93 protein-coding genes and 8 pseudogenes (1 of these 101 only partly in view) are annotated in these 115,343 nt (G+C 43.7%); 62 read left to right on the top strand and 39 right to left on the bottom strand.

All coding sequences use genetic code 11. The features are described 5' to 3' along the window. The 3 genes and pseudogenes from Xsze_RS01965 to Xsze_RS22360 form a co-directional block, all read left to right on the top strand. A pseudogene (locus Xsze_RS01965) lies at positions 1 to 56 on the top strand (nucleotidyl transferase AbiEii/AbiGii toxin family protein) (it extends 887 nt beyond the left edge of the window). A gap of 1,243 nt (positions 57 to 1,299) precedes the next feature. Next, positions 1,300 to 1,353, top strand: a pseudogene (locus tag Xsze_RS23280) (hypothetical protein); the annotation flags it as partial. Positions 1,354 to 1,385: 32 nt separating this feature from the next. Beyond that, entirely contained in the window at positions 1,386 to 1,592 is a 207-nt protein-coding gene (locus Xsze_RS22360) for a DUF7079 family protein (RefSeq protein WP_211293371.1), read from the top strand. 168 nt (positions 1,593 to 1,760) lie between these two features. Here the strand turns inward: Xsze_RS22360 and Xsze_RS01955 are convergent, their stop codons facing one another. The 3 genes from Xsze_RS01955 to Xsze_RS01945 all read right to left on the bottom strand — a co-directional run bounded on the left by Xsze_RS01955 (position 1,761) and on the right by Xsze_RS01945 (position 10,107). Next, positions 1,761 to 6,818, bottom strand: coding sequence for an RHS repeat-associated core domain-containing protein (locus Xsze_RS01955; protein WP_038240159.1), 5,058 nt, complete (start codon positions 6,816 to 6,818; stop codon positions 1,761 to 1,763). Positions 6,819 to 7,081: 263 nt separating this feature from the next. Next, the gene (locus tag Xsze_RS01950) at positions 7,082 to 8,191 is read right to left on the bottom strand and encodes a hypothetical protein (protein WP_038240157.1); all 1,110 of its coding nucleotides are present in this window, start codon (positions 8,189 to 8,191) and stop codon (positions 7,082 to 7,084) included. 638 nt (positions 8,192 to 8,829) lie between these two features. Further along, on the bottom strand, positions 8,830 to 10,107 hold the full coding sequence (locus Xsze_RS01945; protein ID WP_038240154.1) for a bifunctional O-acetylhomoserine aminocarboxypropyltransferase/cysteine synthase: 1,278 nt from the start codon (positions 10,105 to 10,107) through the stop codon (positions 8,830 to 8,832). A gap of 295 nt (positions 10,108 to 10,402) precedes the next feature. On the opposite strand from Xsze_RS01945, the gene Xsze_RS01940 reads away from it, so the two are divergent. The 3 genes from Xsze_RS01940 (at position 10,403) to Xsze_RS01930 (ending at position 12,828) form a co-directional block, all read left to right on the top strand. Beyond that, a complete protein-coding gene (locus Xsze_RS01940) occupies positions 10,403 to 10,969 on the top strand; it encodes an Ail/Lom family outer membrane beta-barrel protein (RefSeq protein WP_038240152.1) in 567 nt (188 codons plus the stop codon). Between the two features lie 458 nt (positions 10,970 to 11,427). Then, positions 11,428 to 11,901 carry a hypothetical protein gene (locus tag Xsze_RS01935; protein ID WP_038240150.1) on the top strand — a complete coding sequence of 158 codons (474 nt, stop codon included), beginning with the start codon at positions 11,428 to 11,430 and terminating at the stop codon, positions 11,899 to 11,901. A gap of 159 nt (positions 11,902 to 12,060) precedes the next feature. After that, positions 12,061 to 12,828: a DJ-1/PfpI family protein gene (locus Xsze_RS01930; RefSeq protein ID WP_051462472.1), complete on the top strand. Its 768-nt coding sequence runs from the start codon at positions 12,061 to 12,063 to the stop codon at positions 12,826 to 12,828. Positions 12,829 to 12,969: 141 nt separating this feature from the next. Here Xsze_RS01930 and Xsze_RS01925 read toward each other — a convergent pair whose 3' ends face one another. Beyond that, positions 12,970 to 13,155: a LysR family transcriptional regulator gene (locus Xsze_RS01925; RefSeq protein ID WP_038240148.1), complete on the bottom strand. Its 186-nt coding sequence runs from the start codon at positions 13,153 to 13,155 to the stop codon at positions 12,970 to 12,972. A 334-nt stretch (positions 13,156 to 13,489) separates the two neighbouring features. Here Xsze_RS01925 and Xsze_RS01920 point away from each other — a divergent pair, with 334 nt between their 5' ends. Further along, a complete protein-coding gene (locus Xsze_RS01920) occupies positions 13,490 to 14,806 on the top strand; it encodes an amidohydrolase (RefSeq protein ID WP_038240146.1) in 1,317 nt (438 codons plus the stop codon). A 403-nt stretch (positions 14,807 to 15,209) separates the two neighbouring features. On the opposite strand, the gene Xsze_RS01915 is transcribed toward Xsze_RS01920, so the two are convergent. The 4 genes from Xsze_RS01915 to Xsze_RS01895 all read right to left on the bottom strand — a co-directional run bounded on the left by Xsze_RS01915 (position 15,210) and on the right by Xsze_RS01895 (position 21,045). After that, positions 15,210 to 18,527 carry a DEAD/DEAH box helicase gene (locus Xsze_RS01915; protein WP_038240144.1) on the bottom strand — a complete coding sequence of 1,106 codons (3,318 nt, stop codon included), beginning with the start codon at positions 18,525 to 18,527 and terminating at the stop codon, positions 15,210 to 15,212. 229 nt (positions 18,528 to 18,756) lie between these two features. Beyond that, the gene (locus tag Xsze_RS01905; RefSeq protein ID WP_167331016.1) at positions 18,757 to 19,278 is read right to left on the bottom strand and encodes a tetratricopeptide repeat protein; all 522 of its coding nucleotides are present in this window, start codon (positions 19,276 to 19,278) and stop codon (positions 18,757 to 18,759) included. 68 nt (positions 19,279 to 19,346) lie between these two features. Beyond that, complete coding sequence (locus tag Xsze_RS01900) at positions 19,347 to 20,453, bottom strand: hypothetical protein (protein WP_099139101.1); 1,107 nt, start codon at positions 20,451 to 20,453, stop codon at positions 19,347 to 19,349. A gap of 52 nt (positions 20,454 to 20,505) precedes the next feature. Then, a complete protein-coding gene (locus Xsze_RS01895) occupies positions 20,506 to 21,045 on the bottom strand; it encodes a hypothetical protein (RefSeq protein ID WP_051462469.1) in 540 nt (179 codons plus the stop codon). A gap of 184 nt (positions 21,046 to 21,229) precedes the next feature. Between Xsze_RS01895 and Xsze_RS01890 the strand changes: the two genes are divergently transcribed. Together Xsze_RS01890 and Xsze_RS01880 are read left to right on the top strand one after the other, a co-directional pair. Next, positions 21,230 to 22,344, top strand: a protein-coding gene (locus tag Xsze_RS01890; protein WP_408673336.1) for an IS3 family transposase whose coding sequence is annotated in 2 segments (ribosomal slippage) — positions 21,230 to 21,497 and positions 21,497 to 22,344 — 1,116 coding nt in all. Because the reading frame shifts where the segments join, the coding sequence is not laid out codon by codon here. Between the two features lie 511 nt (positions 22,345 to 22,855). After that, positions 22,856 to 24,133, top strand: coding sequence for a dicarboxylate/amino acid:cation symporter (locus Xsze_RS01880; RefSeq protein WP_038240138.1), 1,278 nt, complete (start codon positions 22,856 to 22,858; stop codon positions 24,131 to 24,133). A 56-nt stretch (positions 24,134 to 24,189) separates the two neighbouring features. On the opposite strand, the gene Xsze_RS01875 is transcribed toward Xsze_RS01880, so the two are convergent. Further along, complete coding sequence (locus Xsze_RS01875; protein WP_038240136.1) at positions 24,190 to 25,083, bottom strand: LysR substrate-binding domain-containing protein; 894 nt, start codon at positions 25,081 to 25,083, stop codon at positions 24,190 to 24,192. Between the two features lie 129 nt (positions 25,084 to 25,212). Between Xsze_RS01875 and cuyB the strand changes: the two genes are divergently transcribed. Both cuyB and Xsze_RS01865 read left to right on the top strand, forming a co-directional pair. Next, positions 25,213 to 25,899 (top strand): cysteate racemase, encoded by a 687-nt coding sequence (cuyB, locus tag Xsze_RS01870; RefSeq protein WP_038240134.1) that lies wholly within the window; start codon positions 25,213 to 25,215, stop codon positions 25,897 to 25,899. Positions 25,900 to 26,092: 193 nt separating this feature from the next. Beyond that, entirely contained in the window at positions 26,093 to 26,371 is a 279-nt protein-coding gene (locus Xsze_RS01865) for a HigA family addiction module antitoxin (protein WP_038240131.1), read from the top strand. A 330-nt stretch (positions 26,372 to 26,701) separates the two neighbouring features. On the opposite strand, the pseudogene Xsze_RS01860 reads toward Xsze_RS01865, so the two are convergent. Further along, a pseudogene (locus tag Xsze_RS01860) lies at positions 26,702 to 26,965 on the bottom strand (Hcp family type VI secretion system effector); the annotation flags it as partial. Positions 26,966 to 27,449: 484 nt separating this feature from the next. On the opposite strand from Xsze_RS01860, the gene Xsze_RS01855 reads away from it, so the two are divergent. The 3 genes from Xsze_RS01855 to Xsze_RS01845 all read left to right on the top strand — a co-directional run bounded on the left by Xsze_RS01855 (position 27,450) and on the right by Xsze_RS01845 (position 30,012). Beyond that, the gene (locus Xsze_RS01855) at positions 27,450 to 27,698 is read left to right on the top strand and encodes a helix-turn-helix domain-containing protein (RefSeq protein ID WP_038240128.1); all 249 of its coding nucleotides are present in this window, start codon (positions 27,450 to 27,452) and stop codon (positions 27,696 to 27,698) included. 173 nt (positions 27,699 to 27,871) lie between these two features. Next, positions 27,872 to 28,573, top strand: a complete 702-nt coding sequence (locus tag Xsze_RS01850) for a DUF6875 domain-containing protein (protein ID WP_038240126.1) — start codon at positions 27,872 to 27,874, stop codon at positions 28,571 to 28,573. Between the two features lie 38 nt (positions 28,574 to 28,611). Continuing rightward, positions 28,612 to 30,012, top strand: coding sequence for a tryptophanase (locus tag Xsze_RS01845; protein ID WP_038240123.1), 1,401 nt, complete (start codon positions 28,612 to 28,614; stop codon positions 30,010 to 30,012). Between the two features lie 249 nt (positions 30,013 to 30,261). Here Xsze_RS01845 and Xsze_RS01840 read toward each other — a convergent pair whose 3' ends face one another. The 3 genes from Xsze_RS01840 to Xsze_RS01830 all read right to left on the bottom strand — a co-directional run bounded on the left by Xsze_RS01840 (position 30,262) and on the right by Xsze_RS01830 (position 33,213). After that, positions 30,262 to 31,146, bottom strand: a complete 885-nt coding sequence (locus Xsze_RS01840; protein WP_099139099.1) for an IS982 family transposase — start codon at positions 31,144 to 31,146, stop codon at positions 30,262 to 30,264. A gap of 203 nt (positions 31,147 to 31,349) precedes the next feature. After that, the gene (locus Xsze_RS01835) at positions 31,350 to 32,108 is read right to left on the bottom strand and encodes an FCD domain-containing protein (protein ID WP_038240399.1); all 759 of its coding nucleotides are present in this window, start codon (positions 32,106 to 32,108) and stop codon (positions 31,350 to 31,352) included. 124 nt (positions 32,109 to 32,232) lie between these two features. Next, the gene (locus tag Xsze_RS01830; RefSeq protein ID WP_038240401.1) at positions 32,233 to 33,213 is read right to left on the bottom strand and encodes a TRAP transporter substrate-binding protein; all 981 of its coding nucleotides are present in this window, start codon (positions 33,211 to 33,213) and stop codon (positions 32,233 to 32,235) included. A gap of 260 nt (positions 33,214 to 33,473) precedes the next feature. Between Xsze_RS01830 and Xsze_RS01825 the strand changes: the two genes are divergently transcribed. The 6 genes from Xsze_RS01825 (at position 33,474) to Xsze_RS01800 (ending at position 40,596) form a co-directional block, all read left to right on the top strand. Then, positions 33,474 to 33,974: a TRAP transporter small permease gene (locus Xsze_RS01825; protein WP_038240404.1), complete on the top strand. Its 501-nt coding sequence runs from the start codon at positions 33,474 to 33,476 to the stop codon at positions 33,972 to 33,974. Between the two features lie 50 nt (positions 33,975 to 34,024). Beyond that, positions 34,025 to 35,335 (top strand): TRAP transporter large permease, encoded by a 1,311-nt coding sequence (locus Xsze_RS01820; RefSeq protein WP_038240406.1) that lies wholly within the window; start codon positions 34,025 to 34,027, stop codon positions 35,333 to 35,335. 95 nt (positions 35,336 to 35,430) lie between these two features. After that, positions 35,431 to 36,615: a mannonate dehydratase gene (gene uxuA, locus Xsze_RS01815; protein WP_038240407.1), complete on the top strand. Its 1,185-nt coding sequence runs from the start codon at positions 35,431 to 35,433 to the stop codon at positions 36,613 to 36,615. A gap of 27 nt (positions 36,616 to 36,642) precedes the next feature. Then, positions 36,643 to 38,139 (top strand): fructuronate reductase, encoded by a 1,497-nt coding sequence (locus Xsze_RS01810; protein ID WP_038240409.1) that lies wholly within the window; start codon positions 36,643 to 36,645, stop codon positions 38,137 to 38,139. 29 nt (positions 38,140 to 38,168) lie between these two features. After that, entirely contained in the window at positions 38,169 to 39,602 is a 1,434-nt protein-coding gene (gene uxaC / locus Xsze_RS01805; protein ID WP_038240411.1) for a glucuronate isomerase, read from the top strand. A gap of 22 nt (positions 39,603 to 39,624) precedes the next feature. Beyond that, complete coding sequence (locus tag Xsze_RS01800) at positions 39,625 to 40,596, top strand: sugar kinase (protein ID WP_038240413.1); 972 nt, start codon at positions 39,625 to 39,627, stop codon at positions 40,594 to 40,596. A gap of 129 nt (positions 40,597 to 40,725) precedes the next feature. Here the strand turns inward: Xsze_RS01800 and Xsze_RS01795 are convergent, their stop codons facing one another. Beyond that, the gene (locus Xsze_RS01795) at positions 40,726 to 41,046 is read right to left on the bottom strand and encodes a heavy metal-binding domain-containing protein (RefSeq protein ID WP_038240415.1); all 321 of its coding nucleotides are present in this window, start codon (positions 41,044 to 41,046) and stop codon (positions 40,726 to 40,728) included. 698 nt (positions 41,047 to 41,744) lie between these two features. Between Xsze_RS01795 and Xsze_RS01790 the strand changes: the two genes are divergently transcribed. The 3 genes from Xsze_RS01790 to Xsze_RS01775 all read left to right on the top strand — a co-directional run bounded on the left by Xsze_RS01790 (position 41,745) and on the right by Xsze_RS01775 (position 48,504). Next, positions 41,745 to 47,552: an inverse autotransporter beta domain-containing protein gene (locus Xsze_RS01790; protein ID WP_038240418.1), complete on the top strand. Its 5,808-nt coding sequence runs from the start codon at positions 41,745 to 41,747 to the stop codon at positions 47,550 to 47,552. A 305-nt stretch (positions 47,553 to 47,857) separates the two neighbouring features. Then, the gene (locus Xsze_RS01780) at positions 47,858 to 48,103 is read left to right on the top strand and encodes a type II toxin-antitoxin system Phd/YefM family antitoxin (RefSeq protein WP_038240420.1); all 246 of its coding nucleotides are present in this window, start codon (positions 47,858 to 47,860) and stop codon (positions 48,101 to 48,103) included. Next, the gene (locus tag Xsze_RS01775; protein WP_038240422.1) at positions 48,103 to 48,504 is read left to right on the top strand and encodes a type II toxin-antitoxin system VapC family toxin; all 402 of its coding nucleotides are present in this window, start codon (positions 48,103 to 48,105) and stop codon (positions 48,502 to 48,504) included. Before Xsze_RS01780 ends, Xsze_RS01775 begins: the two co-directional genes overlap by 1 nt. 109 nt (positions 48,505 to 48,613) lie before the next feature. On the opposite strand, the pseudogene Xsze_RS01770 reads toward Xsze_RS01775, so the two are convergent. After that, positions 48,614 to 48,913, bottom strand: a pseudogene (locus tag Xsze_RS01770) (disulfide bond formation protein B); the annotation flags it as partial. Between the two features lie 111 nt (positions 48,914 to 49,024). Between Xsze_RS01770 and Xsze_RS21755 the strand changes: the two are divergent. The 12 genes and pseudogenes from Xsze_RS21755 to Xsze_RS01705 all read left to right on the top strand — a co-directional run. Continuing rightward, positions 49,025 to 49,090, top strand: a pseudogene (locus tag Xsze_RS21755) (IS1595 family transposase); the annotation flags it as partial. After that, positions 49,091 to 49,401: pseudogene (locus tag Xsze_RS23275) on the top strand (hypothetical protein); the annotation flags it as partial. 648 nt (positions 49,402 to 50,049) lie between these two features. Next, the gene (potA, locus tag Xsze_RS01755) at positions 50,050 to 51,165 is read left to right on the top strand and encodes a spermidine/putrescine ABC transporter ATP-binding protein PotA (RefSeq protein WP_038240426.1); all 1,116 of its coding nucleotides are present in this window, start codon (positions 50,050 to 50,052) and stop codon (positions 51,163 to 51,165) included. Continuing rightward, on the top strand, positions 51,149 to 52,009 hold the full coding sequence (gene potB / locus Xsze_RS01750; protein WP_038240428.1) for a spermidine/putrescine ABC transporter permease PotB: 861 nt from the start codon (positions 51,149 to 51,151) through the stop codon (positions 52,007 to 52,009). Before potA ends, potB begins: the two co-directional genes overlap by 17 nt. After that, the gene (potC, locus tag Xsze_RS01745; RefSeq protein WP_038240430.1) at positions 52,006 to 52,785 is read left to right on the top strand and encodes a spermidine/putrescine ABC transporter permease PotC; all 780 of its coding nucleotides are present in this window, start codon (positions 52,006 to 52,008) and stop codon (positions 52,783 to 52,785) included. Before potB ends, potC begins: the two co-directional genes overlap by 4 nt. Positions 52,786 to 53,015: 230 nt before the next feature. After that, positions 53,016 to 54,068 carry a spermidine/putrescine ABC transporter substrate-binding protein PotD gene (gene potD, locus Xsze_RS01735; protein ID WP_038240434.1) on the top strand — a complete coding sequence of 351 codons (1,053 nt, stop codon included), beginning with the start codon at positions 53,016 to 53,018 and terminating at the stop codon, positions 54,066 to 54,068. 249 nt (positions 54,069 to 54,317) lie between these two features. Beyond that, the gene (locus tag Xsze_RS23270; protein ID WP_368656212.1) at positions 54,318 to 54,449 is read left to right on the top strand and encodes a VOC family protein; all 132 of its coding nucleotides are present in this window, start codon (positions 54,318 to 54,320) and stop codon (positions 54,447 to 54,449) included. A gap of 152 nt (positions 54,450 to 54,601) precedes the next feature. Beyond that, on the top strand, positions 54,602 to 54,838 hold the full coding sequence (locus tag Xsze_RS01725) for a hypothetical protein (protein WP_141557223.1): 237 nt from the start codon (positions 54,602 to 54,604) through the stop codon (positions 54,836 to 54,838). A gap of 488 nt (positions 54,839 to 55,326) precedes the next feature. Then, the gene (locus Xsze_RS01720) at positions 55,327 to 57,897 is read left to right on the top strand and encodes a type VI secretion system Vgr family protein (RefSeq protein WP_169924450.1); all 2,571 of its coding nucleotides are present in this window, start codon (positions 55,327 to 55,329) and stop codon (positions 57,895 to 57,897) included. 1 nt (position 57,898) lies between these two features. After that, entirely contained in the window at positions 57,899 to 59,266 is a 1,368-nt protein-coding gene (locus Xsze_RS01715) for a VRR-NUC domain-containing protein (protein ID WP_051462306.1), read from the top strand. Positions 59,267 to 59,284: 18 nt separating this feature from the next. Beyond that, positions 59,285 to 60,499: a type VI immunity family protein gene (locus tag Xsze_RS01710; protein ID WP_038235169.1), complete on the top strand. Its 1,215-nt coding sequence runs from the start codon at positions 59,285 to 59,287 to the stop codon at positions 60,497 to 60,499. 249 nt (positions 60,500 to 60,748) lie between these two features. Beyond that, positions 60,749 to 61,753 carry a type VI immunity family protein gene (locus Xsze_RS01705; protein ID WP_038235167.1) on the top strand — a complete coding sequence of 335 codons (1,005 nt, stop codon included), beginning with the start codon at positions 60,749 to 60,751 and terminating at the stop codon, positions 61,751 to 61,753. A 173-nt stretch (positions 61,754 to 61,926) separates the two neighbouring features. Here Xsze_RS01705 and Xsze_RS01700 read toward each other — a convergent pair whose 3' ends face one another. Beyond that, positions 61,927 to 63,183, bottom strand: a complete 1,257-nt coding sequence (locus Xsze_RS01700) for a VWA domain-containing protein (protein ID WP_038235165.1) — start codon at positions 63,181 to 63,183, stop codon at positions 61,927 to 61,929. A gap of 329 nt (positions 63,184 to 63,512) precedes the next feature. On the opposite strand from Xsze_RS01700, the gene Xsze_RS01695 reads away from it, so the two are divergent. Then, positions 63,513 to 63,971 carry a MarR family winged helix-turn-helix transcriptional regulator gene (locus Xsze_RS01695; protein WP_038235163.1) on the top strand — a complete coding sequence of 153 codons (459 nt, stop codon included), beginning with the start codon at positions 63,513 to 63,515 and terminating at the stop codon, positions 63,969 to 63,971. Between the two features lie 51 nt (positions 63,972 to 64,022). Here Xsze_RS01695 and Xsze_RS01690 read toward each other — a convergent pair whose 3' ends face one another. The 3 genes from Xsze_RS01690 to Xsze_RS01680 are packed head-to-tail and all read right to left on the bottom strand — an operon-like array spanning position 64,023 to position 67,314. Further along, entirely contained in the window at positions 64,023 to 65,147 is a 1,125-nt protein-coding gene (locus Xsze_RS01690) for a DUF4056 domain-containing protein (protein WP_038235161.1), read from the bottom strand. 8 nt (positions 65,148 to 65,155) lie between these two features. Beyond that, the gene (locus tag Xsze_RS01685; RefSeq protein WP_038235158.1) at positions 65,156 to 66,307 is read right to left on the bottom strand and encodes a BamA/TamA family outer membrane protein; all 1,152 of its coding nucleotides are present in this window, start codon (positions 66,305 to 66,307) and stop codon (positions 65,156 to 65,158) included. Next, positions 66,307 to 67,314 carry a hypothetical protein gene (locus Xsze_RS01680; RefSeq protein ID WP_038235155.1) on the bottom strand — a complete coding sequence of 336 codons (1,008 nt, stop codon included), beginning with the start codon at positions 67,312 to 67,314 and terminating at the stop codon, positions 66,307 to 66,309. Before Xsze_RS01680 ends, Xsze_RS01685 begins: the two co-directional genes overlap by 1 nt. 678 nt (positions 67,315 to 67,992) lie before the next feature. Between Xsze_RS01680 and Xsze_RS01675 the strand changes: the two genes are divergently transcribed. The 7 genes from Xsze_RS01675 to gntU all read left to right on the top strand — a co-directional run bounded on the left by Xsze_RS01675 (position 67,993) and on the right by gntU (position 74,749). Beyond that, positions 67,993 to 68,301, top strand: coding sequence for a PTS sugar transporter subunit IIB (locus Xsze_RS01675; protein WP_038235153.1), 309 nt, complete (start codon positions 67,993 to 67,995; stop codon positions 68,299 to 68,301). A gap of 22 nt (positions 68,302 to 68,323) precedes the next feature. Next, positions 68,324 to 69,631: a PTS sugar transporter subunit IIC gene (locus Xsze_RS01670; RefSeq protein ID WP_038235151.1), complete on the top strand. Its 1,308-nt coding sequence runs from the start codon at positions 68,324 to 68,326 to the stop codon at positions 69,629 to 69,631. A gap of 40 nt (positions 69,632 to 69,671) precedes the next feature. Beyond that, the gene (locus tag Xsze_RS01665) at positions 69,672 to 70,043 is read left to right on the top strand and encodes a PTS lactose/cellobiose transporter subunit IIA (protein WP_038235149.1); all 372 of its coding nucleotides are present in this window, start codon (positions 69,672 to 69,674) and stop codon (positions 70,041 to 70,043) included. Positions 70,044 to 70,059: 16 nt separating this feature from the next. Further along, positions 70,060 to 71,367 (top strand): 6-phospho-beta-glucosidase, encoded by a 1,308-nt coding sequence (locus Xsze_RS01660; RefSeq protein ID WP_038235147.1) that lies wholly within the window; start codon positions 70,060 to 70,062, stop codon positions 71,365 to 71,367. Positions 71,368 to 71,609: 242 nt separating this feature from the next. Beyond that, a complete protein-coding gene (gene gntR / locus Xsze_RS01655; protein WP_038235145.1) occupies positions 71,610 to 72,605 on the top strand; it encodes a gluconate operon transcriptional repressor GntR in 996 nt (331 codons plus the stop codon). Positions 72,606 to 72,854: 249 nt separating this feature from the next. Beyond that, complete coding sequence (gene gntK, locus Xsze_RS01650) at positions 72,855 to 73,409, top strand: gluconokinase (protein ID WP_038235142.1); 555 nt, start codon at positions 72,855 to 72,857, stop codon at positions 73,407 to 73,409. A 2-nt stretch (positions 73,410 to 73,411) separates the two neighbouring features. Further along, entirely contained in the window at positions 73,412 to 74,749 is a 1,338-nt protein-coding gene (gntU, locus tag Xsze_RS01645) for a gluconate transporter (RefSeq protein ID WP_038235140.1), read from the top strand. A gap of 135 nt (positions 74,750 to 74,884) precedes the next feature. Here the strand turns inward: gntU and Xsze_RS01640 are convergent, their stop codons facing one another. The 6 genes from Xsze_RS01640 to Xsze_RS01615 form a co-directional block, all read right to left on the bottom strand. Further along, complete coding sequence (locus tag Xsze_RS01640; RefSeq protein ID WP_038235137.1) at positions 74,885 to 76,129, bottom strand: SGNH/GDSL hydrolase family protein; 1,245 nt, start codon at positions 76,127 to 76,129, stop codon at positions 74,885 to 74,887. After that, positions 76,116 to 77,252 carry an SGNH/GDSL hydrolase family protein gene (locus Xsze_RS01635; protein ID WP_038235134.1) on the bottom strand — a complete coding sequence of 379 codons (1,137 nt, stop codon included), beginning with the start codon at positions 77,250 to 77,252 and terminating at the stop codon, positions 76,116 to 76,118. Before Xsze_RS01635 ends, Xsze_RS01640 begins: the two co-directional genes overlap by 14 nt. Then, positions 77,239 to 78,660: an MBOAT family O-acyltransferase gene (locus Xsze_RS01630; protein ID WP_038235132.1), complete on the bottom strand. Its 1,422-nt coding sequence runs from the start codon at positions 78,658 to 78,660 to the stop codon at positions 77,239 to 77,241. The genes Xsze_RS01635 and Xsze_RS01630 overlap by 14 nt, the downstream gene beginning before the upstream one ends. Positions 78,661 to 78,840: 180 nt before the next feature. Then, positions 78,841 to 79,614: a protein bax gene (locus Xsze_RS01625; RefSeq protein ID WP_038235129.1), complete on the bottom strand. Its 774-nt coding sequence runs from the start codon at positions 79,612 to 79,614 to the stop codon at positions 78,841 to 78,843. Between the two features lie 835 nt (positions 79,615 to 80,449). Continuing rightward, positions 80,450 to 81,103 (bottom strand): hypothetical protein, encoded by a 654-nt coding sequence (locus Xsze_RS01620; protein ID WP_038235126.1) that lies wholly within the window; start codon positions 81,101 to 81,103, stop codon positions 80,450 to 80,452. Positions 81,104 to 81,290: 187 nt separating this feature from the next. After that, positions 81,291 to 81,782: a DUF3761 domain-containing protein gene (locus Xsze_RS01615; RefSeq protein ID WP_244431750.1), complete on the bottom strand. Its 492-nt coding sequence runs from the start codon at positions 81,780 to 81,782 to the stop codon at positions 81,291 to 81,293. Between the two features lie 121 nt (positions 81,783 to 81,903). Between Xsze_RS01615 and Xsze_RS01610 the strand changes: the two genes are divergently transcribed. Beyond that, positions 81,904 to 83,007, top strand: a complete 1,104-nt coding sequence (locus Xsze_RS01610; protein ID WP_038235121.1) for a toxic anion resistance protein — start codon at positions 81,904 to 81,906, stop codon at positions 83,005 to 83,007. Between the two features lie 82 nt (positions 83,008 to 83,089). Continuing rightward, entirely contained in the window at positions 83,090 to 84,094 is a 1,005-nt protein-coding gene (locus tag Xsze_RS01605; protein WP_038235119.1) for a 5-bromo-4-chloroindolyl phosphate hydrolysis family protein, read from the top strand. A gap of 409 nt (positions 84,095 to 84,503) precedes the next feature. Here Xsze_RS01605 and Xsze_RS01600 read toward each other — a convergent pair whose 3' ends face one another. Beyond that, positions 84,504 to 84,854, bottom strand: coding sequence for a SymE family type I addiction module toxin (locus tag Xsze_RS01600; RefSeq protein ID WP_038235116.1), 351 nt, complete (start codon positions 84,852 to 84,854; stop codon positions 84,504 to 84,506). 979 nt (positions 84,855 to 85,833) lie between these two features. Here Xsze_RS01600 and Xsze_RS01595 point away from each other — a divergent pair. Further along, positions 85,834 to 86,445, top strand: a complete 612-nt coding sequence (locus Xsze_RS01595) for a tyrosine-type DNA invertase (protein ID WP_038235114.1) — start codon at positions 85,834 to 85,836, stop codon at positions 86,443 to 86,445. A gap of 422 nt (positions 86,446 to 86,867) precedes the next feature. Here the strand turns inward: Xsze_RS01595 and Xsze_RS01590 are convergent, their stop codons facing one another. The 5 genes from Xsze_RS01590 to Xsze_RS01570 form a co-directional block, all read right to left on the bottom strand. After that, positions 86,868 to 87,446, bottom strand: a complete 579-nt coding sequence (locus Xsze_RS01590; RefSeq protein WP_038235111.1) for a TerD family protein — start codon at positions 87,444 to 87,446, stop codon at positions 86,868 to 86,870. A gap of 119 nt (positions 87,447 to 87,565) precedes the next feature. Next, the gene (locus tag Xsze_RS01585) at positions 87,566 to 88,594 is read right to left on the bottom strand and encodes a TerC/Alx family metal homeostasis membrane protein (RefSeq protein WP_038235107.1); all 1,029 of its coding nucleotides are present in this window, start codon (positions 88,592 to 88,594) and stop codon (positions 87,566 to 87,568) included. A 27-nt stretch (positions 88,595 to 88,621) separates the two neighbouring features. Then, the gene (locus Xsze_RS01580; protein ID WP_038235105.1) at positions 88,622 to 89,077 is read right to left on the bottom strand and encodes a tellurite resistance TerB family protein; all 456 of its coding nucleotides are present in this window, start codon (positions 89,075 to 89,077) and stop codon (positions 88,622 to 88,624) included. 43 nt (positions 89,078 to 89,120) lie between these two features. Continuing rightward, entirely contained in the window at positions 89,121 to 90,272 is a 1,152-nt protein-coding gene (locus tag Xsze_RS01575; RefSeq protein WP_038235102.1) for a TerD family protein, read from the bottom strand. After that, on the bottom strand, positions 90,269 to 90,859 hold the full coding sequence (locus Xsze_RS01570) for a TerD family protein (protein ID WP_038235099.1): 591 nt from the start codon (positions 90,857 to 90,859) through the stop codon (positions 90,269 to 90,271). The genes Xsze_RS01575 and Xsze_RS01570 overlap by 4 nt, the downstream gene beginning before the upstream one ends. 509 nt (positions 90,860 to 91,368) lie before the next feature. Between Xsze_RS01570 and Xsze_RS01565 the strand changes: the two genes are divergently transcribed. The 5 genes from Xsze_RS01565 to Xsze_RS01545 all read left to right on the top strand — a co-directional run bounded on the left by Xsze_RS01565 (position 91,369) and on the right by Xsze_RS01545 (position 95,979). Next, positions 91,369 to 92,511, top strand: a complete 1,143-nt coding sequence (locus tag Xsze_RS01565; RefSeq protein ID WP_408672848.1) for a phosphoribosyltransferase domain-containing protein — start codon at positions 91,369 to 91,371, stop codon at positions 92,509 to 92,511. Continuing rightward, positions 92,504 to 93,319, top strand: coding sequence for an HAD family hydrolase (locus Xsze_RS01560; protein WP_038235096.1), 816 nt, complete (start codon positions 92,504 to 92,506; stop codon positions 93,317 to 93,319). Before Xsze_RS01565 ends, Xsze_RS01560 begins: the two co-directional genes overlap by 8 nt. Beyond that, positions 93,319 to 94,398, top strand: a complete 1,080-nt coding sequence (locus Xsze_RS01555) for a cysteine protease StiP family protein (RefSeq protein ID WP_038235192.1) — start codon at positions 93,319 to 93,321, stop codon at positions 94,396 to 94,398. The genes Xsze_RS01560 and Xsze_RS01555 overlap by 1 nt, the downstream gene beginning before the upstream one ends. Beyond that, a complete protein-coding gene (locus Xsze_RS01550) occupies positions 94,398 to 95,369 on the top strand; it encodes an HpcH/HpaI aldolase/citrate lyase family protein (protein ID WP_038235093.1) in 972 nt (323 codons plus the stop codon). Before Xsze_RS01555 ends, Xsze_RS01550 begins: the two co-directional genes overlap by 1 nt. Before the next feature lie 127 nt (positions 95,370 to 95,496). Continuing rightward, positions 95,497 to 95,979 carry a hypothetical protein gene (locus Xsze_RS01545; RefSeq protein ID WP_038235190.1) on the top strand — a complete coding sequence of 161 codons (483 nt, stop codon included), beginning with the start codon at positions 95,497 to 95,499 and terminating at the stop codon, positions 95,977 to 95,979. Between the two features lie 91 nt (positions 95,980 to 96,070). Here the strand turns inward: Xsze_RS01545 and Xsze_RS01540 are convergent, their stop codons facing one another. Further along, the gene (locus Xsze_RS01540; RefSeq protein WP_038235091.1) at positions 96,071 to 96,565 is read right to left on the bottom strand and encodes a TIGR00645 family protein; all 495 of its coding nucleotides are present in this window, start codon (positions 96,563 to 96,565) and stop codon (positions 96,071 to 96,073) included. Positions 96,566 to 97,161: 596 nt separating this feature from the next. On the opposite strand from Xsze_RS01540, the gene Xsze_RS01535 reads away from it, so the two are divergent. Further along, positions 97,162 to 100,284, top strand: a complete 3,123-nt coding sequence (locus tag Xsze_RS01535; protein ID WP_038235088.1) for an autotransporter serine protease — start codon at positions 97,162 to 97,164, stop codon at positions 100,282 to 100,284. Between the two features lie 119 nt (positions 100,285 to 100,403). Here the strand turns inward: Xsze_RS01535 and Xsze_RS22040 are convergent, their stop codons facing one another. Then, positions 100,404 to 100,559, bottom strand: a complete 156-nt coding sequence (locus Xsze_RS22040) for a hypothetical protein (RefSeq protein ID WP_156935855.1) — start codon at positions 100,557 to 100,559, stop codon at positions 100,404 to 100,406. A 209-nt stretch (positions 100,560 to 100,768) separates the two neighbouring features. Here Xsze_RS22040 and Xsze_RS23075 point away from each other — a divergent pair, with 209 nt between their 5' ends. Then, positions 100,769 to 100,894, top strand: coding sequence for a hypothetical protein (locus Xsze_RS23075; protein WP_255296581.1), 126 nt, complete (start codon positions 100,769 to 100,771; stop codon positions 100,892 to 100,894). On the opposite strand, the pseudogene Xsze_RS01530 reads toward Xsze_RS23075, so the two are convergent. Continuing rightward, a pseudogene (locus Xsze_RS01530) lies at positions 100,891 to 101,556 on the bottom strand (IS110 family transposase); the annotation flags it as partial. The gene Xsze_RS23075 and the pseudogene Xsze_RS01530 sit on opposite strands and share 4 nt — an antisense overlap. Positions 101,557 to 101,718: 162 nt before the next feature. Then, a complete protein-coding gene (locus Xsze_RS22530; RefSeq protein ID WP_244431749.1) occupies positions 101,719 to 101,853 on the bottom strand; it encodes an IS110 family transposase in 135 nt (44 codons plus the stop codon). Between the two features lie 265 nt (positions 101,854 to 102,118). Between Xsze_RS22530 and Xsze_RS01525 the strand changes: the two are divergent. Next, positions 102,119 to 102,283: pseudogene (locus Xsze_RS01525) on the top strand (PAAR domain-containing protein); the annotation flags it as partial. 51 nt (positions 102,284 to 102,334) lie between these two features. Here the strand turns inward: Xsze_RS01525 and Xsze_RS01520 are convergent. From Xsze_RS01520 to Xsze_RS22035, 4 genes are all read right to left on the bottom strand, one after another. Next, the gene (locus tag Xsze_RS01520) at positions 102,335 to 102,916 is read right to left on the bottom strand and encodes a hypothetical protein (RefSeq protein WP_143707568.1); all 582 of its coding nucleotides are present in this window, start codon (positions 102,914 to 102,916) and stop codon (positions 102,335 to 102,337) included. Between the two features lie 70 nt (positions 102,917 to 102,986). After that, a complete protein-coding gene (locus tag Xsze_RS01515) occupies positions 102,987 to 103,214 on the bottom strand; it encodes a hypothetical protein (RefSeq protein WP_038235084.1) in 228 nt (75 codons plus the stop codon). A gap of 8 nt (positions 103,215 to 103,222) precedes the next feature. Beyond that, positions 103,223 to 103,570, bottom strand: coding sequence for a hypothetical protein (locus Xsze_RS01510; RefSeq protein WP_038235081.1), 348 nt, complete (start codon positions 103,568 to 103,570; stop codon positions 103,223 to 103,225). A gap of 1,434 nt (positions 103,571 to 105,004) precedes the next feature. After that, positions 105,005 to 105,181 (bottom strand): hypothetical protein, encoded by a 177-nt coding sequence (locus Xsze_RS22035; RefSeq protein ID WP_156935854.1) that lies wholly within the window; start codon positions 105,179 to 105,181, stop codon positions 105,005 to 105,007. Positions 105,182 to 105,470: 289 nt separating this feature from the next. Between Xsze_RS22035 and Xsze_RS01495 the strand changes: the two genes are divergently transcribed. The 8 genes from Xsze_RS01495 to Xsze_RS01460 form a co-directional block, all read left to right on the top strand. Further along, positions 105,471 to 107,222, top strand: coding sequence for a type VI secretion system baseplate subunit TssF (locus tag Xsze_RS01495; protein WP_038235077.1), 1,752 nt, complete (start codon positions 105,471 to 105,473; stop codon positions 107,220 to 107,222). Positions 107,223 to 107,255: 33 nt separating this feature from the next. Next, positions 107,256 to 109,283, top strand: a complete 2,028-nt coding sequence (locus Xsze_RS01490) for a type VI secretion system Vgr family protein (RefSeq protein ID WP_051462305.1) — start codon at positions 107,256 to 107,258, stop codon at positions 109,281 to 109,283. 8 nt (positions 109,284 to 109,291) lie between these two features. Beyond that, on the top strand, positions 109,292 to 110,074 hold the full coding sequence (locus tag Xsze_RS01485; protein ID WP_038235076.1) for a DUF4123 domain-containing protein: 783 nt from the start codon (positions 109,292 to 109,294) through the stop codon (positions 110,072 to 110,074). 16 nt (positions 110,075 to 110,090) lie between these two features. Then, positions 110,091 to 112,037, top strand: a complete 1,947-nt coding sequence (locus Xsze_RS01480; RefSeq protein ID WP_038235074.1) for a lipase family protein — start codon at positions 110,091 to 110,093, stop codon at positions 112,035 to 112,037. Beyond that, positions 112,018 to 112,791 carry a hypothetical protein gene (locus Xsze_RS01475; RefSeq protein ID WP_099139097.1) on the top strand — a complete coding sequence of 258 codons (774 nt, stop codon included), beginning with the start codon at positions 112,018 to 112,020 and terminating at the stop codon, positions 112,789 to 112,791. Before Xsze_RS01480 ends, Xsze_RS01475 begins: the two co-directional genes overlap by 20 nt. Positions 112,792 to 112,876: 85 nt before the next feature. Beyond that, complete coding sequence (locus Xsze_RS01470; protein WP_099139096.1) at positions 112,877 to 113,638, top strand: hypothetical protein; 762 nt, start codon at positions 112,877 to 112,879, stop codon at positions 113,636 to 113,638. 93 nt (positions 113,639 to 113,731) lie between these two features. Continuing rightward, positions 113,732 to 114,499 (top strand): hypothetical protein, encoded by a 768-nt coding sequence (locus Xsze_RS01465; protein ID WP_038235068.1) that lies wholly within the window; start codon positions 113,732 to 113,734, stop codon positions 114,497 to 114,499. A gap of 85 nt (positions 114,500 to 114,584) precedes the next feature. Then, positions 114,585 to 115,343 (top strand): hypothetical protein (locus Xsze_RS01460; RefSeq protein WP_099139095.1); only part of this gene is annotated, 759 nt, incomplete at its 3' end.

Below are 115,343 nucleotides of genomic sequence, written 5' to 3'. Positions count from 1 at the left end.
GGAAAGAGGCTTATGCTTGTTTTCGCCGAACGGCATTGGATGTAGTTGATGCATAGCGACAAAGTTATGCTTGATTGTTAGTATCTTCCCAGGCAATTCTTGCCCCGATACAGTCCCAAAATCAACGAGCTAATGTGTTGGTATATTATCTAAAAGTTATTTTTTATTATTTTTAAATCAAAGGATTAATCATTATGTGCGAGTCCGGCCTTCGATCATCTACACTTACGTAGTTGTCTAATTTTTCAAAATATTCCCCAAACCCCAAGTAAATCAATGAAAGCCTATCTGGCTAATCCCACCGTGCGTCTTAAAATCCATGGCACGTAAGCACCGTTGAGAGAACATTCGGTTCAATCAATCGAAGTATTTCCAAATGAAGCTCAACGCCAGACAGCCAGAAATCATCAAACCTAAAGACAATAAATACAAGTTCGTCACTGAAATACATTTAAAAACATATAATAAATTATCTTATATTTCCTTTTTAGTATAAAAGCATAGTTGCAATAATATTATATTGGTTTTATTTATAAAAGGTATTATTTCTGTGTTTGACAAAGGCATAAATATTTACTTATCTATCATATAAAGGATAAATTAATTTAACATCAGGAAGTTGAGTTAACTTGTCGTTGTTATGGAAAATAATATCTGTAATAACGGAGGGTAAAAAAATGAGAAAATACATGGCAATCGCACTATGTTCGTCTTATTTTCTATTTGTTCCTATGCAAGCCAGCGCTCTTTTTTGTTCCCCCTATCAAGCGGATGCTCAGTGGTGGGCTTGTATAGGCAAGTGTCACGAAGATAATCCTTTTATCCCAGCGTGGTTGTGTGCTGAACTCTGAACGTTATCGTGGATAACTCAGGAAATGATGTAGGCAACTACGATAATGTGCAACATGATGTTGTCTCATTAACCCATCCGCTTAACGATGGGATTCTTGTAATTTGTTGAAAACGTTTAATGGTTTCATTCCAAGTCAATGATAATTTGGCGAAATGCTATCCTCTATAGCACAATGACTTTTGATGAGACTATCTTAGCGGAGAGAAAAACGGGATCTCCTACTGCCAGCCTCATCAATTCCGTCGCCAGAATGGTCAGGTAACCTCACTCTTTGTCATCTGACTGCTCTTGACTGTTTTCCAGATAAGCAGGCGATACGTGCGCAATAGTCAATAAATGGGTATCACGCTGATATCTCATCTCAAACAAGGAGGTCCCCATTGGATAAGCAACTGCAAGATATAGATCTCTGCGAAGCGCTATCAGATATTTTTGTCGATAATGAAGTGGATTACGAAAATATTGCTTCGATAGTAAAGCATTTTTCACTTGAGCATGTGGAAAAAATTTTTTTCGAATGGGTTGCGCCAGTGTGTTATACCAACAGAATGGCGCCTATATTCCTCCCGTATGGACTTTTTTTGACAAAGAACAACTTTGGCAAGATATCCAGCAACTGCAAGCAAAACAGGCGACAGAAAGTGTGATAGAGAAAATAAGAACAAGACTGAGATTATATTTTTTACGTCAATATCTGGCAAAAGATTGGCAGCGTTTGAGAGAAATGCTGGTCGAGTGATTTTTTATTTTATCCTATATACCGTAAAACGCCGATATTCAGAGCTCAGATCTTAAATAACAAGCGCAATACCATTATCTAAAAATAAAATAACGAATTGCGCTTGATTAAAGTTACTGAAATAAGTCTATTGGATATAATACCTTTAAATAAAGGAGGTATTAAAAACTAAAAAAATTGATTGTACATAATACTCAGGCTATTTGGTTCCTGAATAATTATCATATTTGAGAGTTGTTGTATATCTTGTTCTCTGGTCGAAAATCTAAGTGTCATTTCAGTGGTTAACCAATCTTTAAATGTACCACTATATCCAGTGTATCCCCATAATTGTTGCATTTTTGTCATCGTATTAATATCAAAATGCACTCCACTTGCTACCTGAAAATCAATAGCTGAGCGTAATGAATTAATCATGGTAACGTGTGTTACTGGACTATGCTCGGTAACAAATTGACCATATAACTTGAGATAAATATCATTGGTTATATTTACATGAGTACTTTGGCCAGTAAGAATGCTTATGGGAGTAGAGTTATCTATTTTCCATAGATTATTTCCTGGGGAACTTTCCCAAAAACCTAATTTTAAAAAATCACCGTAAACAGAACTGTACCTTTCAGCCGGAACCGCATTACCGAGAGTCGTCAAATTAACCTCAATATTACTTACCTGATGGCTACCCAGGTTTTCCACAATATCACGACCCGCTAAGTTTCTTATTTCTCTGAAAGAGTGGACGTACCTTGTTTCTCTGAGAGCGCGAGAACCTGTTGCATAGGCTTCACTGCCGCCTGCAATCATCCCGCCCCGACCACTCAGACCTGAAGAGAAACTGCGTTCCAGTTGCTCCCCGGTTTTTCGCATACCCCGAGCCAACCCGCCAAGTAATGCACTTCCCAGGCTCACGGCACCCAATCCGAGAGATACCCAGTTCAGGATTGCGGATGCCTGTGGATTACTCTCTTCCGTTGCCGCACTGGCAATGCCTGTGGCATCCCCCAGAAAACCCACGCCCGCGACAATGGCTGCCCCGATACTCAGGGAGGCCCCACCCGTCGGGATTGCGGCTGCCAGCCCTATTATCATGCCGATTGTACCAAACACAATGCCCAGTATACTGCCCACACTTATATGCCCGCTCGGATCATGTCGGTTGATAGGGTCGCCCAGGCAATAGGCGTATGGATTCAGCCCGCCGGCACCGAACGGACTTAAACTGTCCGGTGCCGTAAACCGCATCAGGACCGGATTATACGAACGATAACCATTCCCCAGATGATAGCTGCCACCCACCGGATCTGATCGTTCACCGACATAAGCGGGTAGCGCGGGATTACGTGATTCTGCCGCCTGCTGCCCATACGGAGTATAGCGATAACGGGCCAGAGGATTTGCTTTCTGTTGACTCATCAGCACATTGCCTTGCCCGTCTGTACCCAGCAAATACGCGCCCTGTCCGGTTAATGCCGCTGCCGGTGCCCCGTTTGCCTGTACCAGCCGGATTTCATCCCCGCTTTCACGTACTATTTCTGCTACCCGGAGCGTGCCTTGATAGTACAGTTCATGGGTTTGTTCGTTGCCCAGCTGTTGCAACGCCAGCCGGCCAGCCACATCATACCCATAACGGTTGGTGTGCTCTCCCTGTGTCACTAAGGTCAGCCGGCCCAGACTGTCGTAGGTAAGTTCACGCCCCGCTTCATCCCGAATCAACCTGCCGGCCTTATCATAAACCAGTGTGATAACCGGCGGATATCCCGGATGCGTGTGAGTGATTTGCTGCAACTGGCAGGGATCTGAAGGGTGATAACTGAATATCGTCGTATCATTGCTGCCGTCCAACAGCGTTGTCACGCAGGTCAGGATATTGCCCAGTTTGTCATAGGTAAACTGCTGACGGGTCAGGGTCATGCCATAGGCATCCTGCGGACACTCTATTCCTGTGCATTGATATTCCGTTAACCAGCGCCGGGCAACATCATAGGTGTAGTTTTCTTGGCGCAACAGCCCGCCCTGCTGGGAACGGGTGATCCGGCTCGCCAATTGATTCGTGATCGTATAGGTTTGTTCCAGCGTCAGCACTTCCGCACCGGTTTCGATCCGGCGTTCGGTTTCCCGCCCAAAATCATCCCATGTCAGGGTCGTGGTCAGTTGCTGGTTGTTTGCTTTGTCATGCACTGTCCAGCTGTTCATCCGACTGGCGGCGTCATAGCGACAGGTTACGCTAATCATATCGTCAGCCGTTTCAACCGGGCGTCCATGTTTGTCAAAACGCAACCGATGGAGTTGCCCAGTGACATCTCGATATGCCGTCGGCTTTCCGGCAGGGGAATAAGTATACTCAGTGTGCCGTGCTGTGCCGGTATCATCAAAATGCACGGCTTCCTGTTGTAACTGACCCGCCGGCGTATATTTGAATGCATGGGACATCTGCTGTGCCGACACCGCCTGGCTCATGGCCCCGGTATTGGCGTCATAAGTAAAATGCTGTTTAATATCCGCTGATTTCACCTGAGTGAGTGCGTAACCCTGCTGGGGATCATGCTGATAGTGTATGGTTTGCCCAAGCGCATTGGTAATTGTCTCCGGTACAGGCAAACTGCCCTTATAGCTGGCGTAGTGGGAGCGGCTGCCGACGGAGGTCTTTATTATCCGGCCCAGGCTGTCAAATTCACGTTGCCCCAGAACCTTTCCGTCAACCTCAATGTGTGTCAGCAGGCTGTCGGTGCTGAAGGGTGCATAGCGTTTCCGGATGACTGTCCCATCACTGTGCCGGACTGCCGATATCCGGTTAAATACGTCATAGGTGTATTCTGTTTTCTGTTCCAGTTCATCCACGGTGGCCCGTAAGCGTCCCAGCCCATCATACTGGTAATGCTGCTGACTCAGTGGGTTACCCTGACTGCCATACTGGGTTAACGTCAGTGGCTGGTGTTGCAGATTATAGACTGTTTCCGAGTAGCCGAAATGCAGGCCATCCGCTTCCATGGTGTTGCGGACTGTCAGGAATATCGGATCGTAATCCTGCCGTACCCGTTTGCCTGTCCCATCCGTTACCAGGCAACGCTGCCCCCAGTCGTCGTAGGTGATCTGTTGCTGGCTGGAAACGAGTTCGGCTTGTTCCTGATCGGGGTTTATGGGCAACCAGTCATGATCGTTTTGGGCCATTAACCGTCCCCAGCCGTCATACTCGATGTCAGACACTGGGTGCCAGTCCTGATTTTTCTCCCGTATTTTCCGTTGATAGGGTTTTCCTTGTCCGTCAAACCGGATTTGGGATTGGTTGCCCCAGACATCCTGCTGGGTCGTCGTGGTCGTCCCGGAGGGTTCAATATGATAGGTATACAGCATTACCGTCCGGGCAAAACGGGTACCGGCATTATTCACCTGTTTCAGCAGGCGCCCGATGCTATCGTAGTCAAAATGTACGGTACAACCTTGTGGATCTGTTTCGTGCAGCACCTTGCCACTGACACACGATTTAACCTGCGTTCCGATGGTGGTAACACCATCATGCCCACGCCATTTCGCGGTAGTCTGCAATTTGCCTTCTTCCAGGGTATAAGTGAAGGTTTTCTGGCTTGTCCAGTGCGAAGTGGTAGCGGTTGGGTGGGTGTCTGACCCGTTATGCACAGTCTCTGTGATGGATGCTAACCGTCCGTGGTGGGGAGACGCCACATTATCCACATACTGGGTCTGGCGCGTGTGAAGTAACTGGCTGTTACTGTATATCTCTTGCCGGGTACAAACGACCGCATAATCGCTCTGGCTGCCAGGGCGTGTGGATAAAGGATCATAACGGTAGCGCACCTGATGGACCGGTACATCGTCATAACCGTTTACCCGTGGCGGCGTGACCGTTTTGGATTTGACATAACGCACAAACCCGTGTGGATCTACCGGGCAATGACCATCTTCTTCTTTTTCGTCTTCATCCTTTGCATGATAGTATTTCCACACCGTCAGAGTGCCGTCCGGAGCAGTCTGGTGGGTGGGGTTGCCGGCATCATCAAACTCTGTTTGGGTTATTTCCTCTCTCTGGCCGCGGTCGCTGATAAAACGCACTGTTGCGCTGCGTGGTAGCTGAAAGTACGCATCCTGCTCCTCAAAGGTTTGCCCGACCTTGGCATAATATTCCGTCTCGTGCTGCCGTTGGCAGCCATGTTGTTGCACATTTTCTGAAACCAGCAAATGATAGTTATTGTAACGTCGGGTAATGCTGCGCTTCTCGTGGCCATTATTCCAGCGTTCCGTTGAGCCATAGTGATACGTTCTCATGACACCATAGAGATAATCGTCATCTTTATCCCAGCTTTCGTTACTTCCATAGCCCAGAAAATTAGATTCGGTATATTCATATTCCCTGACAATATCAGGGTGTTGCTTTGTACGTTGTGTGTACCGAGTTACATAAGGCAAAGGGGATAGACGGGCCTCTTCGGGAAAGAGATGGCCATCACTATCGTATTCCACAAATTCAGTGAAACCAGTCGGAGATGAAATCCGGCTTAAAAAGCCAGTATCGGAGTCATATTCCAGCGTCCAGCCCAGCGTCTGGTCACTTGTCTCATTATAAATCCGGGTGGTTTTGTCATTATTAAAGATTAACCGGATATCATATGATTCCGAGGATTCAGGCCAGACGGTGATCTGGGTATAGCGGCTGGTTTCATAATGGATCTTGAGCAACAGTTTCTTTGTCTGCTTTTCGTCTGATATCGTCTCAAGTCGGGGGACCGCCTCCGTTCTATAACTCCAGTCCAGTTTCAGGCTGTACCCCAGCGGATTAACTATTTTAATGGGCACTTTCACGTTATAGGTATTTTGAGGCCCCGTGAGGATCTCTATCAGGCCGGATTTATGGATCACCCGATAAACATTTTGCTTAGCGTCCTTTTCAAACCGAATTACATCTTGTTTATATTGTTTTAAAGAGACATATTCATCCGTTTCAATCACCTTATATTGCTCGCCTGTGGAGAGCACCAACAGTCGTTTTTTGGCGTCATATTTAGTGAGTCCCAGAGAGAAACCAATGCCAAGGCCCTGATTTTCCCCATTTAAGGGACTATACGTTAGCGTAAAAATTTGCTCTGGACCAAGACGATGATTACCGATAAGGTGTGCTACCGGCATCATATAATTAAACAGCCCAGTACGCGGATCGACGCTACCCGCCGCTGAACTTTGAAAATTAGTCGCCTGGGAGAAAAAAGTATTACTCATTTTTATCTCCTTATTAAGAAGAAAATATCTGGCAGTCAGAAAATTCTGTATTCAATGACAATAAATCTCACACATAAATAGTGTTCTAGAATCAGGCAAAATGTTAAATAATATTTACAGCTAAAGGACAGTGATGGGAATATAATGCTATTTTTATTATTCCTATTATTTACCTGCTGAAATATAAAAAATAATTTATCTCGGTTTTCTTTCAAGTTACCGTCAATAAAACGGTAACTTGAAATTCATCGGAAATATACTGTTCAACCTTCTTGAAGATGAAAAGTGTCTGCATCATCCATGATAATTTTTAGAACAACTGATTCATTACCATAGATATCATGTAATTTGAATTGTGGAATTTGATTAGATTCATCTACCCAAAAACCTGGGTATGGGCTTTCGAAATAAAGCCGACTTAAACTAACCACATCGACGCGTGGTGTTGTGGTTATCTCCACTTGCGGAGTTGCGTCCAGAGTAACCTCTTTCTTATTCCAGCGTTCGTAATTGAAGAAATGCCGATAATCAGCGCCAGCCGTCCTCTTGGCACTATATTGTCCCCAAAGAAACCAGAGATAAAGGTGCTCCGCTCGTGTATGATGGGTAAATCTTCGGTAATCATATTGAGTAGGATTATTATCATTTATGGTATTTCGGATCTCTCCAATATCATGCACTGGATACCCGCTCTCTTTTTTGGGAATAATATAATAATTATTTTGAATCCATGGCAGGTGATTAATCCTATTTATTATGTTATGCCCAGGTGGTCCAGGAGTTGATTGATCAGAGTGTAGCTTAACGTCATATGTGCCATTGGCGACCGACTTTTCAGTGATGAATTCAAAATTATCAGCGTGATAAACGATGGGTTTATAGCTTGTAATGACAAGGTGTGACCCCGTATGCGCCATATCATCGGCTGAAAATGTTTTTCCATCTAATGTCACTCGTGCTGTTATTGTAATAGTGCCGATTTTTTTTGTTTTCAACCAATAAATTTTCTGCTGAGGCGCTTCGGCATTACTGCTTAAATTTTTGCCAGAGTGTAAATGAGCGTCTCTGGCTCCGGTGTGTGAGATTGGTATCTGGTGTAAATAACCGTTTTCTTCAGAGTCGTATTCCCACTCAATCGGTAATTTTTCGTGTGTAATTTTATCAATTAATTCAATAGAATCTAATTGTTCAGGCGATAAAAATATTGGCTTTTCGGCCATGGCCGTAGTCGCTATTATATTAATAACGACCCCAACTTGCATATTGCCATTGGCGAACAAGTGACCTTCTCTGCTTCCATCAGCCAAGATAAGATTAAAGGTAGGTAATCCAGATATTTTATCTGAGCCGTTATTTTTTTGCTGTGTGTTCATTAAAATCTCCTTCTAAAAACAACAAATAAAATAATAATTTTAATTAACCTGTAGTTTTTTAATGATAATGAGAGCATGAATCTATTAAACAAATCCCAATCATTAATAATATGTGTTTTATTAATGGTATAAAACATACTCAATGGATATGTTGGGTTATTCCCGTATTTAAAAAATACGCTTGGGGTTGCTTATATTAATGTGAGCTGTATATAAATATTATGGCGCAACATTTGAATATTGCCAGAATAAATCTAAAAAAATCATATTGGATGAATTTTTTAAACGTTTAAAACAATATTAAAATTAAAGTGAGATTATAAGAAGATATTATTCAATAAGATATATTTTAGTTACATTTATAATTATGAAAAAACACTAATGCATCCTAAAAAGAGAGAGCATGGGGAAAATGGTTAATAACTTTCAGGTTTAACAGAGAGGCACAAAAATAACCTGAGACATCTTCTTTTGAATATCACCATGAATATCGATGTTTTTCTCATGCTTTGGCCTTTCTTAGCACCAGCATTGTTTTATCCAGTGGATAGACAAGATATTTAATCGTTGATGATTGCGTTTGGTGGTCATGGAAATGACCACCAAATAGGATAAATAAAATAAATACAGATGGTTATCTAAATCTTGGCTGCTTCAAGTGCTTGCATGAGGTCGGCAATAATATCGTCGCTATGCTCAATCCCAATAGAAAGGCGGACTAAATCACGGGATACGCCAGCTTTCACCATTTCTTCATCATTCAACTGGCTGTGTGTTGTTGAGGCCGGATGACAGGCCAATGATTTCGCATCACCAATGTTGACCAGACGCACAATTAATTGCAGGGCATCAATAAAACGTCTTCCTGCTTCTTCCCCGCCTTTGATACCGAAAGAGAGGATAGCTGCGGGTTTTCCGCCCATATAACGAACGGCAAGATTATATTCCGGATGTGTAGGTAGGCCGGCATATTTCACCCATGAAACTTGTGGGTGCTGTTCCAGATACTGTGCAACTTTCAGGGCGTTCTCAGTATGGCGTTCCATCCGAAGTGCCAATGTTTCAAGGCCCTGTAGGATTAAGAATGTGTTGAAAGGAGACAAGGCCGCACCTGTGCTCCGCAATGGCCCGAGACGACAGCGGGCAATAAAGGCTGCCATGCCAAAATATTCGGTATAGATGATCCCGTGGTAGGAGGGATCGGGAGTACACATAATGGCAAAACGATCTTGATGCTCCGCCCAGGGGAATTTACCGGAATCAACAATCATGCCCCCCATGGAAGTACCATGACCACCAATGTATTTAGTCAGGGAATAAATGACGATATCTGCACCGTGCTCAAACGGGCGGCATAAATAAGGGGTCGCTACAGTATTATCAACAATGAGCGGGATGCCGTGCTTATGGGCGATATCGGCGATGGCCTGAATATCGACAATGTGCCCGGCTGGGTTAGTGATGGATTCACAAAATAGGGCCTTGGTTTTTCCATCAATCATCGCTTCAATGGTGACCAGATCGTCGTGATCAGCAAAACGTGTTTCAATTCCCATTGCGGGGAATGAATGTGCCATCAGGTTATAAGTTCCGCCATAGAGTTTTGCTATGGCAATGATGTTATCACCTACACTGGCAATAGTCTGGACAGCATAGGTTATGGCGGCCATGCCGGAGGCAACCGCAAGCGCGCCAACGCCTCCTTCCAAAGCGGTAATGCGTTTCTCCAATACATCATTGGTCGGGTTCATGATACGGGAATAAATATTGCCTTCTTTTTTTAAGCCAAACAGATCGGCGCCATGCTGTGAATCATCAAAAGAATAGGATGTTGTCTGGTAAATGGGAACAGCGACGGCGTTGGTTGTTGGTTCGGGTGAATAACCTGCATGGATGGAGAGCGTTTCTAATTTCATTGTCAATTCCTTTATTAAATAATGTAGGGAAGATTGATTAGAACAGAAATGATACTTAATTTACAAAATGACAATATAGTTAAAATATATCAAAAATAAATGTTAAGAGAGATCAATTTGATATAGAGGGGGAGGGTAATGTATTTGTTTTGTTTTTTTGTAAGGTATCTATAAATATTAGTGGTGTAACAATTACAATGAGCTGAAGAAAATGACATCGGTTGCACCTTTAAAAAAACTTTTTTTAAAACCTTATCTATACTTTACATACTGACAACGTAAAAGGTAATGATCAATGACGATGAAAAAAGCGCTTCTTTTCACTTTAGTCGCATCGGGTTTTCTGTATGGTTCACTGGCTCATGCGAATTCACAGACTGTTGCAATCGGTTTTGCACAAAGTAAGGTACAAGATTTTAAACATATTAACGGGGTAAACCTTCACTATCGTTATGAATGGGATTATCCCATCAGTATTATTAGTTCGTTTACCTATATGAAAGGCAGTGAAAATGCAACTCAGGGTAATATGAGAAATCATTTCGACCTGAAATATTACGCATTGATGGCTGGGCCTGCATACCGAATTAATGATTATGTCAGTGTATATGGCTTGTTGGGCTTTGCTCATACAAAGGCTCACCTGTCAGGCAGTGGAGTCTCTATACAACAGGGCCATAGGCGCGTTGTGAGCTATAAAGGGGATGATAACTCAACCGATTTTGCTTATGGTGCAGGAGTGGAAGTCAACCCGATGCCTAATTTCAGTGTTTATGCCGGCTATGAAGGCTCAGCAATAAAGAACCATGGTACACGTCTCGACATTAACGGATTTAATATCGGTGTTGGCTATCGTTTTTAATTAGCGGAAGTTTGTTGTATCTGATCCTTTAATTGGTCCGATTTTCAAAAGATGAAATAACATTTCATTAAACGGTATTCTTGGGTGGGATTTATATTGCCGCTAAACTAACTCAATCATTTTCTATTGAGTTTTTTAGGGTAGCCGCCATGGATACCGTCTTTTTATGCTTCCCATTTGTTGTGAATCGTATTTTATCAATGCCTCAATATGCGTTTATCCCAGAGAATAACTGTTGTATTGATTAAAAACATGGGCTGCGTCAAAAAAACTTACCGTTATTCTGGCTGGTTTTCACATTGGATTATTAGAATACCCTCCAAATTAATTGTCTATTGATTTTTAGCAAGAATAGATAATTTGTTTTTTACCTTTTCTCCGGAAAGTTAAATCAGCAAAATGAGATCATTTACCCTGCCAGAAGCAGGTAACAACAGAGAAGTATTAAAAGGATAGTTATGGCTTCAGAATATTTCTTACTGCGTCAAATAGAAAAAATAATCATGACTTCGCATCCTCATGAATACCGATACTTTGGTGTCGATAAAAAAGATACGGTGGAGGCATTTATCCATCCTTCCGTCAAAGTGGGTAAATGTGCATTGAAATTGCGGGACAGGAAGAAAATATTTATCACGTTAACGGAAGTGCAAAATTGTCTGTGCGAAGGTCAATCAGAAAAAAAATGTCGGTTATATTTTTCTCTGGCCCGCCGGTTAAATAAATGGGATTGCTTAATATTCATTTTATCTAATTTGCAAGGTGATAGAAGACAATTATCTAATGAATATCTGGAATACTGGATTAATCAGTTTAATTGTTCAGGAATTCCACCTACGGTGAAACAAAAAGAGATAATTTCTCTGTTAATGGCTAGTGCCTCTCATCTCATCAGCAGATACCAGAAGGAATTAAAGTGCTTTCTATCTTAGCGCCTGTTTCACCAGACTGCTTTATTTGTTAATTTTATGTTGTTGCTGCGTCATTTATATGTGATTTATTACGTCGTTTATACAGATTTTATGTCGTGTCAGGCGTTTTAAATTCAATGGTCATTATATAGTGAACTCGTATGAGATGGGGAGAAAAAAATGAATAAAGAGTGGATTACAGAGTTACCTTGTACTGATGGGCAAAGAAGAAATAAAAACACCAATTCGAAAACCATTGCATTTTTTCTTTTTCCCGAATTGACACCTCTGGATTTAGTTGGGCCAGCGACTGTACTGGAGGATAGGGGGTTTAATGTTGAATATGTATGGCACAACCGGGAAAAAATAAACACTGAGATTAACAGTTTTAAATTTTATCCTTCAATAACTTTTGATGAACTTGAATACGTTGATATCCTTTGTGTCCCGGGGGCATTAGATCCATTCAGTATCATGCGGGATGAAAAAGCGATGAGATGGCTAAATAAAGTCGGAAAAAATGCGGAATATGTTACCAGTGTTTGTACGGGTTCTATTATTTTAGCCGCCGCCGGTTTAATGAATGGATATAAAGCAGCGACTCATTGGTTAATGGGAGAATACCTGACAGAATTTGGTGCCATTCCTGTTCATGAAAGGGTCGTTATTGACAGGAACAGAATCACCGGAGGGGGAATTACGGCAGGTATAGAGTTTGGGCTACAATTGCTTTCTATTTTAAGATCAGAAGATGAAGCGAAAACGATGCAATTAATTATGCACTATGATCCTCAGCCGCCATTTAATGCAGGTACGCCGAATACTGCGGGTGATAAAATAACGAAAATGGCAACAGACGAGACTTATCAACTTCTGGCACAAAAAACTCCTGACTATCAACAAAGTATTATGGCTGCCAAAAAATTTATGGAAGAAAACTTATGCTGACGATTGAATAAACATCAGTAAAGCCATCAATACAAATAAGCAGGGTGAGAGTATAAATGATTGCGGTCCGGGGAACCAAACAAGGTTAAATGGCGTGTTTTTGGCTTATGACTGATCGCAAGTGTGATAGACAATTTAAGATCAAAGACGTTTTTTCTTGCCCTGCATGATGACCCGCCAGATTAGCGGCAATCTATCCAGTTCCCGGATGGATTTAGTGAGGGCGGGTTGTGAAAGTGATAAAAATCGGCTGGCAGCTTGGATATTGCCATGATGACGTATTTCAATAAAAATACGCAATTGATTAAGTTTTATTGGTATTGGCATTTTTCTATTTTATGATAGATTTTAATTATAGAAGAAAATTAATTACATCTTATTAAAATAAAATTCATTCACTATAGTATGATTTGTTAATGATAAATAGGTTGGTTGTCAATTGTTATTCAGGTGAAAACAAATTAACCTCAAGTTTATTGAAGATAAAATGGTGATATTAATACTGTGATGTGGATTTAAATTTTTTACTTATTTAGGCAAAAGATCGTTGATGAAAAATATCGGTAAAATAAAAGCATATTTCATTGTAAATATTTTTAATTATAGCGTAGCCAATAAAACAGAAGCTTAAAAATCCAATCATATAAAAGAGATAATAATTATGAATAATTTATTGAATGAATCTATTCAGCAGATAACTGAACAATTAAAACACTGGCGTCGTGATTTTCATCATTTTGCTGAATCGAGCTGGTTCGAATTCAGGACAGCAACGATTGTAGCAGACGAGCTGCACCGCCTGGGCTATAGCTTGCAATTGGGAAAAGACGTCATCAAGGCAGATGCCCGAATGGGGCTGCCTTCAGAGCAGGCATTGCACGAGCAAGAGCAGCGTGCCATTCAACAAGGTGCCTTGAAGGCATGGTTACCGCATTTTTCGGGGGGATTTACGGGAATTGTCGCCACTCTGGAGACCGGAAAACCAGGCCCAACGCTGGCCTTTCGGGTTGACATGGATGCCCTTGCTCTGAATGAGGCGCAAACCCCTGAGCACCGGCCTTATGTTGAGGGCTTTTCTTCTTGTAATGCCCATATGATGCACGCTTGTGGTCATGATGGTCATACCGCAATTGGCCTCGGGCTTGCGCATGTCTTGAAACAACATGAATGCCAGTTAACGGGAAAAATTAAACTGATTTTTCAGCCTGCGGAAGAAGGAGCTCAGGGGGCAAAACCCATGGTGGCAGCAGGCGTCGTGGATGATGTTGACTGTTTTATTGCGATTCATATCGGTCTTGGCAATTCACCGGGAGGGTTGGTTTGTGGCAAGGATAATTTTTTGGCTACCACCAAATTTGATGTGATTTATCGCGGTGTTGCCACCCATGCTGGCGCAAAACCCGAAGAGGGCAAAAATGCTTTATTGGCTGCCGCACAAGCAGCACTGGGGCTTTATGCAATCCCCCGACACAGTGGGGGCAGCTCTCGCATTAATGTTGGCGTATTGCAGGCGGGGAGTGACAGAAATGTGATCCCTGCTCACGCGTTGATGAAAGTTGAAACTCGGGGAGAAACGAATGAAATCAATGCGTTTGTCTACCAGCAAGCCCTCAATATTATTGAAGGAGCAGCCAAAATGCAGGGCGTTGAATATGAGTTGATACCAATGGGATCAGCGCAAAACAGCCAACCCAGCCCTGTTTGGGTCGATTTTATTTATCAACAGGCCGGACAGCATGTTCCTGAACTTTTATCTGTGGTGAAACGCCATAAACTGTCCTCTGTTTCGGATGATGCCACCTATTTTATGGAGCGGGTCAAAGCAAATGGCGGATATGCCACTTTCCTTGTTTTTGGATCGGAACTCAGTGCCGGGAATCACAATGAACGGTTTGATTTTGATGAGAATGTGATGGCAACAGCCGTAAAAACATTGGCGGTGATTGCGCTTCAACTGCCCGACTTTAAAGTTGATTAATTAAAACCCCGCTTGGCGCTATATTGGCGCGGGTCTGTGGGTTAGGGATTGCAGAAAAAGTCGTTATATTACAATTTATTACATACAAAATGGCGTCTGGCATTCATAAACGCCATGCCAGCTATATAGTGTTGTTGATTGTGTTTTTCAGCCATATCCATGGGTATTTTATGCGGTTTGGATCTTGTTATTGATAGGTTGGTACTTTGCAGGATTGCCAACTGGGCTGGGAATTTAAAAGCAAAACACAGGATAAATCAAAGCGCATGATGGGAATGATCATGCGCCAATCTTTCTACTGATACACCTCACCTTTCAAATGGCCGCTTTATTGGTTACACCCGTTCACTGTTTTTATCGCTGTAGGTTGCGCTGTGCTGCCGGAAAACCATACTTTCGGTAGTTACGTCCCCGGGGAGATACTGGGCAATGTCGCAGCGACACGATTAAATCCAGATAAACGTTGCCATACGGCTGGATCGCCGATGACAAAGAAATGTTTTTTAGCGCGGGTTAAAGCGACATTCAGTAGATTAGGTTTGCTGGCTGCCCATCTTGCTCCGCCATCGTTATCTTTGTCGCATCCCAGAACAAAAATAACAATGTCATTTTCCTTGCCCTGAAAAGTATGCACGGTGCCAACACAGTGTTTTTTCCAATTGTCGAATTCTTTTTGGGTCAGGGCTGGAGATTGTTTTTGCCAGACGGAAAGGCCGCGTTTTGCCAGCACATCTTGCAGACCCGCTTTCACCGCCTTAAAAGGCGTGATGACATAGATGGAACGCAGACTGACATTGGCGGCCAGCAGTTTATCCAGCAGTTTCACTAAATCATCACCATGACTATTGCGATACTGTTTTTCCCCTTGTCCACCCGCGGAAATCCGCCAGTGATTAGGTAATTCGGGGCTGACCGCTGAGCTGAGAATTTTATCGGCTTCACTGCCGTGGATCATGCGTCCATCATAGGCAATGGCATTAGCCAGACTGAACATCGGTTCAATGCAACGGCGATGTACCCACAGGGGAATCCCGATCTGAACCTTGTGACCCATTTCGCCAAGTTCACAACCCCAATGGTTCGCGCGATCGGCAATTTGTTGCACAGAAAATTTGCTGGGTTCCCAGTTTGGTGAATCGCCTGCCAGCGCGTCATTGCAAAAGTGTTCGACCAATTGTGGGGAAGTGGTAAATACAGGCTCAATTTGTAGAGGATCGCCAACCACCAGAACCCGTTTAGCCCGCCATATTCCGCCAACAGCCTGTTGTGGTGAAGTTTGTCCTGCTTCGTCAATCATCAGCCAGCCCAGCTCTTCACTGCCCACGCCATCAAACATGCGCCCGAGTGAAGCGAAAGTGGTGGACAATACCGGTACCACCATAAATAAGGTTTGCCACCAACGTAAACAATCATCGGTCACTGAGCCGGGAGATGACAGAAAAGCGTTTAGTTTGAGCACAACTGCCACAAAAGCACTATTTTTCAGCGCCTCATACAGCCAGGCTTGATGAAGATCCATCGCGGCGATAAACAGCTCTGACCGTTTGCGATTTATCATCTCATTTTGCCAGAACGCGGTGCGTTGTAGCGAAGGATCACTGATGGAACGTGTTATGTCAGGCAACTTGATATCAGGAAATTGTTGCTGAAGTGCCGCCAGTGCGCGCTGGTGACGAGCCTGCTCTTCTTTTGCGCGCTCAACTGCTCTCAGTGCAGTCTGGAGTTGCTTCTGCGCTTGGTCACTCGCTTTGCGCTGTTTGGCGGTTTGCTCCGCCAGATCAGAATATGCCTGCATTTGTGCTAATACAGATTGCTGTATTTCACGTAGCCCTTTGCGATGTTGTTGCACTCGTTTTCGGTTTATTAGTCGAGTAAACCATCCTGGAGCATTACTTTCCGTTATTTTTTGTTGCTGTTTTGCGAAATCTATTTTTTTATCCTGTGAAATTAAGTCTGCTTCCAGACTTTTCAGGAGAGTGAGTTGGCTGGCGTATTGAGTTTGAGCCTGATCACGCAAACTTTCTGCTTTTTCAACAGTGTTGTCCTGACTTCTCTCTAACAGGTAAGCAAAATATTCCAGCGTTTCTTGCAATTGGTCAGTGTGAGACAATAACTCATGAAATTTCTTTTTGGCGGCAGCGAAGCTGGTGGGTATATGAAAACGATGCCAGCGCCACAGGCTGAGGAAATTTTGGTCATCCGGGCGGGATTTTTCTTCATGGGTATCACGTAGAAAATGTTCATCAAATAATAGACGTTGCCCAAAATTCTTACGGTTGGCTTTTTTACCCAAAGCAGCAGAAATCATACCCCAGCATTGTTTATCCCTATCAAGGGGGAAGTACATATCATATTGACGTTTTGTTTCTGGGGAGTATTTAGTCTTTTTTGGGGTCTTTTTTTCTGTTGCCAATTGGTTTGCCACGGGGGACAGATAATTGAAAGCCTGAAATTCTTTTGCCAGCGATTTCTTTTGTGGCAGCTCTTTTGAAATATTTTCTACCGCTGCATTATTGGATGAAGCGACAATCATTTCAAAACCCGTGAGTTTTTCAACGACTAAACCCGATGAGTCTAATGTTTCTGCAACACACGAAAAGTCAGCCAGGATTTTTGCCCGTTCGACGATATTGTGTGCCACTAAATCACGCAGAAGCGTGGTTTTCCCCGTGCCCGGCGGGCCGTTGACGGAAAGTAAACCACCATCAGCCAGTTCTTCTATTGCGGTATTAATGGCAAATTGCTGCATGAGTGACATGGCATGTGCGGGTTCAGACGGCCAGCGACCCAATGGCATTTTAGAGGGATGCAACTGTTTGATGATTGCCGCGAGTCCCTGTTGTGAATAAAGCTCGGTTTTTTCTTGCGGGTGGCTGTGGGAGAGATATTCTTTTAGTGCCTTGCTGTTTTTCCCTTGGTGCAGGGCATTGATAACGATTCCAATATCTTCAAAAAAGTAGCTATTTAAGATCGGCAGGACAAAATCATGATGTGTTGGTGATATTTCTTCCTCATCTGCATCATCTTCGTCGCTTCCCTTATCCCCGTCACCGTCTTCGTTCAATTTTTTATCAAAATCGCCCTCAAGCCAATCTATCTGTATTGCATATTGCCATTCCGGTTGAAAATCAGCCCATTCCACCAAAAGTGCTTCTAACAGGATGAGGATATCGCCGGCTCTGAGCACGGGCTTGTCATTTTCACTGATGACGCGTAACTTTGCGTCAAAGAGAGTGAGGTCAGCTTTAAGCTGATTGCAACTTGCTGAAAAACAAGCGGCGTTAAGATGGTTGAATCTTTCATTTTGTAAATGGCCCAATGCCCAAGGCAATGAACTGATAGAAAAATTTTCCAGATCCAGAGCACCTTGAGAGTTCAGAATGACCTTGGCAAAGCACGTTGGGTCTTCATTATCCAGACGTTGTTCAATTTCATCTTTGGTGTAGGTTTGTGAGCGGTGGAAAACTTTTTCGCTAATGCTTTTGGCGATCGCTTTTTCAAACAGGCCAATATGCAAGCTGTATCCCACCTTTTTGCCCGGAATTTTATAGTCATGACGCAGTTGTTGAGAGAGCCATGGCAGCGCATCATCACCGCATTCCCTCAATTCCTGAAGTGTTACGGTCAAGCTATTTTTCTTTTTTTCTGGCGAGTACGGCTGGAAAAATTCAATATGTTGCCAAGCTCGGAGAACGTTTGTGGAATGAAGGATCTCGGACATTACAACTCTTTTATTATTTTAAGTCATTTAATGAGGTAAATAAGGTTAACGTAATGAGTATCATTTTTGTAGCAGCTTTAGTGTTTATAGTGAGCCATTTTTTTGATGGGATAGGTAATCCTCCCATTTTTCATGGTCTCCTTTCAGATGCTGGGCAAGACACAAATACTCATGTTCTTGCCCTTAATAGAGCATCTAAATCAGGCTCTAAAAATACGCAATTCTATTTCTACTGATTTACTTTTATTTTTAAATCTCTTTGTTTTAATTTTACAGCATCCGTCCAATTATCAATAAGATATTGACATTTAACACAACCTAACTCAGCCGCTTTATCATAATAAAATCTAGCTTTTTCAAAATTATATGTAATATTATCTCCAACAAAATATTCTGTCCCTAGTGCTTCAAAACCACCATAATAGCCAGCGTCCCCAGCTTGATGAAACAGTGTCATTGCTTTTTGAATATAGCCGTTTTTACTATATAAATAACCGAGATTTACCGCGGATCGCCCCATATAGTCATCTTGACGCTCGATAGAGCGTTGATAATACTTTTTAGCTTCTTCACCAGCATCACTTTGATCATAAATAACTGCCACCATCCAATTAGCTTCACTATTTTCTTCATCTGATTGTTTAACCAAAACATAAAATTCTTCTTTATTATTTGGCATATCAATAGAAAATGAAGATAAAAAATCAGGATCATGGTGATAAACTTTTGCTGGAACAGGTATTTCAGCCATACTTCTCCCACTTAATATTAACGGCACAAACAGAAAAAGCATCTTAACCAATTGTTTTTTTGCGCTTTTTATAACCATAAAGTACCTTCATCAATAGTTAGGTTTTTTGATTGACCATTGAGGTGAGTATTAAATAAAATATCTGAAATTTCTGTATAATTTCCATTATCCCATAAGACAGAACTTGTTAATAAAAACTTATTACCACTTTCATCTGTCATGCCATTTTCTTGATAATTAAAATCAATAGATTTTATTTCAGATTGTTCAATTTTAATTAACTCATCTATGTCAGTTTTTCCATTGACATTTTTATCGTGCCATAAACTCAAAAATGACCACATCTCGTCTTGACTATCAATTTTACCATCACCATTGCCATCATAGTTAGATAAAGCATCGAAACCTTGTCTAGCATACTCTCCTGACTCAAGAAGGGTATTATTACCAAACATTTCATTTCCATTATCAATAATACCATTCTTGTTCTTATCCAAAACAAGAAATGCACTACTATTAGTTATCCAACCCGTAGATTCATTTACACCATCAGTATTATGGTCAAAATAAATAGTATCATCATCAGGTAGTGTAAAAATACCATCGCCGCTTAATGCGATAACTAATGGTGTCTCGACACTTTCTTGCTCGTCAATATACTCTTGAATTCTCTCGATAATCTCATTAGGCGTACCACCAAATAATTCCAGCATGTAGTCTGGATTATTTTCTCCAATTTCTGATAAAGATAATATATGATTAACAAAGTCAATACAGTTATTAGTGAGTAGGTTATAATTATTGGGGAAATGTTTATAATTTCCTTCTTTCATTTCTGAAATAAAACCTTTGATATTACCAGCAACTTCATCTGCATATAATGGTAATGTTATACTTGTAACTTTCGTTGAATCATAACCTTTAGAATCATGGAAGGTTAAATTTTCAGCGCCCCCTGCCATTTTTGAATCGCCGGTCCCCCATCCTATTGACTCACCATTAAATTCTACCCAAACATGCCCAAACGCTGATTTACTTTGATCTCCATTTATATTTGTATACGTTGTTCCTGACGGAGATATGTTTATTTTAAGAGTATATTTAATAACATAACCTTCGCCTTTAAAATCATTTCGTTCTATAAGGCCAAAATTTTTTCCTATTTTATTGTTCATAAAATAATCCAGTATGTAAATAAAAGTAATAGTTTTAAAATCCAAACTGTAATTAAAAACTCCTTTTGATTGCTATTTTCTTCGTAATAAACCCGTAGCAAATAATCGTTATCAATAGGTTAAAAACGATAACTGCTGTTATCGTAAAAGATGAATAAATCTGAGCGTTGGGAAAAATATGTTGATAAGGTAAAAAACGGAACAATGCCCAAAATAGGAAGCCGAAAGCAAACAACTTTGTAAAACGCCTAATTGTAGGTAGTGCCCATTTTTTTAAGAGAACCGTGGGTTTTGTTTTCCATGTATTGGCATCGAAAGCAGTGGTAAGTATACAGAGTAATGGTACACTGATCAGGATGTTTATTAGGGTGTTAAAATAATCCCTAACCGATTCGTAGGATTCGGTATCTAGCTCATCTAATACCACTTTCCCTATTCTCTCTGCATCAGCAAAAATAATGTGCTGCATGATGAAGTAATCAACAAACCCATCATATGGAATGTAATTAGCAACGAGTAACATGCTCACAATGAACAGGGAAATAGAGGAATAATTCGCGTCATTGATTACAAATTTTCCATGTAATGTCATCTTACTTACCTAAACCGTATTTGTATAATGTTTATTATATTAAAAAACAAAAAGTTAAATAATACCCTATTGTAAGTACATCAGATAAATCCCACAAACGTCTCCTCCCATTTTTCATGGAGGTCAAAAGTAGGGTAATCCCCCCGAAAAACCAGAGTGTTCATAAGTGGAATTTTCTCGTAACATGAATCGGGGAGATTCATATGAAAAATCACGTTTTATCGACAGTCAGATTATCGCGATCCTGAAACAGGCTGAAGCCGGAACACCGGTTCCCGAACTTTGTCGTGAGCACGGTATGAGCAGCGCGAGCTTTTATAAATGGCGTTCACGGTTCGGCGGAATGGATGCATCCATGATGGCTCGTCTTAAAGAGCTCGAGGATGAAAACCGGCGGCTGAAAAAAATGTATGCCGAAGAGCGCCTTAAAGCCGAGATTATTCAGGAAGCCATGCAAAAAAAGTGGTAACCGTGCCGCAGCGTCGTGAGCTGGCTCAGACTGCTGTGGAGGTCAGAGGTATCAGCATCCGGTTTGCGTGTAAAACGTTCTGCATCAGCGAAAGCGGCTACCGTTATCAACCGGTACTCTGCGATGAAAATCAGCAGATTGCGGATTTACTGACTGAGCTGACAACAAAAAATAATCAGTGGGGATTCGGGTTGTGCTTTTTATTTCTGCGTAATGTCAAAAGGTATTCATGGAACCATAAGCGCGTGTACCGTATTTATTGCGGGCTAAAACTGAATCTGCGGATAAAGTCCAAAACCCGGATTGTCAGGCTGCCGCCGGCACCACTGACGGTTCCTGAAAAAATAAATGAAACCTGGTCAATGGATTTTATGCATGACCAGCTGAATGACGGCAGAACATTCAGGGCATTTAATGTTATTGACGATTTTAACCGTGAAGCACTGGCGATTGATGTGGATTTTTCATTACCGGCTGCCCGGGTTATCCGTTCACTGGAACAGATTATTGAATGGCGCGGAAAACCGGCTTGTATCCGCTGTGACAACGGCCCTGAATATCTGAGTCATCAGCTTCAGCAGTGGGCAATAAAGTGTCAGATAACACTGTTATATATCCAGCCGGGAAAACCACAGCAGAATGCGTATATTGAACGATTTAACCGGACAATACGTTATGACTGGCTGAATCAGATTATTTTCAGCCACATCAGTGAAGTCCAGGAAGTCGCGACAAGCTGGTTATGGCATTATAATCATGAGCGGCCACACATGGGACTGGGTGGTATTACGCCGATGCAGAAGCGGGCTCAGTTAACATCATTCTACTGAAAACCGCTGTTGAAAATGGGGGATTACCACCTCATATACTATGACTCACCTGATGGTTCAATCACAATGACTAACACAATAGTTTTTTCAAATGTGAACGTGAACCGCAAAAAAGAATTAATAGAATATGTTGAAAGCATAGGGTTTAAAAAATATTTTAATAAATATTGGAACGAAGAGTATTGGGGAAAGGACAATGTGCGGATCAGCATAAAACAATCTGATGCAGAACGTACTATTTGGTTTCTGGTTGAGATCAATTAATCCTATTATCTTTTGGCAATGCCATCTGGTGAACCTATTTATACCCTATGTATTTCAAGATGCAGTTAACACCGCTACAACTTGAGAGACGACGGATCTATTTCCATTAAATAAGTGCTGCTGTTATTTTTCAAAATGTATTATGCGTTTTGTGCATGCTTCATCTTTCATTTGCATTTCATCAGAAGTTCAAAAGATGTAAACATCTGACCAAGTAAAAATCGAAAAATAAAGATAAGAGGTCATGATGAACAGGCAAAGAATTATGCAGCAAATTATTATTGCCATTTTACTGGGCATTGTCACGGGCTGGGGATTTAACCATTATCTTGACGCCAGCCAAACAAAAGAAGTGGCTTCCTATATCAATATTATTACTGATGTATTCCTGCGGCTGATCAAAATGATCATCGCACCGCTGGTATTCGCGACCATTGTCACAGGGTTTATTTCAATCGGCGGATCATCTTCGGTGGGGCGAATTACCTTCAAGGCGATGGCATGGTTCATTATTGCGGGTTTGGTTTCACTGGGCATTGGAATGTTGATAGCCAATATATTCCAGCCCGGCGTTGGGCTTAATATCACTCTCCCGGAAGAAGAGGTAAACACGGGCCTGACTACCAGCGGATTCTCACTGAAAAGCTTTATCAGCCATCTCGTTCCCAGTAGCTTTGCTTCTGCGATGGCGAACAATGAGATTTTGCAGATCCTGATTTTCTCCCTATTTTTTGGCTCAGCACTTTCCTGTATCTGCCGTAACAGCGAGAAGAAAAGCCCCTTCGTGACGTTAATTGAAGACTTGGCGCGCATTATGTTCCGTATCACCGATTACGTAATGTCATTTGCACCGATTGCTGTATTTGCTGCCATTGCTTCCGCCATTACCGTGCAGGGTCTGGGCCTGCTTTATGACTATGGCAAACTGATCGGCCTTTTCTATATTGGTCTGCTTTTACTCTGGGTGGTGCTATCGGGAGTCGGATTCTTGTTCCTCGGTAACAGAATGTTTTCACTGATGAAACTGATCCGTGAGCCAGTGGCACTGGCTTTCGCAACGGCGAGCAGCGAATCAGCCTACCCAAAGACCATGAACGCACTGGATAACTTCGGTGTGCCGAAAGAAATCTCGGGTTTCGTATTGCCGCTCGGTTATTCCTTTAACCTTGATGGCTCCATGATGTACCAATCTTTTGCGATATTGTTTATTGCACAAGCTTACAATATTGACCTGAGCGTGACAGAGCAACTCCTGATCATGTTGACGCTGATGATCACAAGCAAAGGCATGGCAGGTGTTGCACGAGCTTCCGTGGTGGTGGTTGCGGCGACATTGCCGATGTTCAGCCTTCCCGAAGCGGGAATTTTACTTATCCTCGCCATCGATCAGTTCCTGGATATGGGACGCACTGCCACGAACGTCGTCGGCAACAGTATTTCCACTGCCGTGATTGCAAAATTGGAAGAAAATCAGGGTCATTCTGAACAGGAACAACTACCGGGCAAAATAGCGCAAGAAGCCTGACCAGACTTGCTGTAGCCAAACCTATTGATTACAGCAAGTGAACTTAACTGGCGCGATCAGGCAACTGGCTGCTGTTTTCGTATATATTGCCAAAAACGTTCGGAGGAAGGATTAAGGCGGGAGTGAGTCCGATAAATAAACACCCCCATCTTTATTGTGGATTGTTTTGGTGCCAACAAGCACAGGCTATTTTTCCTGAGCTCCTTACGGATTGAATAATCCGGCAACCAGCCGACACCATGACCATTCAGCACCATGCGTTTCAGCAGCTCACTCATGGATGAAAGGCAAAAATAGTTGAACCTGTCCCTGAAATCTTTTTCCAATAACTGATTCACCTGACGCCCCATATAACTTTCATCATTGTATTTCATTAATGGCAAAGGCGTATCTTCCAGACAATATAACGGCTTTCCATCAGGATCACAGGCGGAAACAAGATATAACTGAGCATCCAGCACTTTATGATGCAGGAAAGGAGAGCTCATCAGTTCTTCATTAAAAAAAGAGAGAATAAAATCATTTTTTCCTTTTTTGAGATTTTTGACTGCTTCATCCACATTAATGGCATCAATATTAAAAACTTTATCCGGTTTTTCTGAAAAACCAGATATCAATTCAGGTAAAATAGAAATAGAAAGGGAATGAGCGGCAGCAATGTTAATACGGTGTTTAGATATTTCACCACCTTTTATTTTTCCGATTTGATACTCTATATCCCCTAAAAGGTTTCTGGCATAGACAATAAAACCACGTCCCTGCAACGAAAGTTGTAATGGATTTGAGTTACGATTAAATATTTCAAACCCGACAGCATTTTCAAGTGCCTGAATTCGTCGGCTAAAAGAAGACTGAGATATATTTCTCCGCTCTGCGGCGAGTGTAAAACTTCGTAACTCCTCCAACATTACCGCATCATATAACCATTTCAGCTCAATATTATTAAGCATAAACCCTACCTTATTATTGATCTAATGACATAACAACGCTTATGCAAATACAGCATGAGGTATCGAAACATTGCAATTACGGAACATCATTGCTGTGTCATAATAGCTATTATTTTTATTGGGTGGCATATGAATAAAATAATTGGAATTTTAGGTGGGATGGGGCCTGTCGCGACAATCGATACAATGGAAAAAATAATTAAAAATACACCTGCGGTCTGTGATCAGGAACATATTCCGGTGATCGCCGTTTCATTTCCTGATATACCGGACAGAACGGCAAATATACTTACTGGCGGGGAATCTACATTAAATAACATGTTGGTTGCATTGAAGGTATTAGAAACGGCAGGTGCAGGATGTATTATTATGCCATGTAATACTGCACATTATTGGTATGAAAAATTAAAAGCAACCACGGGAATACACTTTTTGAATATTATTGAAATCACATGCAATAAAATTGTGAATGAAAGGATTAATAATATTGCGATCCTCGCGACAACAGGAACAATAAAAGCAGGCCTTTATCAGGATAGGCTGAGAAAAGAAAAAGTGGATTTTGTTGTACCTGATGACATTCAACAAAAACGAGTCATGGAGAGTATTTTTGCTTATAAAAGCGGGGATGGGGAAAGGGCGTATCTATTATTGGAATCAGTTATTACTCAGCTTGAAAACATGGGTGTTGAAAGGTTCATTATGGGGTGCAGTGAGATCCCGGTTATCCTGAGTCATTGTGATAATAAAGACAGATATATTGATGCGACGGAGGAATTGGTCAAAAGGGCAGTTGAATGGTTTTATTTTGGGTAAGGTTTTTCTTAAAAAAATAGACGGCTGACTCAATGGTCAGATTGTTTTTCATTAATATTTCTGGTTAGGATTTTTATGAATAAAAAGAAAGCAGTGAAGGCATTTGGTCAATTAAAGTATCAGATAATTAGTGCATCACATTTTAATTCTCAGACAGTGATGCTGAAATGCTTAATTTGGAGGATACTCACCCATGATAATGGCTAATCCTGTACACCCCAGTGAAATCATCGCAGAAGCACTTCAAGAAATTAACGTAACTTTACGGCAGTTTGCCAAGGCAATGAAAATAGCACCTTCTACTGCGAGTCGGCTTCTCTCTGGGCATACATCAGTCACGCCGGAAATGGCATTGAAATTATCTGTAGTGATAGGCAGTACACCGGAAACATGGCTAAAAATACAAGCAGACTACAGTTTGCAAAAAGCTAAAAAGCATGTTGATTTAACTCAGTTACATCGTTTGACATAGAACTGAATTAAATATACCGATATCGCATGGTTAGATATGGATAAGAGCTTTAAGTGCCATTATTTGTTCCAGTGATAAAAAACTTAGAAACATCATTCTTCATTACCTAATTTGAATTTTGCTTAAATCAAGGATGTAATCATCAAAGAAAATATTCAACTCAAACTGAGTGCTGAAATTTTTTAAACTTCAACGTGTGATCAGATCGGGTTATAGTGGCTGTTGGTAAATAAGAGTATTATTCTTATTTAGAATTCTCTTTTTATTATGATATATCCAATGGAAGTAATGGAGCATTCATAATCATCGATCAATGCCGATACGATACTATTTTATCTCTGCACTTTTTGACGTTTGACCTGACGTTACTGCCTTGTAAAGATACGGGCTGGAGGCATCAAATTCTTTTTCAATTTCCACTGCGCTGTGGATGCGCGTTCCAGTCAGTTTTCCGGTATGACCATCCGTGGGAATGCCTAATCCATGCATAAAACTGATAGCTTCTATACTTCCTTCACGATCTTGCACATCGACAGATCCGTTAATATCCGCGCCGCCATCATCTTTTAGCCACATATATGCGGATATTGCCATTTTTTATTGTTTCGTTCTCCAAGAGTGGAAAAGATCGTATACCTGAGATAAATAGGGTTAAGTGGCTATATTATTGAGTTTTACGTTAGTTAAGGCTGTTGGAGTACCTCAGGAGCCTAAAATAAGAGTCAGATTTAGTTATAAAAACACTAGGCAATATAAAAATTATTATTAACTAAAATTATATTGTTACTATCGTGTACCTAACGAAATCAAGAAAACACTCAGAATCTTTTTAACGTTAAAAAAATGAATAGATACAAAGGTAGTGGATTAATTAACTTAATGATTTTATTTCGTTTTATCATCTGTATTCATTTACCTTGGTAACACAGCTGGCTAAGCTACAGAAGGTTCGATTTTTCCATGGCATGACAATGCCGTCATCATTATTGGTTATATATTTAACTTATCCCCTATAAGGGATATATTGCGTTTATCCTCTATAGAGGATATTTTTCTTTTATCTTTTTAGGGGATATTTATGAAGATTACATCGCCAAAAATATTGGCAGTAGCCATTCGTGAACAACGTAAGAAAATGGGTTTGGCTCAAAAAGAGACAGCTGATCGGGTTGGAATGAAACAGTCAACTGTTTCTGGATTTGAGAATACGCCAGATAAAAGTAAGTTAGAAACTTTATTCAAATTGCTTTCTTCTCTGGATTTGGAACTGCAAGTTACAGAACGCAACGTCCCGGAAAAGTCAGGTGGTGGCTGGACGAGGGAGTGATAAATGAATAAACCCCATATTTAAGCTTCCCATAGCCGTAAATTGAGCATAATAATATCTCACTCAGTGGAAGTAATGAAAATGAGTGGTTATGTTTGAAACTCGTAGCGCTAAATCCATTGGGTATCAATGTTAACAAAACTCTTGTAAGCACTTAGCTTGGGAACGTTATTATGAAAACGAATTTTGTTCCATTAGCAGATCAATTCAATTATGCACCAAAACTTATTCCAATATCTGACGTATTATCTTCTGATGAATTAAATTCAAGTGCATTAAAGACGATCGCACAATGGTGTATTGATTACTTATGTCATCCACATTCGGAATTAGGGAGAACAGGTGTTGTTTGCCCCTATTCCCCTATTGCCATTAAAAAGGAAACATTCTGGCTTACTGAAATAAAAACCAAAGGACGAAAAGAAGAGGATATTAAGAGAGATATCATTAATCTTTCTTCTCTATTTCATAAACAAGAACCTCGGGAAGGTGAAAATACTCAATTCAAGACGATTTTGAGTGTATGGAATGATGCTTCAATCAAGGATCTTGTTCGTTTGCATCAGGAAGTGAAACCGATATTTTTACATAAGGGATTAATGTTCGGAGAATTTTATAGCGATTGTGAAAAAAGAGGATTATGGAATTCAAATTTTTATCCTTTACGTTCACCCATTCCCTTATTAGTTGTCAGGGAAATGCTGGAAGCGGATATCGTCTTTCTTTCAGAATCAATGGCGTTTGTCGAAGAATATATTCATAAATATGGTGAACGTGGTGTGAGATGCATAAAACATCTGTTAAATAGTGAGAGAAAATCATCGCTTAATAATGAAAGGATTACTGTATTGGAAACTTATCTAATGTCTCAATAGTATTTTAAACTGATAATTATTATTTGAGGATAGCCGTCATGTTTAAATCTTTGCCGGAGCCTTGGCGCATTAAAATGGTTGAACCTATCAGAATGACAACCAAAGATCAGCGTAAACATGCATTGATAGAAGCAGGATTGAACCCATTTCTTTTAAAAGCAGAAGATGTATTTATCGATTTGCTTACCGATAGCGGTACAGGTGCTATGAGCGATAGGCAATGGGCCAACCTATTTTTAGGTGATGAATCTTATGCAGGCAGCAAGAGTTATTATCAATTATCACAGGTTGTTAAAACAATATTTGATTTTCAATATACCATTCCGGTGCATCAAGGCCGGGGAGCGGAACAAATACTGTTTCCGGTACTTATTGAATTAGCAAAAGAAAAAGGTGTTACAGAGCCGGTATTTTTGTCCAATCACCATTTTGAAACTGCACAAGCTCACATAGAACTATCAGGCGCCAGAGCCAAGAATTGCATTTGCTCTGCTTCTTTGCAAACAGAAATTGCAGATGACTGGAAAGGTAATTTTGATTTAAATGAATTAGCCAAGGAAATTAAAAATAATAAAAAGAATATCGTTGCCATTATTATCACAATCACCTGCAATAGCGTAGGTGGACAACCTGCTTCTATGGAAAATATTCGGGCTGCTGCCAGAATGGCTCACGATTCTGGCATTCTTGTGATTATTGATGCCGCGCGGTTTTCAGAAAATGCTTATTTTATCAAACACAGAGAACGTGAGTTTTTTGATCAAACCATCCCTGAGATAGTTAAAGAAATGTTTAGTGAGGCAGATATATTCACGATGTCTGCCAAAAAAGACGGCATGGTAAACATTGGGGGTTTATGCTGCTTCCGCAATGATGAGTTTCTGTTTAAACAAACTCAGCTTAGATGTGTACCGATGGAAGGGTTCGTAACATACGGTGGGCTGGCAGGGCGGGATATGGCAGCAATGGCCATTGGGTTGCAGGAAGCCCTGAATGAAGACCATTTACGAAGCCGAATCGCTCAAGTTGAATATTTGGGGAATAAACTCCAGCAGGCAGGCATTTCTATTCAAACCCCTGTTGGAGGGCATGCTGTATATGTGAATGCACGTAAAATACTTCCTGATATTAAATCGGAAAATTTCCCGGCTTTAGTGCTTTGTAATGCCTTGTATTTAGAAGGGGGTGTTAGGTCGGTTGAAATAGGTTCGTTAATCATGGGAAGAAACCCGATTACCGGAAAACAGGAACCGTCGCTATTTGAGTTTATGAGACTAGCGATCCCACGCCGGACTTATACCGATAATCATATGAGCTATGTTGCGGATTCGCTGATTGAAGTGGTGAAAAATGCGGATAGGTTAAAACCGCTTGAATTTGAATATGAACCTAAAATTTTAAGGCTATTTACCTCCCGTTTCAGGGAAATTGAACGTTAATGAGAAACCAGAAATGGAAAGTGCCAATGGGAAGGCATTGGCACTTTTGTAACTTGAAAGATGATGGATATATGCTTTCCTTCTGATTTCTTTCGTTTGTATCTTAAGCAAATCATTTCTCAACGATTCCGTATATAGATTATTAAGGTTAGCGCTATGCTTTTTCATCTGTTCGAATAATTTTAACTATTGGTGGTGAAATTAGACTACATTCAGTTTTTTTAGATGATTAATTAACCCGAATTCCGTTTAAGCCGTCATTGGAAAATCTTCTTCTGAGTAGAAAACTTTCAGTGACGGTTTCTTCCATTTCAGACAGTAAGCAATGACACCCCCTAAAACGGTCAATAGAAATCCTTTTATACTTCGGTGCCGAGAATGCTCTATTTGAGAAATGGTTTTTAATTGCCCATTAATTGTTTCAATAATAAAACGCTTTGGTAACATTATTTTATCCCACTCAGCCAGCACTCGCGCTTTCATGTTGCGGCGCTTTTTCGTCATAAAAGTCACACCGGTTTGCGCTAAATTGTCTGCCAGTTCCTGACTCAGATAGCCTTTGTCACCATAAAGAGAACCCGTTAATTCTTTTGCTAATTCGAGAACCGGCTCCCGATCATCCACGTTACCAGCGGTGACTTTGAGTGCCAGAATTTCGCCCTGATGGTTAACAATTAAGTGTAATTTGAAACCGTAAAACCACCCCATCGAGGTTTTTCCGCGCTGTGCCACTCCCTCAAACACCTTATGACGGGGAATACGGATGTTATGGCACACCCGCAAACTCGTGGGATCTATAAAAGCAATCCCCGTGGGTTTTCCTTTTAATTGAGTCAGATAACTGCATAGCGGCACTAAAACGGAAGGGGCGACACTGACAAAACGGGTATAACTGAGCAAGGTTGGAAAATCGTGATGATGATATTTCCAAATATGCTCCAGATAAAAATTTTTAAAATCACGGTAATGCGACATGTGAAAGAGGATCAGGATGGTCATAATTTCACTGGGATACATGCGACCTTGTCTGCGGCGTAGACGACGCTCCTTATTGAGACAAAACTGTTCCCATTGGGGAATGAAAAAACGACAAAAGTCATCGACATCGCAGAAAATTTCAACTAATTTGTTCATTGCCTGTTCCTTTTTAGAGCGGTTTTAGGTGTGCACCAAAATTTTGCTCTTGGAACAGGCACTACGGCAATCCTTTATCCAGAATTCAGGTTAATTAGTATCATGAGAAGTTATATTGTCTGGGTCATTAATCGAGTTTCTCAATAAATCTAAAAAAAGCATTATAACTTCCATACAGTTTTACCACACTTCCCCAAAAACCTTCACTTCCCCATCTCAACCGGATAGGACTCAAACAAATACCCATCAAAATCGGGATCATCAATATCCGATAACTCCAGCAAGCGCTGTTTCACGTTTTCCAGGTGTTGCCACATGGCTTGTTTTGCGGCGGCGGGGTCTTTTTTGACCATGGCCGATAAAATTGCCTGATGATCTTTCAGCCATTCCTTGCGGTAATTGGTATTTGTGATTCGGCTGTGTAACTTCATCCACATGGGGTTATTTTCACGCCATGTCCAGGATTGTTTGAGGAGTTCAACCAGCATGCTGTTATGCGTTGCTTGTGCGATGGCTAAGTGAAATTCTCTGTCACCGAATTCATCTTCACCGGATTTGCGCTCCTGTTTTTCTTTTTCCAACGCCTGTCTCATATTTGCAATATCAATGGGCGTGGCCTGAGTGGCTGCAAATTCCGCAATGTTACTTTCCAGTAATTGCCGGGCCTGTAATAGCTCAAAAGGCCCGGCGGAGTTTTCGGTATAGGCTGCGTTTGTTATCGGTAACTTGAGGATATAAATTCCTGAATTTCGGCCATGACCTTTGCGGACTTCAATCAGCTTCTCCAATTCCAGCATGATGATTGCTTCACGGATCAGGGCGCGTGAGACACCAAGCATGTCTGCGATTTCACGCTCAGGGGGGAGGCGATCACCGACTTCGTAGCGTTTGGTGATAATCATTTTTCGTAATGAATGTCCCACTTCCTGATAAGGGCGTTTGGTGTCTGCAATGTTCATCATTGATGTCGTTGTAAGTTGGTATGTTTTAGGTGAACGATTAAAAATGATTTCATTTTAAGTCATCAGCATTAGAAATATAACCACTTACCGAATGGGCAAGTGGCCGCATTTTATTGATGAGCAATCATTTTACTGCCTGAATGCGCTCGACTACTTTAAAGAGTTCAGGATTGTTTTTAGCAATGTCGTCATACATGGGCTTTACCGCTTTTTGGAAGGCAACTTTATCTACGGCAATGAACTGAACATGTTGTTTTTCTGCTTTGGCGCGCTCTTCATTTTCTGATGCTTCCCAAAGTTGAGTCATGTATTTTGAGGAATTCAGCGCGGCTTTTCTTACTATCTCTTGTTGTTCATCAGTCAGGTTATTGAGTGATTTGGTCGAAATTAACAGCACATCGGGGATCATCGTGTGTTCATCAAGGGAGAAGAATTTCGTAATTTCACTGTGACGGCTCAGGGTAAAAGAAGGGATATTGTTTTCAGCCGCGTCAACAACGCCCTGTTGTAAAGCGGTATAGAGTTCACCATAAGCCAATGGGGTCGGGTTGCCGTTCAGTGTTTTTACCATGGCAATCGCCGATGGGCTGGGTTGTACCCGAATTTTGAGATCTTTTAGATCATCGGGTGTACGGATCGGTTTTTTGGCATAAAAGCCACGTGACCCTGCATCATAGTATGTCAGGCCGATAAAGCCGCTGTTTTTGCCGGATTCAAGGATTTCTGTACCGATATGGCCCTCAAGCACATTCTGGTAGTGGGCTTTATCACGGAACAAGTAGGGGAGGTTAAAGGCGGAATAGGCCGGAGAAAAAGCTTCCAACTCTGCGGCGTTGGATTTGACGATATCCAACGCCCCGTTTTGCATCAGTTCCATTGATTCACGCTGATTGCCCAGTTGGGCGTCAGGATAGATGCGGATGCGCACTTCTCCGTTGGTTTTTTCTTTCACTTCATTCGCGAATTGTGTCATCGCCTTATGAACGGCATGGTCGCGGTTTTGGTTATGGCTGAGCTTGAGTGTGGTTGCTGCAAAAGTGTGTGATACTCCGAAAGCAAACATTGCGCCAACTACACTACATAAAATTTGTTTATAGTTTAACATTTTATATTCCATAAGTCAGTGTCAGGTTCTTTGTTGTTTTTTGCGCGTAAAACGGTAGCTATCATTGATGAATTAAGCAAAAAGCAAAATATAATTGATTGACTTTTATCACAAAAAAATTTTTTTATTGGTTTACCAATCTGAACTGTGATCTTATTCACTTCTTTTCATTCATCAGTTATTTTATGCTTTAGCACCCGTTGATTACATAAGTTTTACATTATATTTAGTTGGTTTACCAAATTGTAAGGGTCGGATGTATGAAAAACATTGTCGTGATTGTTAATAAAAGTCTGGCCCTTTTTACTATCAGCTTGTCGGTCTTTTTGGTTCTCTGTGTGTTATGGCAGGTCATTTCCCGCTATGTCTTAAGTGCACCAAGTACTGTGACAGATGAGCTGGCCCGTTATCTCTTTATGTGGGTTGCCATGATTGGCGCTGCGTATACCGCAGGTCAGCATCGCCATCTTGCTATCGATCTACTGATGCTGAGATTAACCGGAGTGAAGAGAAGTGTAGTCGGTCTGATTATTCAGACAGTTATCATTGTATTTTCTGCTGCTGTGCTGATTTATGGGGGAAGTACTCTCGTTTCATCAACACTGGCAAGTGGCCAGATTACGCCTTCCCTGGGTTGGCAGATGGGTTATATCTACTTATGCCTGCCTGTCAGTGGTGTGTTGATGGTTTTTTATGCGCTTGTTGATGTTGTCTCGATTATTCGGCAATTGTTTGTTCAACCGCAGGTAGGTTTCCGGTAAACCATAAGTTGTACCTGAGCGTCTTTGATTGTGGTGATAGGGGTTATAGGATGGATTGGTATGTGATTGCTGCACTCTTTGGCGTATTTGCAATATTGCTGGCGCTCAGTGTGCCTGTTTCATTTGCGATAGGCCTCTCTTCGCTGGTGGCGATTATGCTTACGTTACCGCTGGAAACTGCGATCACAGTTGTTGCTCAGCGCATGGTGGCGGGTGTCGATAACTTTTCTCTGCTGGCGATCCCGTTTTTTATCCTTGCCGGAAACCTCATGAACCAGGGTGGGATTGCCGCTCGCTTGATTCATCTGGCAAAAATGATAGGTGGCCGTTTACCCGGTTCATTAATGCACGTCAACATCATGGCAAATATGTTGTTTGGGGCGATTTCCGGTTCGGCGGTGGCATCGGCGGCGGCGGTTGGCGGAACGATGGCGCCGATGGAGAAAAAAGAAGGGTATGATCCCGCACAATCTGCCGCAGTGAATATCGCTTCTTGTCCTTGTGGATTGTTGATCCCACCCAGTAATACCCTGATTGTCTATTCGCTGGTGTCTGGTGGTACATCTATTGCTGCCCTGTTTTTAGCGGGCTATATCCCCGGCATTATCATGGGGATTTCACTGATGATTGTGTCCGCAATTATTGCAAGGCGAAGAAATTATCCTGTTGCATCTCGCCCAACGTGGAGCGAGTTTTTCTACACTGCCTGGAAAGCGATACCGTCATTGATGTTGATTGTGGTCATCATGGGCGGAATTATTGGCGGAGTTTTCACAGCAACGGAAGCGTCAGCCATTGCGGTTCTTTATAGTTTTGTTCTTGCGGTGATTATCTATCGCGAAGTGAGTGTTAAACAATTGCCTAAAATCGTTCTTGATTCAGCGATCACGACCTCGATTGTTTTGCTGTTGATTGGTGCGTCAATGGGAATGTCTTGGGCGATGACAAATGCGGATCTACCGTATTTGATTGCGGATAGGTTAATGGCGATTTCCGATAATCCGCTGACAATTTTGCTGGTGATTAATGTCATCTTGCTGATTGTCGGGACATTTATGGATATGACGCCCGCTGTTCTGATTTTTACACCGATCTTTCTCCCTGTCGCAGTGGATATGGGCATCGATCCCGTGCATTTCGGCATTATCATGACATTTAATCTGGCCATCGGGATTTGTACACCGCCCGTCGGCAGTGCGTTGTTTGTCGGTTGTTCTATTGGTGAAGTGGGCATTGATAAAGTCCTAAGACCGCTGATCCCGATGTATATTGCGCTGATCGCGGCGTTAGCGCTAATCACTTATTTGCCTCAATTGAGTTTATGGCTACCTGAATTGCTTTTGAACTATATACCCGCTTGATACCTGCTTGATGTATGCCTTTCCTGTCATTGGTTAACCAAATGGAAGGGGGGAACAGGGGGCAAAATGGTTCATGGAATAGGAGAAAGGGCATCATGAAACAAACTTGGCGTTGGTATGGCCCACTCGATCCGGTTTCATTGGCTGATATTCGTCAGGCGGGCGCAACGGGGATCGTGACGGCATTGCATCATATTCCCAATGGTGAAATCTGGTCCATTGCGGAGATAGAAGAGCGTAAGGCGCTGATTGAAGCGAATCAACTTGAGTGGTCGGTGGTGGAAAGTGTCCCCATCCATGAAGATATCAAAACGCACAGCGGGGCGTGTGATCAATGGATAGCAAATTATCAGCAGACGTTGCGCAATCTCGCGGCCTGCGGGATCAAAACGGTTTGCTATAACTTTATGCCGGTTCTGGATTGGACACGCACGGATTTGGAATATCAGTTACCTGATGGTTCAAAAACGCTGCGTTTTGATCAGATAGAATTCGCGGTTTTCGACATTTATATCCTACAACGTGAAGGAGCAAAAAAAGATTATACAGAGGAAGAGATTGCGCAAGCGAAAATACGCTTTGAAGCAATGGAAGAAGAAGAAAAACAAAAAATTATAAGCACTATCATAGCGGGTCTTCCCGGTGCGGAAGAAGGCTATACGTTAAAACAATTTCGCCAACACCTGGGACGTTATTCAAACATAGATAAGGCTAGGCTGCGTGAGCACTTTGCCTATTTCCTGAAAAAAATCATTCCGGTTGCAGAGGAAACCGGCATCAAAATGGCGGTTCATCCTGATGATCCGCCTCGCGAAATATTGGGTCTGCCACGCATTGTTTCGACGCTGGATGATATGCGCTGGATAGCGGAAACGGCAGACAGCCATGCCAATGGTTACACGATGTGTACCGGTACTTACGGGGTACGCGCAGATAATGATTTGGTGAAGATGATCAAATTATTTGGTCCCCGGATCTATTTTCTGCATTTGCGCTCAACCCGGCGTGAAGAAAACCCGCTGACATTCCATGAAGCTGCCCATCTTGCGGGCGATGTGGATATGTATGAAGTGATCAAAGCGATAGCAGAAGAAGAGCATCGCCGGCTGCAAGCGGGTGAAGCGCATATGATCCCGATGCGTCCTGATCACGGGCATCAAATGCTGGATGATTTGAAAAAGAAAATTAATCCGGGTTATTCAGCGATAGGCCGCCTTAAAGGATTGGCTGAACTTCGTGGTCTTGAGTTGGGCATTCAGCGGGCGTTTTATTCGAAATAACTTTTGAATCTGATAGGGCTGTTCAGGATGGAAAAAAATCATACCGATGCGGTGACATCCGTCTCATTTCCTGATTGGACATCGAAACGGCTTACCACACGCATTGTTCATTTAGGTTGTGGCGCATTTCATCGCGCCCATCAGGCTCTGTATTTGCATGATCTATTAGAGCAAACGGAAAGCGATTGGGGATTGTGTGTCGTGAACCTGATGTCGCCACAAAGTGCGTCCTTGATTGAAAAACTAAAAAAACAATCCATGCGCTATGTCGTTGCGGAGAAAGGTCAGGATATAACAACATTAAAGGTGATCGGTTCGATAAAAGAGGCCATGCATCCACTCATTGACGGTGCTCAGGCCATTGTCGAAAAAATGGCGAGTCCGGATGTTGCTATCTTCTCTTTGACGGTGACGGAAAAAGGCTATTGCATCAATGCGGCTACGGGGCAATTGGATCTGAATAATCCATTGATTATTGAAGATCTGGCTGATCCATCCTCTCCCCGCTCGGCTATTGGTTACATCATTGCTGCACTGAAATTGCGCTTTGAACGCCAGTTGCCACCGGTCACCATTTTGTCCTGCGACAACGTTCGGGAAAATGGGTGGGTTGTGCGCCGGGCGGTGCTGGCGTTGGCGCGTTTGCAAGATGACAGGCTGGCACAGTGGATAGAACAGCGGGTGACCTTTCCCTGTACGATGGTGGATCGCATCGTGCCGGCAGTGACACCGGAAACATTAGCCGAAATCGCCCAATGGCTGGGGTGGCAAGATCCTTGTGCCATCGCCTGTGAGCCTTTTCGTCAGTGGGTGATTGAAGACAACTTTGCCAATGGGCGCCCGGATTGGGATCGTGTCGGTGCGCAATTTGTGGAAGATGTAAGCCCTTTTGAGATGATGAAATTGCGCATGTTAAATGGCTCTCATTCATTTCTTGCCTATTTGGGGTATTTGGGGGGCTATGCACATATTGCTGATGCCATGGCAAACGAAGATTACCGTCGCGCAGTGTCTTCCCTGATGCTAAGTGAACAGGCACCCACGTTGTCGATGCCGGAGCATACAGATGTAATCACCTATGCGGAAAAATTGATCGAACGGTTTGCCAATCCTTCCCTAAAACATCAGACATGGCAGATTGCAATGGATGGCAGCCAAAAACTGCCACAACGCTTGCTCGATTCGGTTGAGTGGCATATTGAAAACGGCAGTGATTACCCACGATTGGCGTTGGGCATTGCAGCGTGGATGCGCTATGTCAGTGGCGTAGATGAGCAGGGTCAGCCTATAGATGTGCGTGACCCGTTAAAAGAGGCCTTTGCTGCTATTTATGCGAAACATGGTCATGCGAAACATGGTTATGCGAAACATGGGCTTTCCGTTTCCGTCGTTGAGGAATTATTGGCAATTGAACCGATCTTCGGTAAAAAACTGATTAAAAATCGTGACTTCGTCGATAATATCACCAATGCCTATCAACGATTACTTGATATTGGTGCACGTCAAGCTGTCGCAACTCTTTGATCCTAAGGTGCGTCCCAAGGTGGAAAACAATGAAAGCCTTTATGCATGAAGATTTTTTGTTGAGTAATGACATTGCCTGCCGTCTTTATCATGATTACGCCGCCATGATGCCGATTTATGATTACCACTGTCATTTAAATCCCAAAGAGATTGCGCAAAATCGTCGTTTTGACAATCTCAGTCAAATCTGGCTGGAAAGCGATCATTATAAATGGCGGGCCATGCGCTCAGCAGGAATTGATGAAATGCTGATCACCGGCCCTGAAAGCAGGGATTATGAAAAATACCTCGCATGGGCAAGGACCGTGCCAATGACAGTGGGCAACCCGCTTTATCATTGGACGCACCTTGAATTGCGCCGTCCTTTTGGCATTACCGGAAAATTATTTGGCCCTGAAACGGCAGAAGCGATTTGGCATGAAGCGAATGAAAAACTGGCTCAACCTGAGTTTTTTGCCCGTGGCATTATGCAACAAATGCAGGTGCGTATGGTGGGGACAACTGATGATCCTGTTGATTCCCTTGAGTATCATCGGCAAATCGCAGCAGATAAAGATTTTGCCATCAAAGTATTGCCAAGCTGGCGGCCGGATAAAGCTTTTAAAATTGAATCGGCGGGTTTTTGTCATTATCTGAACCAGCTGGAAGAAGCCGCTGATTTGGTGATTGTACGTTTTGCCGATTTATTGGCGGCATTGGAGCGTCGTTTGGCGCATTTCGAACATCACGGCTGTGTGACGGCGGATCATGGCATTGAAACCCTGCGTTATGCGGCCATCCCCGATACACAATCGCTGGACAACATTTTGCAAAAACGCCGGCAGGGGCAATTGCTCAGCGAATTAGAGATTGCCCAATTCTCGACGGCTGTATTGGTTTGGTTAGGCAGGCAATATGCTGAGCGGGGTTGGGTAATGCAACTGCATATCGGTGCCTTGCGGAATAACAATACGCGCATGTTTAATTTGTTGGGGCCGGACAGTGGCTTTGATTCCATCGGTGATAATCCTATTGCTTATCCGCTTTCACGTTTGCTGGATGCAATGGATATAACCGATGAATTACCCAAAACGATCCTTTATTGCTTAAATCCTCGTGATAACGAAGTGATTGGAACGATGATCGGCAATTTTCAGGGAGGAAGCATTGCTGGAAAAATCCAATTTGGTTCGGGCTGGTGGTTTAACGATCAAAAAGACGGTATGCAACGCCAGCTGAAACAGCTTTCCCAATTAGGTTTATTGAGTCAATTTATCGGCATGCTGACAGACTCACGCAGCTTTTTATCCTATACCCGCCATGAATATTTTCGTCGAATTCTCTGTAACATGCTCGGCGTTTGGGTCAGGGAAGGAGAAATCCCACATGATGAAAAAATGCTGGGGCAGATGATCCAGAATATTTGCTTCAATAATGCTGAGCGTTATTTTTTGTTAAATAGATCAGCTGAATCAGCAGGTTGAATGAGCCAATCAAGGATTAAAGATGGAAGCCGTAAAAATTGCTTTGCTCGGTGAGTGCATGATCGAGCTGAATGGGGAGCCATTTGGTTCTATGACACAGAGTTACGGCGGTGATGTACTGAACAGTGCGGTATACCTTGCCAGAGCAGGGCAAGGTTCGCTGGATGTCCATTTTGTGACAGCGATGGGCCTTGATCCGTTGAGCCGGGGCATGATCACACGCTGGCAGCAAGAGGGAATAAACACATCGCTGGTGTTCACCGACAGCGAACATCAACCGGGTTTGTACCTGATACAGTTGGATGAGCAGGGGGAGCGTACGTTTCTTTATTGGCGCAATAACTCAGCGGCCCGCCATCTATTCCGGCATGCTGACTATCCTAAGATTTACCCACAATTGGAGAAAATGGATGCGCTTTATCTCAGTGGGATCAGCTTGGCGATTTTACCCGAAGAAGATTGCCAGTTACTGCTCGATAACCTGAAAACGCTCTCTTCCCAAGGCAAAATCATTTTCTTTGACAGCAACTATCGTCCGGCATTATGGGAAAGCGAAGCACAAGCCCGTGAGAGTTATCAGAAAATGTATGCCATCACCGATATCGCCTTAGTCACTGATGATGACGAAATGCAGCTCTGGGGAGAGACTTCAATTGAGGGCATTTTTAACCGCCTGCAAAAAATGGGAGTCAAACAAGCCATCATTAAAGCGGGGGCGCAGGGCTGTTTTTATCGTGATTTACATACTCAGGCTGAAATACAGCATATTGCGGCACAACCTGTTTCGCCAGTCATCGATACCACCGCGGCAGGCGATGCCTTTAATGCCGGTTTTATTGCGGGGCTGTTGAACGGAAAATCCATTAAGTATTCCGCGTTAATGGGGCATCAGTTGGCAGGCGTTGTGATCCGGCACAAAGGTGCGATTGTTCCTGAAGTCGCGACACGGCAGGTTACAGCGTGTTTTGATGGGCAAAAATCCCATAAGAAGTAAGTTTCCATTCTGTTTGGCAGACCAGCACGATTTATCTTATCAATGTCATTTATCGGCTCAAGGCAGGTAAGGGATTGAAAATTAAGCCACCTGATCGGTGGCCTAATTCACAATCTGAATTATTTTGCCTTACGCAATCCTGACCGCAGTACCTGATACGGCAACCATCAGCATGCCGCCATTTTTGCCGACGGTTTCATAGTCAATATCAATGCCGACAACCGCGTTGGCCCCTAAAGCCTGGGCTTGTGCATTCATTTCTGCAAAGGCAATTTCCCGTGCATTTTGCAATTCTTTCTCATAAGAGCCAGAACGCCCACCGACGATATCCCTGATCCCGGCAAAAAAATCCTTCACAATATTGACCCCAAGAATCGTTTCCCCTGTGACGACACCCAGATAATCCGTGATGGTATGGCCTTCCAGTGTGGGTGTTGTTGCATTTTTCATAATCGATCTCCATTTAATATTACATCACTTTTTTCTTGGTATTCAGGTAGCTCTGTTTGCTGCCTGAGATGACTATATTACTCGGAAATTATATTAAATACTTTCTTAAATTACGCTAATGCCTGTTGAATGCCTGGCCATGTTTCAGTGCTTTTATTTGTAAACATGACGGAAATTATTTCGGGGAAGGTTTAAACATTTCCGTATTCTTAATTTATGTTCACCTGGATTAAATTTGGTTTGAATTTGTGATGTTATCACTCTGTCATTTAAAAAAGTGGGCGAATTATATTCGCTAAATAGATATTCAGTAAATTAACAAAATAACCTTTTTTTACAAAGGTCCAAAGTGAACAAAATAACGGGGCTGGAAAAGTAACTCATTTAAATATTTAAAGTTTCATGAAATGGTAAGCAATATAATCACCTGAAAATAAATAATAAAATGATAAAAATAACGATAAAGGATGAAAGATGACCTAAGTTTTTCCTGATGATTTATCAAATTAATTTGTGTGTGTTTTTTATGGCATTAAAAAATCGAGCCGTCCTTAAAATAATAAAATAAACACACTTATTTGTTTTATACGAAAGATAAAACCATCACAGGAATAGCAATATCGCTCCGGGATGAGTCAATGGCATCAGAATTTATTGATATCCGGTGAAAATAGTGTTGATTCTAAAGGTTGATAAATATGCTAAAAAAACAAAATAGGTTGTGGACAGAAAAACAGCGCCATCACCTCAGATGGGTGGCGTGGGTGAATATCTTTGCGCAAGTGGCCTTTCCTGTTGTGGCAGCGTTTACCCCTGCCGTGGCAATGGCTCCCAATGAACATCAAGCTCAAAAAGCTCATTCGCATATTGAGCAAACCCGCCCTTACCGATTGAACGCCGGTGAAAGTGTTAAAACTGTGGCGAAGCGCCATGGTCTGACGGTCATGGAGTTAAAAAAACTCAATCAGCAGCGGGTATTCAATAAACCGTTTACGGCATTGGGGGCCGGCGATGAAATTGATGTGCCGCACTTTGAATCTGATAGTGTGTTGCCAAATAAACTATTAGCGGACAATTCATTAGCGGACAAACTGAAACCCGAGTCCGCAGCACCCTTGACAGAAAACGCAACGGAACACTGGTTGGCGAGGGCCGCATCTCAAGCCGCCGGCATGCTGAAAGGGGGCAACATTGTGGATAGCACCAGAAATCAACTGCAAAGCATGGCCGTTGGTGAAGCGAATCAGGCAGTGCGAAATTGGCTGCAACGTTACGGTAACGTCAAAATTCAGGCCAATGTGGACGATCGCGGGCGGTTGGACGGCAGCCAGTTCGATATGTTGTTGCCGCTGTACGATACCGCAAAACACCTGACGTTCACCCAGTTTGGCCTGCGCCATATTGACAGCCGCACGACAGCCAACGTCGGATTGGGGCAGCGCCATTTCTTTGACGATGGCATGTTCGGTTATAACGCCTTCCTTGACCGTGATATTACCCGTGACCACACCCGTTTCGGCCTTGGTGCGGAATACGCCCGTGATTTTATGAAATTCGCCGCCAATGGCTATTTCCGCGCCAGTGGCTGGAAAGACGGCAAAAAACTGGCCGACTATGAAGAGCGCCCGGCTAACGGCTTTGACCTGCGGGCCGAAGGCTATGTGCCGACCTATCCGCAGTTGGGCGGCAAACTGACTTACGAACAGTATTTCGGTAATGAAGTCGGGTTGTTGAGTGAAAGGCAGCGACAGAAAAACCCGGCCGCCTTTACCCTCGGCGTGAATTATACCCCGATCCCGTTGGTAACTCTGGGGCTTGACCGTCGCCAGAGCGCGTCCGGTGGCGGAGACACCCTGTTTAATCTCGGCCTCAATTATGAGATTGGCACGCCGTGGTCAAAACAAATTGATCCCGATGCAGTGGCCTTCAAGCGCACCCTGCAAGGCGGGCGCTATGATTTGGTCGATCGTAATAACCAGATTGTGCTGGAATACCGCAAGAAAATCCTGATCCGCATGATGATGGAACCCCGCATTATCGGACGTGGCGGGGCCATTATTCCGTTGAACGTCACGGTCAGCACTAAACACGGGCTGAAAGATATTATTTGGGATACCGCCAATCTGACGGCCGGGGGCGGTAAGTTAGAAGCCGCAGGAAATCCGGCAGACAGTCTGGCCGCAGAAACCGTGCGCGGTGGCACCCATTATTTATTGACGCTGCCACCGTATAATGCGGAAGGCAACAACACCTACAACCTGTCCGGCGTGGCCTATGATCTACAGGGCAATGCCTCTGAGCGGATGGAAGCCCAGATTTTGGTGACCGCATCGGCCGTTAACCCGGCGAATTCCGGTTTCGAACCCGCCAATAAATCCATGGTCGCCGATGGCAAAACCCAGACCGTTATCCGCCTGAAATTGACGGACAAAAATGGCAAGCCGGTCAGCGGTGCTGCGGGCAGTATTTCCCTGACGGATGATAAATCTAAACTGACCGGGGACGGTAAAGATCCGCTGTTGGGAACCGAAATTAAAGAAGTGCCGGAAGGCAGTGGTATCTATGAAGTCACCGCCACCGCGGGCACCAAACACGGCAAGTGGACCATCAAGCCGACCGTTGACGGACATGAATTGCCCTCCACCGTGATTGATTTCGGCGATTCGCTGGCCAACATGATTAATACCGAGCAGACCACATTCGAGCCGGACAATGGCACGCTGAACAAGGAAAATGAGGAGACCGATATCGTCCTGAAACTGGTCGATAAAGAGGGTAAACCGATTACCGGCGCGGTCGACAAAATCAAATTGACGGAAGACCGGAGTGATCTGTACGGAGAAGAACCCTACCCACACGTCACTGGCATCAAGGAAGACCCGGCCGGCAGCGGAATTTATAAGGCCAAGGTGGTTGCCGGCAAGAAAAAAGGCACCCTGAAAGTGACGCCAGTGGTTGACGGCAAAGAGCTGAAACCAACCCGCGTTACTTTTGGTGAGTCTCTGGCGGAGATTGTCGATACCAAAGGCTCGGTCTTTACGCCGGCAACAAACGTATTGGCGGCTGACAATGAAGACAGCACCACCATGACGCTGGAACTGAAGGACAAGCAGGGTAAGGCTATCAAGCATGCCAAAGACAGCATCACATTTGATGACCAAGGCAGCCAATTGACCGGGGACGGGAAAAACCCTCCGACCATCGACAAAGACAACATCTGGGAAGATCCTGAAGGCACTTACCATGTGAAAGTCAAGGCGGGGGGTAAAACCGGCAAGTGGGAAATCACCACCAAAATAGACGGCAAGCCGCTGGACAACAAAACAATCATCAACTTCGACGCGAATAAGGGAGATTTGGTTGATCCGAATAAATCCACGTTTGTTGCCAAAGAAAGTGAGTTGCCCAATGACGGTGACACCACGGTGATTGAAGTGGATTTGAGGGACAAGGATAACAAGCCCATCACAGGTGCAGAAAACAGTATCAATATGATACCGAATAACAGTGGGCTGTACGGTTCAGGCCATAAAATGCCAACGGTCGACAAATTTAAAGAAGTCCCAGTGGGCAGCGGCCATTATCAGGCGACGGTGACCGCCGGCGATAAAAAAGGCAAATGGGAATTAGCCCCCGAAGTGTTCGGTAAACGGGTAGAGACGAAACCGACGACCGTCACATTTGGGAAATCACTGGCGGACAAATTAAACCCGAAAAGCCCTGAGGTTGACCCTGCCGATGGCAGCAAAGCCCTGCCGGCAGATGGCCATACCACGAAAACGTTGCGTATTACCTTGAAGGATGGCGATGACAAGCCTATTTACGGTGCCAAAGACAGCATCATCGTAACCGGTGATAACGCCACACTGAAAGGAGAAGGCGAAGATCCGATTATCGAAGACGTGAAAGAAATCGGTGATGGGGTGTATGAAGTGGTGATCACGGCTGGGACAAAAACCGGACATTGGGCAGTGACCACGACCGTTGACGGAAAGAAAAATCCACAACCGTTCGAGCTGGAGTTTGATGAAAATAAGGCACCGAGTGTCAATATCAACTACTTAGAGGGAGAAATTGGTGTCGGTAAAACCTTGCGGGCCATCTACCAGTTCAGTGCACAGGATGGCAATACCACCGACCGGTCGTTCTACGTGTGGGGAACCGAAGGCACCACCGCTGACCGGGTTATGAAACTGGCAGACGCGGCCGGCTCCAAAGAGCCGATCGAGCTGGCACAGACAAACGGGGAAGGCCGAGTGGCTGCCGGCGCAGCCGATAAGGACAAAGTCGCCTATGTGATAGGCAATGACGATATCGGTATTGTACTGGAAGTGTCCATCCTGGCGGCGAACGAGGCTAACCTGCGGGCGAAAGCACCTGCCACCACGGATGTCAACCATGCGAGCAACGGTGGCCATATTACCGGCGGCAATGGAAAGGGTGGCGTGCCCGATCCAAATGCTAAACCGCAGGTAGATGGGCTGGAGTTGAACGGTGAGCTGAAGATGCCAGTGACCCTGACCGTGAGTTATCAATTCGTGCCCAATGGCGGGGATAAGCGGGATAAGTCACGGTTTGTCTGGGAAATCCAGGGCGATACCGTTGCGGATAAAGACTGGCAAGATGTCACTCAACCGGCTGAAGGGGATAAAAAAGGCCAGGCCAAGTTCACCTTAACACCAAGAGGGACGGAAACCCTTTCAGGTAAAGTGATTGTGGTGTCCATTCTGCCGGCTAACGTCACCGGACAGGAAAATCCGGATGGCATTAAGCAGATCACCACCGTACCGGGAACACCCGGGAACCACACCAGCGGTGGCGGAACAGAAAATGGTAAGGACACCGGTACTATCGTGGATATGAATGCGAAACCTATTGTCAAGAATCTCAAATTAGATGGCTACCTTACGGTCGGGGAGGGTTATGCTTTGACCGCCAGCTATGAGTTTGATGCTAACGGTGGCGATCCGGCAGATCACACGGAATACACCTGGTATCGGATACCGTCGTTTAAGGATGATCATGAGAAGCCTGACGAGAAAAATGCCGTTCCCATCCCGAATGCCAGCGGTACCATTACTCAATCGGGTGAAGTGCCGAGTTATGCCGCTACGGACGAGGATGTCGATCACTTTATCGAAATCAGGGTGCAGCCGAAGCATAATGATGGCAACACGATTAAGCCGATTATCGGTAAGGAGTTGAAGGTCAATTCCAGTATGGATACGCAAGGCAACGACTATTCCGGTGGCAGTGATGGCCATGGGCGAGTCATTGACCCTAAAAAAGGCCCGGAAATCACGAAGCTGGAATTAACCTTAGTGGGTACGCCTGACGGGGGTAAGGCACTGAGAGGAACCTATAATTTTGCCTCAAAAGGAGGGAAAACTACTGATAGTAGCATCTATTTGTGGGACGACTTTGCTCCCACTCAAGAACCCACCACAAAGAGTCGATTGGAATCTGAAGGCAAGCCAGTGGATGCAGGACAAGATATTCATGACCAACCGCATAAAGTGCCCGATTTCCCGTTGGATAAAACAAAACATTATGGCCGGCTTATCGCTTTGTCTGTACAAGGGCGAAGTGATAAGGCCATCGGAAACTCGCTTGATGCAAACTCCAAGGAATTTGCCAGCGCTGTCGGTGCCAACCCGGATGGTTCAATGAAGGGCACGGCGACTGATTTCACGATAACCTCGAGTAAAGAGCCAGAGGAGGCTGATGGCACGCTAGCGGTTAAAGTGAAGAAAACGGATCCGGACCCGATTAAACTCGCTATTAATACAACCAACGCAGATAATCCTATTGGGGGTGTACCTGTCACCATTAAGCTGACGGCCATGAATCGTCAAAAGGCACCAGTGGACGCAGACAAAGTGACGGTAAAATTGCAAGCGGAAGAAGGTGTGCTGGAAGGAAGTGGAGTTACTTACACGGGGCATACGGATGACAAAGGTAATCTTATTATCAATGTCACTGACCCTGACGGGATTGGGACAAGGACAACATTGTCGATAACGGTCAATGAAAGTACACCTCAAACCAAAACACTGGATGTTATTTTTACGGTAATTACCAGCCCTGATACGGATCAGGCTAATTATTGGGGACATATGCCTAATACGTTAAGAAGTCAGAATGGAAACACATTTAAGCGACCCAGATTGAGAGAAGAAGTAGGGTCTTCGGCTCGTGGTCATGTTGGTTGGAGCAGTAGCAACGAATCCTGGGCTCAATTTAAACATTCACAGGCTGTAAGTTATTGTGGCAGTGGTTACTTACCGATATGGAAGGACCTTACAAGTTTATATAATTCTTATGGAAATGGCATTCATAGTAAAACGGGTTGGCCTACAAATGATCGGTATTGGTCAGCCACAACAGGAAAGACGACTGTTCCCCAAGGTTATAAGGCCATGGATCTAAGTGATGGTACTAATGGTCCTGATCCTGATACGTCTTGGGACCCGGCGGCACTTCTTTATGTAATTTGTCTCCAGTAAAAAATAATCCCTTTATATCAAGATATTGTTTCATAAAAACATCGTTAGATAGTTGATAAACCCCGTTGAAAATAACGGGGTTTATTTTTAGAAAACACAACCTATTATAAATAAAGTTATTTTCTGCATTTGAGTGCTACTTTGGTAGAGATCGCCTAAAACACGGAAGGTAACCACTCATGCAATGGCAGCCAAAATGGGAAATTGACAAAGAAATCGCAGGTGCTAAATGTGTGGTCTAACCAAGTTGACCTGACCAAGTGTGGAATGTATGATATAAAATATATACATCAAGAGGTGGTGCTATGGAAAAAGTTAACATCTACGATGCAAAAACTAATCTGTCCAGAATTGTTCAGGAAGTTGCGCGCACTGGAGAACCCGTGATCATTGCTAAGAATGGCCATGCTCTGGTTAAAGTTATCGCATACAGAGAAGAGAAGCCTAAGCGTAAATTAGGTTTTCTCAAAGGCAAAGGTCGTATTCCCACAGATTTTGATGACATGGACAACACTGAACTTGTGGATATGTTCGAAGGGAAATACTCATAATGGAATTGCTGTTAGATACCAATATCTTGCTATTCATGGCATATGAACCAGAAAAACTGAAAACGGATGTTGTTGATCTTCTTGAAGATACCGATAAAACGCTTTGTTTTAGCTCAGCTTCTATATGGGAAGTTGTCATTAAAAGTAATCTGAACAAACCCAATTTCTCTATAGATCCTAAAGAGTTCAGAGATGGGCTGTTTGAAGCTGGCTTGATTGAAATCCCCATTAAAAGCGAACATACACTTGTTATATGTGGTTTGCCCGAAAAACTGCATAAAGATCCGTTTGATAGGCTTATTGTTGCTCAAGCTAAACATAATAATATCCCTCTCATTACGAGTGATATTAAGCTGATAGATTATGTCAGTGATTATATTACTGTGATTTCTAACAGATAGTTAAGAGGTGGGATATTTATTGTAGTGCGCGTAAAATCGCAAATAAGGTCTTCAAAACCAAACTGCCCCTGAAGTTATTTCCATCAACAACAAGGGGCAGTTTTTTATCTCAGCTAAAGTAGTTATTACGCACCCGAACCCCCTGACTCACCAACACCAACACGCCAACAACCAAATAAGCGGCAAAAATACCAATCAGCCATTGGGGCATGTCCAGTGTCAGAAATTTCCATTGTTGTATTGAATAATCGCCATACGCCTGAAATACGGAAGGTACCCATTCATGCAAAGGCAGCCAAGACGGGAAATCGACAAAGAAATCGCAGGTATTAAACGGAGAAGGGTATAGCTGCATCATGGTGTGATCCCACGTAAGCCTTAATCCTTGCCATGCGATGTAAATCCACAGTTAATTGCTGTATCTCAAATGGAATGGAATGCGTGCGAGGTGTGGTTCTCCGTACGTTTACAATTCAATTAGGGACTGTCCCAGATAACTAATATCATCTAGGCTAGTATCATGAGAAAAAGTAGACTCAGCCAGTACAAGCAGGAATGGTTACTTGAACTGTTTATTGCAGGCACTATTTATTCGCCTTGGGTAAATGCGATTGAAAAATTATGGTTAGCACTTCATGAAACAATGACCCGTAATCATTGTTGCAGTTATATACTCTTCGTCTTTCGAGTTGCCTCTTTGTTGGTTGCACTCATTCACCCCAGTCACCGTTTTTATAAATAGACGGTTATCTATGCTCCCGGGGATTCATTCCCTTGCCGCCGCGATGCAACTTGAAATCCATGTGGCAGCTGTTGAAAAAAATGCGTCGCGTTATGGAGACGGCGAGTCCATTCCCAGGAAATAGGCAGGGTACAGCAAAAGTGTATCAATATTAGGAACAGCTACTTAGGGCAGCCCCAAAAGCATTGTATTTTGTGTCCAGAGTTTATATCAATATTTATATTATAATAAACGCCAGTAATAACATGCTGGCGTTATTTCTTATAATTTATCGGCTGATGGATTCACCTCATAAATAAATTATCTTTTTTATTTCTTATGTTAATTCAATAAGATGATGGATTTGTAAGCAATACGACCAGAAAACGAATCCATTATTAAGATAAGTGTTATCAGGGTTACAGGAAAGCAGGAAATCCTAATAAAGGAAATAATACGGGAATTGACTGGAAAAATCAGCCAGTCATGCCGAAACCACAATTAAAGTGACTTTGATGTTTTTGAAAAACAATAAGTTGGATTTGATTGAAAAACAATCATCAGGAAATGATTTCCAATAGGGGGAACAGGTTCAAAATGATGCTTCAAAGTTAATATTCATGAAATGATAATAAAAAATGACATATTGTCAGCGTTTCAGCTTTCAATTTGGGCTTACTGCGTTTATTATGCGCGCTTCGTAATTTCAACCGGCGCCACTGGCTTTGAGCTTCAGCGGAGATATGATGCCTCCTGCTGGCTGACACAGTCTTTTCCCGTGGCGGTTCTATCTGCATTATTCCAAGGGATAGATGATAGCATAAATGACTGAGAATACCTCTCTGACTCCACTTGTGGAATTGAAAGCCTTGAGCAAGGGCTTTGACGGCAAACAAGTTATTTCACAGCTCGATCTGACAATCAATGATGGCGAGTTCCTGACCATTCTTGGGCCATCCGGTTGTGGCAAAACCACAGTACTCCGTCTGATTGCCGGGCTGGAAGATGCGGACAGCGGCCAAATTTTACTGGAAGGGCAGGATATTACTGATATCCCTGCTGAACACCGTCATGTGAATACGGTCTTCCAAAGTTACGCCCTGTTCCCCCATATGACCGTATTTGAAAACGTCGCTTTCGGGCTTCGCATGCAGAAAACACCGGAAAAAGAGATTGCTCCGCGTGTTGAGGAAGCCTTGCGCATGGTGCAGCTTGAAGAGTTTGCCCAGCGTAAACCGGCACAGCTTTCTGGTGGTCAGCAGCAACGTGTGGCGATTGCCCGCGCGGTGGTGAATAAACCGAAAGTCTTGTTGCTGGATGAATCGCTGTCTGCGCTCGATTACAAGTTACGCAAACAGATGCAAAATGAGCTGAAGGCACTTCAGCGCAAGCTCGGCATTACTTTTATCTTCGTGACCCATGATCAGGAAGAAGCGCTGGTCATGTCAGACCGGATCGTGGTGATGCGTGACGGCCGCATTGAGCAGGATGGCTCTCCGCGTGAGATTTATGAAGAGCCGAAAAACCTGTTCGTTGCCCGCTTTATCGGCGAAATCAATATTTTTGATGCCAATGTATTGCATCGCATCGATGAGCAGCGGATACGCGCCAATGTTGAAGGCCATGAATGCGATATTTTCACCGCGTTGCCGGTGACTGTCGGGCAGACACTGAAAGTGTTGTTGCGTCCGGAAGACCTGCGCGTTGAAGAAATCAATAACGGCGAGCAGTTATCCGGCCTGATTGGTTATGTTCGTGAACGTAACTACAAAGGCATGACACTGGATTCTGTGGTCGAGATGGAAAATGGAAAAATGGTGATGGTCAGTGAATTCTTCAATGAAGATGATCCTGATGTTGACCATTCCCTGAACCAGAAGATCGCCGTCACTTGGGTAGAGAGCTGGGAGGTTGTGCTGGTCGATGAAGAAGACGCGTAAACTATTCCAGAATATCGTCATTACAGGCATGGTATCGTGGTTGATGCTGTTTGTTTTCCTGCCGAACCTGATGATTATCGGAACCAGCTTCCTGACCCGTGATGATGCCAATCTGGTGCAGATGGTCTTTTCGCTGGATAACTATACCCGGTTGTTCGATCCGCTATATGCCGAAGTGTTGCTGCATTCGCTGAACATGGCGGTTGTGGCGACGCTGTGCTGTCTGGTGATTGGCTATCCGTTCGCTTTCTTTCTGGCGCGTATGCCGAAGAAACTGCGTCCGCTCATGCTGTTCCTGCTGATCGTCCCGTTCTGGACAAACTCGTTAATCCGTATTTATGGCCTGAAAATGTTCCTCAGCACCCGCGGCTACCTGAATGATTTTCTGCTGTGGACTGGGATTATCGAAAAACCACTGCGCATTATGTATACCCCCGAAGCGGTTGTACTGGGGCTGGTTTATATCCTGTTGCCGTTTATGGTGATGCCGCTCTATTCCAGTATCGAGAAGCTGGATAAACCTTGTCTGGAAGCGGCACGGGATTTGGGAGCAGGCAAATTGCAGACGTTCATCCGCATTATCATCCCATTGACAATGCCGGGCATTATTGCCGGTTGCCTGTTGGTCTTGCTGCCTGCAATGGGGCTGTTCTATGTGGCGGATTTGATGGGCGGGGCGAAAAATCTGCTGATCGGGAATGTGATCAAGAGCCAGTTCCTCAATATCCGTGACTGGCCGTTTGGGGCGGCAACCAGTATCTGCCTGACGCTGGTGATGGGATTGATGCTGTTCGTCTATTATCGTGCGGCGAAGCTGCTGAACAAGAAGGTGGAACTGGAATGATCGGACGCCTGTTGCGCAGTGGCTTTATGGCCATCGTCTATGCTTACCTGTATATCCCGATTATTATCCTGCTGGTCAGTTCGTTTAACCAGTCGCGCTTTGGTATTAGCTGGCAGGGTTTTACCACGGAATGGTACAGCCTGCTGTTCTCCAATGACAGCTTGCTGCAAGCGGCAGGGCATTCCCTGACGATGGCGGTCACCTCCGCCACGTTTGCGACACTGATTGGCTCCCTGACCGCAGTTGCCCTGTACCGTTATTCGTTCCGTGGCAAGAAATTCGTGGGCGGCATGTTGTTTGTGGTCATGATGTCACCGGATATCGTGATGGCGATTTCATTGCTGGTGCTGTTTATGCTGCTCGGTGTTTCGCTTGGGTTCTGGTCACTGCTGTTCTCGCACATCACGTTTTGCCTGCCGTTTGTGGTTGTGACGGTTTACTCCCGCCTGAAAGACTTTGATGTCAAAATGCTGGAAGCGGCCCGGGATTTGGGTGCCAGTGAGTTAACTATTCTGCGTAAAATCATCCTGCCGCTGGCGATGCCGGCCGTTATGGCGGGTTGGTTATTGAGCTTTACCCTGTCGATGGACGACGTGGTTGTTTCCTCGTTTGTAACAGGGCCGAGCTATGAAATCCTGCCATTGAAAATCTATTCAATGGTAAAAGTCGGGGTTTCGCCGGAAGTGAACGCATTGGCAGCGATTCTCCTGCTTATGTCATTGGTTTTGGTCTTGATTAGCCAATTTGTCATGCGGGATCGCACGGGTAAATCTTGATGCCAGTTTAAGCGTAGTCACGGGTTGGCTACGCTTTTATTTCCTTGATAACTTCATTTTTATCCGTATCAATCGGAATTACTTTCATAATCATTAATTCAGTGAAGAATAAGTGGCTTTACCCCATTAAATAGCGCTCTTATAATAGCCGCTTTTTCGGGGATAGGTTCACGGAACCTATATGATACTTACGCACCAACTGCGAGGGGAAACACTGCATGAAAAACAACATGAAAAAGTGGTTCTGTCTGTTAGCCGCCGGGATGATGGCATTAAGCATTGGTTCGGTGAATGCCGCTGCCGCAGATGATGGCAAGACGCTGTATTTCTACAACTGGACTGAATATGTTCCGCCTGGTTTGCTCAACCAGTTCACCAAAGAAACTGGGATTAAGGTGATTTATTCCACCTATGAATCCAATGAGAGCATGTACACCAAGCTGAAAACTTATAAAGACGGCGCTTATGATTTAGTGGTGCCATCCACTTACTTTATCTCAAAAATGAGTAAAGAAGGGATGCTGCAAAAAATCGACAAGAGCAAACTGAGCAATTTCCATAATCTTGATCCTAAATTGCTGCACAAATCTTTTGACCCGAATAACGATTACTCCATTCCTTATATTTGGGGTGCAACGGCGATAGGGGTTAACAGCGACAATGTTGATCCGGAATCCATCACTTCCTGGGCTGATTTTTGGAAGCCTGAATATAAAAATAGTTTAGTTCTGACGGATGATGCACGTGAAGTTTTCCAAATGGCGTTGCTGAAATTGGGATATTCCGGCAATACCACCGATCCGAAAGAGATTGAGGCCGCTTATAAGGAATTACAAAAGTTGATGCCAAATATACTGGCATTTAACTCTGATAACCCAGCGAATCCATTTATGGAAGGTGAAGTGGATGTGGGCATGATGTGGCCTGGCTCCGCTTATGTTGCCCGCCAGTCAGGCACACCGGTTGAGATTATCTGGCCGAAAGAGGGTGGCATTTTCTGGATGGACAATCTGGCTATCCCTGCCAACGCCAAAAATGTAGAGGGTGCGATGAAGTTGATTGACTTCCTGTTGCGTCCGGAGATTGCGGCACAAGTGTCTGAGAAGATCGGCTATCCGACACCGAATCTGGCTGCGAAGAAATTGCTGCCAAAGGCAATGACGGAAGATAAGTCTCTGTATCCCGATAATGCGATTATCGAGAAAGGGGAATGGCAAAATGATGTTGGTAATGCCAATATTCTGTATGAAGAGTATTTCCAGAAACTGAAAGCAGGTCAGTGATCTGAATTTTAGTTGAATGATTAGGGGGAGCGCTGGCTCCCCTTTTTGCCGTCTATGGGCCAACGGATTATTGCTTAAATACTTGGTCACGATGCCAGTTAATAAAACTTTCCAGCGGGTACTCCAGTAATCGCGGGTGTATCTCTTTCCTATAACCGTTTTATTGTAACAGTTTGCTGCTTTTATATTTTTTACCTATATTTCTTTATTGAGATCCTAATAGAAACAGATTGTAGCAAGGGCTATAAAATGAAATTAGGCTATATCATTATTTATGTTGAGTCAGTCAGTAAAACTGTCGAGTTTTATGAAAAAGCCTTTGGGTTTCAGCGTAAATTTATTATTTCAATAATATCATATGATTATAGTGAGCCTCATTAATGAGGCTCACAGTCTTAATTATTTTGCTATTTCATTAGTGTATTCTTGATATTCCTGCACGGAATGGATATTCCTTGCATATATCGGCGATGAATATTGCTATATTTATGCCATGATAAATCTGTTACTCCACATTGCGGGAAATTTCTGCTTTGGTATCGCAACCCGAATTGATGGGGGCTATTTTTGGTGAAATGTCTGCCGCCGATATTCCTTTTGTTGAAGGCGAGCAGGTGATGTTTCTTTGGCCATCTATTTTAGCCAGACGTGCATGGGATTCAGGCTTTTTTGGTGTGCAAATCGCAGCGGCCCAGCCGGATATGGCCTTACTTAAGGTACTGGATGACGATGAATATAATCTGTGGAGTCAGCGTTTGAATTTGTCATAAGTTCCATTGCTCAAGCTTTTTCGCCCCTGCCAAGGGGCGTTTTTGTTTATGGTAATGGCTTTGATGGTGAGGTCATGATTGGCAGTGAATGCCTGTGGCGGGCTGATTACTGAATTAACAGGATCTGATATTTTTTGTGTATCAAACAATAAGAAGCAAGGTTGAAAGTATAGTAATTTTCTATCGTTATTTGCCTTATAAAATTAAACCTAAAGCGTAATTCAAGTTATTTGAATTGCATCTCTTTATGTTTTCATCATTCTGGCAAAATAAAAACAGTAAGCGCCTTTTCTACAAGAGAGTCATTAATAACTTATTGTAATTAACAAGTTAAACGTAATGCAATCCGAGCGAACTCTGCTGTTTGCTGAGCAATGACGAAAATAAATCTTGTTCATCATGGGGTTTATTCCCAATCAATGATAGTTATCGGGAAGCTAAATGGATTTGCACACTCCCTGCTATTGTTCATGATTAAGGAATATCTGATGCTTAATCCCCCTCTGATATTATCCCGTTATGATTTGAAAATTTGGCAGTCTCCGGCCGTGATAGGTGTACAGTTCTTTCGGGGACGGGAAAGCCTGCGCCAACCCTACCGTTATCTGATCTACGTCACCAGCCCTGAGGCAGATATCCTGCCAGAACAGGTACTGCTGAAAACCGCTACATTTACCCTGCAACCGCCAGTACCGGATATTCTGGCCGGATTGTCTTCGGCCCATCCCGACGGTGGCGTCAAAGTGGTGCACGGGGTGATCCGTCACCTCAAGCGCCTGTCAACCTCGGCGGATGAAACCCGCTACCGGCTGGAGCTGGTGCCAAGGCTGCAACTGCTGGCCCATCGTGAACGTTGTGCTATCTATCAAAATCAGTCCGTGCCGGAGATTGTGGAACAGGTACTGCGCGCCCATGACTTTGAAGGGGCGGATTTTGAATTCCGGCTCAGCCAGAGCTATCCGACCCGTGAATTAATCACCCAGTGGCGGGAAAGTGATCTGGCATTTGTGCAGCGGTTACTGGCAGAAGTGGGAATTTACTACCGCTTTGAAATGGACAGCCGGCTGGCGCGGGAAGTGGTGATTTTCAGTGACAGTGCGGAACAGTACCAGTTCGGTGTGCATTTGCCGCTGCATAATACGGCAGGCATGAATGACAGCGGAGCAGACAGTGTCTGGGGCTTGAAAACCACCCATCAGGTGGTGACGAAAAACCTGACCACGCAGGATTACAATTACCGCTACGCCCTGACACCCCTGCTCAGTCAGGCCAATGCGGCACCGAACGACCTCCTTACCTATGGTGAGGTGTACCGTTATGCCGAGCCGTACCGGAACGCGGGGGCTGAAACCGATCCTGAACCGGAAAGCGGCGGTTTCTTTGCCCGCCTGAATCACGAACGGCTATTGAACCACCAGCACACCGTGATGGGCTGGAGCACCTCGCCGTCGCTGGCCGTCGGGCAGGTACTGGAGCCGGCGGGGGATTTGCCGGCCGCGTTGGCAGAGGGCATTCTCCTCACGACCCTGACGTGCAGCGGGGCACGGGATAAAAGCTATCGGGTCCGGTTGCAGGGGCAGCCTTACCGTGAAACGGTCTGTTTTCGCCCCCCTTTGTGGCCCCGTCCGGTGATGGTTGGCACCTTTCCTGCCCGCATTGAAAGTACTGAGAAAAATGATACCTATGCGTGGCTTGATCCGCACGGGCGCTATCGGGTTAAGGTGCAGTTTGACCTTGACGGCTGGAAAGCGGGGGAAGCCTATTTGTGGGTCCGGCTGGCGAAACCCTATGCCGGTGAAACCTACGGCTGGCATACCCCGTTGTTGGACGGCACGGAAGTGGCGCTGGCCTTTGACGGCGGAGACTGCGACCGGCCTTATATTGCCCATGCTTTCCACGATTCCGAACACCCTGATTTAGTCACCGGCACCAATCATACCCGTAACGTATTGCGGACCCCGGCCAACAACAAACTGCGGCTGGAAGACCAGCGCGGGGAAACCCATGCCAAGCTGGCGACCGAGTACGGCAAAAGCCAGCTGAATCTGGGCCATCTGGTGGATGCCCAACGCCAGCAGCGGGGCAGCGGATTTGAACTGCGCACCGACGAACACGGGGCTGTGCGGGCGGGCAAGGGGCTGTTTATCAGTGCAGAAGAACAACCCAAAGCACAGGGGCAGGTGCTGGACATGACAAAAGCGCTGGACGAGATTGCCTTCCTGAAAAAACAGGTGGAGCAACTTTCCGACGCGGCCGAGCAGGCCAACACGCTGGCGGCTGACCTGCATGAGCAAGTGGCGATGTTTGAGGCGCGCCTGAAACCCCTGAATGAAGCAATACTTGCCAGCGCTCCCAGTGGCATCGCCCTGACCAGTGACAGCCATGTCCAACTGGCAGCGGGGGATAACCTGATGGTCAATGTGGGCGGCCATGCCGATATCGGGGTGATGGACAACATGACGTTACAGGTTGGGGGATCACTGGGGGTCTTTGCGCAGCAATCCGGCATCCAGCTCAAGGCCAACGGTGGCAAGGTGGAGGTACAGGCACAAAATAACACTTTGTCTTTGCTGGCAAAGGGCAAAATCAGCCTGATGGCCGTGGACGGGGATGTACTGTTTGCGGCGAAAAAGCGCCTCAAAATTAACGCCGGTGGCAGTTACCTGATCTTGCAGGACGGCAAGATTGAGTACGGCACCCGCCATGACTATGTGCGCAAGACCGTGCATACCGTGAAGACAAAAAGTACTCAGCAACCGATTACCATGCCGCATATGCCGTTGGTGGAAGGGTATAGCCAATACTTTGTCATACAGGATCAAAAGACGGGGAAAGAATTAAAACACTTTCCCTATACTTTATATGTCAATGACCAAAAAATTGAAGGCGTCACGAATGAAAAGGGGCATACCCAGCGGGCGTATACCACGGAAAGTGAATCCATTGAGTTGGTGACGCACAGCGAGCTGTTTAACCGGGAACATTTTCAGGCCAGTTACTGGGATATTGATGCACCGTTGAAACTGGACTTTTCAAAAACGGAGAAGAAGGAAAAATAACATGGCCGGCAAGAAGAAAACAGCGACCTTACCACAGGAATCCCCGAAAAAGACCCCGACGGTATCACAACCGGAAGGCGCAGTAGCGCCGGTCACCAATCCGCTGGATTTATGGTATTTGTGCGAAAAGGTCAACTATGCGATTAAAAACCCGAAAAAACGGTCAGACGGACAGATGATGTACCAACGTGTCGTGACCCAATTGATAAGGAAGGATGACAGGGCATTCAATTATCACTTTCCCTATATTGGTGAGGTGGGCTATGACATGACCCAAAGCCCGCCCAAGCCGATTATGAGCCGTCGAAATCCGAACTGGCCCAGCACCTTTCCCTTGTCAAAATTTCATGCCATCAAGAAAGGCTATGGTTATCGCTTACGAGGGTTGGGCTTAAGTGATGTTGAGGTCCAGCGGATCCTCGAGTTGCTGACAAGCGGTGAACTGGAATCCCTGCTGTCCCCCGAAATGCGTCAGCAACACGGGGCGGCAAAACCCCTGCCGAATGAGTTGGAGCAACTCATAAAGGGCCAGAAGGGATTGTTTCGCATTCCTGATGTGGTTCGCATCAAAAACATTATGTTGGCAGGAAAGCTCGCGTTCAGTCAGGAGAATATTCATACGGTAATTGAGATTAAATTTCCAGGGGACAGGCTTACTCCAGAACAAAGAGTGGCATATGTGGATATAGCTGGTGGGAGGATGAAATTCCGTTTGTTGGAGACGGGAGTATGTCAAGTTGATGACAAACGCAAGCGTGAATGGATACGGGATGCGAAAAAAGAACCAGTTTATGTGCCGGTCGGGTTGGCCGGTGCTCGCATGAACAGTGATGAGTCTCAGTGTTTGCGGCCAGATGTAGTGGCTTATCCTTTACTGGAAGGCGATATTGAACAGGAATTTCAGCAGGTGCAGCAATTTCTGGCTCCCCATCAACCGGCAAGGCAAAGCGGGCCGCGATTTGAACCCGTAGATCCAGCCGTACGAATTGCGCAGGAGCGAGAGTTGGAAAAGGCCCGTGGCAAATTGGGCGCGATATTAGGTGCGCCTCTGTTTGTTGCCGGTAGCGGAGCTGCCCTTGCGACAGCTGCAACGACAACGACAACCGCTGTGACGGGAGCGGTGGCAGAAGTAGAAGTTTTAATCGGTTATATTGGCGGTCAGGCAGTCCGGTATGCGCGGACAATTGGCACCGGAGTCGCCGTGGGAAGTAGCGCCGCAGGCACTTACGCTACCGCTGAACCTCATCCTGTTGAACCCCAACCGGTTGGACCCAAAATCAAACCAGAGTACGAAGGTCTCTCCCGGACCATGAAATTTTTAAATGACCCGCTTCAACCCAGTCAGGATTACATTTATTGGCCCGATTAATCGAAAGGTAAACAATGTATGGATTTCTTTGAAAAATTTAAGCAGGCAGAGTGGGAGTTTACTTATGGGGCTGAGGATAGTCCGGAAAAACATAATGCCCTTCAGGTAGGCTTAGTCGCTTATTTCTATATTGATAAGGGCTATTTACCTGAAAAACGCCAGCAGATGGCAAAAGCTTTTGCATTGTACCATCGGGAATTTGGGGAGAAATTAAAATGGGGTTTTTTTCGAGATCCCAATCGTCCCAAGAACTACCATTCTTTCACGCTTGAAGATCACCAATCATTAATTACGGAAGGTGATGGGGAGCATATGGATTTTTACTGGAGCTCAGAAGAGGGATTTAGATATGCCAGCGATTATCATATCGAAGCAGTGTCTTGTGCTGGTTGGTATGAATATGTACACGGCCCTGTCAGTTATTTAGGGTTTTACCTCCCAGTGAAAGAATTGAAAGAAAGAGGAGTCATTTATTTTAATCATTTAATTAAAGAATATTGTTCTATTCTAGAACCCATACATGGTCTATTTGGTCTTGGAATCCAACAATGCCAAGAATGTGAGAGATATCAGCATCTTGAATATGATATAGGTCAGGAGTTTTTAGGCGTTGATATACCTAATGGCAATACTGATAAATATTATAGAGATGGGTTACGCTCAATCAACTGGTTTACTTTCATTAATAATGGATGGCTGGATAAATTAGGCAATACAGAGAAATTACAATCTCAGCTGAATGATAAAAATTTTGAGATAATAAAATATGATAGTGGAGTTATTATTCGTGCTGGAGAGTACCCAGAATTAGGCTGGAAAAAAGACAATCCTTATCCTGAGTTATATGTAAAGGCCAACAATGTATTAAGACCTATTAGGGCCCCAAAAATTGATAGCTTAGGTTATGGTTCAATCGCCGGAGAAATTCGTTTTGATGAAGCTTCCACTGCGCAATGGTTAAAACGTTTTGATGTTGAACTTCCCTCAGAGACATCAGAGCAGAAAAAATCTGCTGTTGATGAACCGGTGCGCATAACAGGCGTAAGTGGTGAAATTTGCCCCCATACGGGACGGTGGTCCGCCTTTATTGGTGGCAGCCTGCAATATGCCCAGTTGCAACAGGAACAAATCATACCTGAATGGACAGATAAAAATGGCAAAGTACATCAGGTACGCTGGACGTTATTAGAGCGGGAAGATGGCGGCAGTGTTTATGTGCTAAAAGAACAGTAAACATCATTCTGATTATTCATTATTCGGGTTACTTAGTGTGACCCGCAATTATGCCTTTTTCCATCAGACGATGAGTTCATGTACAGGTTTACCATAGGTATTTACGTTGTTGCTGAAATCCATCTGGTTGTATCCAAAATAAAACCGAACTACAAAAGCCTCGCTCAGATCATGAAATTTTTAAACGACTCGTTCTAATCTGGTCAAGATGATATCTATTGGGCCGACTCATAGAAAGGTAAGCAATGTATGGACTTCTTTGAAAAATTTAAGCAGGCAGAGTGGGAATTTACTTATGGGGCTGAGGATGATCCGGAAAAACACAATGCCCTGCAAGTTGGATTGGTTGCCTATTTTTATATTGATCAGGGCTATTTGCCCGAAAATCGGCAGAGGATGGCAGAGGCTTTTGCATTGTACCATCGGGAATTTGGGGAGAAATTGAAATGGGGATTCTTCCATGATCCGGAGGACCCTGAATACTATCATGACATCACGCTGGAACAACATTGTCACCGTATTACGGAAGGGGACGCTGACGATATGGATTGTTTCTGGGGGGAAGAAGAAGGCTACCGCTATTCCAGTAATTATAAAATAGAGATGGGATCACCCGCAGGTTGGTTTGAATGTATACATGGTTCAGTGAGCTATTTAAGCTTTTACCTTCCTTTAAGTGAATTAAAAACAAAAGGGGTAATTTATCTTGAAAATTTATTAAGGGAGTTCTGCACGATATTAAAACCGATGCATGGATTGGCTGGTTTGGGTATACAACAGAGCTTTGCCAGATACAGGTATCAACACCTTGAATATGAAATAGTCCAGGAGTTTTTAGGCATCGACGTCGCGAATGTAAATGACGATGACTGTTATAGAAATGGTATTCGTTCAATCAATTGGTATACCTTTTTTCAGGATGAATGGTTAAATAAATTGGGAGGCATGGAGAAACTGTCTACAGATTTGGGTGATAAACACATTCATATCATGAAATATGAGGGTGGTGTTATTGTCCGTGCTGGAGACTGGCCGGAATTAGGCTGGAAAAAAGAGACGCCTTACCCAGAATCATATGTGAAGGTAAATAATGTGCTTAAACCTATTCGAGCACCAGAAATAAATAATTTGAGCTATGGGACTACCGCTGGAGAAACCCGCTTTGATAAAACCTCCACGGCACAATGGCTGAAACGTTTTGATGTTGAACTTCCGCTCGATACGGCAGAACAGAAAAAAAACCACGTTCAATAAGCGGGTGCGCATTATTCGGCTCACTTAAAATGCGTCCTTGTGATATTTCCCTCTGTCTGGCTATATGCAGGTTTGGTGGCGGATGATCATGCCTGCATGATGGGTTTATTATGGTTGTTGGCTCAGTGTGAAAATGAGTACTAACCGTACTCACTTCCACTGAATGATGTGTATTAAAGTATATTCTCAACCGTTGCGGCATCGTGCCAGTCTTTAAATTCAGTTAATAACAAATCATACAACTGGTCATCTTTTACCGTTGCAAAATTGTCGATGGCGAAGAAGTCGGTGTTATCCAGACGACGATCCGTAAAATTATCGAGATCTTCCAGTATTCCGTAATTTGAACCTCCCAACCCAACAAATTTCCAAAAAATAGGATAGTTGGCTGAACGTCGGATGGCCTCTTTAATTTGACGGGTCTTATAGATGCCGCCATCGGTGATAAATACGACATAAACCGGAAGATCACTGTCTTTAAAAAAGTTGATCACTTCTTCCATGACCGGCGGTTCGTTATTGCTAACGCCAAGACCGGGCAAGATACCCCATAAAGTGCGTTTTGGCGTGGTTTCTATTTGGTGAATATAATCATCAAGATTTTCAAGAGTGACGTCCTGATACTTTTTGTGTTTTGAGGCAAAGGCCCAGAGATCCATTGAATTATCATCATCGAATTGCACGGCCAGTACTGCAATGCGGTCCAGGACTGACTGAACATGTCCCCGGCTGAATTGATTTGCCATCGAGCCTGAAGCATCAAGCACAAATGCAACCCGGGCCTTGATCGATTGCAGCTTGTGTTTATTCAGGCTGACGGTTGCGTTCTTGGCAAGGTTCACAAGGCGTGGTGCTTTTTCTTGTAGTTTTTTCTCAAGGCTGATAATCGGCGTCGAAGGGGGATTTGAAGGCACAGGTGTCGGTTGCTCTGGCTCTACATCCACGCCAAAATTGACGGCCAGAGGCTCCAATCCACCATTGAATCCTTGTCCGAGTGCCCGAAGTTTCCAATTGCCCGAATGCCGGTAAATTTCTGCAATAATCATTGCCTTTTCAGTTCTGTTTGCCGTTGATACCGTGAAAGTCGCAATGTTTTGTGCGTCAAATTTCAGTTGCTGGAGATTGGCAACGGAATCCGGGCCATCTATCACCAAGGTAATCGCAATTTTGCTGATATTGGCATCGATTTTGGCAAGATCCACCGTGATAGCACTTTCTTGGTGAGAGGTTTGCAAGATTAGGCTGTTATCTGCGGCGGCGGGATTATTGTAAAAATAAAAATCATTGTCACTTCTGACTTTCCCATGGGCATTGAGCAGAAAAACGGAGGCATCGACTTCACTGCGAAAGGTAGGTGCTGATGGATAAAAGAGCGTGAGGCGAAGAGAGGTTGCAGATAAAATAATATTTTGTCCTGCTTGGAGGTGCATCTTGGATATCCTTTTAAGTGTGTAATTAGGGCAGTTCCTTTTTGAGGTGAAATTCAGGTTAACATGGTTACCACTAACGGCCGCATAAGAAAGGCGAAGCAAATCTGATGTGCTGGATATGATCCACGGGAATTGCTTGTTATTTCTCCATTTATGGTGACAACCTACATGATCTTGAAACAACTTGGAGTGAATACATGCGTTCCGAGATTTGGTTCACTGTTATCAGGAAAATATGTGTGGATATCTATTGTAGGCGTGTTTTTCACTGGTGAACCTTTTAGAATTAGGACACAAAAAACTTCCTAAGATAAAAGGTTGTTCAACTTATGCCAGATTCAAAAGTGTTTGTTGACAATTACTTGCCTGCCTTGCTTGGTCAGGCATGGATGCTCGTTTCTTCTGAGTTTCATGATATCGTTGAAGCTCAAGGGCTGTCAGTTCTGGAGTGGCGAGCGTTATCGACGTTAGCGGGGAGCGGTCCGATTGGCATTAGCCTTTTGGCGCAGAAAACAGTCAGTAAACAACCGACCATTACCCGTGTTTTGCAACGTCTTGAATTACAGGGATACGTTGCCCGTTTTTCCAACGGTGGTGGAGATCGACGCATCACATTGGTGAGATTGACGGAGAGCGGTCAACAAGTCGTAGCCGGGTTACTGACTGAAGCTGAATCCCATGAAAAAAACGTCTTGGCACCATTAGGCAGCGGCAAAAGCGAGTTATTGAAAGAAGTCTTACAAGAGTTGATTAAGCGGCATGCACCAATACGTAAAGTGTTAGGGTAACTTGATAAGTTATGCATCAGTGAAGGAGACATGTTTTGTCTCCTTATTTGGTCATTTAACTAATAATTGCTGTTTTTCATCCTCATGCAGGGCTTTTTCTGCCAGCATCTTAAAATCTTTTGCCCCCCAATAGTGTTTGGGAACGGGTAGGTTTTTCATTCCATTCGTTGGCCATAACTGAAATTCAGCCAGCTTTTCCAACGAGAAACCCTGATAATGTTCAGGCAGAGACAGACGTAATGCCCAGTTTTCCTGACCTGACGGCATTAATGGATAACGGTTGTCTCCGACATCATAATTTCGGCGCAGCAATAAGAATTTTTCGGGAATGCGTTGATAACTGTTCCACCATAATCCATCGACATGATCAAGCATCGCTTTGGTATCCGGACGACGGTAAGCCCCCAGCTCATTTAAGGCGGTCGGTAAGATATTGACCATTGACGTTGAGAATTGAGCGATTGAAGAAGCTTGCCCTTCCAGAATGAGTGTTATGGCTAAACGTGCACCCAGCAGATTCGAATAGAGATCTTCCGGGGAAAAAGCGGAAACACTCTCTGGAAAACCAGGGACAGATTGATAGCCATACCATTGGGCGATTTCATGCCAGGCTGCAAGCTGGAAAGCGAGTCTGGCCGCCAAATAGGTACTCAACGTATAACGCTCAGCAGGATCTTCCGGTGGTGTAAACGCGAAGAAATGTACCTTGCGGGCGGCAAGCTCATTATCCAGAGTCAATTCCCATGCCTGACCAAGGTGGGCATAAATCTGGCTGAAAAAATAGAGCGTATAATCTGCGGTATCCCTGACATGGGAGAGATCAACAAACCCTCCTTTGTGGGTATAGAGCAACCCGATTTTTTCATTGCTAAGCCCTAACAGGGCAGAGCTTGCACCAAGAAAACTATCATTGTAGTGATGTTCTCCCAGTTTCTCAGCTTCGACAATATTGTCGATATCATAGAAAGGAATGGGGATTTTCCATAACCGGGCCTTAAGGTTATAGCCGAAAACACAGCAGGCCCTTAAACCTTCCGGCGGTGCAATCGGCGCCAATACAGGCCAGTTTTTCTGTGATTGTTCATGGGAATCACTGGTTAAAACGGGTTTTATGGCGTTAACAGAAGTGGGTTGGCTTTGGCATGCCATCAATAGAAAACAAAGGCACAATGCCATTAAGATCCTCAAAACGCTTCCCCTACCTGAAAGTAAAATCCCATGCTGTTTTTGCCAACACCAAAATCTAGCCGGACGTTCATGCGTGGTTTAAATTCGAAACGATAACCAACACCGATTGAAGGAAGCCAATGTTTTTCCCCCAGTTGTGACGGGGAATCACCCAAAGTTCCGGTTCCTATCCAGCCGACGATGCCGTGACGCCAGTCCAGTTTATGCCTGAGTTCTAATTGGGTGGTGAAGATATTGTTGTCGCGGTAACGGCCTTCATAATATCCGCGCATTCGCTGGTTACTGCCCAGCAGCGCTAATTGATTCCACGGCACATCCCCTGTACTGAAACGGGCATAGTTATCCAATGCCAACACGGTTTTTTCGGATAGCTGGTGGTAGGTGGAAAATTGTAGCTGTGTGGTATGGAAACGATGATCTCCCCCTAATTCTGGAGAGAAATAGGTATAAATAATCTCAAATGCTTGCCCATGGCGTGCATTGGGCAGGAAATCCCGCGTGTCATAACTGAAGTGGGCGCTGACACCAGAACTGATGACGGAATGGCCGCCGACAGATTGGTCAAAATACCGTTTTGCGCCAGCATCCGGATCATTTACGTTGACGGATGAGAAATTCCAGCCTAATCCCACATAAGTTGCATCAGCGACGCGGTAAAGCAGGCGAGGCCGGATATCGAATACCTGTGAGTTATATTTCTCTTTATTATTTTTATTTTTTCCGGCCTGATAGCCTTTCCCCCAATAATAAGTCGGGGTGTTATTCAGTGTGCCGGAAATAAAGGCCCGCCATTGATCATTGGCGAGGAAATTGTAGTTGGTGAAGTTCAGGCCAAATGCACCGGTGGTTGATCCAAAACCGCTAAGCCCCAATGAGGAGGTTTGGCTGATGCGATCAGCGTGGTCAGGACGGTATAAACCCACGATGGCAACCCCAACCCCCAAGCCCATTTCTGGTGTATAAAAAGGGCCGGGCAATACACCCCAATCAATTTTCTTGCTGTCATCAAAATGATTGTCACCGCCCAATTCGTTTAGCCAACCGTCAATTTTTTGCCGATCGGGCAAGATATCCGCTTGTGCTGGTGAAACCGTCAAAATAAGCAGGCTGGAGAGTGCCAGCCCTTGCAATACTTTAAAATAAAACATTAAAAACGGAACTCACCAGAAACAAAGAACGTATTTCGGTTACCAAAACCCACTTCGGAGACGATATTGAAATTGCGGGTAATTTCGAAACGTGCACCAAGGGTGTTGTTCCATTTGTGGGCAAGGTGTTGTTTGACGTCGAATTTGATGCCGACATCAGGACTTATGAGTTTTAACATACCAAATGCTTCATCCAACTCAGAAGGTAAACTGAGCTTACTGACATCACCTTTGAAACGTTGAGTAATGTCTTGGTACATAGCACCTGCCCATACCTGGACTTTGGTATTACCTTGACCAGAAATTAATGGATTAAATACAAATTCATAACCAATACGCGGCGTCAGAACGAAAGCGCTAATATCACCATCTAAAATATCCAGATTAGTACGGGTATAATTCGCATCTAATGTGGCAAAAAAGTGATTATAGCCACCGGCAAAGGTAGCTCCGCCCCCAAACGTTTTACCTTTGAAACTCAGCTCGAAAGGAAGATTTTGCATATAAGTAGTGTCTGTCCAAAAGGCAATATTATCTATATTTGTTTTGGATTTACCTTTGGTTTTTCCGTAGAGACCATAAACGTTTAGGAAAGGAAGTACCCAGGTATCAAGCTTCAGCATATGTGTTTCACTGTTTTGGCGAGTATTGCCAGCATCAATACTGATTACTTTTTCGAAAAAGTCCTTATACATTGGGTCTATGTTATAGAATTGAAATTTAATGCTGTCCACAACAATATTTTGACGCATATTCATATAACTATAACTGGCACCAAACGGCTCAGGCAGATCATAGCCTTTTGCCCGTGCAGCATCCCCCCAAATTGGCAGAATACGAGATTTAGATTGGGTGGAATGGGATAAACTGCCATCGCTGTTTGCTTGTGGTACGCCGGATTCGGCCATGGTCAACGAGAAAAGTGGGCGATCACTATCAGCATAGCTGTATGAAGCAGTAATACAAAGAGTCGCTGCTAACAATTTACTGGCGCTAGTTAAGTTCATAAATATATTCGTTTCCTAATTTTTGATTATGAAATTGCTTATAAAATCAACAATAAAGGGATCAAAAGTGGCGTAGGTTATCATAGGTGATTTTGACAATGATTAACGAATTATGCTAAAGGGAATTTCGCGGGATAATTTGGAATTTTTGTTTGTTTTTCTGGTTAACTAAATAGGTTTCCTCTTTCTTATATATCAATAAGGGTAATTATTTTATTTTGAAATTATCTATATAGATATTTTAATTTAGCTATATTATGAAAATAATTAAATTAATTACATTGATAATTAACTTATTTAAATAATAATTGCATTCATTTTTTAATTAAGTGATGAAATTGACTTTTATTGTTCCCTTTTCTAAGGGAAATATATTAGTTAAATCGCAATAAGCACTCCTCTGTCCCTTGGGTAATCATACATCTGTAAATGTGCTTATTTCTGGGAAATTAACGGCTGGATTTTTTATTGCGTGAAAATATACGTAAAAACCAATGGAAATAAAATCCATTCTTAATAAGAACATATTTCGTCTAATTCACATCTCCATTATTAATAAAATTATGTGACTGCTATCGCAGCAATAATAAAGTTATATGTCATCCTAACCAAAACAACTCCGTTTTTATTATCTTTTAAGTGAAATTTACGATAAATGCTGATGGAGAAAACAAGACGATGAAAACAATTTTATTGTGTTGCGCTGCGGGGATGTCCACGAGCATGCTGGCGACAAACATGTCTTCAGAAGCCGGAAAAAAAGGGATGGAAGTTGTTGTTAAGGCGATTCCGATTCAGGAATTGGAAGCCGGCCTGGGTGAAGCAGATGTGGTTTTGCTCGGGCCACAAGTTCACTATGAGCTCAAGCGAATTACAGCATTGGCCGAGCCATTGGGTAAACCCGTCGGCGTGATTGACAGAATGGACTATGGCGCACTTCGGGGGGATAAGGTATTGGAGCATGCTCTGGGCTTACTGAAGAAATGAGGTTGTCAGACGGAGTGAATTTATGGGAATTTATGCTTCGCTGACACGTATCGTAGAAAGCCATATTGCACCGGTTGCAGGGAAAATCGGCAGCCAGCGGCATATTATCGCGATACGTGATGGTTTTATCTCCGCAATGCCTTTCCTGATCATCGGCAGTATTATGCTGATTATCGCCAACCCGCCTTTTGATGCACAAACTTCATCGTCTTTTGGTCAGGCATGGTTGATATTTGCCAAAAAACATTGGGCAACCATCACTATGCCTTTCTTTATGACGATGGGACTGATGAGCGTTTTTGTCTCTGTCGGCACTGCCTACAGCTTGGCGAAGTCGTACAATTTGGATGGATTGACTGCCGGATTACTCTCTTTGATGGCGTTTTTACTGGCAGCAGCACCACAAGCCGACAATAAAATGCCCCTCGATTTCCTGGGAGGCGCAGGGGTATTTACGGCACTGATCTGTGCCATTTGGTCGGTGGAATTGATTCGTTTGTTAAAAAAATACAATATCGCCATTCGATTGCCTTCTCAGGTTCCTCCTGCGATAGCCCGATCTTTTGAATTGCTGTATCCCGTCATGGGGATTTTGCTGACGGTGTATCCCATCAGTTTATTGCTGCAAAGTGAATTTGAGTTGTTGCTGCCTGAGGCTGTTATGCGGCTATTTGAGCCGTTGATTGCTGTCGGGGATACGTTGCCGGCCATTATGTTATTAGTGTTGCTTGCGAATTTACTGTGGTTTGCCGGCATTCATGGGGACAACATTGTGACCGGGCTGCTTAACCCGATTTTTATGGCCAATATTGCTGCCAATGCGGCGTTGGTGGCTCAGGGCATGGCAACTACCCAGATTTTGACCGCGCCTTATTGGGCTTTTTATGTGTGTATCGGCGGGTCTGGGTCAACGTTGGTATTGGCATTCCTTTATCTGCGTAGCCGATCAATTCATTTAAAGACAATCGGTAAACTGGGTGTTGTTCCTGCCATATTCAATATCAATGAACCGCTGTTGTTTGGCTCGCCAATAGTGATGAATCCTACGTTATTAATTCCGTTGTTAATTGTGCCATTGGTGAATGCCGTGTTGGCTTACGGTGCGTTGCATCTGGATCTCGTGGAGAAAATGGTCGCGATTTCCCCCTGGACTGCGCCTGCACCGGTAGGGGCCTTAATTTCTGCGGCTTGGGATTATCGTGCATTTCTGCTGGTTGGGGTGCTGATGGTGATTGATTTACTGATTTGGTATCCCTTTTTCAAAGTGTATGAAAAGCAGCTTTTGGCAGAAGAACAGAAAAGCAAAGATGAGGCCGGAGCGGCGACCTGAAAGATAACGGGCACAATTGCAAAGCAGGAGGGAGTAAGGCATGTCCACGGATTATGAGCAGAGCCTTTTTGAACAGCAAATTATTGAGTTGCTGGTGCATGCCGGCAGTGCGCGCAGTAGTGCACTGATGGCACTGCAACAGGCGAAAGAGGGGAGTTTTCAGCAAGCGAAGAGGTTAATGGAGGAGTCCCGGCAGGAAACCCGTGCAGCGCATGTTATCCAGACAAAGCTGATTGGTATGGATGAAGGATGCGGAAAATTACCTGTCAATCTGATCACCGTTCATGCGCAGGATCATTTGATGAATGCGATGGTGATTCAGGATCTCGCCAATCATATTATCGATCTTTATCAGCGTTTACCGGTACTTGGGGGGCTGGTTAATCAGAGCATCATAGAAAAAGGTCAATAAACAGGAAAAGAGAGACATGAAATCAATCAAAATTGCGGTTATTGGTGGTGGCAGCAGTTACACACCTGAATTGGTGGAAGGGTTGATCCAGCGAAAGCACCTGCTGCCAATTTCTGAACTGGCATTGGTGGATGTGGAGGCGGGGCGGGGGAAAGTTGAGATTATTGCGGGATTGACACGCCGGATGCTGGATCGCCATGGGTTACAGGGGGTTGTTGTCAGTGTGCATTATTCTCCGGATGAGGCGATTGCCGGGGCCAGTTTTGTCCTGACTCAGTTACGTGTCGGGCAACTTCCGGCCCGTGCTGCGGATGAGCGTCTGGGGCTGAAATATGGTTTGCTCGGGCAGGAAACGACAGGGGTGGGAGGATTTGCCAAGGCATTGCGGACAATCCCTGTTTTACTGGACATTGCGCGTAAAGTGGAGTGCCTGTCGCCGGATGCATGGATCATTAATTTCACTAACCCTGCGGGTGTTGTCACTGAAGCGGTGTCCCGCTATAGCAAGGCCAAGATCATCGGATTATGCAATGTGCCCATATCCATGCATCACATGATCGCCAATATGATGCAGCAATCTTACCCGAATGTGCAATTGCGCTTTGCAGGCCTCAACCATATGGTTTGGGTTCATCAGGTTTTGGTGAATGGTAAAGATGAGACGGAACAGGTGCTGGAGCTGTTGTGCAATGGTGCTGAGCTGACAATGAATAATATTAAGGAAGAGCCTTGGCCGCCTGAGTTTTTGCGGGCATTGGGGGCGATACCTTGCCCTTATCACCGTTATTTTTATCAGACCGGTAAAATGTTGCAGGAAGAGAAAGAGAGTGCGGCGAGCAAAGGCACCCGGGCAGAGCAAGTCATGCAAGTGGAGCGGCAATTATTTGAGTTGTATGCCGATCCCATGCTTGCTCACAAACCGGAGCAATTAAGTTTTCGTGGGGGGGCATTCTATTCTGAAGTTGCATTGGAATTAATTTCATCAATTCACAATAACCTTGGTACACAGTTAGTGGTGAACACGATGAATCGTGGCGCCATTCATGGCTTGCCGGATGATGCCGTGATTGAGACTAACTGCATTGTTGATGCCCAAGGTGCACACCCTTTGGTATTTGGTCATTTGCCGGACAGCATGTTGTCTCTGACACAACAGGTTAAGGCGTTTGAACGTTTGACGATTGAAGCTGCGGTTCATGGAGAGCGGAAGGCGGCATTGCTGGCCTTGGTGACACACCCTTTAATTGCAGGCGCAGCGCTGGAGCCTGCATTATTGGAAGAGATATTGCAGCTTAATCAGGCATATTTGCCTCAGTTTCAATAAATCTCAATAAAGTGCGTGAGCGCAGCCCATTTGGCGGCAATTTAAAAAGCGATGGAAGGGTGATTACTTATCGGTATTTATTCAGGCATGTGTAAATCATCACAGTTTCGATATTCATTGATGAGTGAGATGAGAATGTACGGGCATTTTTAACTAAAAAGCATGTTATTATGATGCATAAATATGTTAAAACCGCAGGTTATTCATCTGATTATTTCGATAACTGATCGCATTACACTAAAATGAAGAAAAAAAGACCTGCTTTACAAGATGTTGCAAACCTCGTGGGAGTTACAAAAATGACGGTCAGTCGTTTTTTACGTAAACCAGAGCAGGTTTCAGAAGCATTGGGAAAACGGATCGCGGAAGCAGTAGAACAACTGGGTTACATTCCTAATCGCGTACCGGATATTCTTTCTAACTCCACCAGCCGGGCCATTGGCGTTTTGCTCCCTTCATTGACTAATCAGGTTTTTGCAGAAGTGATCCGTGGGATCGAGCATATCACTGATCGCAATGGATATCAGACCATGCTTGCCCACTATGGTTACTCTGCCCAGAAAGAGGAAGAACGTCTGCTTTCCCTGCTTTCTTACAATATCGATGGCCTGATCCTGGCTGAGCGCACGCATACACCCAAGACACTGAAGGTATTGCAGACCACCGGCATTCCCGTGGTTGAACTGATGGACAGTATATCGCCTTGCATTGATATCGCGGTAGGCATTGACAACTTTGAAGCTGCACGTCAAATGACAATGGCAATGATTGAACGGGGCCATAAACAAGTGGTGTATCTGGGGGCCAGACAAGATGAACGGACATTGATCCGTTTGCAGGGATTTGAAGCGGCGATGCGAAGCTCCGGTCTTCGGCCAAGAAAAATAATGACGCCGTCAAGTTCATCTTATTCGCTGGGAGCACAACTTTTGCAGGAAACCCGCCAAAAATATCCGGATGTGGATGGCTTGTTTTGCACGAATGATGATATTGCCATTGGTGCGATTTTCGAATGCCAGCGTCAGGGGATCAACGTGCCGGAAGATATCGCGGTAGCGGGATTTCATGGTCATAATATCGGTCAGGTTATGACACCGAAGCTGGCCAGCATACTGACCCCCCGGGATGTGATGGGGCGTAGGGCCGCTGAATCTTTGCTGTCCCGCATGAAGGGGGAAAAGCTGCAACAGACGATGATTGATGTTGGATTCACGCTTTCATTGGGGGAAAGCGTGTAAATTTTGCAGGGCAAAATGATGCATTTTTATCTTCAATTGCGATAAACCTCACACTTTCTTTTTTTTGCGATCCTGATTGATTGCTCATTCTCCTTTTATACGGATAATGTTACCGGTAAAAGTTACCGGTAACATTTATGCTGGCTATATTTTTAAGTGCTTTTTTGGCATGTTTTACTTCGTTACTCATATTTTGTCGATACGCCATAAAGAGAGTCAGGTAGTCAGAATTAGATAAAGGAGTTTGATATGAGCGATACCCGGCAGTTAAATCATGTTTTTGTATTGATGGGGGTATCTGGCAGCGGTAAATCTGCGGTTGCCTGTAGTGTTGCCCGTCAGTTGGGCGCGGCATTTCTTGATGGGGATTTTCTTCATCCCCGCGCCAATATTATAAAAATGGCGCAAGGGCACGCTTTGGATGATAATGATCGCCAACCGTGGCTGAAAGCATTAAACGATGCCATTTTTGCCATGCAAGGTACGAATCATATCTCTCTTCTTGTATGTTCTGCTTTGAAAAAAAGCTACCGGGATATATTACGTGAGGATAATGAACATTTGTCATTCCTTTATATGAAAGGCGATTTTGATTTAATTGAACATCGCCTGAAATCACGCAAAGGGCATTTTTTCAAACCACAAATGTTAATTTCGCAATTTAATACGTTGGAAGAACCCGGTTGTGATGAGAAAGACGTGCATCACATTGATATCAAACCTACTCTTGGTGAAGTGGTAAAACATACAATTCAATCTATTGATTGCATAATTAAAACAACTGCCTATGTGAGTGAGGTATAGGAATGAGTACCTTAAATTTGGTACTGACCTCTGTCGGTTCTGTGCTTCTATTGTTGTTTTTAGTGATGAAAGTGAGAATGCATGCTTTTCTTGCTCTGATTATGGTTTCAATCGGAGCGGGGATATTTTCGGGTATGCCACTGAAACAAATCATTCAGACAATGGAAAACGGTATGTCAGGTACGTTAGGTTTTCTGGCGGTCGTTGTGGCATTGGGATCAATGTTTGGCAAGATCTTGCATGAAACCGGCGCTCTTGATCAGATTGCGGCGAAATTGCTGGAGAGTTTTGGCGAAAAACGGGCAAATTATGCACTGGGTATTGCCGGTCTGATTTGTGCATTGCCTCTGTTCTTTGATGTGGCGGTTGTTTTGCTGATTGGTGTGGTGTTTGCCGTTGCCCGCCGTACAAACAGCAATGTTGTGAAATTGGCTATCCCGCTGTTTGCCGGTGTTGCGGCCGCAGCCGCGTTTTTGGTGCCGGGGCCGACGCCTATGTTGCTGGCACAGCAAATGGGCGCCGATTTTGGATGGATGATCCTTATCGGGTTAAGTGCGGCAATTGTTGGCATGTTATTGGCCGGCCCGATATACGGCAGCTTTATCAGTAAATATGTCACATTGAATTTGCCCAAAGATCTGTCTACCCCAAGCCTAGGTAAAAACCAGATGCCTTCCTTTGGCTTCAGTTTGGCGCTGGTATTGTTTCCGCTGATATTGGTGGGATTGAAAACGATTGGTGTTCATTTCGTGGGCAATCAGCCTGAGCTACGTTCCTGGCTGGAGTTTATTGGTCATCCGTTTACTGCGATTCTGGCTGCGTGTTTGGCTGCTATTTATGGTTTGGCGATCCGCCGGGGAATGAGCAAAGAAAAAGTCATGGATATTTGCGCAGCGGCACTGCAACCTGCGGGGATTATCCTGCTGGTAACGGGAGCGGGTGGTGTATTCAAAGAAGTATTGATTGATTCCGGCGTTGGGCCAGCGCTGGGCAATGAGCTGGTTGGTGCGGGTCTGCCCGTTGCGCTGGCATGTTTTATGCTGGCGGGTGCGGTGCGTGTTATCCAAGGTTCGGCAACCGTGGCGTGCCTGACCACAGTGGGATTGGTTCTGCCAGCCATCGGGGAGTTGGGCTATTCCGGGGCACAAATGGCAGCATTGTCAATTTGTATTGCTGGTGGCTCTTTGGTTCTGAGCCATGTGAATGATTCGGGTTTCTGGTTATTCGGTAAATTTACAGGGGCGACAGAAGCACAAACCCTGAAAACATGGTCTGTAATGGAAACTATCCTTGGCACAGCCGGCGCAATTGTTGGCATGATTTATTTTTCCCTGCTGTAATCGCTTTCAAGTTATTGTGACTTGTCTCATTCGCATGGGCGAAGAGATGTTTTGCGGCAATGCAAAATGTAATAGCGAGTTAAAAAAACACGCCCCTGAGGGCGTGGTCTGCGATAAATTGTTCAACGTGATTATTTAATTTTGTTGTTCAATCAATGCGATGAACTGTTTATAAAGCGCTTCGGCACTGAGTTCATAACCGGCAGCGGAGAGATGAACATAATCAGGACGAGCAAGATCTTGTTGTGCCCATCCTTTGACTGAACATGGCCCGCCCATATATTCCCGCCAATCCCAGAACAGGGTGTGCTGTTCTCTGGCGACAGCTTGTTGAACCTGAATCACGCCATTAAGGAGCGCAGGTTGCTGTTCGTCACAGTTTGCTGCGGTTTTATTTTTCAATGAATCATTCGGCCCAATCAGCAAAATGAGGGCTTGCGGGATTGCCCTGCGAATTTCCTGCACTTTGGACGTCAGCTCTTTTTGGTATTCCGCCAGATCTAACATGTCATTAAAGGCTTCGTTAGTCCCATAGGCGAGGATAACAACGTCCGGTTTCAATTCAGCCAGAGTTTCAATCCACTGGGGTTGCCATTTATCCGGCATATTTATTGTCGCGCCATTAATACCCAATGCAGATAACATCACACCAGGGCTTTGGCGCTTTATCAGCCAGCCACCTATTTTCAATTGTGTATCTTGTGGATAGAGCGTAACGGGAAAATTGATACGTTGTTGTGGTGAGAAATACCACTCACTTTGTGTTTCAGGTAACGATATTGCGGGTAAATTCCGGGTGGTGCGTACTTTCAGTTCCGTTGATTCATGGGATTGATAGAGTGCACTTAACCAATAGTCACCATGGGCGGTGGCCGAGTTGATTTGTATCAGGCTGTTGGCGTTTTCAGGGATGGCAATCAACCCTCCCAGAGGGTAATCCGCCCGGTTATCTTTCCGGCTGTTTGAAAGCCACCAGCCGGCTTTATCTCCGGTGGTTTTATCCCCTGTGAATCGTACTGTCGCGTTACGTTGGCCTGGAACACTCATTGGAGGTACAAATCCGGGGCCGGCATCACCATAGCGCTCTTGCAATAAAACGCGTAATTTTCCGGTAAAAAAATCTGCGGCGGTATGAGAATCACCGAGCTGCACAAAATGAAGCTGACGGGTATCGCTATGACGCAATTTCTCGGCTAGAAGCGGAAGATTGGGATCGCCAAAATCTGTCAGCTGTTGCTGGCGATAGGGTTGTGTTTCTTGGGAAACGGATGAAGGCTTGTGTTTTTCCCAATGGCACGATAACAGGCTGGCTGAGAGCACAATCACCAGACCGGTACCCATTATCCGATAAAATGTACGGCGTGTTTTAAATCGTTGCATCTTCTTGAGCCGGCTCCTGAATAAAGGTAATCAATGAGAATAGGTAATCTGCAATGGTTTTTTGCCCATTCAAACTGAAATGAATACCGTCACCACTTCGAAGTTTTGTGGTGCTGCTGCCATCACCAATATAATCTGAATAATTATCGGATTTATATTTAAACAGGTCATTAACCGCGATGTAGATTTCTCCCCTTTTTGCCACTTCCGTTTGATATAAGGTATTGAGATAAACCATGTTGTTAGAGAGTTTTTTCTGGCGCATGCTGGGTGGCCCGACCCAGATGACATCAACCTGATGCTGATGGGCACTGTTTAGAATAGTATCAATTCGCTGACGATAAAGTTTTTCCCAATCTTCACTGGCGAATTTCAAATAAGGCCCTCCGCGTTTTGAGGGCATATCCCAGGGATCATTCGGGCCTAAAAAAACCACAATTAATTTAATGTCCGGATTATCTCTCAATGCATTAGTGATGGTTTTTGGCCAGTCAAAAAAACCAGGATAAGACAACCCTGTACTTTGTTTACTTAGGTTAATACTGGAAATACCATATTCCTGATAGAGCCGGCGTTTTAAATGTGGCGCAACGCCCTGCATCATTGAATCCCCCGTCAATAACACCTTGTCTTTTTTCCCCAAACTCACCTGAGTTTTCTGGATAATTTCAACAACGGGATGTTGTATTGAATTATTTTGGGTAAAAGGGGATTGCACCAGTTTGATATCATTCCGGAGCAATTCGGGAAAGGTAAAGGAAAGATTTTCTATCGGATAGACATAACCTTCAAGAAAGCGCAACGCAACCCGAAAGTCAGCAGGGAAGACCTCCCGGCCACGATGAATATGAGTGGGTTGTGCCAGAGGCTCCTGATATTTACCTTTTGCATAAGCCATAAACGTTTCACCTGCGGCTATCGTACCTTGCCGCACGTTATTGCCTAAATCCCATAGTGGTTCTCCTTTTAGAGATACCCAGGGAGAATTGCGGTGATATTTTTGTTGCCAGAAGTTATCCAACGAATTTTGATTCAGCCAGATAAGCATTAAGCTGGTCAGGACAATCACAAAAATAGCTTGCCCGACTGTTTTTAGATTAGAGGTAAATTCAGAAGTTGGCATAGATAAATCCTGGCATTCCAGAAGGTGATAACATAAATACCAAAGTGAGGATCAGGGCTAATGGAATTGGGTAATAAACCCAAGAAATCAGGTGATGGTTTTTCTCCATTTTATTTCTGAGATCCACCAGCCATGGATAGATAATAAAAAATCCCCAGAAAGCCGCCAATAATGGGCTGCTGGATAACATAGCCATAAGGATATCGCCGGAAACCAGTTGATGTAATACCGCTATTGCATCATTGAACGTCGGGCTGCGGAAAAAGACCCAGGCAAAGCAGACAAAATGAAATGTCACTACACGGGATAAAAATAATGAAACCGGGTTCTTAGCCTGTGGGGTGTTGTGTTTTTTTTCCGCAGGAAATAGGGCGCTTTTAATATTCTGCAAGATTAAACCTAAGCCGTGAATGGCCCCCCAGAGAATAAAGCTCAGGCCTGCACCATGCCACAAACCGGAAATAACCATGGCAGAGAACATATTCAGGTTCTTGCGGAAAATGCCTTTTTTGTTTCCTCCCAGAGGGATATAGACGTAATCACGGATAAACGTTGACAGGCTGATGTGCCAGCGACGCCAAAATACTTGTAAATTTTCCGCAAGATAAGGGGCATTGAAATTTTGTGGCACTCTGAAGCCTAATAACAGCGCAATGCCTGTGACAAGGTCGGTATAACCGGAAAAGTTAAAATAGATATTCCAGGCGTAGGCATAAATTGCGACAAGAATTTGCCCGGCATGATGGTTGGAGGGATCTTCAAAAACGGGGTCCACCAGATTTTCTGACAATGTCGAGCTGAGCAAAAAAAGTTTTGTGATGGCAAGTGAGATCAAGAACAGCGCTTTCAAGGGTTCCAGCATTATTCTGGATGATGTCTGAATTTGCGGCAGAAAATCTTTGGCCCGATTAATGGGGCCGGCCACAATGCTGGGGAAAAAGCAAAGATACAAAATGACATCAGGCAGGGAGGCGGGAGGAAGTTCTTTTTTACATACCGATACAACATAACTGATGGAATGAAATGCATAGAATGACAAGCCTAATGGCATCAATAATTCAAGAACCGGCAGTTCCACGGCAATGCCGATATTGAGCAGTGATTGCTGAATGGCTTCTTGGAAAAAAGAATAATATTTGAAGACAGTGAAACAGCCAAGTACCCCCATGGTCAGAAGAGCAAATATGACTTTATTGGATAAATAACGGCTGAGAATATTCGTCAAAAAGTAAATAAAAAGAGTATAGCAGAATAAAATATAGGCGAATTTGACTGAAAAAGAGAGTACAAATAAATAACTGACTAAAATTAATAATGAATTCTGTAGTTTGGGGGCTTTTTGTAAAAGCCAGTAGACAAGCAGCAGAATAACAAACGATCCAAGAAATTCAAAAGAAAAGAAATTCATATTAGGCTCTGGCTAATCATTTATCATTAGGATAAGGAATATAATTATGCCTTATATTATAGTATGGAGTTTACCTATATTTACAATAGATGATAAAGAGGGAGGATAAAAAATAATCCACCTTGCATGTATGACAAAGGCATGTATGACAAAGTGGATTATTGGCAGTGAGAATCAGTGTTAAATGTCTAACTCCTGTACTTGTGAAATCAGTTCCTTGTTGCGATTAAACACTTTATGTAAATAGCGATTATACTCAGAGCCCAGTTCAGAATAACCATTAAGGTTATCGATCAACTTACTGGTATTCAGAGGCTTCTGTGTTGTTCTCTGTTCTGCCCGTGCAGTGCGCAGAGATTCATAAGCACGGTGCGTATTCAGATTTTTCATGTAAGCGACAACGGAATCATCAATGGTCCGGTAAGCAGAATACCCTTTGACTTTTCCTTTACTTGCCTTACAAGAAACACAACGCATACCAAACAGGTTATTATTCTTCTGGGCAAGTTCTGATGTTCCCCAGCCGGACTCTGCTGCTGCCTGTGTGGCGACAAAATGAGTCGGTATTATGTCAACCCGACTGAGCAGCTTTTTCCAATTGACCTGTTTTGGTGAATTGCAGGTCATTTTGTAATCTGAGCAGATCATTTTCAAGTGATTCATTTCCTGTGCAGACCAGTGTCGATTTTTCTGGTGTGACAGGAGCCATTTGCGGTCTTGCATAATCTTTTGATTATGGAGATCAACTACCGGGACAACAACATTTAAAAACGCTTTCTTCCGAGGTGTACCTGAAGGGTATTTTCGCAAATCAGGCAAATCTTTTTGAATGCCATTGTGAGAATACTCTTGCATCTTTGAGGTACTGGTCGAGGCATAGCTCAGACCGGTAAAGATTAATGAGATAAAGAAAGCGAAGACCGCAGTTGTCCTCATCATCGTTCGAGAGGGCATTTGCTTCTCCTCGTTTTATCAATCTGGATAAAAAACATACGAATATTAACAGGCTAAATAATAGATAGCTACTGTTATTCACAATTCATAAGAAGAATTTCTATAATGAATGTTAGCACCCTACTGACAAATATCTATATTTTTCACTTTGTATGGTAAATAAATGTAAGTATTATTATGATTTTATCTGGCTGCCTTAATAGTAAAACGAAACATTCTTTTGTTTTGCTTTTTTGTCTTAAACTGAATATTTCCATTTAGTCATCTGTTTTTATTGGTTTTTATTAAAGTGAAGGCAAGGCCATTTTCTTTTTTGTTCAACATCCATATACATTGATTTTTGTAATGTATATTTGTTTATATGGTTATTTTTCTAAAAATAGAACATTTTATCGATATCATTCTTTCCTTTTCTCAATTAACTGAATGATATAAATAAATTATTTTTTATTTCAGGTGACTGATTTTTTTGTATGTCTTTAGAAAGATTTTCGTAAAGTGATATTTTAGATATAAATTAATTTAACGGGTTTTGAGGTGAGAAGTAAACAAAATAACAAATATTATTGATTTGGAAATGAAAGGTGAAAAGTAAGGTTTGCTCTCTTGAGAGGGCAACATGAATGCATCTAAAAATTGTTCCATCCACACTCTGTGGCCCATCGCGAAATATAGCTTATTATTTCAGTGATATCTTTTCTTATAGTAAAAATAAAATAATTTTGAGCTTGTGATAAAATTGCAAAAGATGATATGTGCTGATAGTAATATTCCCATTAATATTATCATTGGCAGCAGAATGATAAAGTATAAAATCAGTAGAATATGCCAAGCTTCAGGTTGTTGTATTATGGAAATAATAAATAGTATGAAAATAATTGAAAAAAACTCTAAGCCTAGAGATGGATTCACTTGCATTTTTATCAAGCCAAGTCAGAAAATCACCCTGAGTCTCTTCTCGTCTGAGTGAAAAAGAACGTAACAGTGCCAATTGTTCTTTAAATGTAAAGGTTGTTGTGACAAGGCGCCTTCTTTTTTCATCTTTTTCGATATAAACCTTAATATGATTCATATTGATTGGTGGGTATGCTTTATTTTTTGACTTTGGTTTGAAAAATATTTTGTTACCAATGCAAAATAAAAAGAATTTTAAACCGACGATATACCCACAGCCAATGAGTCTCGCTTTATTTAAAATTGCCAAAAGGGAAAAAGAAAGGTAGATAAAAAAAGCGTAATTGGCGATAAAGGCATAAATTTTAGGTTGAGGTGGATAAAATAAACTACAAACTATTGCTGTAATCAAGAATATAGTGACATTTTTTATCGAATCAATAAATTCATAGGCAACGCCTTTTATCCAATGGGTGAAATTATCTCTGGTTTCGTTTTTGACTAACAAAAAACTCTTGAGCAGGATAATTTGTTCGGTATAGGTAAATAGCTTAATGATGGATTTTCTTATTTTAGGGTCATCTGTAAATCGCATTATTACTCCAGCTTTTTCTGGTTAGGCAGTGAATTATTCTTTATTTTCCCTGTTAAAATTTTCTTAATAAGAATACGTTGTCGTTGGTTCCTTATATTATTACATTCTATTCAAGAACGCGATTCATAGGCAAAAAATTAGGGAGCCAAAGCCCCCTAATTGCACATAATGAGTCATTAAATATGCGTTACAGCCATTTAGAGACACCACCGTGGCGAGAACAGGCTCCTTTGCGGGATTTACTTTTGCTGTAAGTCCCGTCTTTACAAAGAGCCGTGTTGGCCCCTTTTTTGGCAGACTTATTTTTATGCTTTGATACTTTTTTCACACTTGCTTTTTTGGTGACTTTCTTTTTCGCTGAGCTGACTTTGTTTTTTGCTGCCTCAACATCATGTTTTACTGCCGTCACGGTTTTTGAGACAGGCTCAGCTGAGGTGGATACCGCAGGCACTGCAAGTGCTGCACTTGAAAACAACACCAGTAATGCTGCAACTGATAACTTCAAGTTTTTCATCATATTTATCCTCTGATTAGAATACTTAAACCAGAAATCTACTCTTGCAGTTTGGAGTATAGTATCGAATGATATGATTACAAATTTCACATATGGTGAATTTATATCTTTGAGTTTTTGTTGTTTTGGATTTTTATTTTGATGAAAAGCAAGAAAACTAACCAACAGCCTGACTTCACGGTGAACTTATTTTAATGCGTTCTGATATGCTTTAAACAAATAACTAAAATCGTATAATATTTGTTATTCGTCATATCGTTAATTAATTTCACAACAGGACTACTCCATGAATACGGAATCAATGCCTATCCCCACATTTGAGCGTCAGACAGGTGCAACACAATTGGCTGAACGAGTTGATCAAGAAAAAGTGAATGCGTTGGTCGAGAAAATTGATATTTTCCAACCAACGGCAGTGATTAGCTATGGCGCTAAACCTATGGGAGAAATTGCCCGTTTTGCAGATTCCCTGTTGGAAAATGTGCGTTCCAAAGAAGCAGGAGAGGTGGGTAAAAAGCTGTCAGATCTCGTGATGTTCGTGCGTGAAAACGGTGTGCAGAATGATGAAGAAAAAACGAGCAGCTTTTTACGGAGCCTGCCGTTAATCGGTGGCTTTTTCAAAAAAGCGGAAAGGGCGGTCATCGACAGAAAAACGCTGACACAACAGGTGGATACCATCAGTTCTCACCTTGATCGTGCTATGACCAATCTGGTACGTGACATCAATATACTGGAACAGCTTTATGTGCGAAATCTTGGTTTTTACCGTGATATCGCATTGTATGTTGAAGCGGGTAAGCAAAAGCTGGAGCAGGTAAAAAATGAAATGTTGCCAGAGCTGAGCATGAAAGCTGAAGCTACCAAGGACATGATGGATGCCCAGAGTGTGAAGGATCTGGTGGAAAATATTACCCGTTTTGAACGCCGCATTCATGATCTGGAACTGTCAAAAATGGTGGCGGTCCAAACTGCTCCCCAAATTCGTATTGTGCAGAGCAATAACCAGCAGCTCGCTGAAAAAATCCAGAGCAGCATCATGACGACATTGCCTATCTGGAAAAGTCAGTTGGTACTGCAATTATCACTGGAAGCACAGGGCAAGGCAGCAAGATTGCAAAAAGAAGTCAGCGATACCACGAACGAATTACTGCGCAGAAACGCAGAAATTTTGCAGCAAAACAGTATTGCAACCGCAATCGAAGTTGAGCGTTCTATCATCGATGCTGAAACACTGCGCGATGTACAGAACCGTCTGGTCAATACGATTGAAGAAACCATGCGCATTGCCTCTGATGCGAAAACCAGACGTGCTCAGGTTGAAGTGGAATTGGCCGGGATGGAAGAGAATCTGCGTCAGCGTTTAAGCGCCGCAGTATCAAAATACCAATAAATTGAATCTATACCATCACATATGAGCATACTCTTTTTGGGGAGTGTGCTCATTGTGTTATCTGTAAGGAATAAATTGTATTGTGGAACAGATAAAAGCATTTTTTTGGCGTCTATTAATTCATGGCATTGGGTTATTTACCAGTGCGATTGTTTTATCTCTGATGATGAGCCAAGAATGGGCGCCCTGGGGAAGCCATCATGCTCAGGTTGTTGAAGTACTGATATTTTTTGCCAACTATGGGGGGATGGTAGCGCTTTTTGCTCCCCGGCATGAAAGGTGCTCAACTTTCATACAGTCTTTTGTCATCATATTGTTAGTGATTTTGTGCTGGATTGCCGATTTGTTGGCAGTATTTATACCACTGGCGGGTTTTGCCATGTTATTGATTAAGGCAATCAGCAAACGGAAAATGGCAAAAGGGCGCTTCCTGCTATTGGTGATATTGAGTATCTATATCATTTCCTTATTGGCCTATGATTTAAAACCTTTCCCGATGTGGTTCTGCATTACCTATATCATCGCAGTGCTCTTGCTGGGAGGGAGTGAACGTATTGAAGCCGGCGAGGAAAAACAAAAAGCAAAAACGGTAACCGAAAAGTCATGTGAAGAGCCGGGTAAAAACAGAGTTGAAGCCGAAACCGTTCAGGTGCCGGATAACCAGGAGGCCACCTCAGATGCTTTTGGTGAATATTATCAGGGGCTGGCTGCTATCATGGCCTATCAATCCGTTGTTCCGAGAGATATATGGCCTCACCTGAACAATATAGAAGAAAAAACCCGCGCTATCATTGCCTGCATGAAAGAAGATGAGCGAGATGTCCAACAAGGCACGGCGTTTTTGAATCGCTATTTGCCGATGATTAAAAATGCACTGGAATCCTTGGCACTTTTGAAACAACATCAGGTCAGCGGCTCTCAATTTCAGGAAGCCAGATTGATGACTATCCAGAGTTTGCAAGAGATGGAATTGGCATTCAGTGAAATGCATCAGGATCTGCTGAGCAATAATGTTGATGACTTAATGGCTGATTTAAAATCAATGAGTCAATTGGTGCGTGCTCATGGTTTTGGTGAGAAAAAATGACATCACGAATGGACATCACGAATAGACATCACGAATAGAAATATAGCGTGATGCAAAAAGCGATAATGATGACGGAGGCTTGTGGTATTGGCAAAGTGACAATGTACATGGATAACCACCGGGCTTGCTAATCACAATGCCACCATAAGATGAATAAAGTAACGGAAGCTATATACACTCTTTCTTGAAGGGATAGATACGATGGATTTCAAGATGCAGCCGATAAAGCTGCAACTTGAAAGACGACAGGAATACAAGCCGGAATTATTCTCAACATTTTCCGGCTGATGAATGAGTTATTGTGATTTTATCAATGACTGATTTTAAGGCGCCCGCGTTTTTACCGGACCGTCGTCATATTAAGTCACCAGCCAGCCTGAAGTGATGCAACCGGATATTGATGGCTGTTTTAAGCTAACATTTCCATTAACTTTGGTGTAAGGATAATTTTTCCGTGTTCAATTTCAATATTAATAGGTTGTTCGATTAATTTGCTGATTGTCAGCCAATCTCCTGCGATATAAAGTTCACCATTTTCACGAATGCTATCGATCCCTTCGTAAGGATTATCTTCCACTTCATTAATCAAACTGACCAGATCTACATCGGGTTCAACAAGGGAAATAATGAGCCCATTAGAGAATTGTGAGATATGGAATAACTCATTTGCGGTAAATCCAGCATCGCTGAGTGCACTACCATTGAGTATCAACTCTGGAATATCAATTTCAGCATGGCGGAATGAAACATGAAGGCTCATTTGTACGTTCCTTGTGTTATTGGGATATACCGCGATACTTTATCAGCACTTCGTCCGCACTGCACCGTGAATTCATATGTGTTTTTTGTCGGTATCGCATTCATGGGATAATTCGATGCCTACCCTAACGTTTAGTTGGCTGACATGCCATCGACAATGTTGCTCTTTGAGAAGTGAATCGCAAAAAAACAACTGGATATTTATCCACCACAGCTGTTTTGTCGAAATTCGAACTCATCACCACTTGATGAATGAACTTCATATAAGATAGATGAAGGTAAATAAAACTGACCATCATTTAAATATATGAATTTATAACATGGCATATTTTAAAATTCTTTACTGATATTATTTATTGATGAATGCAGGTCGGTTTTATTTGAAAGATGAAATGGATTGTTTATTCAGGATATATGGGAGTAGACATAAAAATAGCAAAAAATATTGATTTGTTCTGATTGGTAAGTTCATCTGTCATATTTATGAAATAAATCTGTCATATAATTGTCATTTTTTTCCCATCTAATGTGTTTCCACTTCTAATTGGTAAGAAATAATGTAATTGGTAAGAAATAATGTAATTGGTAAGAAATAATGAAGTGAGAATAAGTAACTTCTCTTTTTTGAATGTTATTGGATCATATGATTAATAATTTTGGTTTATGGTTTTTTTATTATTGATGGTCTTTTTGTATCTATATAATAAGGTGACTTTAAAGGGGGGTGTTATAAAAATAATTAGATAATTTTTCCTAGGTACATGATAAATAGGATGAAGATTATCTTTTTAAGGAAGCTGTCTTTTGACAGAACAGATAATGGTTCATTTATCAAAAATATAATTAATAATGGAATATTATATTTCGTGAATACGTTTAATAAAATAAGCGATATATCCCATGGATTTCAAATTGCAGCCAACAAAACTGCAACTTGAAAAACGATGGATATAATCCACTACCCCAGAGAGTCATACATTATGCTAAAACGTAAATATTTAACTCATTCTGAAATTGAGCAGCTATTAGCTGAGTTAGAAAAAGGTGCTAATGCAGAGCGCAATATCTGTATGCTTTTCATGGGATTTATCCATGGTTTTCGGGTTTCTGAACTCTTGGGGCTACGTTTATCCGATGTTGACCTGCTCGATCGCAGTTTGAGCGTCAATCGTTTGAAAAATGGTTTTTCCACTATCCATCCCATGGTTTCGCGGGAAATTCAGTTATTGCGTAAGTGGCTGAGTATACGTAAAAAATTAGAGAAATTCGGTAAAAGCGAATGGCTATTTATTTCTCGCACGGGAGAGCCTTTATCCCGCCAACAATTCTATAAAATCATCAGGAATACAAGTATCAAGGCAGAAATTGCGATTTGTGCTAACCCACATATGTTGCGTCATTCGTGTGGTTATGCGTTGGCAGATAATGGCGTTGATACGCGATTAATTCAGGATTATTTAGGTCATCGCAATATTCGCCACACTGTCAGATATACTGCGAGTAATGCAGGTCGCTTTGATGGCATTTGGCGAGGCAGAGGAAAAAGAAAAAGTGTCACATTCAATGACAAACTGTTAACTACGATAGACTGAATCATTGCAATCATTATTGCTGAAGTATTTTATTTTAAATGCCAGGGAAAATAATCAAGCTATTTATTAAAAGAGAAAAATATTATCGACAATATTCATAAAAACAATCAGAGGGGAGGGGGAAATATTTTGTTATTATGCCATTAAATCTAAAAATAACTTGGTTCAATATCAAGTTGAAAATAATCTTTGTAAAATTTTAAATAGATTTAATTAAAGAAAGCATAAATTGTTTCAGTTAACAGTTTAATTCTAAATGTTAACTAATGAGTCAGAAAATGATTGTTTTAGAAAATAAAAAAGCCCTGCTGATTTCACCTGGCAGGGCTTTGATCTCAGTGTGCCCAATGCATTGTTATGCTAAACGCTAAACATGGTTATGCTAAACACGGTCACACTGATTTTATTGCTCAATATTCAAATTAAGCAGCATTGATACCATATTGTGCACATACAGATGCCAGGCCACCCGCATAGCCTTGGCCTACCGCACGGAATTTCCATTCTGAATTGTGGCGATACAGTTCACCGAACAGCATTGCGGTTTCAGTCGATGCGTCTTCGCTCAGGTCATAACGAGCCACTTCAGTTTGAGTATCGTCGTTAACCAAACGAATGAAGGCACCGGAAACCTGACCGAAGTTCTGGTTACGAGCTTGTGCATCATGGATAGTGACCACGAAGATGACTTTGTCGATATCAGCAGGAACTTGATCCAGTTTGATTTTCAGTGATTCATCATCGCCATCCCCTTCACCGGTACGGTTGTCGCCAGTGTGCATGATGGAACCATCAGCGGATTTCAGATTGTTGTAGAAAATGAAGTCTGCATCACCGCGAACTTTACCGTTTGCTGCTAACAGGAAAGCAGAAGCGTCAAGGTCAAAATCCTGACCGTCAGTGGCGCGGGCATCCCAACCGAGACCGATCAGGACGTTTTTCATGCTTGGCGCTTCTTTACTCAGAGAAACGTTACCGCCTTTAGAAAGAGATACACCCATTGTTATTTCCTCATTTATTACATTGATACCTTTTATTTTTCAAACCGTAGCGTTGTTGGTTGTTGGCTGCAATCTGAAATTTATCGGGTACAGATTGTTATAGATTTAACTTATTGGATCTAGTTTTCGTTGTCTTTTTGTGGGAAGAGCAGGCTGGCAAAAATACCGACCATCAGTACGCTAACCACCACAAGCAGACTGGTTGTCGCTGAAATTGAGTAACCGTGATGGAATATGTGCTCAGAAGCGTTCAGGCCCAATTTGGCCGCAATGAAGAACAGCAGGACAATCACTGCTTTTTCCAAATGCACCAAATATTTCTTCAAGGCTTCAAGCACAAAGTAGAGTGTTCTCAGGCCCAGGATAGCGAACATCATGGCGCTGTAAACAATCAACGGTTCCCGGCTGACAGCAATAACCGCAGGAACAGAGTCAAAGGCAAACATCACATCGGAAAGCTCAACCACGGCCAAACACAGCATCAGTGGCGTCGCATAAAGAGCAGCTTTACCTGTCCGACCCACTTTCACATCGGCGTTTTCTGGCTTAGCCAGCTCTGCGTCCACTTCTTTCTGATTCAGCAAAAAATCATGACCGCGAAGCTTCGGCCAGATTGGGAAGAAGCGTTTTACCAGACGGTAGGCCAGATGTTGTGAATAGTCTTCAATCTCGTCGTCGTCATCACCACTTTTCAGCATCATCACCGCTGTCCAGCCAACAATAACCGCGAATACAATTTCAACCCATGGCCCAAGCGACAGTAAGCTTGTCCCGATGGCAACGAAAATACCACGGAAGACAATGGCCCCGATAATTCCCCAGTACAGGACTCGGTGGCGATAGCGATCCGGAACAGCGAACCAGGAAAAAATCGCCATGATAACAAACAGGTTATCGACAGAAAGGACTTTTTCCAATGCGTAGCCCGTGACAAACAGGCTGGCGGTTTCTGCGCCGTGATGAACATACAGGAAGCCTGCGAAAACAAAGGCAATCGCGACCCAGAAAATAGACCAAAGAGCGGCGCTGCGCAGCGAAATCGGCTTATCATGACGATGCATAAAGAGGTCGATAAAGAGCGCACCAACCGACAGAATAATAAATACAACTACGGTTTCCATCGGAAAACCAATGTGCGTGGATTCCATGAAGTAAGCCTCTTAAATTATCTGCGATTACAGTTCAAAATCAGCCGGTGTAAAGCCAAGGGCTATACAAATTTCACGGGCAGCATTTTTCTCGGCGTTGTCAAAGTCACCATCGCTTTTGGCGACGGCAATACCAACACGCAAAGCAAGCTGTGCCGCTTCCGGCTGTTGTTTCAGGGCCATAATGAATTTCATGGCCTCACCTTTACCAATATCAGCATCAAACTCATAGCTGCTGACCAGTTTGTTAAAGAATTCAATAATCTCGTTGGTATCGAATACGTTGAGTTCAGGGGAATTTTTGATGAACCCAATCATTTTCTGTTTTTCTTCTGAACTGACACTGTTGCTTGCCATGGCAACATGGGCGCATACCGCGACAGTTCCTTCCATGAATTTCCGGTTCTTGAAACGGCCAACCTGATTGACCAGCTCTTCACGGCCCGTGTTGAATGCAGATTTGATTTTGTTGAAAAAGGACATGAGTCCCTCCGTTTAGATAAAAAAATGCGTAAAAACTCAGATGTTATTTGCTGCCGGATGTCCAGCTAAAGCCCCAGCCAAATGCCCTGTCCATATCTTTATGCCCCTTGAAATATTGGTTGATGCGTTCGACTTTGATGGCACCATTTTCATTGACAAGGCGGGCAATGGCACACATGCCTTTGTTGTTCTGGCCTTCTGTCATGCGTGTTTCAATGGGGGGTTGCTCAGGAACATAGATTGTGGCCACACCGTCAGTCTTATCCCAACTGGGCACGCCTTCATAAATAAAGGCGTAAATCAGAACTTCACTGATAGATTTCCATTCAAGGCCGTTGATGTGGAGCCATTCACCATCCTGTACACTGCCTGTACGATCATCACCCTGCAATTCTACATAGGGTTCGTTGCGATAATCGCCGAAACTGTTTCCTAATGCCTGTATCACATCGCGCGTTCCATCACGTAACCGGACGAATGCACCCAGATCCAAATCGACGCCTTTGTTTGAACCAAACATGCTCTGTAATACGCCTTTTGAGGAGGATGTCTGATTCCAGTTAAGATTGACACGGATTTTGCCGTAGTTATCCCGTTTGCTCAGGCTGATAGCCGGTTTTTCTTTGGTCAGGGAAACCTTGCTCAGATTCACGCTGGCCGGAGCCGCGGCCGGTGCGGGAGAGGGCTGTGTCGGGGCATCATCAATGATATCAACACCAAAATGCTCTGCCAGTGGTTTGAGGCCACCGTTAAAACCTTGGGCAATAAAGCGGAATTTCCATTCCCCATTGCGACGGTACAGCTCGCCGAGGATGAGGGCGGCTTCTGAACGCCCCTGAATTTCAACATTGCCTTGCAGGAGCACATTACTGTTCAGTTCAACCTGAATGGAAAGGTTACGCAGGTTGGCAATGGTCTGGTTTCCGTCGCAGGTTGCGGTAAACGCCACTTTCTGGACATCCTGACTCAATGCCGGCAGGTTGACGAAAAATGAGGTATTGATACTGCCGCCTGCCAGACGGATGGTATTGTCATTATTGACGGGCTGGCCATAAAACACCATGTCCGGATCGCCTTTGACTTTACCGTTGGCATACAGGCGAAAAGCGGATACATCAACATCGGTGCCTGACAGAACCCGCACGGTGAGCATCTGGTTAGCAACGGGGGCATTGCCCCCCGGAGTCAGTTTCATGCATTCACCACTGTCTCAACGATCTCAGGATACATATCCTCGATGATTCGTCCTCGGCAGGGAACTCCATGTGCAGTGAAATCCCATTGACCGCTATTGCGGCGCAGGGAAGAGATAATGATGCCGGTATGGGAACCTTGTTCATTCAGTTGATAGCGAGCCAATTCTTTGCCGCTCTGGTCAACGACACGACAGAACGCATTTTCAACATCATTGAATGTTTGACCGCGGAAACTGTTGACGGTAAACGCAAGGTATTCAACATTGACCGGAAGTTTAATCAGATCAACGCGGATGACTTCATCATCACCATCACCTTCACCAGTCAGGTTATCACCAGTATGCAGGATGGAACCGCATTTGGATCTCAGCTGGCGGAACCAGACGATATCAATGGTATTGCCTGATTTATCAAGAAGAATGCAGCTTGCATCCAGATCTATCTCATCATTGCCACCGCCGAATAAACTCGCCAGAAAGCCTTTTTTCTTGGTTATGGGGTCCCATCCCAAACCAAAATCAACCTTAGCCAGTGAAGCACTCTGCTTGGCGAGTGAAACTGACTGATTTTTGTTTAATGAAACCATTAATGACACCTCTATTATGTTTGTCGGTGAATTACGGTAATTTCACGTATTAAAAAATCATAATATGACAAATAAATAGGGTGATAATCTGTCATATTATGATTCCCATAAACAGCATGCCTTGTTTTTTACTGCATGATAGGGAACAGTCTGACTTCGCTTTGTATGATTTCTTTTCTATGTAAAAAAGTCAAATAAAATTTGCGATAAAAGATCATATTATGATTGACAACTGCTTGTTCTCAATCCTAGACTGCGATGCATATTTCGCTGAATGATAACCTGATGATAAATGTACTATGAGTGACAATATCTTTATCTCAATTGTTTCTGAATAACTGTTTAACAATTGTTTTTGAATGAATCGCTAAATTTGACGGATAGAAGCATAAATACCTTTTTTTCAGGTGTCCAAAGGGGCGGTATCCAAATTGTTCAGCTATTCCAAACAAGCAGTTATTCAAAAAAATAAGTCATCCAAATAGCCTGACATTTTTTAAAAGGTTCACATCATGACAACATTGAATGACACTCAGATCTATCAACGGAAATTGAATAGCGGGACGTTGACGGTGACTACATCCCGTGGCGGTATTCCCCTGGAATCGTTGTTTGATATCGCGGAACGGCGCAATCCCAAACGAGCATTTTTATTTGTGAGTAAAGTACTGGGGCGCCATATTCCTGTCAGCCCGTCAAACATGCGTTCGGTTTACCAGCAGTTATCAGAACGGTTTCCGGATAATCTTCCGGGTCCTGTTCTGTATATCGGTATGGCAGAAACCGCAGTGGGAATGGCCGCTGGCGTATTTCAGGAAACCCGAGGCAAGGTCAATCAGCCTGTTTTTCTGACTTCGACCCGCCATCCGGTTGAGGGTGATTTATTGTGTGAGTTTAAGGAAAACCATAGCCATGCGACAGATCATTTAATTTATTGGCCTATGGAAAACCGGTTAAAACAGCGCGTGATTAACGCCCGGACTTTAGTGCTGGTTGATGATGAAGCCACTACCGGCAATACCTTTCTCAATTTGCTGGAAGCATTGCGCAATGCAGGGCTTAAGCATATTGAACATATTGTGACGGTGACGCTGACGGACTGGAGTAATAAGGCGGTTGCAAAACGCAGCCCATTGCCGGTTTCCGATGTTTCTCTGAGTGAAGGAAGTTGGCAGTGGGAAGTTGATAGTTCTGCCCCTGTTCCTGTGATGCCTCAGGTTAATGTGACCGCTCAGGGAGAGGTCCGTATTATTGGTCAGCAAAATTGGGGGCGCCTGGGGCTGGATGATATTCAATGTGATATCGGAACGCATATTCACGCCAGAAAAACGGAAAAAGTACTTGTATTGGGGTCGGGGGAATTTGTCTGGCAGCCATTTCTGCTTGCTGAGCGACTCGAGCAGGAAGGGGCAACCGTTATGTTCGGCTCGACAACCCGTTCTCCGATTTCTTGTGGTTATGCGATCCAATCTGCGATGGCGTTTACGGATAATTATGGGCTTGGTATTCCGAACTTTCTCTACAATGTCGCTCACCAGAAATTTGATCGCATATTGCTGTGCCTTGAAACGCCAAAAATGTCGGTGGACCCGGAGCTAATGACACAGTTGTCTCAGGTATCCCCCATAGTTGAACTTGTTTCTTATGATTAAGCCTGTTTTTTTGACTGATCTGGATGACACATTGTTTCAATCACGCCGAAAAATGAGAAATAGAATGGGTGTGATGTCAGATGTATTGTCTTTTGGTGTAGGGGCGTTGGATCGGAAAGGTGCGCCTCACAGCCATATGACGGAAGAACAATCCATGCTGATTGGTTGGCTGTTGGCCCATGCGGAAGTGATCCCTGTTACTGCCAGAAATACAGAACAGTTCAGCCGGGTGTGCCTTCCTTTCAATTCCTGGCGCATTGTTGCCCATGGTGCGGTGCTTATTACACCGGAAGGTTCTATTGATGCACAATGGCAATCCCATATGTTATCGGCATTGCAGCCTTATCGGGATAAATTGCAAGCGCTGGCACATGCTATCCGGCGTTTGATCGCATCGCAGGGCATTGATGCCTGGGTGCGTATCGATTACGAATATGACAATGCGCCTGTTTTTGTGATCATTAAGCATCGCAATCCGGCTCGGTCGCAGGAACTTGATGGCCTACTGGATGTTTTGATTCAGGAAGATGACTTTTATTTCCATAAAAATTTTTACTTTCACAAAAACAATAACAATCTCACTATATTGCCCAAATGTGTGGATAAGGGGCTGGCAACCCGTCATCTTTTGCAGATGCTGCGCAATAAGAGAGGGGTTTTTCCGGTGATTGGCTTGGGGGATAGCCTGAGTGATTATCGTTTTATGCAGCAGTGCGCTTGGTTTGGTATGCCTCAGCGCAGTCAGTTTACTGATGCACTAACAACAGCCTTATTTGGAACTGAAAAGAATGATCGGAGCTGTAAATGATGAATAGCTTTCCTCCTTTTTCCGGGAGTTATGCCGTTGATGATGTTCAATTTTTGCTGAAGCCTGTCCAAATAGAGATGACTGCGGTTGATGTCAAAGAGCAGTTGATCCAGTCAGGCAAACGTCATTATTCGGAGATGCTGAGTCAGGAACCAGAGCCAACATCTTACCATCTCGAGTTGTTTGATAAGGCGCTTAAACAAGGCGCGGTCCGTCTGGCAACAGAGGTTATCATGCTTGCCAAGGCCTTGGTGTCACGTTTTGGTGATAAGCCCATTGTGTTGGTCAGCCTGGTCAGGGCAGGTGTCCCGTTGGGGGTGATGCTTCATCAGATGCTCAGGAAAATGGGCAGGTGCTCTTATCATTATGGCATCAGTATCATCCGCGATCGTGGCATCGACAACACCGCGTTATCGTATATTGAGCAGCAACACGGCACCGATGGGATTGTGTTTGTGGATGGCTGGACAGGAAAGGGGGCAATCACAGCGGAATTAACACGCTCTCTGGCTGGCCGGCAAGGGTATCCAGATACGCCTCGCCTGGTTGTATTGGCCGATCCCTGCGGCTGTTCATGGTTGTCCGCCAGTGATGATGACTGGCTGATCCCTTTCGGCATTATGGGAGCGCCTGTCTCGGGTTTGATATCGCGTTCAATCTGGCGTGAAGGAGGCCTGCATGGTTGTGTAAAATGCGATCACTTGTCCGCGTTTGAATGCAGCCGTTTGTTGGTGGATACCGTGGCCAGTTGCTGTGAGCAGTTGGACATGAATACGATCCCGGAAGCCAATTGGCATCCTCTGGGCACGCAACATCTTCTGCAATTGAGTAAAACGGTGATTTCTGCTCTGGCCGAAAAATATCAGGTTGATAGCATCAACCGCATTAAGCCCGGTATTGCTGAAGCCACCCGCGCGGTATTGCGACGAGTGCCTGAACATGTGTTTGTCCGTTCTAAAGATGATCCTGATGTTGCGCTACTGGTTCATTTAGCCAGCCAGAAAAATATTGTCATCAAAGAAGTGGGTGATTTGATAGGTCAATATCGTGCTGTGACTATCATTAAGAAGGTCGCTTGATGAAATTGATTCCTTCTCCATACCAGCTCGGTGCAACACTGTATATGCCGGCGACCCGGCAGGACATCGCCGAGATTATCTTGCAGAATAAGATCCCTGATCTGCGCTCTTTGGTGATTTGTCTGGAAGATGCGGTCAGTGAACGGGATCTCCCGGCTGCCCTTGAAAACCTCAATGATATTCTGCAAACATTGGCGGAAGCAGGGAGAGTTTGTTTTGATAGCGCGTTTTCTCATGGCATGCCTTTTGGTATCAAACACGCCTGTCCTCTGATTTTTATCCGCCCGCGAAATGAGGCGATGGCGAAGTATTTACTTACCAATATTCACCTCAATGTCATTGATGGGCTGGTTTTGCCCAAATTTACTCAGGCTTCTTTGCCGTCGTGGTGGGAATTGATTAAAACCACCCACCTGTGTGTGATGCCAACGCTGGAAACGGAAGAGGTTTTTGATGTTCAGCGGATGAATGAGCTTGCGGACACGCTCAAAGAGAGTCCTTTCAGGGATCGTATTATTGCCCTGCGTATCGGCGGTAATGATCTGATGAATGTGATATCCCTGCGGCGACCTCGTGAGTTTACCCTCTATGACGGGCCGATGGGTTATGCTATTAAAATGTTGGTAACGGTTTTTTCACGGCGGGATTTCGCCCTGACCGCACCAGTTTGTGAGCATATTGATGATTTGAAACTGCTTGAGAAAGAACTTTCATTGGATATTGCCCACGGATTGGTGGGAAAAACAGCAATACACCCAAAACAAATTGAATGTATTCAGAATGCGTTGATGGTTAATGCCATAGATTATGCTGATGCACAAAGTATTCTCAACTCGCGGCAGGCCGTGTTCAAATCACAGGGCACCATGTGTGAACCCGCCACGCATCAACGTTGGGCGGTGAATATTCTTGAGCGGGCAGAATATTATGGCGTAAAGCCGGAAATCAGCATAAAACCTGAGGTTGGTTAAGCGAATTGTAAGGTTTTGGATCAGTTTTAATATTGATTTGCTGGTTATAAAAGTTATTCTGGAAACTATCTTCGTGGTTAAAAATAGAGAGTTGGGGGGAATTTCCCCCTTACTTGGTAAAAAGAAAATGCTGCTCAGTCCCAAACAATTCAGAAATTTTAAATTAACTTTATTACTTTCACACGGCAAACCTGTCAGCAAAGTCAAGATCATCAGAGATCTCGACTGTTCCGAACCGACATTAACACGGGCTTTGCGTGAGTTGAGAGATTTATATTGTGCTGATATCCGGTTTAGCAAAACCGGGAACACCTATCAGTTAGTTGATAAAGGTATGCTAACCAAGAAAGATGTGCGCAGGATAGAAGAACTCCTTGCCCAGCACCTCAACTTAAAATCGGAAGACACTACCAGCCACGTTTTCCTCGACAAAGAGAAGAAAAAGCCGGTTTCCCTGTCCTTGCGCATGTCTGTGATCAGGAAAATTGACAGTCTGGCTTATCGGCTTGAAACAACAAGAAGTGATGTGGTTGAAATGGTTGTCGACAGATGTATTGAATCATTGTTGGAAACCGTGGAACGGGAATCATCAAAGCGGAAAGGCCCGTAATGCCAGCCGGTTGAATTAAACTGGCATTGCGGGAAGTTGTGGAGATATCGCGGCAATTTTGCGGCAAAATCGTGTGGGTTTGCTTGATAACTTAGTGAGAGTGGCGCGTAAGTTTATCAAGATATCCCATCACAAATGCAGACAAAACGAAGGTGAGATGGATAAGGACATACCACATTAGTTTATTGTCAGGTACGTTTTTGGCATCCATAAAAACGCGAAGAAGATGAATGGAGGAAATGGCAACAATTGAGGCTGCGACTTTATTTTTGAGTGTAGTAGCATCCACTTTTCCCAGCCAGCTCAACTTCTCCCTATTTTCGTGAATATCCAGCGTTGAAACAAAGTTTTCATAACCAGAAAACATGACCATCACCAACAACCCTCCAACTAATGCCATATCAATCAGAGAAAGCAAAGTCAGGATCAGATCAGATTCTGTGGTGGAAAAGATATGGGGCAAGATATGCAAGATTTCTTGAAAGAACTTAATTGCAAGGGCCAATAACGCGAATGATAGACCGAAATAAACAGGCGCAAGTAGCCAGCGAGAGGTGTACATAATGTTTTCGAGAAAGCGTTCCATGATTTTTCTGATTTGTGACAAAAAGAGGGAGATAGTATAGATCAAGAGTGTGAAGGCTATGAAATACATATCGTTGACAGATATTCAGTTTTTAACATTTGCCTTTTTTCTGCTTATTATCCGGTACTGAGTAAAACGCCTGCCTACAGAATAAATGCCTTTCAAGAAACAGTTTTCCGCGAAATAACCTCCTCTTTTTTGAACAAATTAATGGATATCACGCTGTGACTGATTGAGCACAGTATGAATTAGTCAGCCTTTCCACGATTGAACAAAATCAGTGTGTTTTTTATGCAATATGACGTGTTGCTATATTTATTGTTAATTATTTGACTTAATTTGTTTGATGTTTTGTTAATTATTTAGATCAATTTGATTTATATTTTGTTAATTTTTGTTAATTAAATGTGTCGATTTACGTGATCTAGTAATTGCATTTTGTAATTACTTAGTCCCGTTATTTTCAATAGAAATCTAAAGGTTAATTCTCTTTTTTTGCTTCGAGAGAACGTATTCCCATGATTTCGACCCCCTACACAATTAAAAACAAGATCAAAATTGGTATTTGTCTCAATTAACAATGGAATATAACTAATATGAAGAAGCACAGCAGAACATTGAAAGGCATTCCAGTTACCAAGCGTTTATCAATTAAAAGTCGACCTCGTGTACTTTGCCACGCCATTGCTTGCTGTTTGGCGGCAGTCAGTACCGGCGTTCATGCAGAAAACTATGTCGAGAAGGGAAAAGCGGGCGACCCTTCCAGCTGGCAATCCAGTGAATTCAAGGGCAATTGGGGGCTGGGAGCGATCAACGCTGATAAAGCTTATGCCAGAGGCTATACCGGCAAAGGCGTTAAGCTGGGTATATTTGATCAGGTTGTCTATGCCAAGCATCCCGAGTTTGCCGGAAAAGACAAAATAATAAATTTAGAAACGTCAGGGATACGCGAATATACCGACCCGTATATCCCCGTGAAAAAAGGCGATCGATTCCATTATGGTAGTGAGCCTAGTTTGCAGTCAAACGGGAAGTTAGGCACTCATGGGGTCCATGTTGCGGGTATTGCCGCGGCTAACCGGGATGGCAAAGAAATGCATGGCGTAGCTTATGATGCACAGATTGTGAGTGCCGATAACGGTGATCCCGGCCCTGAAGATGGCATTATTCTGGGTAATGATGGCGGAGTTTACTACGCGGGTTGGCATGCATTGATAGACAACGGCGCCCGCATCATTAATAACAGTTGGGGGATTGGCACTGGCAAGGCATTTGATAAGGGGGAAACAGATCCGGACGCCGTGCATTTTTCTCTGGCGGATGCCCAAAAGCAGTTTGATGAAATCAGGCCTATTTTAGGTACCAAACCGGGTGGTGCATATCAGGGTGCCATTGATGCGGCCCATAGTGGGGTTTTGACCATCTTTTCTGCCGGCAATAACTATAATTTTACTGAACCCGATGCCCTCCACGGAATACCTTGGTTTGTGCCGGATACTGCGCCAAACTGGCTGGTGGTTGCCAGTCTGGAGAAAGATCCGAATAGTCACAATCAGGTGCCTTATTCCATCAGCAAGTTTTCTTCCATTTGTGGTTATACGGCCAGTGTTTGTGTCAGCGCACCCGGCAGCAGTATCTACAGTGCCGTCATCGACGGAAAAGATGTGAATGACATAAAAACCGGCTATGACAAATTTAGCGGTACGTCGATGGCCTCACCTCATGTTGCCGGTAGTGCTGCGGTGTTGATGGAACGTTTTCCCTATATGACTGGTGCTCAGATAGCTTCCGTACTTCGCACAACTGCAACGGATATGGGTGAAGAGGGCATTGATAAAGTGTACGGCTGGGGCATGATTAACCTCGGAAAAGCCATTGATGGCCCAAGTATGTTCTATACCGTGGAAGACATCCCAGAACAATTCCGCATCCCGGATCCTGATGGGGTCGCTTATGGCAATGGCCAATTCATTGCTGATATTCCCGGTTCCGATGTTGTGCTGGATGAGGGCAAACCAACGCAGCGTATTTGTAATGCAAAGGAATGTTCGTCAGATGAATGGATCAATGATATCAGTGGGCATGGTGGTCTAACGAAACAGGGCCATGGTACGTTGAACCTCAGTGGCAAAAATACATATTCTGGTCCGACTCTGGTTAAACAGGGATTATTGAAGATTAATGGCAGTGTCACTTCTTCCGTTGAGGTATTGGACAGTGGCATTTTGGGTGGCAATGGCACGGTGGGCAAGCTCCATGTTCAACGTGGTGGTACGGTTGCCCCGGGTAACTTGGTTGGCATCCTTAAGGCAACGGATAACGTCACATTTGAACCCGGTTCACATTACTTCGTTGAAGTGTCTTCCAATGGTCACGCTGACCGCATTCAAACAGAAAAAAGTGTACAGCTTAATGGTGGTGAAGTGACCGCTTTCCTTGAAAAAGAAAAAAACTTACTTTCTTTTAAAGAAGTACCAAGCCTGACGAATCAGAACTTTAATATCTTAGATGCGAAGCAGGGCATTAGTGGACGTTTTGATAAGGTCACCTCAAACTATCTTTTCCTCGGTACAAACCTGTCTTATCAGCCTGAGGTCGTGACTTTACATGTCGGACGTAATGAAACAGCTTTTGCAGATGTTGCCAAAACCCAAAATGAGCGGGCGGTAGCTGCTGCGGCTGATACTCTCGGTGCAGGCAACCCGGTCTATGAAAGCATTGTAGGCAGCAATACCGGGGAACAAGCCAGAAATATCTATCGCCAGCTTGATGGGCAGGTCCATGCTGACATTACCTCTTTGTTAGTCAATGATAGCCGCTACTTGCGTGATACATTGAATACTCGCTTGAGTCAGGTTGAAGGGCGTTCATCGTCGCCGGATGTCCGTGGAGATGATAATGGTGCGTGGGTCCGGTTGCTGGGGGCATGGAGCCATGCTTCCGGGACACACAATGCCACGGGCTATCAGGCTTCTAACTACGGTGTATTCCTTGGTGCAGACACGCTTGTTGATGAACATAGCCGCATCGGTATTGCGACGGGTTATACACGCACTTCTCTTGACGGTGGTAATAGTGCGACTGCCGACAGTAATAACTATCACTTTGCGCTTTATGGTGATCGCCAGTTTGGTGATTTGGCTCTGCGGACGAACGGTGGCTTCACTTGGCACCGCATCGATACCAACCGCACTGTCAGTTATGATAGCTATTATGCCCGTGAAGATGCGAAATATAATGGCCGGACAACCCAGTTATCCGCTGAGCTTGCCTATAGCCTGCCGACAGGTGCGGTGAACTTGGAGCCGTTCGTGAATCTTGCTTATGTTAACTTCCGCAATGATGGCATCAATGAAGGCAGTAGTGTTGCCGCGCTCCACGGCAAAAAGCAACATACGGAATCGACGCTTTCTACACTGGGCTTAAGAGCCAACCACAACTGGCAAACGACCGGGGGAGCTTCTGTTACCCTGAATGGTGAATTAGGCTGGCAGCACCAATACGGTGAAAAAGAACGCACTAAAAGTTTAGCCTTCCATGGCAGTAATACAACGTTTGTAACCCACAGTGTGCCAGTGTCTCGTGATGGTCTGGCATTGAAGGCGAATGCAGAGATGAGCACGAGTGACAATGTATCCTTTATGCTGGGTTATAGTGGATTGATATCTGACAGCCATCAAGACAATAGCATGAACGTTGGTTTCAGATGGCAATTCTGAGAGTGAATTAAATGTAATAAGTTGATTAAACATGCGAAGCCAGTATTTCTGGCTTCGCAGATTGGAAATATAAAACAGAAGGGATGCGTAGAACTTTCCAGCGTAAACAGTAAATAATATCATGCTATTTTAGGTAGGTTTTTCTCAAAAAACACTTTTAATCTATTGCTAATAATAGGAATTGAATTGTTGTTAGGTAAATAATCAACAGTATCATACTGATATTCACCAATGTTCTTATTTGAATAACTTTCAGGAATATCCCATTTATACATAATATTATCTCTACAACAATAGGCTCACCTAAGTGAATTGGTTTTATTCCATGCTCTGTATGAGGCGTTAAAAATACACTTCTTAGTCATTGTCGTCATCAATGCCTAAATAGCTGCACCAAATAATAGATCACCTGAAGGGAACTCAGTCCGGATTGTGCGATCTGATTAATCGCCAAACTCACGAACATCACCAACCGGACTGAGCGATGACAATCATAGCACCCATACCCCGTAATGAACGACGCCTGATGCAGAAAATGGTTCAGAGCACCCGTGAAACACTGAGCTGGCTGAAAACCAATCCGAAGTTCAGATACCGTCTCAGCCATTAAACTGCAAGCGGTATTTCTGCGTTAAATAATGTGCCTGATTTCATTACACCATAAGCTAACCGTAAGAGTTTACGCATAACGGCACAAACACCGATCTTCCCTCCTTTATGACGTGCTGTGAGCTGCTCCCACTGCTTTCTCACTACCTTATTGCAATTAATTGCTGCCAATGCTGGCATATAAAGTGCTTTTCGCAACTCGGCACTTCCCTGCTTCGAGAGATGGGCTGGCCCTTTTAGCTGCCCTGATTCATGCAATTTGGGATTGAGTCCTGCATAAGCCACAACCTGCCCACTGTGTTGAAATCGTGAACCATCACCAATATAAGCTAATAATGTTGCACTTGACCGTTCACCAATACCGGGAATGCTTTCCAATAATGCCTTATTTTTCTTCAGTATGGGGGAGTCATCAATGTGATTTTTTATTTTCTGTTCTGTGTCGTTGATCTCTTGCTTTAGCAGGGTGATTATTTTTGTATGAGAATCATAAATAATTTCATTCGCTACAGAGAGACGATTCTCTTCTGTCAAAAGCATTTCATTCAGCTTATTGAGATGGCGGGCTAACGCCAGTAACTGGCGTTCACAGAGCGGTGCAGGCTGCCATGCAGGCGGGTGCTGGCTGGCGCAATAACGTGCTATCAGCTTGGCGTCAATTTTATCCGTTTTATTACGAAGTCATTCCGCTTTCCCAAATGCATGGATTTGTACTGGATTCACGACACTGATAATCAATCCTTTATCCGAAAAGTAGAATGCGAGCGGGTAACCATAAGTTCCCGTGGCTTTCATGCAAAAATGGTAATTTGAGTCGGGGGTAAGTCAATCAATGAAGGCGTCGAATCCTTGAAGATCATTCGAAAAATGTTTGGTTTTGTCATGATTTTTTCCTGACCAAACAGCGACATCAAATTTGAGTTTAGCAATATCAATGCCGACCACGATGTTATCAGACATAAGTTTATCCTCTTTGTCAGAAACATAGGATATATCGCCATGATTAGACTTATAAAATAGATGCTCAAGGTACAAGATACCGTTCAATCTTAAAGGCGATAAAGAGGTTATGCTGTTGTGGTTTACTCTGAACTACGAACTTTACTGAATGACAAATCTCAGGTTCAGGTTAATGATAACAAACTCACAACAGCATCCCTCAGGGGATTATCGCTCTGCAAAAGTGATAATCAAGATATAAGGGTTAACTAAGCATGGTGAACTTGTTGCTTGTGTGGGGGATGATGTCTTTTGTCCTGCGTGTAAGGGCACCGGCTCTATTGCTGAAGGTTCTTCCCTGACGGTGATTCAGGGGAAGGCGGTGGCATTGGAAGGGCACAAGGTAGATTGTGGCTGCCCCTCTGGCTGTACCCTTGTTGCTGGGGGATAACGAAATTTCACAGGCGGTAGAATGACTATCGCCTTGTAATACTTAACACATTTAATTTTTTGTTGGTTCTTGATATATTACATCTCCCCTCACTGCTTGATTTTCATTTGTATATGAAAACCAATAATAATCTCGATAATCCTGAAAATTTGGTACTATTTCCTTTTTTATCAAAACCTTTGCATTATCTTTTGACATGACGTAATACTTAATCGGTTTTATTCCATTTTTAAAATCATCAAAATTCAAAAGTAATGCTTTTCTTCCACTGGTATCTGGATAATAAAAGTACCCTTCATGATGAACAAGTTTGTTATCTTTGGTAAAGATAATATGCTGGGAAAACTCCAGATTCATATCAAGTTTTAGGTTGACAAAACTTTCAACACGTTTATGTTCAAATCCACTATCGATGAGATACATGTAATCCCATTCAAATGAGGTGACGTTTGCCATGTTAACCACACATTCCTCATTAACATGACAATGCTTATCTGTATAATCAAATATCTTTTCGACGATATTAATTTGCTTGTATGTGTAAAAATAAAACACAGAGAAAGAAATAATAAATAAAGTAACTAATATACTCTTTCGCCCCGACAAATAATTTTTTGGGTGAAAATCCATCATTATTCCCTCTCTATGTTGTCCATTTATATAAAAAAGCTGAGCCTAAATTTATGTTATCTTGAAATCGTTATCATGGATAATAGTGGGTGAGGGGTTCGTTTTTCTTTCCGGCCGCTATTTGTTCGGGAGAAAAACCATTATTATCACCTCGGTCAAATTGACTCTTCATGTAATTAAACTGTGTATCTGTGATTTTTTCTTTCTCTACTGAAAATCCCGAAGCATTTTCTTTGATAACGTTGAGGCCTTCTTTATGAAAATGATTTAAGACCACATTAGCATGAACTTTAGCTGGCATATTGGGATTTACCTTGCCAAGTCCTCGGCCTTCTCCATTTCTCTTTTTAAATAAGGGCAATTTTTTCTTGAGCATACAGGACAGATTCCGTCCTCTGCCCCATGTTCTTTCCAAAAATTAATCATATCACGAGAACTCATTCCTCCATCTGGTGCATACGTGGCACCCAATGCTAATGCGTGACGTGCTCTGGCATACCCTCCAGGTATAAATTCAGGAAGAGATGGCATGAAATCTGATCTAATTCTGTTTAAGACTTCTCTTCCGTTGATTTGATCCGGGATAATTTTCACAATTCTAAGGTTTTCCGAAGTATATGGAACACCATTTTTATAATATGCAATTATGTCACTCATTGTTATTTCCTTAATTAAATGATTTTAAAAAATGAATTTAACTCCTTAATGAAAGGGAAAATAAAATTTATATGAACTATAATTTCAAAATCTATGAGTATGAATTATATTTAGAGTAAAATATTTTTATATTACTATTTGAGTATAGCGATACTTATATTTACAAAGAAAATATTTCATAATTTTATTTAACGTAAAAATATTTAAACTGGATGTGTAGTAGTTATTACAAATTCAATTAATGACGTTCAGATTCATTAGTGCAATTTACGATGATGTATTGTAAGTATAAAAATAAATTATCGTAAAGCGAGAAGCTGGAATTTCAATCTATACGCAATTAACTTGAAGATGCAGGAATTAAAGTCTGGAAATTATCTGTCAGTCGCGTCGCCAATTCCTGTCCTTTTTCGGGGAATATGACATGAAAAAAATGATGAAATGTTTCACGGAACGTTTTTGCATCCGGGAAATAGACATTATTGCGTATCGTTATTCATTCCTGCTACCCCTTCCATTCATTAATATTGATGGTGGCAATTCAGACAGGGTTTGCACTACCGGAAAATACCCAACCGGCGAGGCCGAAGCCTCCCCAGTCTGAACCGCCATTGAAAAGGGCACAAGCAAACACGCTGGTAGGAACTTTCTACCAGCGGGGCATTTTCTCAAGGGGGCAAATCCCTGACCACTAGATTTTGCTAATGGCGGGAATACCTTAACGGATTGTTTTATCTAACTCAATAACCGAACGGCTAAGTTGAACGGTTATAAACCTACTTCAAACTTATTTGAACACATGCGCGATCAAACAGAAAGTTAGGCTATTTTGTAGGTAAAGGCGCAGTGAATCCTGCCCTCAGTTATCACACAAACTCAGAGGAGAATAGGGACGGCTACATCAATCTTTGTTGTTTATTCTCGTTCGTGATCGCTTCGCTATCCGTATTTTCCCTGTGTTTTTCAGACTTATTTTACTTATTTCGAAACATTCCCTGCGTGTCGGTGAGGTTCACCGTTCTGTGGTGCGTCAGATAATGTGTAGCAGGGCGAGGTGGTGTTGAGTTTTTGCAGGAGTTCGCTATGTGCTCAGCACGGCGATGGAATACTCCCCGTTCAGTGCCTGATCAGCTCAGGATGAACGCCTCATTAATCGTGACGTGGCGTGATTTCTCCTTTTTTATTGCATCAGCCTGTTGTAAGGCAGTGGATTAAAAACCAGACCGGACAATTGTTCATCAATCAAACAAAATTGCAGTCTGTACGGGTCAATGGCTTATTTCGAGCGGTTTCATTGAGTAATTCGGGGTTCAAATGGGTCGTAAAGGCAGGCCAGACGTGCTCTGGACGTTGGCCGCTTAGCGGCGTCACTTGGTAATCGCTCCGCTTAAACGCAAGTGACGCCACGCGGTGTTCGGGACGTTTATTCGTGCGTTAATCAAAACGTGGATGAAGATCGTGCAGGGGTAAATTTAACGGTGAACGTGGTAGGAATACTGCTCTGCGTGAATGATAAGCCGGTGAGTCAAGAAACCGGATAACTTTCATCGCCAGACGATGGGTTATGTGCCTGACAATATCTGCTTCCAAAGGTGCGCAGATGTACCGCAATACTTGCTCTCCCTTTCAGGCTACGGGAGTTTTATTTCGCCACCCGAAGGCGATGGATCGTTATTGTCAGCAAAGATGTTATCGGTTGAAGAGAAAGGGGGCAAATGATTACTGCGATTGTTTTTTTAAGATTTTTCCTGAATAGCAAGAAAATCGAAACTCATCAATTAAATTAACCAATAACTCCGTATAATAGTCAAATTGAGTCTTTTTCTTTTTTATTTATAAATATTTTCAATGAAATGCCGATGGTTTATTAGTTTGAATATCTGCGCAAAGAAGGAGAAATATGAAAAACCGCAAGGAATCACTGTACCTGCAAGAACGCGCTTACCTGTGGGAGCTGGCTCAGCGCGTGATAAAAGAGTCCCCCCATTTAACAGACTTTCTGGCAACGGCTAATGATCCCGATATTCAACGTCTTTTTGAGGCGTTTTCTCTGCTGATTGCCCGTTTACGGGATAAACTGGAGGATGATTTCCCCGAAATTACCCACGGTATTCTGGCCCGTATCTGGCCGTTAGTGCTGTGCCCTGTTCCGCCTGCCACAATCCTGCAATTTTTCCCTACCGATGGTGAACATCAGGGCGCTGCGGATATTCCCAAGAGCACTGCTGTTTCTGCACAGACGGAGGAGCAATTACTCTCGTTCAAAACCTGCCGCCCGCTGCATATTGAGCCTTTAGTGGTGCGGGATCGCAGGGTGAAAAAAACCGGCACCCACAGTGAAATTATCCTGACCCTGTGTCAGACGGGAAGTGCTTCTTCGGTCTGGAAATGCGGAGCGCTCTCTTTTTTCCTTGGCACGGATACTGAGCAGGCGGCACAACTCAGCCTGTGGCTTGATCAGCATATCTGTGAGATGAGCGTCAGCGCACAGGGCGAGCAACGCAAGCTGAGCTGTTTTCCTTATGGCTGGCATGACCTGCTGGATAAGCCCATCCTGCCGATGAAAAACAACCCCTATACCGGCCTGCAAACGTTGGTTGAATATTATGCGCTGCCTCATCTGTATAATTTTGTCACGCTGGATATCAGCTGTGACCGCACGGAAATCCCGCTCAATGCGGACGGCACGTTTGAACTGATTTTTCGTTTTGAAGGCGAACTGCCGCTGGATGGTGTCGGTGATGCCTTTATGCTGGGCTGTGTGCCGGCCATTCATCTGGAAAAACAAATCAGCCCGCCTATTCAGCTGAGTGCCGAAAATCACTGTTATCCCTTGCTGCTGGGGGATTCCGTAAAATTGTTCCGGTTGCATGACGTTCAGGTAGTTCAACAACCCGATGATGACGCCCAACGGGGCATGCCTTACCGCTACCTGCCGATAGAGCAGTTTACGCCCGCAGCGGAACTGTTGGCCGGGGAAGAGCCAGATTATTTCTACTATCAGCTCCGCACCGAGCGTGATTTGCTGGATCGCATTCAACACCGGTTGCATTTTTTTGACCTGACAGGAAAACCGGCTCGCAACTTGCCTGAACTCGCGGTCGCCTGCGATTTCACGGGCTACCATGAACCCGCAATGGCACTGGCGCAAGGCAGCATCAGTGTGATGCAGGAGGGTTCGCCTTCGCATCTCAGCGTGCACAATATTACGCCAGTGACCCCCGATTATCCGCCGATGTTGCAGGATAACTCCGGCTGGCCGCTGCTTTCCTGCCTCGCCAGCCCACCGGTTTTGTTGTTTACCCCAGAAGGGATGCGCCATTTTCTTCGTCTGTTTAACCATTATGCCGAATTTAACCGCCCCCTGAGCCGCCATATCCAGCGCCATATCGACGGCATTATGCAAGTGGAAGAGAGCCTGATTGACCGGATAAAACTGGGCTGCCCTGTCCGTGGGCGTCTGCTGTCACTGACCCTGAACCCCGATTGTTACGCCAATCCGGGGGAGATGTACCGCTTCTGCCGCTTAATCCATGAGGCGATGGCCTGCTTTGTCAGTCAGTCTACCTTCGTCAAACTGGATGTCTCTACCCCGCACCAAAAAAATCTGTGGGAATTCAAAGAAGTCTATGGAGCACGCATGGAGATGTAATTGTTAAACCATCATGACAAGGAGCAAAATAGGATGAATATCATGAACGGGCTGACGGCGGCCAAAAGCGGATTACGCTTTACTTTTCAGATAGCGGGGCTGCCTGAATCCACCTTTGCCGTGGGGGAATTTTCCCTTCAGGAAGGGTTATCTGAACTGTTTACCCTCAATCTGACACTGGTTCAGTCCCTGCCCGATAACCCCTTTCGGCCGAAGCCGGAGATCGATTTAACCACACTATTGATGCAGGAAGCGGTGTTGCAGGTGTTTAACGGCGCAACGTTGCAACGCAAAATCACCGGCATTGTTTCCCACGCTGACTGGGCGGGCACCGACGGTAATAAAACCCTGTATACCGTAACGGTTCGGCCTGCCCTCTGGCGTCTGACACTTAATCAGGACAGTCGGATTTTCCATCAGAAAAATGTGCCTGCCATTCTCAATAGCCTGTTGAAAAAGCATAAAGTCCGTGCCGATTCGAAGCTCTACGATCCGCATCAGGACCGGGAATATGTGACCCAGAAACGGGAATCTGACTATGGGTTTTTCAGCCGATTGGCAGCGGAAGAGGGGGTCAGTTTCTGGTTTGAGGATGAAACGTTATTTTTCAGTGACAGCCATCTGGGGATGACGGCGGGACTGCCGTTGCTTTATCAGCCCCAGCCGGAAACCGCACACGGGGCAGATACCATTTATCAGGTACGACTGGGTGTCGGGATGAGTCCGCAACGCAGTTTCCATAAAGATTTCAACCCCGAAAACCCACGTTATCACCTTTCCCATATGCAGAGCAGCGAAGGTTTTCGGGATTTCGGCAGCAAAACCCCCTACACCGTGTTTGAAAGTTACGGGCGTTTTCAGAAAGATGCCGCCGCGAAACCGTTTCTCAAATACCGCCATGAAGCGCTGGATAACCAGAAAAAAACCGGCAGCGGCAGCAGTAACTGCATCAAACTGATGCCCGGCAAAATCTTTGAGATAAAAAACCATCCGCACACTCCGCTGAATGCCCGCTGGCAGGTAGTCGGTATCAGCCATCACGGGCGCTGCCCGCAAGCATTGGGGCACGACGGTGGTGAAGGCACAACACTCAGCAACCATTTCAGTTTTATCGACGGCCTTGCCGACTGGCGCCCGCCTTTTCACTACAAACCGTTGGCCGATGGCGATGAAACCGCGATGGTGGTCGGGCCGGAAGGGGAAGAAATTTTTGTCAATAAAGACGGCGCGATTAAAGTCCATTTTCACTGGAACCGCTATGACCCACCCGATGATAGCGCGTCCTGCTGGGTTCGCGTCGCACAGGGCTGGAATGGCAACGGCTTCGGTTTTATGGCGATCCCACGTATCGGGCAGGAAGTGATGATTTCCTATCTCAACGGGGATATCGACCGCCCGATTGTTACCGGCTGTGTGTATAACGGACTGAACCGCCCGCCGCTGGATTTACCGGCACAGAAAACCCGCACAACTTTCAAGACCAAAACCCATAAGGGCAAGGGCTTTAACGAACTGCGCTTTGAGGATGCCAAAGACAGCGAGGAAATTTATTTCCACGGCCAGAAAGATTTCACCGCCCATATCGAAAACGATGTCCTCTGGCATATCAAACATGACCAGAAACAACGTATCGATAACAACCGTTATCACGAAATCCTCGCCGATGATCATCATCAGGTGGCCGGTTCGCGCAAGATCACCACCGAAGGCGATGTCTCCCACCGGATTGCCGGCAGCCAGCATACCCAGACGGGCGATGCCACCGTGATTGACAGCGGGCAGGAAATCCACCTGAAAAGTGGCGGCAAAGTGGTATTGGAAGCCGCCTCGGAAATCACCCTGAAAGTGGGCGGCCATTTTCTCAAAGTCACGCCGGCTGGAGTTTTGTGCTCCACGATGAATGTCGGACAAGGTTCAGCAGGCAGTGGGCGCGGGCTGGCACTGCAACTGCCGGAAGGGGTGGAGCCGTTACCGATGGTGGAATTTCCGGTGCATCCTTATTGTCCGGAACTGGCACAACAAGATGTCAGCCCAGTGGTTAAGCCAGCCAAAAAGGAATAAAGATAACAATGGAAGAAACAATTATCGAAACGCCAATAAGCTGGCAGACATGGTTGAATGAGTCTCATGATGCACCCGTGTTTTTTATCCTCAACTCGCTGGCGAAACCCAATCCGATAGATTGCTTTTACCTTAATGATTGGGTCGAGGAGGCTTTTCCTCTGTATAGCGGCACACCGATGCACAAGATGCTGCAACAAAGCCCGTGGTTGGCGCAGGCTAAACCCCGCCAGTTATCCCAGATAGGCAGGATGCTGGATAGCCACACACTCAGTGACAATAGCTGGGGCTGGGCTTACCGAAGCCGTGCACCGTGGCAGGCTCAGCTTGCCCACTGGCAACGCCGCCAACAAGTGATGATGAATGGTGAACAGGTACTGTTCCGCATTATGGACGCCCGCGTTTTTGGCGCAATGATACCCGCTTTTACGCCCAGCGACTGGTCACTGATGCTGACACCGGTCACAGAGCTAATGATCGACACGCCAGAGCCGACACGGTTTGACCGCCCCGAAGACTGCACAGAGGGCAACAATGAAATTCCCTTTACACTCGGTGAACACCTGCTGGCCGTCTGGTTACGTTCGCCTTATGGCCTGAAAACGTTAACCAGTTCCCTTTATAACGATTTATGGGAAAACCACGGAGCAATGGCGAAGCAATGGGATCAACCAGAAGGCAGTTTAGAACCCCGGATTGAGCAGTGGCTGAGGCAAAAACTGGAAGCCGGGCAACGTATTGAAAAAATCTCCGGTCAGGATTATCTGCTGGTCATGGAACGAGAAAAATAACAGGGAGTACCTATTTATGAATAAGACTAATTCGGTTTATTGTCATAATTGTTCGGATCTGTTAAAGAACAAAATCGAAATTCAGCTTGTAGATGAATTCAATAAACCCATTTCTAATATGCCTTATATTTTAAAAAATAGAAAAGATGAGCGTAAGGGAATGACGGATGGAAATGGCATGATCCGAGAAGAAAATTTGTTGGCTTCTCCTTTGAGTTTATTCCTCAATGGGCAGAAACTTGCCGATGAAATGGAAACACGGCCATTACGAGTCTCTCGGGGTGAGCATAATTCAACAGTCAGGCCAGAAGCTGAATCCAAAGGTTGTTTTTATCGTTATGCTGTCATTGGTGAATTGTGTGACAAAGCCCCTGATATTGCAGAGTGGGAACAAGCTAAATTTGGGCTACCTTATTACCATTTTCCTAAAGAAGATGAATTTAACGGATTGGCGTTTTACTGTGAGGATTTTAATCAACGTCATGTGATTGAGGTCTGTCCGTTCAGAGCATGGTCTTTAATCCTGAAACATACACCAGACTACGATTTAGTGAATGCGTACAACCTGGGGCTAATGTCACTCTTGGTGTATAAGGATGAAGTGATGGTTGACCCGGATTCTCCTGATATTAAGGATATGAGGCCATTTATTAATACTCCCAATACGACCACTTCTTTTTTCTACCAGCAATGCTTTGATTTATCACAAGCCCCGATTATCAATGATGGTTCCATTTTTTCCGCGATTGTCAACGATGTCCCCTTTAAAGAACGTTATCGACCGGCTATATTCCTGGATGCTAAACAAGTGAAAACGCCTGAAACATTCGAGCATGATACGCAAATGTTTTTTGTTGAAAATGAAACGCAAATTATTGTGGCATGGAGGGGAACGGCAAGCTCGAGAGATGCGCTGACGGACGCGACTTATCGCCCCATTCCTTGCCCGGAGAATATTCTTCCCGGTGGAAAGGCCAAGGTTCATAAGGGCTTTTTAGACGCGTATCAGTGCATGGAGAAATATTTTGAAAAGAGAACGACAGAGATAAAAGAGAAATCACGCTCTAAAACTAAAAAGTTATATATCTGCGGGCATAGTTTAGGAGGGGCGCTCGCTTTATTACATGCCACAGAGCTAAGAGATAATAATCCCCTCCTTTATACTTATGGAATGCCTCGGGTTTTCACGAGAAGTGGAGCCAAGGCCTTAACATCATTGAATCATTTCCGGCATGTCAATGATGCCGATACCGTAACGAGCGTGCCATTCGATACCAATATGGATAACTGGTTATTTGACGTTTTTGGTCCATTCGGCCCCGTTTTTGGCTTTGTCTGGACCTTAGGCACATTACCCAGCATTCCAATACAAAAATCTCTCCCTGAGATGGGTGAAGTCTATTATCACCAAGGAAATACCGTGAGCTTCTTTAGGGCGAAACAAGTGGGTCAAGCAGAAGTCCCATGCAGGAATGACATCGGGTCTTGCGGTAAAATGGGGTGGACCATGCTTAATACCCACAAGTTTTATTTAGTGCCAAGCATAACTAGCTCTTTAGATGAAGAGCTAAAGAATGAACAACAGGAATATATGGACTCATTCAAGGGAGATAAATCTGTTATCGATAAAATTTTCCCAAAAGGGAATAATCCTGATTTAGATACGATTATAACGAGGTTCACAGACCACTCTATGGTCAAATATCAAGCCATTATAAATAATCAATTGCTCAGTTTCTTAGCGCCAACGAGAACGCCTAAGCGAATAGAGTCAAAAGAAGCATTTGTTGAAACAATGCATCATAAAGATGCCTATCCACCTAGTGCAAAACGTAACACCACCTTGATGGCACTCGAAAATAAACTGCACGATATTTTTAAACAAGATGTTGATCAAGATGAATTATTGAAACACGCTCTTGAGCGATACAAGGAAATCACCCATGAAATTGCTATGGAATAAAAGCGTATTATCCTCCCTGCTGGCTGTGTTTTTTATACAAGGCTGCGCGCAAAGCGGATCATTCTCTCCACCGATGAATGGCGAGAATATTCATTTTACGGCAACGATCCCTGATGAGTTGGAGGCCTTACCCATTTCAGCCATGTATCGTTCTAAAATTTGCCGCAAAGAACGTCGCAGCGCGAATATGCAGCCGTATTCTGTGCCGGGGTTTTATTATGCCACCTACCCGCTATCCATCGGTCAATCAAATCAAGTTGAGGCCAATGTCCCTAAGGAGGGGGGAGGGAAGTGTGATTGGAAACTGAGTAATATTACTTTCGAAGTGAAGCTGAAAGATACATCAACCATTGCGCCTCTTATTGAAAAAAATTTTGGATTTGATACGACATTTGTGATTGATGGTAATGCACCACAAGTATTTGATGGGGGATATGTAAAAAAAACAGGGGATTTAAATGAAGACATTATTCTATTTCCTTTACTCAGTGAGATGTTTTTAGGGGAAAGGTATAATCAATCATTTAAATTGGTAGGAAAATATGATGTTATGACCTATAAAATGAATAATGGTAGCAATATTCATCTTAATTTCTTATATGAAAAAAATTTTTTATCTCATTGGAATGGAGGGAAAAATCAGGATGCAGATACCTCACTGACTTATCCTGACGGAACAATCATATACAATGGTGATGTAAGTCCAGAGTTTGATAAATTAATGCGCATTTTTGAATCAAGAAACGGCAAATAAACTATGATGTCGTCATTCAGACTTAATCTGGCAGTCACCCACTTTGATTTAGGAGCTGTCAGATTAAGATGCAAGGAAATCACCCATGAAATTGCTATGGAATAAAAGCGTATTATCCTCCCTATTGGCTGTGTTTTTTATACAAGGATGCACGAGTGAATCATTCCCCCCGCCGATGAATGGCGAGAATATTCATTTTACGGCAACTCTTCCTGATGAGTTGGTTGCCTTACCCATTTCAGCCATGTATCGTTCTAAAATTTGCCGCAAAGAACGCCGCACCGCGAATATGCAGTCGTATTCTGTGCCGGGGTTTTATCATGCCACCTACCCGCTATCCATCCGTCAGTCAAATCAGGTTGAGGCCAATATCCCTAAAGAGGGAGGAGGGAAGTGTGACTGGAAACTGAGTAATATTACTTTTGAAGTAAAGCTGAAAGATACAGCAACCATTGCGCCTCTTATTGACAATAATTTTGGATTTGATACGACATTTGTTATTGATGGTAATGCGCCACAAATATTCGATGGGGGATATATAAAAAAAACAGGTGATTTAAATGAAGAAATAATTTTATTTCCCCTTCTAACAAAAAGCTTTTTAAGTGGCAATGAGACTTCATTTTACCTTATAGGGAAAGATGATCCGTTAACATATAAAACAGGATTAGCCAAAAATATTAACCTAAATTACACATATATAAAACAAATGCTTTCAATTTGGACTGGTAGAAAGAACAATGACAGGCCATTTATGACATATCCTAATGGCGATATTGTTTATGGCGAGGTTAGGCCTAAATATAAAATGTTAATGCGTATTCTTGAATCAAGAAACAGCAAATAGACTAAATGTAGTCATTCAGACTTATCTGACAATCCCTACTTTTTTTAGGGCCTGTCAGAGTAAATTAGGTTGAACGATACAAGGAAATCACCCATGAAATTGCTATGGAATAAAAGTGCATTATCCTCCCTATTGGCTGTGTTTTTTATACAAGGATGCACGAGTGAATCATTCTCCCCGCCGATTAATGGCGAGAATATTCATTTTACGGCAACGATCCCTGATGAGTTGGAGGCCTTACCCATTTCAGCCATGTATCGTTCTAAAACTTGCCGCAAAGAACGTCGCACCGCAAATATGCAGTCGTATTCTGTGCCGGGTTTTCATTATGCCACCTACCCGCTATCCATCCGTCAGCCAAATCAGGTTGAAGTCAGTGTCCCTAAGGAAGGAGGGGGTAAATGTGATTGGAAACTGAGTAATATTACTTTCGAAGTGAAGCTGAAAGATACGTCAACCATTGCGCCTATTATTGACGATAATTTTGGATTTGAGACGACATTTGTGATTGATGATAATGCACCACAAGTATTCGATGGGGGATATATAAAAAAAACAGGTAATTTAAATGAAGAAATTATTTTATTTCCTTTACTAAGAGAAAGGTTCTTTGGGAGGCATAGTCAATCATTTTATTTGGTAGGAAAATATGATGTTATGACATATAAACTGAATAATGGTAGAAAAATTCATCTTAATATCTTATATGAAAAAAAATTTTTAACTTATTGGCAGGGAGGGAAAAATAAGGATAGAGAAACATCACTGACTTATCCTGATGGAACAATCATATACAATGGCGATGTAAGTCCAGACTTTGATAAATTAATGCGTATTCTTGAATCCAGAAGCAGCAAATAGATTAAGATGTCGTCATTCAGACGTAATCTGACAGTTGCCCATTTTGATTTAGGAGCTGTCAGATTAAGATGCAAGGAAATTACCCATGAAATTGCTATGGAATAAAAGCGTATTACCCTCTCTGCTGGCTTTATTTTTCATACAAGGATGTGCGAGCGGATCATTCTCTCCGCCGATTAATGGAGAGCATGTTCATTTTACGGCAACTCTTCCTGATGAGTTGGTTGCCTTACCCATTTCAGCCATGTATCGTTCTAAAATTTGCCGCAAAGAACGCCGAACCGCGAATATGCAGTCGTATTCTGTGCCGGGGTTTTATCATGCCACCTACCCGCTATCCATCCGTCAGTCAAATCAGGTTGAGGCCAGTGTCCCTAAGGAGGGGGGAGGGAAGTGTGACTGGAAACTGAGTAATATTACTTTCGAAGTGAAGCTGAAAGATACATCAACCATTGCGCCTCTTATTGACGATAATTTTGGATTTAAAACGACATTTGTGATTGATGGTAATGCACCACAAGTATTCGATGGGGGATATATAAAAAAAACAGGTGATTTAAATGAAGAAATTATTCTATTCCCTTTACTCAGTGAGATGTTCCTAGGGGGGGAGAGTCAATCATTTAATTTGGTAGGAAAATATGATGTTATGACCTATAAAATGAATAATGGTAGAAAAATTCATCTTAATGTTTTATATGAAAAAGATTTTTTATCTCATTGGCAGGGGAGAAAAAATCAGGATGCAGATACCTCACTGACTTATCCTGACGGAACAATCATATACAATGGTGATGTAAGTCCAGAGTTTGATAAATTAATGCGCATTTTTGAATCAAGAAAC

This window comes from Xenorhabdus szentirmaii DSM 16338 (genome assembly GCF_002632585.1).
Classification (GTDB): Bacteria; Pseudomonadota; Gammaproteobacteria; order Enterobacterales; family Enterobacteriaceae; genus Xenorhabdus; species Xenorhabdus szentirmaii.
The sequence above is the reverse complement of the archived record's forward strand: the minus strand, read 5'-3'. Positions and strand labels throughout refer to the sequence as shown.

Excerpts from the sequence above, each read along its gene's own strand:
- Xsze_RS01955 (WP_038240159.1), bottom strand. The coding sequence starts at position 6,818 with ATGAGTAATACTTTTTTCTCCCAGGCGACTAATTTTCAAAGTTCAGCG.
- Xsze_RS01950 (WP_038240157.1), bottom strand. The coding sequence starts at position 8,191 with ATGAACACACAGCAAAAAAATAACGGCTCAGATAAAATATCTGGATTA.
- Xsze_RS01945 (WP_038240154.1), bottom strand. The coding sequence starts at position 10,107 with ATGAAATTAGAAACGCTCTCCATCCATGCAGGTTATTCACCCGAACCA.
- Xsze_RS01940 (WP_038240152.1), top strand. The coding sequence starts at position 10,403 with ATGACGATGAAAAAAGCGCTTCTTTTCACTTTAGTCGCATCGGGTTTT.
- Xsze_RS01935 (WP_038240150.1), top strand. The coding sequence starts at position 11,428 with ATGGCTTCAGAATATTTCTTACTGCGTCAAATAGAAAAAATAATCATG.
- Xsze_RS01930 (WP_051462472.1), top strand. The coding sequence starts at position 12,061 with ATGAATAAAGAGTGGATTACAGAGTTACCTTGTACTGATGGGCAAAGA.
- Xsze_RS01925 (WP_038240148.1), bottom strand. The coding sequence starts at position 13,155 with ATGCCAATACCAATAAAACTTAATCAATTGCGTATTTTTATTGAAATA.
- Xsze_RS01920 (WP_038240146.1), top strand. The coding sequence starts at position 13,490 with ATGAATAATTTATTGAATGAATCTATTCAGCAGATAACTGAACAATTA.
- Xsze_RS01915 (WP_038240144.1), bottom strand. The coding sequence starts at position 18,527 with ATGTCCGAGATCCTTCATTCCACAAACGTTCTCCGAGCTTGGCAACAT.
- Xsze_RS01905 (WP_167331016.1), bottom strand. The coding sequence starts at position 19,278 with ATGGCTGAAATACCTGTTCCAGCAAAAGTTTATCACCATGATCCTGAT.
- Xsze_RS01900 (WP_099139101.1), bottom strand. The coding sequence starts at position 20,453 with ATGAACAATAAAATAGGAAAAAATTTTGGCCTTATAGAACGAAATGAT.
- Xsze_RS01895 (WP_051462469.1), bottom strand. The coding sequence starts at position 21,045 with ATGACATTACATGGAAAATTTGTAATCAATGACGCGAATTATTCCTCT.
- Xsze_RS01880 (WP_038240138.1), top strand. The coding sequence starts at position 22,856 with ATGAACAGGCAAAGAATTATGCAGCAAATTATTATTGCCATTTTACTG.
- Xsze_RS01875 (WP_038240136.1), bottom strand. The coding sequence starts at position 25,083 with ATGCTTAATAATATTGAGCTGAAATGGTTATATGATGCGGTAATGTTG.
- cuyB (WP_038240134.1), top strand. The coding sequence starts at position 25,213 with ATGAATAAAATAATTGGAATTTTAGGTGGGATGGGGCCTGTCGCGACA.
- Xsze_RS01865 (WP_038240131.1), top strand. The coding sequence starts at position 26,093 with ATGATAATGGCTAATCCTGTACACCCCAGTGAAATCATCGCAGAAGCA.
- Xsze_RS01855 (WP_038240128.1), top strand. The coding sequence starts at position 27,450 with ATGAAGATTACATCGCCAAAAATATTGGCAGTAGCCATTCGTGAACAA.
- Xsze_RS01850 (WP_038240126.1), top strand. The coding sequence starts at position 27,872 with ATGAAAACGAATTTTGTTCCATTAGCAGATCAATTCAATTATGCACCA.
- Xsze_RS01845 (WP_038240123.1), top strand. The coding sequence starts at position 28,612 with ATGTTTAAATCTTTGCCGGAGCCTTGGCGCATTAAAATGGTTGAACCT.
- Xsze_RS01840 (WP_099139099.1), bottom strand. The coding sequence starts at position 31,146 with ATGAACAAATTAGTTGAAATTTTCTGCGATGTCGATGACTTTTGTCGT.
- Xsze_RS01835 (WP_038240399.1), bottom strand. The coding sequence starts at position 32,108 with ATGATGAACATTGCAGACACCAAACGCCCTTATCAGGAAGTGGGACAT.
- Xsze_RS01830 (WP_038240401.1), bottom strand. The coding sequence starts at position 33,213 with ATGTTAAACTATAAACAAATTTTATGTAGTGTAGTTGGCGCAATGTTT.
- Xsze_RS01825 (WP_038240404.1), top strand. The coding sequence starts at position 33,474 with ATGAAAAACATTGTCGTGATTGTTAATAAAAGTCTGGCCCTTTTTACT.
- Xsze_RS01820 (WP_038240406.1), top strand. The coding sequence starts at position 34,025 with ATGGATTGGTATGTGATTGCTGCACTCTTTGGCGTATTTGCAATATTG.
- uxuA (WP_038240407.1), top strand. The coding sequence starts at position 35,431 with ATGAAACAAACTTGGCGTTGGTATGGCCCACTCGATCCGGTTTCATTG.
- Xsze_RS01810 (WP_038240409.1), top strand. The coding sequence starts at position 36,643 with ATGGAAAAAAATCATACCGATGCGGTGACATCCGTCTCATTTCCTGAT.
- uxaC (WP_038240411.1), top strand. The coding sequence starts at position 38,169 with ATGAAAGCCTTTATGCATGAAGATTTTTTGTTGAGTAATGACATTGCC.
- Xsze_RS01800 (WP_038240413.1), top strand. The coding sequence starts at position 39,625 with ATGGAAGCCGTAAAAATTGCTTTGCTCGGTGAGTGCATGATCGAGCTG.
- Xsze_RS01795 (WP_038240415.1), bottom strand. The coding sequence starts at position 41,046 with ATGAAAAATGCAACAACACCCACACTGGAAGGCCATACCATCACGGAT.
- Xsze_RS01790 (WP_038240418.1), top strand. The coding sequence starts at position 41,745 with ATGCTAAAAAAACAAAATAGGTTGTGGACAGAAAAACAGCGCCATCAC.
- Xsze_RS01780 (WP_038240420.1), top strand. The coding sequence starts at position 47,858 with ATGGAAAAAGTTAACATCTACGATGCAAAAACTAATCTGTCCAGAATT.
- Xsze_RS01775 (WP_038240422.1), top strand. The coding sequence starts at position 48,103 with ATGGAATTGCTGTTAGATACCAATATCTTGCTATTCATGGCATATGAA.
- potA (WP_038240426.1), top strand. The coding sequence starts at position 50,050 with ATGACTGAGAATACCTCTCTGACTCCACTTGTGGAATTGAAAGCCTTG.
- potB (WP_038240428.1), top strand. The coding sequence starts at position 51,149 with ATGAAGAAGACGCGTAAACTATTCCAGAATATCGTCATTACAGGCATG.
- potC (WP_038240430.1), top strand. The coding sequence starts at position 52,006 with ATGATCGGACGCCTGTTGCGCAGTGGCTTTATGGCCATCGTCTATGCT.
- potD (WP_038240434.1), top strand. The coding sequence starts at position 53,016 with ATGAAAAAGTGGTTCTGTCTGTTAGCCGCCGGGATGATGGCATTAAGC.
- Xsze_RS23270 (WP_368656212.1), top strand. The coding sequence starts at position 54,318 with ATGAAATTAGGCTATATCATTATTTATGTTGAGTCAGTCAGTAAAACT.
- Xsze_RS01720 (WP_169924450.1), top strand. The coding sequence starts at position 55,327 with ATGCTTAATCCCCCTCTGATATTATCCCGTTATGATTTGAAAATTTGG.
- Xsze_RS01715 (WP_051462306.1), top strand. The coding sequence starts at position 57,899 with ATGGCCGGCAAGAAGAAAACAGCGACCTTACCACAGGAATCCCCGAAA.
- Xsze_RS01710 (WP_038235169.1), top strand. The coding sequence starts at position 59,285 with ATGGATTTCTTTGAAAAATTTAAGCAGGCAGAGTGGGAGTTTACTTAT.
- Xsze_RS01705 (WP_038235167.1), top strand. The coding sequence starts at position 60,749 with ATGGACTTCTTTGAAAAATTTAAGCAGGCAGAGTGGGAATTTACTTAT.
- Xsze_RS01700 (WP_038235165.1), bottom strand. The coding sequence starts at position 63,183 with ATGCACCTCCAAGCAGGACAAAATATTATTTTATCTGCAACCTCTCTT.
- Xsze_RS01695 (WP_038235163.1), top strand. The coding sequence starts at position 63,513 with ATGCCAGATTCAAAAGTGTTTGTTGACAATTACTTGCCTGCCTTGCTT.
- Xsze_RS01690 (WP_038235161.1), bottom strand. The coding sequence starts at position 65,147 with ATGGCATTGTGCCTTTGTTTTCTATTGATGGCATGCCAAAGCCAACCC.
- Xsze_RS01685 (WP_038235158.1), bottom strand. The coding sequence starts at position 66,307 with ATGTTTTATTTTAAAGTATTGCAAGGGCTGGCACTCTCCAGCCTGCTT.
- Xsze_RS01680 (WP_038235155.1), bottom strand. The coding sequence starts at position 67,314 with ATGAACTTAACTAGCGCCAGTAAATTGTTAGCAGCGACTCTTTGTATT.
- Xsze_RS01675 (WP_038235153.1), top strand. The coding sequence starts at position 67,993 with ATGAAAACAATTTTATTGTGTTGCGCTGCGGGGATGTCCACGAGCATG.
- Xsze_RS01670 (WP_038235151.1), top strand. The coding sequence starts at position 68,324 with ATGGGAATTTATGCTTCGCTGACACGTATCGTAGAAAGCCATATTGCA.
- Xsze_RS01665 (WP_038235149.1), top strand. The coding sequence starts at position 69,672 with ATGTCCACGGATTATGAGCAGAGCCTTTTTGAACAGCAAATTATTGAG.
- Xsze_RS01660 (WP_038235147.1), top strand. The coding sequence starts at position 70,060 with ATGAAATCAATCAAAATTGCGGTTATTGGTGGTGGCAGCAGTTACACA.
- gntR (WP_038235145.1), top strand. The coding sequence starts at position 71,610 with ATGAAGAAAAAAAGACCTGCTTTACAAGATGTTGCAAACCTCGTGGGA.
- gntK (WP_038235142.1), top strand. The coding sequence starts at position 72,855 with ATGAGCGATACCCGGCAGTTAAATCATGTTTTTGTATTGATGGGGGTA.
- gntU (WP_038235140.1), top strand. The coding sequence starts at position 73,412 with ATGAGTACCTTAAATTTGGTACTGACCTCTGTCGGTTCTGTGCTTCTA.
- Xsze_RS01640 (WP_038235137.1), bottom strand. The coding sequence starts at position 76,129 with ATGCAACGATTTAAAACACGCCGTACATTTTATCGGATAATGGGTACC.
- Xsze_RS01635 (WP_038235134.1), bottom strand. The coding sequence starts at position 77,252 with ATGCCAACTTCTGAATTTACCTCTAATCTAAAAACAGTCGGGCAAGCT.
- Xsze_RS01630 (WP_038235132.1), bottom strand. The coding sequence starts at position 78,660 with ATGAATTTCTTTTCTTTTGAATTTCTTGGATCGTTTGTTATTCTGCTG.
- Xsze_RS01625 (WP_038235129.1), bottom strand. The coding sequence starts at position 79,614 with ATGCCCTCTCGAACGATGATGAGGACAACTGCGGTCTTCGCTTTCTTT.
- Xsze_RS01620 (WP_038235126.1), bottom strand. The coding sequence starts at position 81,103 with ATGCGATTTACAGATGACCCTAAAATAAGAAAATCCATCATTAAGCTA.
- Xsze_RS01610 (WP_038235121.1), top strand. The coding sequence starts at position 81,904 with ATGAATACGGAATCAATGCCTATCCCCACATTTGAGCGTCAGACAGGT.
- Xsze_RS01600 (WP_038235116.1), bottom strand. The coding sequence starts at position 84,854 with ATGAGCCTTCATGTTTCATTCCGCCATGCTGAAATTGATATTCCAGAG.
- Xsze_RS01595 (WP_038235114.1), top strand. The coding sequence starts at position 85,834 with ATGCTAAAACGTAAATATTTAACTCATTCTGAAATTGAGCAGCTATTA.
- Xsze_RS01590 (WP_038235111.1), bottom strand. The coding sequence starts at position 87,446 with ATGGGTGTATCTCTTTCTAAAGGCGGTAACGTTTCTCTGAGTAAAGAA.
- Xsze_RS01585 (WP_038235107.1), bottom strand. The coding sequence starts at position 88,594 with ATGGAATCCACGCACATTGGTTTTCCGATGGAAACCGTAGTTGTATTT.
- Xsze_RS01580 (WP_038235105.1), bottom strand. The coding sequence starts at position 89,077 with ATGTCCTTTTTCAACAAAATCAAATCTGCATTCAACACGGGCCGTGAA.
- Xsze_RS01575 (WP_038235102.1), bottom strand. The coding sequence starts at position 90,272 with ATGAAACTGACTCCGGGGGGCAATGCCCCCGTTGCTAACCAGATGCTC.
- Xsze_RS01570 (WP_038235099.1), bottom strand. The coding sequence starts at position 90,859 with ATGGTTTCATTAAACAAAAATCAGTCAGTTTCACTCGCCAAGCAGAGT.
- Xsze_RS01560 (WP_038235096.1), top strand. The coding sequence starts at position 92,504 with ATGATTAAGCCTGTTTTTTTGACTGATCTGGATGACACATTGTTTCAA.
- Xsze_RS01555 (WP_038235192.1), top strand. The coding sequence starts at position 93,319 with ATGAATAGCTTTCCTCCTTTTTCCGGGAGTTATGCCGTTGATGATGTT.
- Xsze_RS01550 (WP_038235093.1), top strand. The coding sequence starts at position 94,398 with ATGAAATTGATTCCTTCTCCATACCAGCTCGGTGCAACACTGTATATG.
- Xsze_RS01545 (WP_038235190.1), top strand. The coding sequence starts at position 95,497 with ATGCTGCTCAGTCCCAAACAATTCAGAAATTTTAAATTAACTTTATTA.
- Xsze_RS01540 (WP_038235091.1), bottom strand. The coding sequence starts at position 96,565 with ATGGAACGCTTTCTCGAAAACATTATGTACACCTCTCGCTGGCTACTT.
- Xsze_RS01535 (WP_038235088.1), top strand. The coding sequence starts at position 97,162 with ATGAAGAAGCACAGCAGAACATTGAAAGGCATTCCAGTTACCAAGCGT.
- Xsze_RS22040 (WP_156935855.1), bottom strand. The coding sequence starts at position 100,559 with ATGTATAAATGGGATATTCCTGAAAGTTATTCAAATAAGAACATTGGT.
- Xsze_RS23075 (WP_255296581.1), top strand. The coding sequence starts at position 100,769 with ATGACAATCATAGCACCCATACCCCGTAATGAACGACGCCTGATGCAG.
- Xsze_RS22530 (WP_244431749.1), bottom strand. The coding sequence starts at position 101,853 with ATGTCTGATAACATCGTGGTCGGCATTGATATTGCTAAACTCAAATTT.
- Xsze_RS01520 (WP_143707568.1), bottom strand. The coding sequence starts at position 102,916 with ATGATGGATTTTCACCCAAAAAATTATTTGTCGGGGCGAAAGAGTATA.
- Xsze_RS01515 (WP_038235084.1), bottom strand. The coding sequence starts at position 103,214 with ATGCCAGCTAAAGTTCATGCTAATGTGGTCTTAAATCATTTTCATAAA.
- Xsze_RS01510 (WP_038235081.1), bottom strand. The coding sequence starts at position 103,570 with ATGAGTGACATAATTGCATATTATAAAAATGGTGTTCCATATACTTCG.
- Xsze_RS01495 (WP_038235077.1), top strand. The coding sequence starts at position 105,471 with ATGAAAAACCGCAAGGAATCACTGTACCTGCAAGAACGCGCTTACCTG.
- Xsze_RS01490 (WP_051462305.1), top strand. The coding sequence starts at position 107,256 with ATGAATATCATGAACGGGCTGACGGCGGCCAAAAGCGGATTACGCTTT.
- Xsze_RS01485 (WP_038235076.1), top strand. The coding sequence starts at position 109,292 with ATGGAAGAAACAATTATCGAAACGCCAATAAGCTGGCAGACATGGTTG.
- Xsze_RS01480 (WP_038235074.1), top strand. The coding sequence starts at position 110,091 with ATGAATAAGACTAATTCGGTTTATTGTCATAATTGTTCGGATCTGTTA.
- Xsze_RS01475 (WP_099139097.1), top strand. The coding sequence starts at position 112,018 with ATGAAATTGCTATGGAATAAAAGCGTATTATCCTCCCTGCTGGCTGTG.
- Xsze_RS01470 (WP_099139096.1), top strand. The coding sequence starts at position 112,877 with ATGAAATTGCTATGGAATAAAAGCGTATTATCCTCCCTATTGGCTGTG.
- Xsze_RS01465 (WP_038235068.1), top strand. The coding sequence starts at position 113,732 with ATGAAATTGCTATGGAATAAAAGTGCATTATCCTCCCTATTGGCTGTG.